Below are 104,195 nucleotides of genomic sequence, written 5' to 3'. Positions count from 1 at the left end.
TTCCCAAATTTTGCATAAATTTGTTCCTAGCCCCCTCCCCTGCCCCTCAACGCAACTCCCGCATGTTCGTATTTGAGCGCTCACAAGGCTCCACGCCTCCCGATCGATAGCCTCACCGCGTCTAGCCGCGCTTGTACGTAAGCGCGGCAAAGCACGCACGCTGGCGCAGCGTTGCGTGGGGAGTCCACATCTCACCGCGAATTGCGCCTGTTATCAAAGACAGGCGGCCAAGCTTGGCGTCGTGAACGGCATTGCGCGGCGTTGCACGGTTATCCGAAGAGCCTACCAGTAAGCCCCGGTTTGCGCGCTCGCGAGCAACCTCGCAATCAGATCTACGCCTTCAGGAGTGTGAAGGTAGTCTGCAGGACATCCTCCACCGAGAGCCGGAACCGGCGAATGAAGCCAGTTGAGAAGCCATGACCGTGCGTCAAAGCCATCCGGATTCCCAGATTCTTCGATCATCCTCCGAACCTGCGTGACAAGCATTTCAACGACGGCTGGCGAGATACTTTGTGGGCCTGAATCCGATGGCAGCGAATCCTCGCGGTTGCCTTTTCTAGTGGTGGGCATTTATGTGTCGCGCTCGATTCGGCGTTGGTCGCGCGCCGATATCTCATACGGGGCTTAGCAAGCAGTGACCCCGCCAAGACCCGTTCTCCAGACGCTTACCGTAGAACCCGTCTATAATTGACAGTGCAGCTCTTAACTGCACAAAGTGTAAATATAGAGTTCTGCCCATATCATCGTGAACAGATCTCTGTAGGCTGACTGACGGAAACGTTGATCCACGAATGGCTCAATGCATCAATATATACGCTTTCTGCCTCAGAACCGAAAACAGGGAGCGGAGCTTGGTGGCTGAGGATAATCCCGCACCATTCTCTGTCCCACCTATCTACCAGCTTCACCAATGACCAGACGGGGTGATGATCACTAGTCGGCTCAATCACGATCCGACTATCCAGCCCATCCGCTCCCGATTGAAGCCAGGTACGCCAACACGGCCTTTTCTCGGCCGTCGGCCACCAGACGTTGGGCAGTTTTGCCATCGAATTCTGGCAGCGAACTGTGCCGATACCACTCAAGCGCAATCCATAGATTTCCGGAAACGGCCATGGCTGCCCTGATAACGCGCAGATGCTGTGCCGACCGGGAAAGTAGCCAAGAAGCGGTTGCACGGTCGCGCTTACTAGACATTGATGTTTTTACCAGTTACTGATCCTGCGCACGAACGATGTCCGTACCTTGAGAGGTCAAGCGAAACGCATATGCCTTTCGACCTCCACTTGCTGGTGGCTCAGATGTCAACAGTCCAATCGACGTCAGAAAGTCGGTATCGCGCTTCAGGCATTTGAGCTGATCGCGGTTGCATCCGGGCGACCGGTACACGAGCGCAAGCAGTTCCAGATATTCGTCGCTTAGAGATCGCGACACCTCCCACGCCACAAGGCGATGGCGATGACAGTACCAAATCTCCGAAGCAACGCGATGCTCCATCTGTTGCATCTCACGCGGGTCGTAAAAGGTCAACATCCGACGCTGCTTGCAATCTGCATGGCTGCATTGCAGAAAAAGATGGCCAGCCCCTTGCTCCTGCTCGCTGTCCATCCAACGTCGAAAGACAGGCTCAGCAACATGGAAGCGTTCTGCGCCAATTTCAACGGGATTTCTGAACCACGCAGTCAGTTGACGAAGGGGCACCGTCAAGTATCGACCTCGGTACCAGACGTCGACCGATCCGTTCAATAACGTGGTCGCAACCATCTCGGCATGCCCGTGGGACACATTCTTCTTTCCAGCATCGAACAACGATAGCATTTCCGAGACTTCGGTGAGCCCACCAACTACATCGCTCACTACCGACTGCACATCCGACAGCGCTCCATCGCCATACATCACCGCTAACTACTCCATCATTCATTGACGACAAGATCGGGACAACACCCGCTCGGTCCTCACTTCGTCGCTTTCTACTTGTCTGGCATTAATGGGTCGTAAATGCCGTGGCCAATCGATGATGATACCTCGACCATACGCGCATGGAAAGGGTATCGGGCCGAAGCGACACAGAAGCGCACCTCAAGCAGATAGGTAGGTCGATCCGTGCACGCCGACTCGCACTCAACATTTCGCAGGAATCACTCGCCCACCTCGCGAACATCGACAGAAGCCACATGGGCAAAATCGAGAGGGGCGAACGAAATGTCACGTTGCTGAATCTTCTGAGAATCTCTCGAGCGCTTGCTTGGCAACCTTCAGAACTTCTCGCTTCGGCAGGTTTGTAACGAGGTAACTCGCACGCGATCGCAGCGGCTTTTGATCCGACTGGCGAGGAGTAAGCCAGTCCTCAAACTCCTTATGCAAAAGGAGACCCCGCCCCCAACGGCCACCCAGCGTCGCCGAATAGCTCGTCGAAACCATCACGACAGAGCCGAAGCATATCTTCCGGATCGATGTCGCGTTCAGGCTGCGCAATTTCGACCGCGGCGCGGATAATGTCGTTGACTTCCGTGAATAGCTCGTCGACACCGGATCTCACCGACTTCCGTTGTGCCTCCGTCATCGTGTCATACAGGCGCTTCCAGATTGGGATCAGATCATCCTCGATCGTGTTCACGAAGTGAAGCATCGCATCGTGGATGTAGAGCACGTCTTGAGCACGCTTTTCCGGAATCCGGTCGTCGCGAATCAACAACTTCTGGACCATGAAGCTCACTGGATTCGGGATCTGGAGATCCGGCACGTCTTCGCCGAGACCCGACTCGTTGGCCGGGATCGTGACCGCCCACGGCTCGTGTAGAAGCACTTCGAGGTGACGCAGCTTCTGGGCCACGACGCCGGCATTCGCCTCGGTCGCATCCTTTTCCAGCTGCTTCGTCACCTTGTTGCGCCGACAAGGACTGCCCGTCAACGGCGTGAGGAATTCCGCGTAGAAGCCTTTCGCCCCCGCGCCCATGACCTTCTTTGCAATCTCTGACCGCCTCTACGCAGTCGTTTTTATTTCGAACTCCTGGAGCAAAACGCCCGGTCAAACTGCCGCGCCCTTTGCGCCTCGTCACTATGCAAGTAGGTCGACGTTGTCGAAATTGACGCATGCCGCAGATTGTCGCGCACCATGATCAGTTCCGCGCCACGCGCCAACGCATGCGTGGCATGTGTATGGCGTATCCAATGCGGGCTCGCGCGGCGCAATTTCTCGGCGGTCGCCGGCTGTTCCCCCTCGATCGCACCGGCCACCAGCAGGAAAAAGCGGCGGATCACCCTCCAAAGACGGGTACTCTGAATGCCGGCAGCGTCTTCCTCAAGACTTGAAACGAGCGGAGTAGAAGGAATCCAACGAGATGGCGTCACCGGCAACCCGCGCTGCATGAGCCAAAAATCCAACGCGGTTCGCGCCAGTGTCGGTAACGCAACCTTACCGGGCCTCCCGCCCTTCCCGATCACATGCAGCCAGTGATCGCCATGTTCGTCGCGGCGGATATCGCCCAGCTTGGCGCCAACCAGTTCGCCGGCGCGCAGCCCCGTCGCGTAGCCGAAGTCCAGTAGAAAGCGTAAGCGCTGAGCAGCTGGCTCGCTCCAGCCGTATGACCATTCAAGCCCGTCGGCCAGTGTGCGGATCAACAACCACTCGCCCTCCGTAAAGCCCCGCGAGACGTCCAGTCCCGTATGCAACACGCCACCTCGCACCTTGACGCCAGCAAATGGGTTCGCCTGAACATAGCGCTGCTCAACCAGCCAACGAAACATTGCGGATAGCACCGTCAACGCATGCGCTGTCGACCGAGCTGATAGGGAACCGTTAAACGGCCGCCACTCGACGCTCTGTCGTGGCCGAGGCGGCCCCACCCAACGCTCCCGCGGTGTCGGCCGACGCAAGAAGCCGCGATACGCAATCGCGTCATCCGTCGTGAGCGACGACAATGCTCGACCGCGCTCGACGATCGCCCACAGGATCAGCCGCTCGGCTTCTTTCCTGTAGGCACGTTGCGTATCCGCTGATTCATGCAGCGACAACCAGGAGAGGACGGCCTCGTAGTCATTCGATGCGCTCAGCAAGCAGGCCTCCTGCGGTGCCCGAAACTTTCCACGCGTGCCGTTAACCTCATGCGGCACGTGCATTCGCTCCCACGGAACGATGTTTCCGGACGGTACCGCGGCGATCAACGTGCGGGCTCGTTCGGTCAAGGCCGGGTACGCAGCAAAAAACGCTTCAACGTGCCGCGCGCCGGCGGCCCCAAGACCGTCGATCGTCGACCACCAGCGGCTCCGACGCGGAATTCGGACGGTCAGGTCTGCAAGCGTTCTGATCCCGTGCGCCTGCAGGGACACCACGACACGTGGCGGCAGCCATTCGCCAATTTCATCCGAGATGTGCGGCTGGGGAACAGGTAGATGACGCAGTACATCGATGGCCTGGACGACAGCGTCTACCACGGCTTGAGAAGGACGATCGACGAACGCGATCGCGAGATCCTCGCGATGACGCGCTCGAGCAAACGCCACGAGTCGCCGGCGAATGCGCCCGAGGATGCTACGCGACGATGCGCCAGTTGCCCGCCGTTCGCTCAGGTAACGAGAGACAGCGGCTCGCGCCTCCAGACCGGCGTACCAGCTCCGTAGCGCGGCAAGCTCCGCCTCGTCCGGAAAGTCGAGCGTGGCTTCGTCGGCAGTGGCATGGAACTGACGCGTTTTCATGATCTCCAGTTTAGGCGATTTTTGATGATAGGCAGATAATAATCCTTATCTGCCTATCATCATCAAATTGCTGACAAAGTTATTTCAATTCGTAATGGTTAGGTACGTAATACGGCCGCAATCGGCAAGCGCTTGCGGTTCGTGATGCCCTGTCACCGCCGCTCCCAGGCATCCAGATAGTGATGCGACGGGATCGTCGCAAGCTGCTCGTCGTGGATGACGGTGGAGCAGCCCCCTGAAACACCGAACACAGTCCCCCACTTACAATAACGGGTGTCTGGAGATACAGGGGCAAGTCCAGACGGGAATGCGCTCAACGGTTGCCAGTTCGTGATCGAACAGCAGGCAACGCGGCGCTTCCGGCATCGTCCATCTGTCATCAACACCACACGTCAACGTCGACGGTACGCCTGCGCGTGATTGCGCCCACCTTGATGAGACATGTGCCGGCACTATAATTTTTGATGCAGGATTCGCGCTCGAACGGTCTCCCGAACTCATCGAGAAAAGGGACATATTGCTGCCGCCATCCCGTCCGGTCGTCGGATCGGTAAAGTGTGAGGATTGGCCTCTCCCGCCGATTCCCACTGCGCCCCTAATGGCTGGATTCTTCATCGTCGCCCGAGCGCGAGCGCAGGAGCCACGCATGCAGGACAACCCGCCCATCACCGAAAATCACCTGCTTGCCGCGCTGCCGGAAAACGAACGCGCTCACCTCGCCGCTCACCTGACGCTTGTCGACATGCCGTTGGGAAAAGTGCTGTACGAATCGGGCGGCCAGCTTCATCACGTCTATTTTCCGACCACGTCGATCGTGTCGCTGCTGTACGTGATGGAGGACGGCTCGTCTGCGGAAATCGCGATCGTCGGGCATGAGGGCATGATCGGTGTGTCGCTGTTCATGGGCGGCGAAACGACGCCGAGTCGCGCCGTCGTGCAAAGCGCTGGGCAGGCCTACCGGCTCGACGCGAGCGTCCTGAAAGAAGAATTCAGGCGTGGCAATGCGATGCAACGCCTGTTGTTGCGCTATACCCAGGCGCTCATCACGCAGATGGCGCAGACTGCGGTGTGCAACCGCCATCATTCCATCGATCAGCAGCTGTGCCGCTGGCTGCTGCTCAGCCTCGACCGCCTGCCTTCGAACCAGTTGCGCATGACGCAGGAACTGATCGCCAACATGCTGGGCGTGCGGCGGTCGGGCGTGACGGAGGCTGCTTTGAAGCTGCAGGACGCGGGCCTCATCCGCTACAACTACGGCCATATCCAAGTGCTGGACCGACCCGGGCTCGAAAAGCGCGTGTGCGAATGCTATGCGGTGGTCAAACGCGAATTCGATCGCCTGCTTCCCGATCTGAAGCGACTCTAGCCGCCACTGAGCCGCATCGTGCCGGCCTTTCCCGCAACTGCCCTCGATGTCCGAGAAGGCCCGGAAGCGGCCGATCGACACCTTGCCGCCAACCTCGCCTCATCCGGCGACCCAGTACGGCGCCCGGTTGTAGTACTGGTGAAGCGACAATCCCCACTGCGATTGCGTCATCACCGGCCAATGCTCGTCGTCGAAGCCAGGGGTACTTTTGACATGCGCGGCGGTCACGTCCAGGTGGAAACATTTGTCACCGACATCGTATTTCATCGCACTCCACGGAATGGCACAAAGCATCTCGCCCATGCCGCCGCTGGACGCTACCGCGTAGGCAATTTTGCCGTGGTGCAAATCGAGCACGATGTCGAACACGTTGCCGATATCCTCACCGTCCGACGCGATGATCTTGCTGCCCCTCAGGACATCGGCGGTCGTCACCATATGACCGGGTTCATCGCCAGCATCGCGTTCGACGAGCTTGCCCCCGTTGCCGTCATCCCCGGATCGGTCGGGGGTGTGGAGCATCCTCATGATGTCCTCCTTGGACAAGTTCCGGGAATATCCGTCTCGTACACGGCCTCGACATCGAAAGCGGCACTCGACGCACGAGGAAACGCTGCGCGCACCGGCATTGGAAGTCGGTACGGTTCCGTACCCGAGCACCTCGGGAATATTGGCTCGCCGACGCTCCGACCGATTCCGCCACGCTTATCGATATCGCCGAATACCGGCGACGACTCGATCCTTCGTAGTCTCGCAGGGCGCTGCCCCTGCGCTAGCGGTGCTTGATGTGCAACGACTTCCGGTGATGCTTTCGATGGGCCGGGCGGGAGATCATCCTCGTGACACCACCGATCGACGGCGGATCGCTGGCGGGGAACGTCCCCTCCACCGCCTCGTCGACATTGCGCTCGCTCTTGCCACCGTTCGTATGCTGCTCTCGATACCTGCTGCGCATAACCGCCTCCGTGGAGTTGATGGTCGGATCGGGCCGGATTCATCTGGCCCACCAGCGTGAAACGCCTCCGGTCACGATGCCAGCATAGGCCCGATTGGAATATTCCGCCCGGTGCGAGCGTGATCCGCCGGACATCGCGAAACGGCCACGTACACCGGAAAACCGTCCGGCATAGGACAGACTGAGCCCGCGCATCCCGCGTATAGCTGGGCTACCGGGCCGAAATTCGCCGCCGACCGGATGCGTCGCGGTACGTCGACTTCTTCCCAATTTTTCACCAGGATCCGCCACGACACTCGTTCTTCTCGCTCTCCCCCGACAGATTGCCGGCGAGTTCTCCGTGGCGGCGACAGTCGCCCTCGGCGCGGCCGTCTTCCCCTCACTCTCGAATGCCCGCGGCTCCGCACCGGATCAAGCACCGCCCCACATCATGCCCGTGGCGGCGCAAAGGTCGATCGACGGGCGCATCAACAGCCTGCACCAGCGGCTTGGCATCACGCCTGGCCAGGAATCGCTGTGGCAGCCGGTGGCGCAGGTGATGCGCGACAACGCGAACGCGATGGAATCGCTCAGGAAGGCACGTAGCGATCACGCGAACGACATGAGCGCGATGGGCGATCTTCATTCCTATGGCGAAGTCACCAACGTGCACGCAGATGGCGTCAAAAAGCTGACCACGGCGTTTCAGCCGCTTTACGACAAGATGTCCGATACGTAAAAGCAGAACGCGAATGCGATTTTCCGTGGCAACGGTCGCCACCTGATCAAGGAGCAATAGTTCCGGACCTTCTGCCGATACCGACTGTCGATGACAGCCGCTGACCGGCAGATTGCGGATCGTACACGGGAGAACATGATGGACGTTTCTGCCGGACACGCACGTCGAAACACGGTGGCGCCGAGATCAGGCACGCGGCTCGTCGGCATGATCGTTGCGTTCGGCTGCCTTGTCGTTGCACCGCAGTTGCATGCGGAGAGAATGAATCACGGCTGGGACAAGGGCAATCACGCGCGCATGACGCATCAGGGCGGTCGCTACTACGACCATCACCGGCATGGAGGCGACGGCTATTACGATGGCGAGGATGACGCTTATGCCGCGCCTCCGATGGTTTACGAGCCGGCACCGGCGCCCGGCGTCTCGCTGTTCATCCCGCTGCGGCTGCGTTGACGTACGAATCCAGTCCGGCGGACGGGTACACCTGGCGGCACGTGGATGTGGCGATCCTCACTGCTTCGTGATCCTGATGACGAAGCTGGCGAGGAGGTGTCGCGACATGCCGGGAGGGGCGGTTCGCGCCCGTGCGCGCATTGTACGGTTTCGTACCGCATCGGGCATTCGTCGCGTGTAGCGTCTCAATCATGCCGGCCGCCCGAGGGGACGCGCTTAGCAGGCATCGCTCCGCATCGGCGGGCGAACGGCTGGATACCACTGCACGGCAGGCAGGTCAGCCGGATCACCGAAGTGCCGGGCATCGCTCTGACGAGGACATCATGTTGCGAAGCATCCGAAGGTTGCACGGAGACACGGTTCGAGCGAAGGACGGCGATATCGGGCACATTAACCAGGCCTACTTCGACGACGACAACTGGTGTATTCGCTACCTCGTCGTCGAGACGGGCGACTGGCTGCACGACAGACGGGTTCTAATCTCGCCATATTCCGTAACACATCCCGAATTCCGCACGCTATATGTCAGTCTGTCGCAAGAGCAGGTGAGAGACAGCCCGAATCTGGACACGCACAAGCCGGTATCGCGCCAGCACGAGATCGAGTACCTGCGTTACTACAACTACCCGACTTACTGGGGCGGCCCGAACCTTTGGGGGATGGGTGCTTACCCGGCTTTCGATCCGGCCGGACCGTCGCAGGATCTCGATGCCGGCGACCCGCTGTTCTCGCACGGCGCGCCGGCCAGTGCGCCGGCGGATACGCATTTGCGCAGCACCGGCGAGGTCGACGGATATCGGCTCGAAGCCACGGACGGACATATCGGTCACGTGTCCGACTTCATTTACGACGATGAAGCCTGGGTGATCCGCTATCTCGCGATCGACACGTCGAGCTGGTGGTCGACCGGCAAGGAAGTCCTGATCGCGACGCACTGGCTTGACCAGGTGGAATGGCATACGGAAACGGTGTCGGCCACGCTCACGCGCGACGCGATCCGCCGCAGCCCTCCCTACGACGACTCGCAGCTCGTGCATCGAAGCTACGAAATCGAGTTGCACGAATTCTACGGCAAGCACGGCTACTGGCCCCGAGACCGCTAACGCGGACGACGGGCCGTCAACGCAACCACCATCCCGTTTGGGATGTTGCGTGACCGAACGCCAAGGAGCAGTTGCATGACCTCAACCGATTTCCCGTCAATCCAAGGGGCGGCACTCGATGCGCTGTGCATCAATACGCTGCGCTTCCTGTCGATCGATGCCGTGCAGAAAGCGGCGAGCGGCCATCCAGGCCTGCCGCTCGGCGCCGCGCCGATGGCCTATGCGCTATGGATGCGTCATCTCAAGCATCACCCGGCCAATCCGGCATGGTTCGATCGCGATCGCTTCATCCTGTCGGCCGGACATGGATCGATGCTGTTGTACAGCCTGCTCCACCTCACCGGCTACGACCTGCCGCTCGATCAGATCGGCCGCTTCCGGCAATCGGGCAGCCTCACGCCCGGCCATCCGGAGCGCGGCCTCACTCCGGGTGTCGAGACGACGACCGGCCCGCTCGGCCAGGGTTTCGCCAACGCCGTCGGCATGGCGATGGCGGAAACGCAGCTCGCCGCGTGCTACAACCGTCCCGGCTTCGAGATCGTGGATCACCGCACCTACGCACTCGTCAGCGACGGCGACCTGATGGAAGGCGTCGCGGCGGAAGCGGCATCGCTTGCCGGCCATCTCCAGCTCGGTAAGCTGATCTGCCTGTACGACGATAATCGCGTCACGCTGTCCGCCGGCACCGCGATCACCTTCACCGAAGATCGCGCACAACGGTTCGACGCCTACGGCTGGCATACCGAAACGGTCGAAGACGGCAACGACCTGGCCGCCATCGATGCGGCGCTGGTCAACGCACGCGCCGAGCAGCGACGTCCGTCGTTGATCCTCGTGCGCACGCATCTCGGCTATGGCTCGCCCAACCGGCAAGACACGTACCAGGCTCACGGATCGCCACTCGGCGATGCCGAGGTGCGCCTGACCAAGCACAACCTCGGCTGGCCGCCCGATCCCGCGTTTCATATTCCCCCACCGGCGCTCGCGCATTTTCGCCGGGCGCTGGCGGAGGGGCGAGTACGGGAAGAGCAGTGGAACGCGCGGTTCGAGGCCTATACGCGCGCGTTCCCCGAGCTGGCTCGGATGCTGCTGAACACTGTGCACGGCAAGCTGCCCGACGGTTGGGACCGCGATATCCCGGTCTTTCCGGCCGATCCGAAAGGCATGGCGACGCGGGTCGCATCCGGCAAGGTGTTGAACGCCCTCGCCTCCCGCGTCCCGTCGCTGGTCGGCGGCTCCGCCGACCTAAACCCCTCCACCTTCACCGCGCTAATCGGGCTCGGCGATTTCGAGGCCGCCGGCGTGAACGCGCTCGACCGACAAGGGTCCGACGGCGGCGGCTGGAGCCGTAGCGGCCGCAATCTGCATTTCGGCGTGCGCGAGCATGCGATGGGCGCGATCCTGAACGGCTTGGCGGCCCACGGCGGCATCCGGCCATTCGGCGCGACCTTTCTGATCTTTTCCGACTACATGCGTCCGCCGATCCGGCTCGCCGCATTGATGCGTCTGCAGGTGATCTACGTGTTCACGCACGACAGTCTCGCCGTCGGCGAGGACGGTGCGACACATCAGCCGATGGAGCAGCTTGCCGGACTGCGTGCGGTCCCGGGCCTGCTGGTGATTCGACCGGCCGATGCCAATGAAACCGCCGTCGCGTGGCGTGTGGCGCTCGAAGCGCGGGAGCGACCGACTGCGCTGGTACTGACCCGCCAGGACGTGCCGACCATCGATCGCCTCCGGTTCGCGCCGGCCGAGGGCTTGCGGCGTGGCGGCTACGTCTTGGCCGATGCCCCCGATGGCCACCCCACGCTGATCCTGATCGCGACGGGCTCGGAAGTCACGCTCGCGCTGGCGGCACAAGTCGAATTGCTCGCGCGCGGCGTAGCGGTTCGGGTGGTGTCGCTGCCCTGTTGGAGATTATTCGACGCTCAGCCCCAGCCATATCAGGACGCCGTGCTGCCGAAGTCGGTCGGCGCGCGGCTGGCGATCGAAGCGGGTGTGTCACAAGGCTGGCACCGCTATGTCGGCGATCGTGGCGACGTACTCGGCATCGCGGGTTTCGGCGCGTCGGCGCCGGGCGCCGAGCTGATGCGAGATTTCGGCTTCACGGTCGAGAACGTCTGCGACCACGCACTGAAACTGCTCGCCTGATCCGTGGACGGCCCGTACGCGTATCAACCGTTCGGGCCGCAGCTGGCATGGCACATACCGGCTTCGAGTACCGCGTCGACCATCGACTGGGCATCGGGCACGATGCGCCACGTGATCCGCTCCGCTCTCCTGTATGAGGCACTGGCGCATTCTCGTTCGCGCACGGGCCGTGACTGCCGGCATGCGCGTGGCGGACGGCGGGCGCCGGGACCTTCCACAACCAACCGAACGCGCGAAGCGCCGCCCATTCCGCCACCCGCCATGCTCAAGCGGTGGCGGGCTTGCCGGCTCGGCGCTCGAGCATGAGAATAAGGGCGATGATGCTGACGAAATGCATGCGTTCAGATGGCGTCGGACTGCCGTGTTCGAGAATCGATTCCAGCCTAATTCGCCAGAGTGCCCATGGCGCAGGCTCACCGGGGGCGACGCGTGCAATGAGTCGTTCGAGTGAACGGAGGTCTTCCTCGATTGCTGTGTGGGCCATGGCAATGCTCCGGTTGTCGTGAGGAACGGCGGACAGTCTATGCCGAAGCACTGCGCCGCTCTGCCCGCTACCGTACATCGCATGCGCGCGGGGCACTTCCCGGCAGCGACGGCCGCAATGCAGGCGCCCGGCGCGATACTGTGCGACGGGCGCGGGGGGCATCGGCGCCCCGTCCGGCGCGAGCCGTCCCGTGCGTGCCGCGCACCACCCTCCACGACGCCGCATGGCGACCTGCGGCCGACACGCGGCGAGCACAACGTGATCCATGCGAGGTATGCAAAGTGACCGAAACGATCGGATGCCTCATCTTCGGAGCCCTGCTGATTTTCATGGGACTCATCGGATCGTCGCTTAAGCGCCTGCCGCTGAGTGCGGCCATGGTGTATCTCGGGATCGGCTTTCTGGTCGGACCGGCCGGCACCGGCTTCCTGTCGCTGAAATTGCCGGACGACGTCACGAACTTGCGCATTGCTGCCGAAATCGGCTTGCTGATCTCGCTGTTCGCGATCGGCCTGAGGCTGCGTGTCCCGCCCGCCGATCCCCGCTGGATGCTGCCGCTGCGGCTCGGCGTCGTCGCAATGATCTTCACCGTGGCGTCGATCGCCGCGCTCGGCGTGCTGGTGCTGAATTTGAATCTCGGTGTCGCGGTACTTCTCGGCGCGATGATCGCGCCGACCGACCCCGTGCTCGCTCATGACGTCGGCGTGCGCGACGCGGGTGACGTCGAGCTGGTACGTTTTTCGTTGTCCGCCGAAGGTGGGATCAACGACGGCACGGCCTACCCGTGCGCGGTACTCGGCATGCTTTTGTGCGGTTCCGGCACGACGTCGGCGCTTCACTGGAGCATGGTCGGCGGCATTGCATGGGGTATCGCGTCCGGTGCGGGCGCAGGCTGGCTGCTCGGCTTCGTCACGGCCCGGCTCGTCGCATTCCTGCGCAGCCGTCACAGCCAGGCGCTCGGCCTCGAAGGGTTCTTCGCGCTCGGCCTGATCATGCTGTCGTACGGTGTGGCGCTCGCCATTCATGGCTACGGGTTCCTGGCCGTGTTCGCGGCGGGCGTCGCGATGCGGCGCGTCGAACATCGAACGAGCGGCCAGAAGACGTCGAAGGAGACGGTCGGCGTCGTGAACAGCGAGGATGTCGAAGCCACCGCCACCGATCCCGACAAAGCCCATGCCTTCGTCGCGGAATCGGTCATGGGATTCACAATCGAGCTTGAACACATCGTCGAAGCCGTCCTGATCCTGCTGATCGGCGCGCTCGTCTCACGGTATTGGGCTGACATGCTCACCTGGGCGGGCGCGGCCGTGGTCGCGACACTGCTGTTCGTCATCCGGCCGGCCGCCACCCAGCTTGCGCTGATCGGCTCCCGGGCGTCGCACCACCAGCGCCGGCTGATCAGCTGGTTCGGCATTCGCGGCGTGGGTTCCCTGTATTACCTGATGCTGGCCATCGAGCAAGAGCCGCGCGCGCAACTGTTGCCGATGGTTCCGTGGGTACTGGCCATCATCGCCGTGTCGATCGTGCTGCACGGTATTTCAGCTGCGCCGCTGATGCGTCGTTATGCGTGAGACCCAGGACGGGCGTAGTGACGCGATGCGTGGGCTGGTCGAACGGTTTGGCGCGATGCCACACCCGACACTCAAGGTGCCGGGCGACAGTCCTTCCATGAACTTGCAGCGTCGATGATGTCCCGCGTCACAGCCTGCCCAGCCGCATCAGTATGAGTAACACGACCAATACCAAGCCCAGCAATCCGCTTGGACCATAACCCCAGCCGTTGCTGTAGCGCCAGGTCGGGATCATCCCGACCATCAGCAGCACGGCAACGATCAGTAGAAGTAGTCCCAGTGACATGCCGTCTCTCTTCAATCAATCCGGCTAGTCATGCCGCGATGCGTCCGCATCGTTGGCCTCGCCGAATGCAATCGAACCGATGTTTCCGTCGAAACGCTCCCGAGCGATTCCACGTCGACGCGCGCACGCGCCGTTCGTCGCCGGTCGCGTCGAAATTCGCGGGGTCGCCTCTCGAATGCCGGAGTTACCCGGACGGAAGTCGTCCTGCTTCTTCATGCAGGGCTCGTGCGCGATGCACCCGGTTCGGGACGTGCATCGACTCTTTCGATATCAAGGTAGGCGGACGCGGGCGTGGAGTATGTCCGGCGACGTACCGGACGCACGGCACCGCGCGACGGATCGACCTGTCGACACCGACGAGCCGACGATCGTGGGTACCAGCTGCGAAGTTCGTCACCTGCTTTTTCGGGTGACGGGACCCGGTTCAGTGGAGATGCCCTCCGAACAAACCGAGCAACCCGATGACGATCAGGTAGATCGCAACGATGTAATTCAACAGCCGCGGCACGACGAGAATCAGAATGCCGGCGATCAGCGAAACCAGTGGGCCTGCGCTCGTGAGGATGTGCATATGCCCTCCGCAAGATTGAAAACGACAGATGGATACGAATCCGCGCTGCCTCCGATGCTCGTTACAGCGACTTGACCCAGGCGACACGCGGGCTCTTGGCGGTCGCGCAAGAGCGCGCAAGGAGCGAGCCGACGCCGGCGGCGGTGATGTGGCATTCGTCGATCTGGCGGCCGCTCGCGTCGGATGTGCCGGTCGTCGTGCATCCCTGCACCACGACGCAGATAGCAAGACGCGATCCCTGCGTACCTCATGTAAGTGTTTTTCGCTGCATGATTCGCCTCAGGCAGTTCGTGGATATCCCCGACGCTACACACTGGCGAACGTGAATGCGGTACGAAAGCGTACCAAGCATGTAAAAACAGACAACCACCCTTCGCAGCGATCGACCCGGGAGCCGCCCGCATACACCTGCTCGCGTGGCGGTGCCGGTTCACGTACGGCATCGTACCGACTTCCGTCACGAACGCGCTCAACCTGTATTCCGGCATCCTGATTGTCGCGCGCCGAAGCACCAGTACGACGCTTCGATGGTTCAGGATTTCGTACCGGTGAAACATGCGATCCATGTCAAGGAGCAAGATGATGAACAGGGATCAGATGAGAGGCCGCATCGCGGAAGCGAAGGGCAAACTGAAGGAAATGGTCGGCAGAATCATGGGAAATCGATCGACCAGGATGCAGGGCAAGGTCGAACAGGTCATCGGAAAGACGCAAGCGTCATTCGGTGACGCGAAGGAGCAACTCAGGAAGCGGCCGTAGGATGCTCACGCGAACGGTTCGGTTCTATCGCACCGCGCGATCGGGCAACGTGACGCGAATTCACCGGATGTTGACGGCGCGTGCAGGCAACATCCGGCGCTACCCGCTTCCCGACCGACCTTCAAGATATCGCAATGCGTCGAGGGTGGTCGCTGTGCACGTCGGCAAGCGGCTTGTGCTGCGCGTCTCCCACGCCGGGAAAGAACGTGTCCCACGCGTCCCGGACACCTTTCGCCGCGGTCGCATCTGCGGTCGCATCCACTGCAAGCGTCTCCTGGTCGCTCGACTTGGCCGGATCGGAACACAAGCCTCGCCAGCGCGTAAAGGTGAGCATCGGCTTTTCCGTCCATTCGCCGTCGCCGAACTTCGCAAACGCCGTGTCTCCGCTCACCAGTCGAACCTCATACCATCCGTCGCGCACAGGCGCATATTGGTCCAGCGTAAACCATCGTGTAGATTGGATTTTCATCGTTGCCTCATGGGTCCATGGATCGTTGTACAGGAAAAACCCGGTCGACGCGTGCGCGCTAATCGGCGCACCGATTCAGCCACAGCCGGCCTGCGGCGGTCATGTTGATCGAACCGCCGGTGCGCGACTCGTATGCAAGCCCGTGAGTCAACAGTTCATCGGCTATGACGCGTGGAATATCGGCTTGTGAATCGGGAATCCGATCAAGCGATTTGAGGGTCTCGACAACCTCGGGTGAAAGTGGGATGCACATGGCGGCCTCCTCGGTATTGACTTTATGTTGAACCGAGCGACACGCGCGGGTCTGTACGGTATCGACTATTTGGACGCAGGTTTTGCGGCACCTCGCTGACGCCAGATGATCAACCTGAATCGACAATATGATTCGGTATCCGATATTTTTATTGCGCAACCGGTTCTGAACGCGCACACTACAGAGACCTGCCGGTTCGTTGTCAAGGCATCGGCGCCCTCGAATCCTTCGGCGCCAACGGTCGCTCTGTCAGGAGCACATCATGACCATTCCCACTCTCGAATATCGCGGCCGTGAACTCCGCGTCTATTCACAAATGCTTTTCCCGCCGTTCGGCGATCCCCACGCCCCCGGTCCGAAACGTTTCGGTTCAATCGTACGCATCGACACGATTCCGTCGACCTCGGCAACGGCGCCGCGTTACTCGACCATTTTCGAGCATGGCGCTCCGCAAACGGCGGCGCTCGCCCTCGATCTGGCGATGCAATTCGGCAAGGACATCGTCGACGGCAGAATCGCCCCTACGGCGATCTGATCCATCCGCCGCATCGGACTCGATGCGGCGTCTCGCGACGCGAGCACATCTCACTCAGGAGCGATCCATGAAATATTACTCAAGCACCTCGATCGACCGGCGCGATGACGCGACCCGGAAAAAACAGCGGGACGATCTCGCGCGTGCCGATGTCGAACGCGCCGAAAAGCGCATCCGTCAGGATGCCGGCATCAACTCCAATGCGAGCAAGTGGCGTTATTTGCGCCCCGACAATCGGGCGAGATGAGCGACGGATGCGCCACGCGCCGTGGCACACCGGTCCCGCACCGCAGGTCGCGGGCGGGCCGGGATCACGCATACCGGCGCAGGTGTATCGAGAATTCGGCGATCGCGTCGATGCCGGTCTGCTCCGCGCAGCGGCACCAATCCTGTAACTGAGCCAGCAATTGCTCGTGCGACGCGTGTGGCCACGTCCATAGCTCGAGCAACGCGTCGTAAATATCCACATACACGCGTATTCGCCGGTTGGCATTGGGGCTCGTCAGCACGCGCAGGTCGGGCTTGTTCCGATGGCCCCAGGCCTGGCGCAGCCAGTGTTTCATGCCGAGCGCGAACGCGCGCTTGTCGTCTCGACTCATGTCCTCGACGCGGCGCAGTTCCCGCCGGCAGGCGGACTCGAGCGTGCGCGCAAAGGCGGCCATCACCGCATGCCGGTTGCGGATGACCGCTTGCAGCGTCGCGTCGTCGGCGACTGCCTTGACCGGGAGCAGGCGCGGCTGCGTTGCGACTCGCCGAACGGTCGCCAGCCGCAATGCCGCCAGCAGGCGGATGTACGCCCAGCCGATATCGAACTCGAACCAGCGATTCGACAGCCTGGCGGACGTCACGTACGCGTGATGATTGTTGTGCAGCTCTTCGCCGCCGATCAGGATGCCCAGCGGGAAAAGGTTGGTACTCGCATCGGGTGTCGCGAAATTCCGATAGCCGCTGAAATGGCCTAAGCCATTGATCACGCCACCGGCCCAGAACGGAATCCATATCATCTGGATCGCCCACGCCGCCACGCCGGGCAACCCGAACAGCCCGACGTCGATCACGACCAGCAGCCCGACGCCGAGATTCGGATAGCGGGCATAGACGTGGCGTTCGAGCCAGTCGTCCGGCGTCCCCGATCCGTATCTGCGCGCCGTTTCCTCGTTCCGCACTTCCGCACGGTACAGTTCCGCGCCGCGCAGCAGCACGGTCGCGAGGCCGCGGGTTCGCGGGCTATGCGGATCGTCCGGGGTCTCGCTCCGCGCGTGATGCTTGCGATGCACCGCGACCCATTGCGAGGTCAGCATGCCGGTCGTCAACCACAGCCAGAACCGGAAGAAGTGACTGATGCACGGATGCAGATCCAGCGCCCGGTGCGCCTGGCAGCGGTGCAGGTACACGGTCACGCTGATGATGGTGACATGCGTGAGCACGAACACGACCCACGCAAGCTGCAACCAGGACAGCCTCAGTTCGCCGTTCAGAAGAAATGCCGACATTCCGTTCGCACTCCGCGCCACACTGGTATCCGCGCACGCTTCGCCGTGACGACGCGTGCGCGTGCCGATTCCCTGCCCTTCGACGAGCCTCCTATTTCCCGACCTGATTGCCGACAACCCCTCCGACGACGGCACCGCCAACGGTGCCCAACGCACTGCCGCCCGTCAGGACCGCACCGGCGACGCCGCCGACACCCGCCCCGATCACGGTATCCGTTCCGCGGTGGGACATGTCGCCGCAACCCGCCAGTACGATCATCGTTATGGTGACTATCGCCGTCCCGACCGGCACGGAATGTAGCTTTCTCATGATCATCTCCTCGGGTCGCCGCTACGCTGTCCGATCCCGCACGGCGCGCGGCCCCCCCTGGGCTGACGTCCCGATGAAATTCGAGACGTCGAATCACGATGGGGGGTAAATCGCGCGAAGTCCGTCCGCTAACGTACCGGACTGGATGCCGGCCGACCGTCTCACGGAAGCGCCGCTTGCACCGCGCCCGGCGCCAAAGCCGGCGTTGACCTGACTTCCTTGTAGTCGACATCGCGCGGCGAACAGCTCCCTGAGCCTTGCCGATCACGGCCGTCCCTGGCTCGTCAGGAAATCGGGCTTATTTTCAGCTACCGTACCGTCAAGCTGCGAACGACGAGATACGATAGTGAATCCCGCTCACTCCCCGCTGCGCTCGAAGCGACCAGACAACGCCATCGCGCCAGATGCGAGCCTAGGAACCACGCATGCCAGACATCCCCCCCATCACTGAAAATCACCTGCTTGCCGCACTGCCGGAGAACGAGCTTGCACGCATCATCCCGAACCTGACGATCGTCGACATGCCGCTCGGGAAAGTGCTGTACGAATCGGGCGGCCAGCTTCATCACGTCTATTTTCCGACCACGACGATCGTGTCGCTGCTGTACGTGATGGAGGATGGCTCGTCTGCGGAAATCGCGATCGTCGGGCATGAGGGCATGATCGGCGTGTCGCTGTTCATGGGTGGTGAAACAACGCCGAGTCGCGCCGTCGTGCAAAGCGCTGGGCAGGCCTACCGGCTCGACGCGAGCGTCCTGAAAGAAGAATTCCGGCGCGGCAACTCGATGCAGCGTCTGTTGTTGCGCTATACGCAGGCGCTCATCACGCAGATGGCGCAGACCGCGGTATGCAACCGTCATCACTCGATCGATCAGCAGCTGTGTCGCTGGCTGCTGCTCAGCCTCGACCGTCTGCCATCGAACCAGTTGCGCATGACGCAGGAGCTGATCGCCAACATGCTGGGCGTGCGCAGGTCGGGCGTGACGGAAGCGGCATTGAAACTGCAGGACGCTGGCCTCATCCGCTACAACTACGGCCATATCGAGGTGCTGGACCGACCCGGGCTCGAAAAGCGTGTGTGCGAATGCTACAGCGTGGTCAAACGCGAATTCGATCGCCTGCTTCCTGACCTGAAGCGGCTCTAGGAATCCGTCAGCAACGGCGCTGGCCGACACTGCGCGGCATCGTACCGACTTCTTCGTCCGGCCCGGTCATCCTGTATTCGACACGCGTGCGTCGTCGATGCCGATACGCCCGCGCAAGGCGAATTCACGGGAGCAGGCAGATGAACGACCGCAAGCAGAAAGACGACGCTGTCGGGCAGCAACGCCGTAAATACGAGCAGGACAATGCAACGGACGACGGTATGCCCGCCGCGCCCGAAGTGCCGACGCATACGTGCCCGACCGAGCAAGAACGATTGCGGACCGCGAAGCAACGGATCGCCGATTCGAGAAAGCGCTGGGGTATGGCCTATCCGCCGAATTGAGCACGCACTGTGATCATGATACGGCGTTGCTCCCGACACAGGCGGAGCATGACATTCGCGCTCCGCGTTGTCGTGCGCGCGTCCCGCAGGCTACGTCGCCGACGTTCCGGCATCGGGCCTACTGGCACAGGCGGATCAAGAATTCGGCAATGGCCTTGATCCGCGCTGTTCCGTTCGGGTCACGATTCCATGCCAGTAGCCCTGCAAACGTCCGGCGAACTTTTGCAGGGCGGCCATCCCGCTTTCCCGAGCCTGTTCGAATCATTGCCTCCCAAGCCTTTTTCGCCCAGGCCGGCTTGCGGTAGAACTTTGCCGCGACGCGATACAGATCAATGATGATTTCTGCTTGCGGGCACTGTGCCTTGATCCCCAGCTCATAGGCCGTAGTCATGTCGATGGTGACCGTTTCGATGCGCGCGGCGATGCCTTCAGGCAACTGTTCGATGCAGGTTCGAAACGTGTCGCGCGAGCCATCCATCCCCCCCAACCCACAGCACTCACCGGCCAATCGGATCGGCCATTCCCCACGCTTTAACCAATAACTCGCCCAGCAACCCGGCGCCTGAAGTGCCTAGGGTCGAGTAATTATCTTTCCCGCTCCCTTTAAGGTCAGGCGTCAGATTACGCAATCGCCCTCAAGCCCTCCACGATTTTCCGCGAAGCATCTTGATGAAGGGCGGTAAAGTGATCGAGAAAGATTGCCTTTTCAAGTTCGATTGAAGGCGGCATCGTACGGATGCCCTGCCCGCTAGACGCGCCGGTCACACTAACTTGCGGAAGATGGCGTCGAATTTGTTTCTGGAAAAGCAACGGCCGGAAAGTTCATCCGCGAACCGGTTCTCCTGGAACCACTGGATCAAGCAGTGCCACTGGCGCATCGATTCGACGGCGATCATGCGATAGGGAACCCCGGAGTCATTCCGGACGGCGATCTGCATGCGGGGAAGCGACGCCCACAGGCGGACGGTCTCGATCGAAAGCCCCGCCACGATTTCCGCGTCGAACGTCGCGAGGCTCGCGCCGGCGAGGATGCGGCTTTTCGTGGCGACGAGCGGCAGCACGGCCTGGTCGGGGATCACGCCGGCGACATCCGATGGCGATGCGAGCAGACCCTCATCACAAGCCAGTGCCGTTCGTTTACAACGAAAGGCGTGCCCTCGGTCCAGCACACGATGACGTAACCGTTCGAATGCGCGAGGTATCGCAGGCGTCTGCCGCTACCGCCATCCACGCGATCCCTGCAATCGAATGCTGGCTTCCTGACGGTAGTGGGCAAATCGTCGGGATTGAGTCTGTCGTGCACAACGGCAAATGTGCCCTTTTCCAGAATGAGGGCCGCACGCTCGCCATTCGCCCGACAGCGCTTCAATTCGGCGAGCGCCAGTCCGGCCAGACTCTGCGGACCGAACGTCTGCGCCAGTCGGGCAGCCAGTGCTTCGATATTCATGTCGCCGCTCCCCCAGCAATCGCTTAGCCACCCTTCGATGGATGGCTTAATCATCATCAATCGGTATGCCGATCGATCCGTCTGAGTGCTTGAGCAGTCTAGTATCGTGCGAACAATTCTTCTGTCCGCTACCGTGCCCGGGATTTGCCGCCGAGCGCAGCACGCGGCCGCGCGGCGTGGAATAGCCGGTCAACAGATTGCGGGCGGTGCAGCCGGTTCAGGTGGGCTGCCGTCGGGCTCATCAACGAGCATCCGGAGAATTTGCTGCAGTTGCCGCGCGCATCGGCGAGCATCCTCGGGGGCATTTGCATCGATCGCCTCGAGCAGGCTAACGAATGCAATGAGGAAGGAATCGGAGACGGGCGTCTCACGCGCATGCTCGCGCAGATAAGCGCTATAACTGAAAACGCGCTGGATGAATTCGATCTGGTGAGCGGCAAATTCGTCATCGCCCACGGAAGGTGGCACAACGGCGAGAACACTGTCGGACAACGAAGGAGGAAGACGGATGTAAGACGGGCGATCACTCATGCGGATCTCGTGAAACGCACGAGCGCGGCGTGAATGCCCGAAGCACGGACGCTGTTTCACGACGGAAGGCGCCTATGCTATAAGTGTCTCTAGGATTTGACATACCAACGCTCATCGTATTTTTTCATCGACCAGGCGTGGTGTCAAATCAATTTGACACCAAACTTAACTATCGATCGATGCGATTTGATTGGAGCAAGCTGTTCGACGAACTGAAGCGCGAGGGGCAGTTCGGCAGCGATGCGCAACTGGCCGACAGCCTGGGGCTTACGCGCGCGCAAATCTCGGCATGGCGCACCGGCAAAAGCGATCTCGGCATCCTGACCAAGATCAAGATCCTCGATGCACTGGGTCACGACACGTTGCGTACGTCGCTGTCGAGCTTGCTGCCCGAGAAAAACCGGGAAACACAGGCAGCACAGCATGCAAAGCTTCTTGCGCGCATCGACCGAATCCGATCGGGAGTAGGCGTCGTGCCCGCAGAGCGGGACGACGCGGCCGACTCGCCCGTAGTAGCGAACAATCTTCTCGGCGAATTGCCCATGGACGAGCGCAAGCGCATCGAGCCCCATCTGTCGTGGGTCGCGCTGCCGCTCGGGCATGTGGTGTATGAACCGGGCGATCACCTGAGCCACGTCTACCTGCCGACGACGGCGATCATTTCGATGCTGTACGTGATGGAAAACGGTTCGTCCGCGGAAATTGCCGTGGTCGGACGCGACGGGCTGCTTGGCGTCGCGCTGTTCATGGGCGGTGAAACGATGCCGAACCGGGCCATCGTCCAGAGCGCGGGCGAAGCGTTCCGCCTGAGCGGACAGATCGTGAAAGAGGAATTCGCGCGCGGCGGTGCATTGCAGCGCGTGTTTCTGCGCTACACGCAGGCGCTCATCACCCAGATGGCGCAGACGGCCGTGTGCAATCGCCATCACTCGATCGCGCAGCAATTCTGCCGTTGGCTGCTGCTGAGCCTTGACCGGCTGGATTCGCGCAACGTGCGGATGACGCAGGAACTGATTGCCGACATGCTCGGCGTGCGCAGAGCCAGCGTGACGGAAACCGCAAAACGGCTTCAGGAAGAAGGCATCATCCGTTATTCGCGCGGATTGATTGAAGTCGTCGATCGCAGCGCCCTCGAGCGGCGCGTGTGCGAATGCTACATGGTAGTCAAGAGGGAAAGCGACCGGCTGCTGTCGCAAAAGTAGGTACTGCCTGGGCTGCGTCCCGCCATCGACATAACACGGATGCCTGCCGAACACGTTTCTCAGCCAGTCGATGTCCATGCTGTCCCAATTGCCCATGTACCGGGTCTTCCGAAAACGCCCGATCTATTTCCCGACCTGATTGCCGACCACCCCGCCGACGGCCGCGCCGCCCACCGTGCCCAATGCACTGCCGCCCGTCAGTACCGCGCCGGCGACGCCGCCGACACCCGCCCCGATCACGGTGTCCGTTCCACGGTGAGACATCCCACCGCAACCTGCCAGCACGACAATCGTCATGGTGACTATCGCCATCTCGAGTGCCACGGAATCTAGCTTTCTCATGATCATCTCCTTTGGGGTGCCGCGGCGCCGTCTGATCCGGCACGGCGTACGGAGGCCCATGCGCTGACATCTCGATGAAATTCGGGACATCGGTTCATGATGGCCGGTCGATCGCGCGCAGTCGGTCCGCTAACGTACCGGCGCGGATGCCGATCTGCCGCGTCACTGAAACACCGCTTGCGCCGCCCCCAGCGTCACGACCACGCTGTGGCGGCGACCGTCGTCCACGAGCCGCACCGCCGCTTCGCCGGCGGCGAGCCGCACGCCATCGACCACGAGGCGGGACACGCCGCCGCTGGCGCCGCCCGGATTCTCGACGACGATGTCGTAGTGCGACGCGCCGTGACGCAGCGTGGCCCTAAAGCCCGGCCAGGACAGCGGGATGCACGGTTGAATGGACAGAATGTCGCCATGCCTGCGCAGACCGAGCACGCCTTCGACGCCCGCGCGATAGAGCCAGCCGGCCGAGCCGGTGTACCACGTCCAGCCGCCGCGGCCGACATGCGGCGCGACGGAATATACGTCGGCCGCGACCACGTACGGCTCGACCCGATAGCGATTCGCCCCGCTGCGCGTGCGGCTGCGATTGACCGGATTGAGCAGCGCGAACAGCTTCGCGGCGCGATCGCCGTCCCCCATTTGCGCGAACGCAAGCACCGACCACGTGGCCGCATGCGTGTACTGGCCGCCGTTTTCCCGGATGCCGGGCGGATAACCCTTGATATAGCCGGGATCGACCGACGAACGATCGAACGGCGGCGCGAACAGCAGCGCCAGGCCATCGTCGCGGCGGATCAGCCGCGCGTCCAGCGCGTCCATCGCCTGCGCGGCGCGCGCCGGGTCCGCCGCGCCCGACAGCACGCTCCACGACTGCGCGATCGCGTCGATCGAACATTCGGCGTTGTCGGCCGAGCCGAGCGGCGTACCGTCGTCGAAGTAGCCGCGCCGATACCACTCGCCATCCCATCCCGCATCGGCGAGCGCGTCGCGCAACGCGTCGGCGCGCGTCAGCCAGCGCGCCGCCAGATCGCCCGCGCCGCGCGCCGCGGCGAGCGGCGCAAACGCCGCGAGCGTCGCGTGCAGGAACCACCCGAGCCACACGCTTTCGCCCCGCCCGGCTTCGCCGACGCGGTTCATGCCGTCGTTCCAGTCGCCCGTGCCGATCAGCGGCAGGCCGTGCTCGCCGACATGCGTGAGGCTGGACTCCAACCCGCGCACGCAATGCTCGAACAGCGACGCGCTCGTTTCCGAGATGCGCGGGACGAAGAACGCATCCTGCTCGTCGGCGGCCAGCGGCCGCCCGTCGATGAACGGGATCGACGCATCGAGAATCGCCCGGTCGCCGCTGACGTCGACGTAGTGCGCGACCGCATGGGCGAGCCAGACGCGGTCGTCGGAGATCCGCGTACGTACGCCGCTGCCGCTTTCGGGCAGCCACCAGTGCTGCATGTCGCCCTCCGGGAACTGGCGCGCCGCCGCCCGCAGCAGATGCTCGCGCGTCAGGGCCGGGCGGGCGGCCGCAAGCGCCATGCCGTCCTGCAGCTGGTCGCGAAAACCGTACGCGCCGCTGGCCTGGTAAAAGCCCGCACGCGCCCAGATCCGGCACGACAGCGTCTGGTACAGCAGCCAGCGGTTCAGCATCAGATCCATCGCGCGGTCCGGCGTCTCGACCTGGAGCGCGCCGAGCGTCTCGTCCCAGAACGCCGTCACGGCGGCGAATATCGCATCGAGATCCGCCTGACGGTAATGCTCGACCAACTGTCGCGCCGCCGCCGCATCGGCGCCTTCGCCGAGCAGCAAGACGATTTCGACGACACCGCCGGGTTCGAGATCGACCGTGGTCTGCAACGCGGCACACGGATCGAGCCCGGCGCCGACCCGGCCCGACAGCGGCGGCGCACCGACGCTGCCCGGAAAACCGGCGGGATCGCCCAGCACGCCATTGCGGCCGATGAACTCGCGCCGGTCCGCGCTCCAGGCGGTTTGCAGGCCGCATAAATCGGCGAACGCCACCCTGCCGCGATACACCTGACTCCAGTCGTTGCGGGCAAACAGCGCTCCGGTCGGCTGATCGATCTCGCTCGCGGTGTGCGGCGCCGCGACGCTGCGCGACGCACCCAGCGCCCACTCCGCATAGGTTGCGACGGACAGCCGGCGGGGCCGGTCCGACAGGTTGCGCAAGCTCAGGCGCGAAATCTTGACGGGATCGGCCAGCGGCACGAACTGCAGCAATTCGACGGCGACCTCTGCGGCGGTATGCGCAAACCGGCTGTAGCCCTGGCCATGACTCGCGACGAACGCGGTCGCGCCCGGCGCATCGTCGCCGATCGGGTTCGCCTGCGGCCCCCAGCGCATGCCGGTCTCGTCGTCGCGGACATAGAACGCCTCGCCGGGCGGATCGGTGACCGGGTCGTTCGACCACGGCGTCAGCGGATGCTCGCGGCTGTTCGTCACCCAGGTATGGCCGCCCCCTTCCGCCGAGGTCAGGAAGCCGCATGACGGATTCGCGACGACGTTGACCCACGGCATCGGCGTGCATTGACCGGGCTGCAGGGTCACCACGTATTCGCGGCCGCCGCGCGCGAAACCGCCGATGCCGTTGAAGTATTCGAGACCGGCGCCGGCCTGCGCGCCCTTCGGCCGCGCAATCGTCGGCGGCGGCAGCGGCGCACGTGCGGCATCCGCGCGGGCGGGCGGCGGTGAACCCGCGAGGCGGCGCAACTGGTCCACCAGCCGGCCGTTGCGCGCGGCGAGCACGGCGCGCGCGACCGACGGAAACAGCGCGCGCGCCGCCGCCGCCATCAGGTCGTCGCGCAGCACGAAAATACTGCCGCGCCCGGCTTCGTCCGGCGGCTGCCGGGTCCGCACCAGCCCCTCGAGCGCCGCCTGCAAATCCTGCACGTACGACGCCGCGCGCTCGTTGATGATGACCAGATCGACCTCGAGCCGCTTCATCCGCCAGTACTCGTGCGCGCGGATCAGCTGCCGCACCATCGCGATGTGCTCGATGTCGTCGATCCGCACCAGCAGGATCGGCAGATCGCCCGATACGCCATGCGTCCATAGCGGCGACGCGCCCACGCCGCCCGCCGCCGACACCGCCGCTGCATGGCGCAGCAGCGCGGCGGACCCCGGCCGCATCGACGCATCGCTGTAGAGCATGTATCCGGCCAGTTGCTGGAACAACGCGGCCTCGTCGAGGCTCACCGCGCTATGCCGCAGTTGCACCTGCGCCTGGGTCCACGCGAGCATTGCCGCCCGCGCGAACGATTCGCCGTCGCGATGCTTGTCGACCAGGTCGAGCAGCTGCGCGCGCGAATCCGCGACGATGGTCCAATAGACGATGCTCGCCTTCGCGCCCGGCTCGATGCGCAGCCGCTGCCGCAGCGTGAACGCCGCGTCCAGTACCGAGCCTTCGCAAGCGCCCAGCGCACGCTGTTCGGTCAGCGCAAGCGGCAGGCGAACGCTGCGCCCGCGTCCGATGACGCGCAATCGATCGGTGTCGAATTCTTCCGCGCCGACGGTTTCGCCGGAGGTCACGGCCAGATGCGCGGCCCAAACTTCCGCCTCGTTCGGCGCGCGCTTGCGCCGCGTCGCCAGAATCGCGCCGGACGCCGGCACGTACTCGGTTTCGATGAACAGTTTCGAGAATGCGGGATGGGCATGATCGGCGGCGGGCGGAGCGAGCACGATTTCCGCGTAGGACGTGAATTCGATCACGCGTGGCCGGGAGCCGGTATTGGCCACCGACACCCGCCGCACTTCCGCATCGTCCTCGGCGGATACCACCACCTCAAGCGACGTCGTCAAGGTGCCGTCGCGACGCACGAACTCGGCGCGATCTTCGGTGAACGTCACTTCGTAGCTGTCCGGCACCACGCCGGTGGGCTGCCACGTGGCCGACCAGACCTCGCCGCTCTCGGCGTCGCGCAGATACAGATAGCTACCCCAATCGTCGCGCGTCGCGTCTTCCCGCCAGCGCGTGACGGCCAGATCGTCGCGGCGGCTGTAGCCGGAGCCCGCGGCCGTGAGCATCACGGCGTAGCGGCCGTTGGACAGCAGATGCGTGACGGGCGCGGGATCGTCCGCCGACAGCAGGCGCCGTGCAACGCCGGCGTCGACGCCATGCATCCTGCCGGCGGGTCTGGCGTCGACCCGCGGCCGCCCTGCCGCGACCCGGCCCGGCACCCGTTCCTGCAACAGCAACTCGGTGGCGCGCACGGCCGGCTCGCCATGGAAGAAGGCGCGAATGCGCCCGCCCAGCAGTGCATTGGCGATCGACACGATCGACATGCCCTGGTGATGCGCCATGAATGCCCGCACGATCGCAACTGGCATGCCTTCCGGCACGCGCGCGGGCGTGTAGTCGAGCGCTTCGTAGAAGCCGAAGCGCCCGCACGCGCCGGCTGCACGCAACCGCTCAAAGTTGCGCGCGGCGGCGTTCGGCGCGACCATCGCCGCGAGCGCGGTCGCATAGGGCGCGACCACCAGGTTCTGGTCGAGATCGCGCTTGAGCCCCAACTCCGGCACGCCGAAGCTCGAATACTGATAGGTTAGCTCGATGTCGCGTGTGTTGTACGCCGATTCGGACATGCCCCACGGCAGGCGCAGCCCGTCGCCGTAGGCGATCTGGCGACGCACCACCAGCTGATTGGTGCGCGCGAGCAGGCTGCTGTCCGGCGCGCGCATCACGAGCGACGGCATCAGGTATTCGAACATCGATCCCGACCACGAGATCAGCGCCGCGCCGTGCCCGATCGGCGTCGCCAGGCGGCCGAGCCGGAACCAGTGTCGCGCCGGGACATCACCCTTCGCGATCGCGACGAAACTCGCGAGGCGCGCCTCCGATGCCAGCAGATCGTAGTTGCCCGGATCGAGCCGCCCGTCGCCCACCGCGTAACCAATCGACAGCAGATTGCGCACCGGGTCGAGCAGAAAGCCGAACTCCATCGCATAGGCTATCTGCAACGCGGTATCGGCCAGCGTATGCAGGCGCTTGTTCAGCACGTCCGCTTCGTCCGGCGTGCGCGTCGCGTCGCGGCAATGCCCTTGCACCGCGTGCTCCAGCGCCTGCGCCCAAAACAGCACGTCGTCGACGTCGCCGCCCCGCACCCCGCCGACCTCGTCCGTCAGCGCGCGCGCGACATCGGCGACCGTCGCGGTGAGGATCGTGATCTCGGACCATTCCGGCGCTGCGGGGCCGTCCGGGGCGCCGACTTCCCGGGCCGGCGCGGCGAGCGTCTCATCCAGCTCGGTCGCGGCCTGCTCGAATTCGCCGTGCAAGGTCGTCCGGGCATCGCCATCGCGGCACACGGCCTTGCGCAACAGCGCGAGCGTGTCACCGATCCCTTCGTACGCGGCCTGCCACCCCACACCGGCGGGCTGATTCGCCCAGGCCCGGCAACCGTTGCCGAGGGCGATCAGGTGGCCGGCAAGATTGCCGCTGTCGACCGACGACACGTACTTCGGCTCGAGGGGCCGCAGGTCGCGCGTGTCGTACCAGTTATAAAAGTGGCCGCGATAGCGTGACATCAGTCGCATCGTCGCGACGGTCGCCTCCAGCCGCGACACCGCGTCCAGCGTACCGAGCCAGCCAAACTCGCGGGCGCTGACGGCAGACAGCAGGTATAGCCCGATGTTGGTGGGCGAAGTCCGGTGCGCGACGACGGGCTTCGGGTCCTCCTGGAAATTGTCCAGCGGCAGCATCTGATCGTCCGCCGTCACGAACGTCTCGAAATAACGCCAGGTCCGGCGCGCGTCGCGCCGCAGTTGACGCGCATCGTGCGGGGCCACCGGCAGCTCGCCCGCCGACCGTGGTGCGCGGCTCAGCCAATACGCGATCGCCGGCGCGGCAAGCCAGACGAGTACGAACGGCACGGCCAGCCAGCCCGTATGACGATCGAAGCGCCAGCCCGCCATCAGACTGGCAGCCGCGACAAGCAGCGCGAGCGTCACGCCGCCGCGCATTTGCAGATAGGTGGGCGCGAGGGTCCGCCGGTCGCGCGCACCCGCTGCGGCCGCCGTGGTCCATTCGAGCAGATGGCGACGGCTGATCGCCACACGAAACAGCGTACGCGCGATCGCGTCGCCCATCGACCACGCCTGCTGCGGCAACATGACGATCGACAGGCCGAACCGCGTCAACGCGAACCGCAACTCCATCGACCATGCATGGAGCACGCTGCGCGTGGTCATCTTCACGTGCGTGCGCCGCCAGCGCGGCACCAGCCCGCTCAATACAGGCAACAGGAACGGCAGCGCGATCGTCACCAGCACGAAGGCGCTCCAGGCGAGCGATACGGGGAGCGGCAGCATCCATCCGGCCAGTAGCGCGACCAGCATGGCGGGCGCCGTGAGTGTGCGGCGCAGGTTGTCCAGCATCTTCCAGCGGCCGACCGCCGTCAACGGTTCGTGGCCGAACAGCAACCAGGGCAGGAGCTGCCAGTCGCCGCGCGCCCATCGGTGCAGGCGGCTCGCGGCGACGTCGTAGCGGGACGGCGACGCTTCGACAACCTCGATATCCGACGCCAGTCCGGCCCGCGCGAAAATACCTTCGAACAGATCGTGACTGAGCACCGCGTTCTCCGGCACGCGACCGGCGAGCACCGCCTCGAACGCGTCGACGTCGTAGATGCCCTTGCCCGCATAGGATCCTTCGTCGAACAGATCCTGATAGACATCCGATACGGCTGACACGTAAGGATCGATGCCGTGCGCGCTCGACGACACGCGCTGGAACAGCGAACCCTCGTCGCCGCTCGCGAGCGAGGACGTGACGCGCGGCTGAAGGACGCCGTAGCCGCCGACGATGCGCCGGCTCGCCGAATCGAATACCGGCCGGTTGAGCGGATGCGCCATCTTGCCGACCAGGCGGCGCACGGTATCGCGCAGCAACCGCGTATCGGCATCGAGCGTGATCACGTAGCGCACGTCCGGCGGCACGTGCGGCGTCCGGCCGGCCGCCGCGATGAACGTCGTGTCCGATGCGCCGCGCAGCAATCGATTCAGCTCGTGCAGCTTGCCGCGCTTGCGCTCCCAGCCCATCCAGCACCGTTCGCCGTCGTTCCATACGCGCTTGCGGTGCAGCAGCAGGAAGCGCTCGCCTTCGCCCGGCGCAGCCGGATAAAGGCGATTCAACCGGTCGATGCCCTCCGTCGCGGATGCCAGCAACCTGTCGTCGCTGTCGGCGTGCGGCGTGGACGCGTCCATCCAGTCGGAGAGCAAAGCGAAGTAAAGCGCGCCGTTGGGGCTCGCCAGATGATGAATTTCCAGTTGCTCGATCTGCTCGCCGAGCACAGCTTCCGTTGTCAGCAGCACCGGCACGGCGACCATCGTGCGCAGGTCCGGCGGAATGCCGTCGAGCAATGCGAGGCCGGGCAGGATCTTCGCGCCGACATCGCGCATCACGCCGCGATTGACGAGCGCGACCGCGGCATCCAGCGCGGGTAGCAGGCCGGCGACGCCGAGCCAGATCAGCCAGTGACCGGGCGGTTCGACACGCGTGAGCCACGCCAGCATGCCCGCCAGCAGCAGCGCGACGATCAGCCCGATCCGGCCGAGATAACCGCCGAGACCGGCGTGGCGTGTCAGGCGCCGCAGCCACAACGCGACGGGCGGCCGATAGCCGATCTCCGCTTCGAGCGCGGCGCGGCCGTTCGCCAGCAGGTAGTAACCGGGATCCGTCTCGGCGGCCGGCCCGCAGCCTGCACCCTGCGCCGCCGCATCGGCGACGACGCGGCGGGCAATCTCGAGCTCGCTGACGGGTGCGCCGCGGGCCAGCGCTTCAACCGCGTCGCGATACAGGTTGCGCGTGGGGAAATCCATCTCCGCGAAGCCTGGGTGGCTGCGCAGTACCTGATCGACCAGGCTGACGCGCTCGAACAGATCGGTCCAGTCCACCTCCGAAATCAGCCGCATGCTGGTGATCACGTTGCGCACGGTCAGGCTGGCGGCGCCCTGCTGATGGTTGACGGACGCGACAATTTGGTCCGGCGTCGCGCCGCGCGCCGCCAGGTGCCGATGCAGCCACGCCAGTGCCGGCGCGACGGCCGGATTGGGATCGTGCAGCCGCTGAATCAGCTGCACCGCGAACGCATCGTGCAATACGGCCTGCTCGTAATTGGCGACGAGCGGCTCCGCCGCGACCCGCGCCTGGCCGCCCTCGCCGAGCAGGCGATCCGCGAGCGCGTCGGCGTCGAGTCTCGCGCGCCGGTCGTCGATGATCTGATCCGCGAGCCGTCGCAGGTTCTCGATCAGCACGATCCGCAGCGTGATCGCCACCGCCCACAGTTCGCCGATCGTCAACGGTTCCACGGCCTGATAGGCAAGCATGAAACGACATAGCGCATCGGGATCGAAACGGCTGTCGGTATGGGCGACGAAGGCCCAGTTGATCTCGAACACGCGCGGATAACCGGCGAACGGGCCGTTGCCGAGTTTGGGCAGTTGCCGGTAATAACGCGGGGAGAGATCATCCCGGATCTGCCGCACCTGTTCCGCGACAAGATAGTAGTTGTCGAGCAACCACTCTGCCGCAGGCGTGATTTCTTCGCCGCGTGCGTCTGCGGCCGCCGTGTTCTGGTAGGCCTTCAGCAGATGATCCGCGTTGTCCTTCAGCCGCGTGGCGAGCGACGGGCCCGCTGCCACACCGGGCAGCACCTTCTGCGCGCGAGCCAGGCTGCCCGCATGCTGCGCCAGTCGCTCCTCGCCGAAGAACTCCTCGCGAATCGGCCGGGCATTGCTCCATGGCGATGTCCGGCGTCGCGACACACGCGCAACGTGAATCTTCAAGGCGCTTCCTCCCCCATCGCCGCACCATCCGCAGCGGCTTCATGCCCGGCACACCCGGGCCGTCAGGCCGCTTCCGACAGCGATTTCGCGATGGGTTCGCACCGCAACGCTCCGTGCTGCGCGGATCGGACGGCTGCGTTCTCGCACGCCAGCGACACGAAGGCATCGCGAGTCGTATGCAGCGCGTTCGCCGTCCGATCGATGTCGTGCACGATGCGCTTTGGCAAGCACAGCTCGATGCGCACCGAATTCGACGTCATCCGGCTCAGGTCCAGATCGATGAACCGCCAGATCCCGTCCCCGGCATCAACTTCCGACGCCTGCAATACCGACATGTCCGTGGTCGGTGGCGGAACGAGACGCGCGGAGCGGTCGTAGCGGGCCATGACCCGTTGCTCGGCGGCCGCTTGCAGCTCGCCATACGAGTCGCCCTCCACGCCGACCTCGGGGAAATCCGGAAGCGCGCCGCGATAGCGGGGCTGCCCATGCTGCGTGATGTAGATCGGATATTTCATTAACCGCTCCCGGCTGAAGAACGTGACGAACGTCATCGTGCATCGCGCAGGCTCGTCGAGTCGGTACGCTGAAGAACAGTCTCCGGGAAGCGTTTCGTGGTGCGCTGCACGTCGTTCACACACCGGATCGCCCGATATTTCGCTATCCGGTCACGCAAGCGCAGCGCGCGCGATCGAGGTACGGCACCGTACCGATCGGCATGGCGATAGGGCGCACGCTCGCATCAGGGCTTCTGCCCCTGTTGCCAGAACGCCCAAGACGACCCGAGATGCAGTGCGCCTCATCGCTCATGCGCCAGGTTGTCGTCACCGAAACGGAGCGTCACCATGAATCCCATCACACTCGTGTTATCTGCCGCGTTCGTCCTCGCGGCATTCGCCATCGGCGCGTGGGGCCACCTGTATCTTGCGGCCCCCCTTTTCATCGTCGCGGTCCTGATCGCACTGTCCGTGCGGGTCGCCAACGTCTGGGAGAAGTTCGTGATCCTGCGGATTGGCAAGCTGCAAAGCGTCAAGGGTGCCGGTTTTTTCATGATCATTCCAATCCTGGACAATGTTGTCGCGATCATCGACGAACGCATTCAAACCACCGCCTTCAACGCCGAACAAGCGCTGACCAAGGACACCGTGCCCGTCAACGTCGACGCCGTGATTTTCTGGCACGTCCATGACGCGCAGAAAGCCGCGCTCGCCATCACCGACTACCGGCAGGCAATCGACCGCGTTGCGCAAACCTCGCTGCGGGAAATGATCGGGGCATCGATGCTGGCTGCCTTGTTGTCGGATCGCAAGGCGGCCGACATGCACCTGCGCGACGAGATCGGCAGAAAGACCGTGGATTGGGGCGTGACCGTCCGCTCGGTCGAGACCCGCGATGTTGCGATCCCAGTCGCGCTGCAGGATTCGATGTCGCGCCAGGCGCAAGCCGAGCGCGAAAAGCAGGCACGGGTGATCCTCGGCTCGGCGGAGGCCGAGATCGCGACCAAGTTCGTCGAAGCGGCGCAGGTCTACGAAAATCATCCAGGTGCGCTTCAGTTGCGAGCGATGAACATCATCTACGAAACGACGAAGGAACGCGGCGCGACGATCCTGATCCCCAGTGCGATGGTTGACAGCCTGAATCCCGTGCTCGCGCTTGCGATTGCCGGGTATGACGCGGCGGGCGCCGCGCCGGTGCCTGCGCTCAAGACAGCAGCGTGATCGCTAGCTCGTATTCGCTCCCCCGCGACGCCTTGCGCAGATCGCCCGGACATTGCTAGAACGGGGTGTACCCCACACGATTTGATGACGAGACTGTTGCGAATACTCCACCGTGGGCAGGAGGCGGAAATTGCTTCATCACATTACAACGCGGGGTTGGTCGCGGCAGGGGTGGGTCCCCCTCTCATTCGAGGTCGGCCGTGGATCTTCACCTAGCATCGATTGATGATCGCCATGAACGTATCGTTGCAAGGAGATAGTGGCCGCGTTCACCTCACAAAGGCTGATCGTCGAATTGCAACTGGTTCGTCACCGAGACGATGCCGTCGACGCGCCAGGCGACTGTTGCTACGAAATTCGCCTCGTTCGCGTCGGCAACCGAGCCGACAAGCGTCGCGATGACGGTGTATCACCTTGCGGGCGACCCACGCGCCCTTTTCCGCGCCTTCATTTCTTGTTACTCGTTGGTTTGATGGTATGTCTGAAACCCGCTGGCTTGACATCCAGACAGCAACCATTTGATTTTAAACAGATGTTTAGAGGTGGCGGGGCGCAACCCCGCATGCAGTCCAGATCGCTCTAACCGGAAAATTGCATGGAGATCAAGGTTAGCAGTCAAAGCAAGTCCCGGCTAATGCACATGAGTTGCCAGATCCTCTGGCATAGCTGGCGCAAACCACCTACGCCGCGCGGAGTACTCCCACGGTTCAATCTCATCGGTGCGTGCGATTACGTTGCGGTGCTGCTTCGCGAGCCCAGCCTTATCTCGCGCCATCTCTCGTATGCTATTGAGGCGAATGGCCGCCATGTGATCACGTGCTGGCGCCACCATCGTCATGCCCCGTTTGACCCAGCAGCTTGCAGCCTTGCGTCAGCAACGCGACGAAGTCGCTGCCGAGGTTGAACGACTGGTGATTGCTCACCCTCTTTGGCTGGTCCTGACCAGCATGCCGGGAGTCGGCGTCAGGACCGCCGCCAGACTCCTGACCGAAGTTGCCCACAAAGCCTTCGCCTCGGCCGCTCATCTGGCGGCCTACGCTGGTCTTGCCCCGGCCACCCGACGCTCTGGCTCATCCATCCGCGGTGAGCATCCATCCAGACACGGCAACAAGGTATTCAAGCGCGCCTTGTTCCTGTCCGCCTTCGCGGCATTGCGGGACCCAGTCTCATAATAGTCCTACCCCAATTGGTACGCTCTTGGCAGACGCACGCGAGGCGGAATTGCAAACACGCTAGGCGGCAGGAGTCCTATGTGTCCATCGCATCAGGACCAAATTGCTCCCGTCGCGCTGTATGCGCACACATTGAGATGGAAGTGTCCACGGGTCGGGACGATGCGAGTCGTCAATGTGCTCCAGCCAAGCTGTCACCGCCTCCACCTCCATGCTCAGTTGCCACTCGGTGGCCGTGTTGAGCAGATCGAGTGTCGAATCGTCAAGATTCCAAGCGTACTTCGCGAATGTGTCCTGCAAGCGATTGAAGTTTGGTTCGGCCCAAGGGTCGTGCTCCTTGACCAGTCGAACAAAATCACATTCAAGCAGGTCCTGCACAATACAGATCAGCCTCCCCAGCTCTTGCCCTGCCTGGCGCCCCTTCAGTACCGTTGTCCACTGTCCCCAACGAACATCCAGTTCGTCGAGCGCGACTTCATACGGGCAACGTACGTCATGATATTTGGTTGCGTCAGGATCACATTCCTGCCAAAAAATTCCGTCACCTCCAATGGGCATCCCGAACCAACGACAACGGCAAGTAGCATGGCGCTCTCGGAGCGGTGCGACGAGACGTTTATAGAGAGCCACAAATGGCGGCGGATTAGGTACCAGATCTCCTGTCTGCACGAAGAAATCAAACATCGTCCGAAACAAATAATTCAACCGCTTATCATCGACGACATGCTTAATACGGTCATCAAACACTTGACGCTCAGACTCCCACTCCACATTGACTGATTGCAAATATGGCTTTACGGAATCAGCAGGCGGACAAATAGAATAAAGTTGCCCAAGCTTCTGAGCATAGGGAGCACACTCAAATATTTGGCTTGTATGATATATAAATATATCTTTCTTCGAATATTGAGCCGCCGCTTCCGTTACATCGCCGATCCACCCTAAGATGCGACTCGGCACCTCGCCCAATCCCTCGTCCGTGGGCCCATTTCCGACGAGAGGCCATTTGGCGCAATGCGTGCGCATCACGTTCCGCAGTGCAGCGATGCGCCCCTCTAAAATCGTACCGTAGTGACGCGGGGGATGAACAACCTGCAACTGAGATGCATGAAAAGGGCACGATGCCAGCCATACCACTTCGTGAAACACACTGTGGTAGCCAAGTTCGGCGCATTCAGGACAGAAACGTATAGTGAATTCGTTTCCGTCCCCAACATCGAGTCCATAGGTACCGCATTGATTCAGGCCGAGGCCAAGTCGAATTACAGTAGATACTGTTGACTCAGGCTCGCCGAGCGTGGCAGCCAGCCGTTCGATTTCCTCGTCCGGCGACTCAGACGGACGATCTGGACGCCATGCCAAAACATCGATGCCCTTTCGGAAATTGACATGATTGAGTTCGCAAAATCGCAAAAAAATGCTGATCTTGGACTCGTACGGCCTCAGGCATCCTTTCCACCAATTGAATTCTGGATAATCCATATTAAGATGGCGGACAAATAATACGCATATGGTCTGAGAAATTCGTTCTGGCCAACCGCTTCAGCCAGTTTTCATACGACGTGACTTCCTCCCACTCGCCACCACGTGCCAATTCGTAGAGCGTCGCCTCGATGGTTCGAGCAATATGTTGCATGGGAAATTCACCAAATCGCCTCGCGTTGTCGGGGGATAGTTCCTGAAGAGCCGTCCAGATATCAGCGCCACATTCGGCCAACCGCCGGCCACGGCCGAAGCACTCGGGTGCGAAGTACTCGAGGAAAGATATCTCACTGTCTTCAGGCCAACGAGAATCAATGTCGTAGCCATTCAACACATAGTCCAGTTCGTCCTTCGTACGGAGGCCGTGGAATTGAGCATGAGACGCCATGAATCGCGCAGAAACGTGAGCATTTCCGGTTCCGGCGAAGTAGTCATACTTGTAGTTCAGTTGATGAGACCCTATCGAAATGACACTCAGCAGATACCCTTTGTTATCCAGATCGTTCTGTAGTCCCATCAACCACTGCCACTCGCGCAATGTCATGCCCTGCGCTTCGTCGATTAGCAGGATCACATAGTTTCGACGCGCCCACTCGGCAATTGCGATGAACCGTTGCAGACATAGATAGCGCCCCTCCGCACGCGGCGGCGGCTTCGCCGCATTGACCAGTACGAATCGAGACGCCAGCAGCAACATGTGCCAAAAACCTGCCTCACTCAGATGGCTATCAGGCGGGCGAATCCATACAACCAGCGGCAGCTCGATCTCGAAGCGCTCGCGTAGCACCTGAGACAGGAAGTACTTGACGCACTTTGACTTCCCCAGCCGTGACGCACCTCGCAAATATGCGCCCGGGCACTGCTGATCGATCCAATCACCAATCTGGGAAATCATTTCGTTCATGGGTGGCGTATAGACCGCATACTGCTGCGTGACGATACAGTGCCGTGGGTCAATATGTGCTGGGAGCGAGAATGTCATCACGACCTCGTTGAGGCGATCCGACGGGGCGGCAAAGGTAAGGGAGTGTCCCGTCGCTTAGCGCTGGATGAGCGATCTTTTGAGGTACGCGTTTCAATCTTCTCGCCATCTGACGCCTCCTCTGCGCGTTTCAGTGCGCCATCAAGCATCGTGTCTCCAACCGATCCTGCCGCGGCAGCCGTCAGGATGCGACGGGCCTCCAGGTAGGCAGGATGAACCGGTAGTTTTCCTTTAGGCTGCGCTTCTGAGAAATGCACGAACGCCTCGACCGGATCCATCCCCGGAGAAGCGCGAAACTTCCCGCTCCTGTTTGCCTGGCAAATCGCCGTACGTACAGCCAAGCTGTGTGGCAATCCATTCCACGGAGGCGCTGCTCGCAGTATCCCCAACGAAGTACCGTTGATCTCGGCACCCATTGCGATGCGAGCATCGTTCTCTCTATGTGCGATCACCCATATCTTCGACCCAGCTAGATCATGCCGAATGCCCAGGATCTCGTTCGAATACGTGGCGTTGAAGAATTCGACGTACGGTCGTCGCCCAGTGCTGGCTCCACCCCGCACCGTACAAAGCTTCCGAACACTGAACATCGAGTTGACCATCTCAGGTTCCACATGTCGCAACACCGAAGATGAATGGCGATAGAGGAACGCTGCATACTCCAGAGGGGTGCGGTATCCGATACTCCGATGAGGCGTGCTGTTGTAGTTTGCGATCAGGATGTCGAGAATTTCTTCTGCATACTCGTATTGGAAGCGGCTCGTCAACGCCACGGCGTCCGGATTGCGACCTTTCTTATCTTGCGGCTTGGCGCCAGTCGTGTTGGATAGTCGCTGAAATCCACGTCCTGCCAAATGGCGATTGAACGTCTCGATGAAAGGTCGATCATCTTTGCTACGTCGCTTCGAAAACGAGCTTGATGGGTCAAGTAGTTTGGATCGAACGACATCTTCCAGAGATCGGCGAACATGCTGACATGTCTCTGCAAGTGCGCCATCTACGCTTGTCTCGTCCCAGCATAAACCAACATAGTCCGGGCCGAGCACCGACAATAGCCCTGCGCCAGGTATATAAGCATCCTCACTAAATGTCACTTGCCGCGGCGTCCAGGGGTTCAGCGATGCCTTGATCGCTCGAAGGACGTCGTCGGTCGACACTTCCCGTCTTAGACTGAAGTAGTACCCAATGACCGCTCGAGAAACAACTTCGAGCAAGACAACCACCCAGAGCCGATGGACCATTTTCTCAACAAAGCCGCCCCCGATCTGCGGCAGGAGCACACAGAACCGCCCGTCGATTTTATGCGCGTCCATCTCTACTCGCTGCATAAACCGGGAAACTGGGCGGTTAGTCCCATCGCCCGTTGCTAGTTTTTTGACCATATCCGGCCCCCCTGCCTCATGCGCCATTACTTTGGGGTTCGCCAGCAGGACTTTCTCGACGTAGCGCCTGATCGAGTAATAACCGAGACTGACAGTGTTAAAGGGCCATTCGTCGCGTATCTCGTAACCAAGCGCTCGAAGCTGATCAAGAAACCAGTTGTGATGACGAGTCTTCGCGCGCTTTATCTCGGCAAGCTTGTTCGTGCGCGGGATAGTCAAAATCCTGGCGTCGAAACTTTTCCTCAGTTCCGGATGAGCGTCGAGAATACCCTGCATTGCACCGGCCGCACCGCCACCATAGACATCTACGTGGATCCGTTTGATTCGATGGTACGGGCGCATTCGCACGTACGGCATCAAACCCCGCCATCCAAACTCTCGGCCATCCTCATGAGTCTCGAGGCAACGCTCGTTGATCAGCCGATAGGCCTGCTTCGCGCTAAGCGATGTTGCTTTCTTGATCGACTCGGGTGATTCCCCGGCCAGGTACAGCTCAACCGCCTTCTTCCTCGCGAAATAAAGCGCTTGTCGAGAGTCAGTCATCGTACCTACGTCGGGCGTCACCCACTTTGAAGTGTCATGGGCCCGTCCTCGCACTATCCGCTGCGAAAACACTGGCAGTTCTTCGGAGTCTTCAACTGACATCCCGCCCTCCTCGCCATCGGAGCGACACGCTCAACTCATCTGAGCGCCGTCCTGACAACACCTGTCCGAAAGAAGGCTAGTACATCAAAAACGCATGCACGGGATTAGTTACAAAATCACCAAAATGCTGGGATGAGATACAATTTTATGCAAATTTTCTCCTCGTGAATTTGTTCCCGGGATCCCGGAGACGCCCTATTGGCGGGGGTGTCGTAGATACAAATTTATGCAAACCAACGGTCGGGCGACGATTGCCCGCGACCGGCGAGCCACGTACAGTATTTGCCTGCCTCCATTCCGGAACCCCCATGCCGATCGCATTTCTGAAGATGAACGCGAATGGCGATGACTTCGTCATCGTCGACCTGCGCGGTCACGAACACGATCGCGCGCATCCCGTCGACGGCGACCTCGTGCGGCGCATGGGCGATCGGCATCGCGGCATCGGCTTCAACCAGCTCGCGGTGATCTCGGACGGCAACGACGCGGCCGCGCGCGTCGCGTTCTGGAATCCCGACGGCTCGACGCTCGATACCTGCGGCAGCGCGACGCGCGGCGTCGCGTGGAAGCTGATGCGGGAAACCGGTGCGACATCGGTCGTGCTGCGCACGAATCGCGGGCGCCTGCACTGTTCGCAGGATGCGGACGGGCTGATCAAGGTCGACATGGGCGCGCCGCGGCTCGGCTGGCAGGACGTGCCGCTCTCGGAAGCCATCGACACGCTCGCGCTGCCGCTGCCCGGTGCGCCGGCCGCATGCAGCATGGGCAATCCGCATTGCACGTTCTTCGTCGACGATGTCGGCACGATCGACATCGAAGCGCTCGGCCCAACCATCGAAACGCATCCGCTGTTTCCGCTGAAGACCAACGTGCATTTCGTTCAGGTCATCGATCGATCGCATATCCGTCTACGTATCTGGGAACGCGGCGGCGGCGTGCCGCTCGGCTCCGGCTCGTGTTCGTGCGGCGCGGCGGTCAACGGCATCCGGTGCGGGCTGCTCGACGATACCGTGCGGGTGACCTGCGACGGCGGCGACGTCATCGTTCAATGGGACGGCGCCGGCAGCGTGTTCCTGAGCGGCCCCGTGACGTTCGGGTTCAGCGGAGTGTGGCCGTGACGACCGACGACGCACGAACCTTCCACGCGCTGCGCCCGCGCCTGCAGAAGATCGCATACCGGATGCTCGGCTCCGTCGCGGATGCCGAGGACATCGTGCAGGACGTGTGGCTGCGCTGGCACGACGCGGCGCGCGACGACATCGAGAACGCCGAGGCGTGGCTCGTCGCGGTCACGACGCGCACGTCGATCGATCGCCTGCGCGCGGCGAAGCTCCGGCGCGAGCACTACACGGGTATCTGGCTGCCCGAGCCGGAACTCGGCGAATCGCCGGCGACGCCCGAGGAAATGACGGAGCGCGCGAACGACGTGTCGGTCGCGTACCTGCTGTTGCTCGAACGGCTGACGCCGGAAGCGCGCGCGGCGTTCCTGCTGCATGAAATCTTCGAGTTCGACTACGACCGGATCGCCGACGCGATCGGCAAGAGCGAAGCCGCGTGCCGCCAGCTCGTCAGCCGGGCCCGCGCGCGGCTGCGCGACGATACGCAGCCGCGGCACGCGGTGCCGCACGAAACGCATCGCCGGCTGCTGCAGACGTTCACGCATGCACTCGCACACGGCGACTTCCCGTCGATCCAGGCGCTGCTCGCCGAAGACGCGATGCTGATCGGCGACGGCGGCGGCCATGTCCAGAGCTTCCCGAAACCGATGGTCGGCGGCCGGCGCATCGCTCAACTGTTCTATGCGACGTGGTTGCGCTGCGGCAGCGGTGTCGAGATGCGGCCGGTCGTGCTGAACGGCCAGTGGGCGATGCTGCGCTTCATCGACGGGCAACTCGAAGCGGCGATGTCGTTCGAGACCGACGGCACGCGCATCGGCCGGATTCTCGTGCAGCGCAACCCCGACAAGCTCGCGCGGATCGCGGCCGCCTGCACCGCCGGCTGACGCATGCGGCGCGCGCGCCGGAGCCGGCCGCGCCCGTCGCCGAGCGCCGATTGGTGCAGCGCGCGCAACACGATGCGTCCCCGTGCGTGGCTACCGCGCACCAGCACACCCTCCTAAGATGATTTCGCGCGGCGCCCTGCCGCCCACGACACCCGCGCAGCGCGGGCCAGCCTCTTCGTCGCCAGGAGAAATCATGACGCAGCGTATCAACTACATTCAACAGTCACCCGAGTTGTTCAGGAAATTCCTCGAGCTCAGCAACCTGCTGCGCAGCAGCGCGATCGAGGAATCGATCCGGGATCTCGTGTCCCTCCGGGCATCCCAGATCAACGGCTGCGCGTTCTGCGTCGACATGCACGTGAAGGAGGCACGCATCCACGGCGAGCGCGAGCTGCGCCTGCATCATCTGGCGACGTGGCGCGAATCGACGCTCTTCTCGCCGCGCGAGCGGGCCGCGTTGGCCTGGACGGAAGCGCTGACGACGCTGCCCGCGCACGGCGTGCCGGACGACCTCTACGACCGCGTGCGCGGCCAGCTCTCCGAGAAGGAATTGTCGGACCTGACGTTCGAAGTGATGGCGATCAACGGCTGGAACCGCGCGAATGTCGCGTTCCGGACCGTGCCGGGCTCGTCCGACAAGGCGTTCGGCCTCGACAAGGCCAATCTCGCCTGACGGCCGGCCACCGCCCTCTCTCGCTGCCGGCCGTTGGCCGGCAGCTCACCGGAAGCCACCACCATGATTCGCATGAAACACGTGATCGCGTCCGCGCTCGTCGTCGCGGGCGCCGCGACCGGCGCCGTTCGCGCGGCGCCGTCGGCCATCGTCACGCCGCTGATGACGAAGCCGCTCGACGCATACCCGGGCAAGGAAGCGCAGATGATCTCCGTCGAGTATCCGCCCGGCGCGGTCGACCCGGTGCACCGCCACCACGCCGACGCGTTCGTCTATGTCGTCGAAGGGTCGATCGTGATGCAGGTGAAGGGCGGCGAGCCCGTCACGCTGACACCGGGCCAGACCTTCTACGAGGGCCCGAACGACCTGCACACGGTCGGACGCAACGCGAGCCGCACCCGGCCCGCGAAGTTCATCGTGCTGCTGTTGAAGGACCAGGGCGCGCCCGTGCTCGTGCCGGAAAAATAGCCGGCTCGCACCCCGCCGCACCCTTTTTGCAAAAATGCGGCGGGCGGTGTCACAGGCGGCAGCGCTGAAACGTCTAGTCGCATACGGACACCACGATTCCAGCGCCTCCATGCCCGACACTTCCATCCGCCGCCCCGATGCCGACGACCCGTTCGCGCGCAGCTTCTCGACCTGCTATGCCGGCGTGGTCACGTTCCTCGCCGTCGTCACCGAAGGCAGCTTCGCGCGCGCCGCCGATCGCCTCGGCGTCGGCCGCTCGTCGGTCAGCCGCCACGTGCAACGGCTCGAGGACCGGCTCGACGCACGCCTGTTCCAGCGCACCACGCGCAGCATGTCGCTGACGCGCGAAGGCGAGCTCTTCTACGAAAACTGCCGGCCCGGCATCGAGCATCTGGCGCAGGCGCTCGAGGACATGCGCGAGCTGCGCAGCGGGCCGCCGAGCGGACACCTGCGCGTCGGCTCGACCCCGGGCTTCGGCCGCAAGGTCATCGCGCCGCTGCTGCGCGATTTCCATGCGCAGTATCCGGACATCACGCTCGACCTGCTGCTGAACGACCGCCCGGCCGATTTCTCGGCCGACCGCATCGACGTCGCGTTTCGCGACGGCCGCATGGAGGACAGCGCGATCGTCGCGCGCCGGCTGATTCCGATGCAGATGATCGTCTGCGCGTCGCCGTCGTACGCGCACCGGCACGGCTTGCCGCGCCACGTCGACGAACTCGCGCGGCATCGCTGCATCAACCTGTGCACCGCGTCGGGCCGCGTGACGGAATGGGAATTCAGGATCGACGGGGTGACGCAGCAGCGCCAGCTCGCCGCGCATCACACGTTCAACGACATCGATCTCGTCGTGCGCGCGGCGCTCGACGGGCTCGGCATCGCGCAATTGCCCGCGTACCAGGTGTGCGACCTGCTCGCCGACGGCCGGCTGGTGAGCTGTCTCGGCCAGCACGCGCCGGACGACGGCGGCCACTATCTCTGCTACCTGAGCCGCAAGCACCTGCCCACGCGCATCCGCGTGTTCATCGACTACATGATCGAGCAGACGCGTGCGCGCGACCTGCAGTGCCTGACGACGATGACGACGATCGCGCCGCTGGAGACGATCGATTGATGCATGCACGGCAACATGATGAGGGCTTGCCGGCCTCTACCGGATCGCGCGGCGCATGCCTACGATGCGGGCTGTTCGACAGGCACGCGCATACGGCACTGCGCGGTTCGGCAAAGGGCCGGCGCAATCGCGCGAATGCGAGGGGTCCTGGTTTCGGCAGGTTCAAGCGGCGCGCATGTCGCGCGCCCGTTCAAGGAGAGCAATCGTGAAAATCGTCGTGATTGGTGGTACCGGCCTCATCGGCAGCAAAGTCGTCAGGAACCTGATCGCCCGCGGCCACGACGCGATGGCGGCCGCGCCGTCGACCGGCGTCGATACGATCACGGGTGCGGGGCTCGACGACGCGCTCGCCGGCGCGGAGGTCGTGGTCGATCTCGCGAATTCGCCGTCGTTCGAGGAAGCGGCCGTGAAGGCGTTCTTCGAGGCGTCGGGGCGCAACCTGTTCGCTGCGGAGCGCACGGCCGGCGTGCGGCATCACGTCGCGTTGTCGGTGGTCGGCACCGACCGGCTGCAGCAGAGCGCGTATTTCCGCGGCAAGATCATCCAGGAGAATCTGATCCGTGAAGCGGGCGTGCCGTACACGATCGTGCGCTCGACGCAGTTCTTCGAATTCGTCGGGGCGATCGCGCAGGCGGGCGCACAAGGCGACACGGTCCGATTGACCACCGCGCACTTCCAGCCGATCGCATCGGACGACGTCGCAGCCGCGGTGACCGATTTCGCGCTCGACGCGCCGCGCAACGGCATCGCCGAAATCGGCGGCCCCGAGCGCGTGCGGATCGCCGATCTGGTCGAGCGTTTCCTGTCGGCGACGCACGACGCGCGCACGGTGACGCGCGACGCCAGCGCCGACTACTTCGGCGCGGTGCTGCAGGACGACACGCTCGTGCCGGCGCCCGGTGCACGTCTCGGCGCGACGACCTTCGACGCGTGGTGCCGGCAGAACGCGCTCGCGCGCTGAACGCTGCAGCCGGATCGCACACCATGACGCCGCTGCGCCCGCCGCCGCTATCGCTGCTCGACCGGTATCGCGGACGAGAACCGCAAACGCTGTACTCGACGACGGTGACCGTCACGGGCGGTGCGGCCGAGCACGGCCGCGCATCGGGCGTCGCGCGTTCCGACGACGGGCGGCTCGATGTCGAGCTGCGCCTGCCGCCGGCACTCGGCGGCTCCGGCGACGGCCTCAACCCGGAGCAACTGTTCGCGGCCAGCTATGCGGCATGCTTTCACGGTGCGCTGAGCCTGCTGGCTGCACGGGCGGGCGTGTCGATCGCCGGCGCATCGGTGTCCGCATCGATCGACTTCTGCCGCGATCCGGTGGACGGGCTGTTCATGCTGAACGCGAACATTCGGGTGCGCCTGCCGGGCGTCGAGCGCGCGGTGGCGGAAGAACTCGTCCGCAATACGGAGCGTTTCAGCCCGTATACGAAGATGGCGCACGAGGGGATCAGCCACGTCGTGGCGCTGGCGCCGGCAGACGAAACGTCGAAGCGCTGAGCGAAAATGAAAATGCGGCGCCCGCCGCATCGCGCAACGGGCGCCGCATCGATACGACGAATCAGTGCTTTTCGTCGACCTTCTTCGGCTTCGGCGGCGACGGCACCTTCGCGTACTGGAACGCCGGCGTGGCCTTCAGCGCTTCCTTGGTCGCACCCGGCAGATAGATGTTGCCGTTGCGCACGTCGAGCGACGCGATCGGCACCGCGACGTCGTGCGCGGCCACGCCGAGGAAACCGCCGGCCGACACGATCGCGGCGGACACCGAGCCGTCCGGCGCGACGATCAGGTCGCGCACCTTGCCGACTTTCTGGTTCTCGTCGTTGTACACGGTCTTGCCGAGCACGCTCTTCTTCACGCTCCAGCCTTCGAGCAGCGCCTGCGATTGCTCGACGGTCACGCTGATCGGCTGAGCGCCCGCGATCTGCGCGTGCGCGCTGACGCTCGAGGCGAGGACGGTTGCTGCGATGAGGGTCTTGTAGAACTTCATATGTGTTGCACTCCGGTTCGGTTGTTGTTGATTCCGGGACGAAGCGGCGGGACGCGACGGCCGATCGGTGAACGCCCCGCGATGGCCGCCCCGCGCTTCATCCGTCGCGTGGCGGCGGCCGCGCCGCCATGACATGTGTGCGTGGCGGACCGGCATGGCCGGGCCGCAGCGTGCAACACGTCTTTCATGGTAGCGGCATTCGCCGGATCGTGCGTTCAAGGTGCAATGGGGCTGGCGGCGCGAGCAGGATCAGGATCAATGATCGTGCAGACGGATGGGGCGCGCGGCGCGGAACAATGGTGCCGCGGCCTGTCGATCAGGGCAACCCCATAGATGGGCACCCGAACTTCGTGGCGCATCGAACGACGCGGCGGTCGCCGCGCCGCCACGCGGCATCACGCATTGCGCGAATACACCCTGCGATGCCGCACCGCCTCCGCCAGCACGTCGAGCACCGGCTCCGTCTGCGTCCAGCTCAGGCACGCGTCGGTAATCGACACGCCGTACTTCAGCGGCACGCCCGGCTTCAGATCCTGCCGGCCCGCTTCGAGATGGCTTTCCACCATCACGCCGACGATCCGGTGCTCGCCCTGCCCCAACTGCCGCGCGAGATCCTGCGCCACCTCGATCTGCCGCTCGTGCGACTTGTTCGAGTTCGCATGCGAGCAGTCGACCATCACCTGCTCGCGCAACCCGGCCTTGCGCAGCACCGCGCAACTCGCCTCGACGTGCTCGGCATCGTAGTTCGGGCCGTTCTTGCCGCCGCGCAGGATCACGTGCGCATCGTCGTTGCCGCGCGTCTCGAAGATCGCGGCCATCCCCATCTTCGTCATCCCCATGAACGCATGGCTCGCCGCCGCGGCGACGATTGCGTCCGACGCGACCTGCACGCCACCGTCGGTACCGTTCTTGAAGCCGATCGGGCAGCTCAACCCCGACGCAAGCTGGCGGTGGCTCTGGCTCTCGGTCGTGCGCGCGCCGATCGCGCCCCACGCGATCAGGTCGGCGATGTACTGCGGGCTCAGCAGGTCGAGGAATTCGGTCGATGCCGGCAGGCCGAGCGCGTTGATGTCGAGCAGCAATTGCCGCGCGGCGCGCAGCCCTTCGTTGATGCGGAAGCTACCGTCGAGGCGCGGATCGTTGATGTACCCCTTCCAGCCGACCGTCGTACGCGGCTTCTCGAAGTACACGCGCATCGTGATCAGCAGGTCGTCCTTCAGCGCGTCGGCTGCGACCTTCAGGCGCCGTGCGTAATCGAGCGCCTGGTCGTGATCGTGGATCGAGCACGGGCCGACGACGAGCAGCAGCCGGTCGTCGCGGCCGTGCAGGATGTCGCCGATCGCGCGACGCGTATCCTCGACGAGCGTCTGCGTCGCGGCCGGCACCGGCAGCTCGTCGAGCAGCAGCGCGGGCGAAATCAGCGGACGCACGGCGCCGATGCGGACGTCGTCGATGCGTGTGGTGTCCTGCGTCGCGTCGGCGCTGCCTACCTCGCGATCATGGGAAGGATTGTCGAGGTTCTGCATGGTGATTCTCCGGGGGACGTCTGTCTGGAATGATGGGCAGGCTCGATTATGGCACCCGGAGAAGGTCGCGGCGGGTTACGGCGGGGGAATGCGGACGACGGCCGCCGCAGTCACGCGATCGACGTCGAAACGACGCAAAAAAAGGCGACCCGCAAAGGGGTCGCCCGACCGTTTGCCGCATTGCGCGGCATGACTAGTGCCGCGTCTCGGGCGCGAGCGAGTTGCTCGGCAGCAGCGACGTCAGCCAGCAATTGTTCGGCGCGGCCTTGCCGTTGAAGCGATCGTAGAGCCACGGCAGCATGCCGGCCACCCACGGCACGATCGCGCCCGCGTGTTCGAGCGGATATTCGGTGTACGTGACCGCCGTGCCGCTGGCGCAAAACTTCTGCGCCAGCGCGCGCACGTCGTACGCCAGCATCACGCCGTCGCCCACCTGGCTGCCGAAGGTGCCGTCCAGCGCGCCCGCAGTACCCTGGCCGATGAACATCGGGATCGTCGGCGACGCGGCCAGCCCCGCATTCACCTTGTTCGCATAGGTGACGTACACCGGAATGCTGTTGATGTCGTTCGCGTATTGCGGCTTGAACAGCGTGCCCCAGCGCAGGCCCGTGTACTTCGGCAGGATGTAGGCGAGCGACTGGTTCTGGATATCCTTGAACACGGCCACGCCCGTCTCGCTGAGGTACGGCGTCAGGTCGAAGCCATAGCCGCGCGACAGGCCGGCCAGCGCGGCCGCGGCCACGCCGCCCCACACGATGCTGCCGTCGACATAACGCAGGTTGTGCGCCGGGTCGACCAGCACGCCGCCCTCCGCCGCGCCGACGAGCTGCCGGTTGACGTCGGGCGCGTAGCTCGGCGCGAGTTGCGCGGCCCAGTTCGTCGCGATCGCGCCGCCGGAATAGCCGATCATCGCGACCTTGCTCGACGGATTCAGCCCGGTCGACGGCGTATTGAGCGCGGCGCGAATCGAATCGAGCGTCGTCATCCCGTATTCGGGGCCGGCCGCGAAATCGGCCGTCTGGCCCTCGGTATCGGGCACGATGATGTTGTAGCCGAGCAGCAGCAGCGTCGACAGCGGAATCGATTCCGCGCTGTACAGCAACGTGCCGACGTTGATGACCTTGGTCACGTCGCGATCGCCGGCGATCACCTGCGACGGCTCGTCGTACGGGTTCAGCGAATCGTAGGCCGACTGGTACGAGATCGCGTGGCCGTTGCTGACCGGGCTGCGGATCACGGAGGTCACGTTGACGACCGGCTGGTTCAGCGCGTTGCTGGTGCGATACAGCAATTGCTGCGCGGTCACCGCGGTCGGAATGCCGGCCACGTGATAGGTGACGTTACGCGTCTTGATCACGGTGCCCGGTGGAACCGATGCCAACGGCGTGGAGCCGGTGTACGTGTAGAACGGATCGGAGACGGCTGGCGCCGCGGCGCTGGCCGGCGGTGTCGTGACGGCAAGTATGGCTGACACCGCGGCCGCAGCCGCGACAATCATGAAACGTCTGGAGGACATGGGTGGAGGCCCCTGGGATAACCTGCTTGCATCGAAGGAAATTCGGCGGTGTTGCAGACCATCGCGATTGCCGCTTCAACAGCGTTTCGGTGCCATCGACTGTCTCCTGTAAATGAATGATCCGGTTTTTTCCGATTCTGTAATTTAGTAGGACTGCAAATCTGATTTATTGAAGCACAACGAGAATGCGTTCGAGATGCGTTTTCGCTTGTTTGAAGGTAAACGTCTAAACCGGTTGCCACGCGAGGTCGGCGGCCCGGCCGTTCGGCCGAGTGTTCGCGTTGGAGGGGAGTACCGTAGGATCACCGTTGTCCGGTACCGAAGCGGCCCGTCGTGCGACGCTGGTCGCTCCGCACACCGCTTGCCTGTGACCGATCGTTTCCTGCCCAACCGACACGCCACGATGACCGTCTCCGAACTGCTCCGCGCCATCCGCCAACCCTATGTCGACCTGCTCGCGAAAGCCACCACGCAATCGGCCGTCGTCGTCGAGCCGGCCTACCGGCAGGCCGACGGCACGCTGGCCACCGAAGGCCCGCTCGCGTTGCCGTGCCGCGCCGACACGATCGCGACCGAAGGCGAGGCGGCCGGCCAGCCCGCGATGGTCGATTCGGCCACGCAGCTGGATTTCGAGCCGTTCGCATTCGAACTCGAAACGGCAGCCGTGTCGATCCAGCCGTTCGTGTGGGACTGGGCGGCGGTCGAGGCCGACGGTCTCGACGAAAGCACCGCGAACGACGCGTTCAAGACGTGGTTCCTCGCGTGGTTCGACGCGGACGACGAGAACACGCCGGCCGAAGACGGACTGCACGGCATCGTTCACTACCTGTCGGAACCGGTTCGCACGGAACAGGGCTGGCGCATCCACGCGGATCTCGGTTCCGCGCCGGAGACGGCCGTCGAGGATCTGCTGTTCCGGCTCGTCGATGCGGGCGCAACGCGGATCAGTGTCGGTTGATATGCGTCTTCATCGCTCACGCACCGTCATGAAAACCATTCGGTTGCCGCCGTGATGCGCCGGTTGATCCGAAGCGCGTGCGTGGTACCTCGTCCCCGGCGTCGAGCTGAAGTGACGCGGCGGTCCGCGCGCACCGCTGCCATTGCATCAGGAAGCGATCAGGACGCGTCGCCCGGTGCGTCGACGTCGATGCCGAGTTCGCTCGCCATCCGTTGAACCAGCGCATTGAGTCGCGCCACTTCGTCCGCGAGGCGCTTCTGTTCGGCCTTTAGCGCCTCGAATTCGGAAGGCGGCACCGAATCCGCGCCGCCGCCGGCATCCGCGCTCGCGAAGTCGGCCATGTTCACGTCGCCGCACATCAGGTGCATCCAGCGGTTCTCGCGCGCACCCGGCGCACGCGGCAGCCGGACGACGAGCGGCTGCGCGCGCGCCGCGAGTTCGTCCAGGAACGCCTCGACCGACGAGATGTCCGCGAAGCCGTGCAGGCGTGCGCTGTTCAGGCGCAGCTCGGCGGCCGTCTGCGGGCCGCGCAGCAGCAGGATCGTCAGCAGCGCGATCGCCTGGCTCGGGATGCCGAGCACGCGGTTCATGTTGTGCTCGAAACGCGGCACGCGGCTGCTGCTGCCCTCCATCACGAGGCTCAGGCGCTTCAGCTCGTCGAGCGCGGTCGTGACTTCGTCCTCGCTGACGTTCATCACCGGCGCGCGCGCGGTTTTCTGGTTGCAGCCCGCGGTCAGCGCGTTCAGCGACAGCGGGTAGGTATCCGGCACCGTGTGTTGTTTCTCGACGAGCACGCCGAGAATGCGGGCCTCGAGAGGCGTGAGTTCGCGAAGGGCGCGGGGCGTGGGCGTATCCGGCGTGGTGTTCATGAGTGGCGTCGCAGCGTGCAGCAGGTGAAGGGAAACGATCGCGGCCCGTACGGCATCGCGCACGGGCGAGCCATATGATAGCTCGCGACGCACGGCCCGGCGCCGCTTGGCGCAGCAGCATGCGGACTTGCCGCAGCGGGTTTTCGTCCGACGTAGCGGCGCGCGCGATAGCGTGCGGCGCATCGCTGCGATGCGCGTGCGCGGCACCGCAGCTTCATCCTTCGCGCGCGCCGGGCGTTTGCGCGATGCGCATGCCGGCGCTACGATAGACGTTCATCCCGATATCAGCGGCGCCGCACACGACCGCTTTCGCACGCCGATACCACGCATCACCCGCGTTGAATGCGCTGCCGCCGTGCGTGCGCACCGCTCGTCAAACCCGCTCACCCCCTCACCCGTTCACCACCATGACTGCATCCTCTTCCGCACCCGTGCGCGCCATCGTCACCGGACACACCCGCGGCGTCGGCGCGGCGCTCGCCGAACAACTCCTGCAGGAAGGCATCGCCGTGCTCGGCGTGTCGCGCAGCCGTCATCCGTCGCTCGCGTCACAGGCCGGCGAGCGCTTTACCGAGGTCGAACTCGACCTGTCGGACTCGAAGACCATTGCGAGCTGGCTGGCCGGCGACACGCTGCGCCGCTTCGTCGACGGCGCGTCACTCGTGCTGCTGTTCAACAACGCGGGCATCGTCGACCCGATCGGCCCGCTCGCCGCGCAGGACCCGGCGATCGTCGCCCGCGCGGTCGGCCTGAACGTCGCCGCACCGCTGATGCTGTCGGCCGCGCTCGCGCAAGCCGCCTCGGCCGCGACCGAATGCCGGATCGTGCACCTGTCGAGCGGTGCGGCCCGCAATGCGTATGCCGGCTGGAGCATCTACTGCGCGACCAAGGCCGCGCTCGATCATCATGCGCGCGCGGTCGCGCTCGACGCGAACGGCGCGCTGCGGATCTGCAGCGTCGCACCGGGCGTCGTCGATACGGGCATGCAGGCCACGATCCGCGCGACCGGCGAAGACAACTTCCCGATGCGCGAGAAATTCGACCAGTTGAAGTCGAGCGGCGCGCTCGCCACGCCCGAGGCGACCGCCCGGCAACTGATCGGCTATGCGCTGAGCGATGTGTTCGGTACCGAGCCGACGGCCGACGTGCGCAACCTGCCGACGAAGTAAGCGCCGGACGCGGCCCGTCATCCTTCGAGCCGCTTCGTCCAGTCTTCGACCTGCCGCCCGGTCCGGCGTTTTTCGAGCATCTTGCGCCAGCCGGGCGGCAGCAGCGGCACGTCGCACAGCGCATCGAGCGCGGCCATGTCGAGCGTGCGTCGATACAGCACGTCGAGCACCGTCGACAGCGGCCATTCCGGGTAGCGGCGCTCGTGCAGCGCCAGCACATCGCCCGCCGCCACCCAGCCTTCCTGCAGCACGCGGTAGTACCAGCCGGTCCGGCCGCTGTGCTGCACGAGCGCCGCCATCCGCGGATGATCGAAACGCGCGTTGAGCTTCCAGCACGGCTGCCGCGACTGCGACACCCGGAGCACCGCGCCGCCCAGCGTGAACACGTCGCCGAGACACACGTCGTGCTCGGTGATGCCGCGCGTCGACAGGTTCTCGCCGAACGCACCCGGCCGGGCGAGCACGTCGCGCGCGCCGATCTGCCCGGTCCACCACGGATAGTGATCATGCGCATAATGATGAACGGCCTTGTCGGGGCCGCCGTGATGCCGCGCATCGGCCTGCTGGTCGCCGGCAAAGCCGAGCGCGCCCAGCCACAGGCGTGCGTCCACCGGCTGCTTGTCGATCGCGCTCGCGTGCGGTGTGCCGGCGAGCGGCCGGCTCACGCCGATCCGCACCGCGCCGATGGCGACCGCGATCGCCAGCCGTGCGTCGGCGCTCATGCCGCCACACCGTCCGGCAGCGCCGCGAGCAGGCGCTCGAGTTCTCGTGTGCGTGCGTCGCCGAGCGGCAGCAGCGGTCGCCGCGGTTCGCCGGCGTCGAAGCCGCGCAGCCTCAGCCCGGCCTTCACGGTCACCGGCAACCCGCCGTTGACGATGAACTGCAGCAACGGCAACTGCGCGTGAAAGACCGATCGGGCGCGCGCGAGGTCGCCCGCGCACATCGCGTCGAACAACGCGAGCGGCAACGCGGCATTCAGGTTCGGCGCGGCCGTGCACCATCCGGCCGCGCCGGCGGCCAGCGCGGCGAGCGCCATCGGATTGCTGCCGTTGTAGAACGGGATCGTGCCGTCGCTCAATTGCGCGAGCCGGTGTATCCGGCCGATGTCGCCGGTGCTTTCCTTCACCATCGTCACGTTGTCGACGGTCTGGCAGATCGTCGCGATCAGCTCGGGCGACATGTCGACGCCGCTCGTCGCCGGGTTGTTGTACAGCATGATCGGGATGCCGATCGCGTCGCCGATCGCACGGTAGTGCGCGACGATCTCGTCGTTGCCGAGCTTCCAGTACGACACCGGCAGCACCATCACCGCATCGGCGCCGGCCTGCTCGGCAAAGCGGGCGCGGCGCACCGCGCCCGCCGTGGTGAGATCGGAAATTCCGACGACGGTCGGCACGCGCCGGCGCACCGCGCGAATCGACGCGGTAGCGACGGCCTCCCATTCGGCGTCGGACAGGTAGGCGCTTTCGCCGGTACTGCCCAGCGGCGCGATCGCGTGAACGCCGTCGGCGATCAGGCGTTCGATCAGCGCATCGAGCGCTGTCAGGTCGACGTCGCCGTCGGCGGAGAACGGCGTGACCGGGTAGGCAATGATGCCTTTCAACAGGATGGACACGATTGGTATTCCTCAATGATTGACTAAAAAGATCGGAACGGTGCACTCGCTTACGCGACGCAATCCTGATGCGTATGCAATGCGCGGCGCGCGTAGTAGTCGAACGTCACCGCATCGCGCTTGGGCTTCGAGATCCAGTCGTGCGCCTCACGCGCCAACGCCGGAGGCACCGGTTTGATCTCGCCGGCCGACATCGCGAGCAGTTGAAGCTTCGCGGCGCGTTCGATCAACAGCGCGAGAATGCACGCCTCCTCGATCGTCTTGCCGACCACGAGCTGACCGTGATGCGACAGCAGAATCGCGCGCTTGCTGCCGAGCGCCTTCGAGATGATCTCGCCCTCCTCGTTGCCGACCGGCACGCCCGGCCAGTCCTTCAGGAACGCACAATCGTCGTACAGCGGGCAGGTATCCATATGCGACACGACGAGCGGCTGTTCGAGCATCGACAGCGCCGCGACATGCGCGGGATGCGTATGGATGATGCAGTTCACGTCCGGGCGTTCGCGATAAATCCACGTATGGAACCGGTTGGCCGGGTTCGGAATGCCATCGCCGTCGACGACGTCGAGATCCTCGTTGACGCGCAGCAGGTTCGCGGCCAAGATCTCGTCGAAGCCGAGCCCGAGCCGCTGCGTGTAGTACGTGCCGGCCGCGTCCGCGCGGCAGGTGATCTGCCCGGCCAGGCCCGAGTCGTGGCCGGCGTCGAACAAAATCCGGCAGGTCAGCGCAAGCTTTTGTCGCGCGGACCAGCCGCTGTCCCCCACCTCGTTTTCCAGACGCCGCTCTGCCAGCGCGACCAGCGCTTCCTTCGTCAAATTCAGCGTTTCCGCCATGTTCGCCTCCTGAATGAACCGGGTCTGCCGCGCCGTCCGCGGCCGTTTCCCCGATCACGAATGACACACGATACACCGAATGACACTTTGTGTCATGCGTTACAATCGGTTTTTCGAAGGACACCTGGCGCCCCATGACGATTCGCCTGAAGCTGCTCAGAAAACAGAAGGGCTGGACGCTCGACGTGCTGGCCGACGAGACCGGCCTCACCAAGAGCTACCTGTCGAAGGTCGAGCGCGGCCTGAGCGTGCCGTCGATCGCGGTCGCGCTGAAGCTGTCGAAGGCGCTGAACGTCGACGTCGAGCAACTGTTCTCGGAAAGCCGCAACCGCGAACTGATCACGGTCACGCGCGCCGGCGAGCGCACGGCAATGGGGGCGGCGGCCGACAGCCACGCGCATCGCTTCGAAAGCATCGCAGCGGGCGTCGCGCCGAAGAAAATGCTGCCGTTCGTCGTGCATCCGCCGCACGAATTCGTCGCATCGACGTTCCGCGAGCACGAGGGCGAGGAATTCCTGTTCGTACACAAGGGACGCATCGAAATCGAATTTCCGAACGAGACGGTGCAACTCAAGGCCGGCGATTCAGTCTATTTCAACGCACTGATCCCGCACCGCACGCGCAGCCTCGGCACCGCGCAGGCGGAGATCCTGGTCATCGTCAGCCACGACGACTAGCCTCGTCACTTCTCGTCACTTTTTCGCGCAAGGATCTTCCGATGGTCACCAAGGCCACCGCACCGTTCCAGCAGATCAAGACGCTCGTCCGTCAGAACGTCGAGTCCGGCGACTGGCGCCCCGGCGACCGCATTCCGTCCGAGCTCGATCTCGCCGCGCAGTTCGGCGTCGCACGCATGACGGTCAACCGCGCGCTGCGTGAGCTGACCGAGGAAGGCGTGCTCAAGCGCACCGCAGGCGTCGGCACCTTCGTCGCCGAGGTGAAGCCGCAGTCGAACCTGCTGATGATCGCGCACATCCGCGACGAAATCCGCGCGCGCGGGCACGAATATCGCTGCCGCGTGCTGAGCCAGTCGAGCGAACCCGCGTCGTTCGACGTCGCGGCCGCGTTCGGCCTGCCGGTCAACACGCCGGTCTTTCACGTGGTGTGCGTGCACGAGGAAAACGGCCGCCCGATTCAGCTCGAGGATCGCTACGTGAACCCGGCCGCCGCGCCCGGCTTCATCGACCAGGATTTCCAGACCGAGCCGCCGTCCGAGTACCTGTACAACAACGTGTCGCACTACGAACTTGAAATCGAGCACGTCGTCGACGCGTCGCTGCCCACCAGCGAGCAGGCGCGGCTGCTCGACATGCGCGCCGACGAGCCGTGCCTGACGCTCACGCGCCGCACATGGACGGACGGGCTGCCCGTCACGTTCGTGCACTTCCTGCATCCGGGCAACCGCTACCGGCTCGGTTCGCGCTTCAAGCCAGGCGCGGGGCGCCACCCGACCTGATCGTTCGTCGCAAGCCCCTCAACGCACGGCGGCCGTTTCGTCATGAAACGGCCGCCGTATTCGTTACCTGCGCTGCTCAGATCGCGCCGACCTGCCCCGCGTCGCGCGACCACACCACCGGAAACAGTGGATGATCGAGCGGTGCGCCGTCGGCCAGTTGCGCCGCGAGCCCGGGGAAATCGGGCGACGTTTTCCAGCGGCGCGGCGCGTGACGGATATCATCGCCGACGAAGCGGATCGAGAACGCACGGCGGCGGTTCTGCGTGCCGCCCGACGCATGCAGCGTGAGCATCCGGAAGCACACCATGTCGCCGGGTTCGAGCGCCCAGCGGCGAATCGGGAAGGCCGCGCGGTCGGCTTCGATGTCGGGCAGGTCGGCGAGGCTGCCTTCCGGAAACCACTTCGCCTCCTTGTCCATGAACGTGCGCGGCATCAGCCACGGCCCGCGATGCGAGCCCGCGACGAATTCCAGCGTCGATTCGAGCGGCACCGGATCGACCGGAATCCACATGCTGACGTTGTCGTCGCCTTCGATGTCGTAGTACGGCTGGTCCTGATGCCACGGCGTGCGCTGCCGCGTGCCGGGCTTCTTCACGAGCAGGTGATCATGATGCAGCCGCACGTGGTCGGTGCCCATCAGCGCGGCGGCGACTGACGGCGCCGGCGAGCGCACGATGAAATCGCGATACGCGTCGTTGTGCTGCCAGTTGCAGAAATCCTCGAAGAACCAGCCCGGATCGTCGGGCCGGCTCGCGACTTTCGCGCGTTCGCTCGGTTGCGCGAGGTTCGCGTCGATGCCGGCCCGCAGCGCGGCCACTTCGTCAGGCGAAAAAATGCCCTTGATGCAGACCGCGCCTTCCTCGCGGAACGCGGCGATCAGTTCGGGCGTCACGGCTTGCGCGACGCGCTCCTGGATACTCGTCATGGTGTGCCTGTCGATCGAATGAGTCACGGGGTCACGGCGCCGAAGTCAGTTGCTGCTTCGCGCCGTAGATGTCGAAGTCGAAGTATTTCGCGGCAATCTTCTGGTACGTGCCGTTCGCGCGAATCGCGACGATCGCGTCGTTCAGCCGCTTCTTCATGTCGGCGTCGCCCTTGCGTATGCCCATCGCGACGCCGTAGCCGGTGATCCGCGCGTCGGTCACGTCCGGGCCCGCGAACGCGTAGCCCTTGCCGCGTGGCGTCTTCAGGAACGAGTAGCCGGCCTGCGTCTTGTCCTGGAAGGTCGCGTCGAGGCGGCCGTTGACGAGATCCTGGTACACCTGGTCCTGATTCTGGTAGGAGACGATCGTCACGCCCTTGGTCGCCCATTCGGCCTTCGCGTACGCCTCCTGCGTCGTGCCCTGGTCGATCCCGATGCGCTTGCCGGCGAGCGACGCGGCGCTCGGCAGCAGCTTCGAGCCGACCGGCGCGACGAGCGCGCCCGGCGACGCATACAGCTTGTTCGAGAAGTCGATCTGCTTGAGCCGCTCGTCGGTGGCCGTCATCGCCGACATGATCACGTCGAACTTGCGCGCGCGCAGCGCCGGGATCATCCCGTCGAAGCCCTGCTCGACCCACACGCACTTCGCATGCAGCTGCTCGCAGATCGCATTGCGCAGGTCGATGTCGAAGCCGGCGAGCGAGCCGTCGGGCTGCTTCGCCTCGAACGGCGGATAGGTGGGGTCGATACCCCAGCGGATCGTCGCCGTATCCTGCGCGAACGACACGAGCGGCGCGAACGCCAGCGCGGTGGCGAAGAGCTTTGCGGTGCGGTTCATGGCGGGTCCTTGAAAGTCTCGACGCGGCGGGCGATGCCGGCGTCCGGTGGGGCGTCGCGACGGGGGGGCGGCGCGGGGCGTGAAAGACGACGGACTTCGATGAAACTGCGATGCAGTCTAGACTGCTTGATTTTTGAGCGCAAGCGGGGAAATACGGGAGGGGCGGCGGATTGAGAGAAGATCGAAACCGAGAGGCGAGGCGATGCTCAATTGTGAGATTTTCCAGGAATTTTCGGGTGTTTACCCCGCGCGATCCATACCTGACACAGAATGCGCTTTCCGAATGTTAACGAGAGGAAGTGATCTACACCGGTCACCACGGCGATGAGTTTCCCGCAGTTCCATCGAACCTACCGGCAATGCGACCTATACTGCGATGGAATTTTTCAACACCAATATCGCGCTTCAAGATGTAAGATATAGCTTACATTGAAGAGCACCCAACCTTCGTCGGGAGGTCGCCATGCAACTCTATGAAATCGGACAGGCCGTCGCAAAACGGCGGGCCGAACTCGACCTCACGCAGGCGCAACTTGCCAAGCTCGCCGGGTTGTCTCGCCTTACCGTCAACCAGCTCGAATCCGGCAAGGTCAAGGATCTCGGTATCAACAAGCTCATCCCGTTGCTCAGTGTGCTCGGCATTGAACTTCTGGCACTGCCGCGACAGGCTCAAAACGGTCTTTACAAAGCCGTCGTGAGCGCGAACGTCAGCTACAAGGGTGAACTGACCGAACGACTGCTGGCCGATGCGTTGACCACGGGACGAATTCCGGAGGGGTACGAATCACAGTTCTCCGTCATCCTCGACGAAGTGCCGCTGCCTGTCGTGGTGAAGGCGGCCGAGGAAGCCGCCGAGCGCTCGGGCACCCCGCTTCGGACTATCTGGAAAAATCTTGCCGCTTGGTCGAAGGACCTTCATCTGTATCGGGAAGTATGGGCATGACCGTACCATCCACTTTGCCCGACGGCCCGTGGCAGGGTCTTTTTCGCCACGCACTGACACTGATCGAAGAGATACGGAAGCACGGCACGTCGAGTCCGTTCTGGACATTTGGCGGAGGCACCGTCCTCATGCTGCGCCACGGCCATCGCGTCAGCAAGGACGTCGACATCTTCGTACCCGATCCGCAGTATCTCGGGTACGTGAACCCTCGCATCAGCGATGCCGCGTCCGACATCACGCCGAATTATGAGGAACACGCCGGGTTCGTGAAGCTGATGCTGCCCGACGGCGAAATCGACTTCGTGGTCTCCCGGAATCTGACGTCTCCCGGCTACGACGAATGGATGCTGATGGATCGCGTCGTCAAGGTCGAGACTTCCGCGGAAATCGTCGCCAAGAAAATGTGGCACCGCGGCGATCGTCCGACCGCCCGGGACCTGTTCGATCTGTGCCTGGTCATCGAGCGGGAGCCGGAAAGCCTGATGGACGCCGGTGCGTTCCTCGTTCGGCATCGCGACACGTTTCTGCGTCTGCTCAACGAGCATCGTGCCTTCGTTCAACCGCGCTTCGACGACATCCGGACACTCGGCTACACGCCGTCGTTCGACTATTGTGTTGAACTCGCCGACGCATTCCTGCGAAAACTCCCCGGCGGCACGCCGGAACCCAAATCGCGCCGCCGCTAAACCTACTGCGCCCCGCCACCAGCCCGCTCGTTCGCCCCATACCCGCCGTCGCGCGGGCGGCAGCGGCGTCACGCCGTTCGATCCGCACGTCCCGTTCGCCGCGTCGTCGAGCACGACCGCGTTCGGCCGCCGGAATCCACGCGGTGCAGCGATAGCGGATCGGGCTGCGCAGATCGGCGCTGTGCGCGAGCGTCATCCATTGGATGTCGTCTGGCGCCTCAAAATCCCGCCAAACACCACTCCCAAGTCCGGCGAAACCGCGATTGCCCGCGATGTCCGGCCATGTTAAAAGTCATCGCACGCATTTGAAAATGAAATGCCCGAATCCACAGAAGTGCAGAAATGAATAGACCCCTGTTCGACATCGACCTGCTGCGCGCGCTCGTGATGGTCGCCGATTGCGGCAGTTTCACGACCGCTTCCGCGCGCCTGCATTCGACACAGTCGACGGTCAGCCAGAAGGTGCGCCGGCTCGAGGAAATCGCCGGCCACCGCCTGCTCGATCGCGGCGCGCGCGACGTGCGGCCGACCGACGCGGGCGTGACGGTGCTCAGCTATGCGCGACGCATGCTCGCGCTGAACGACGAGATGCTGGAGGCGCTGTCGGGTGCGACGGTCGCGCTGACGATCCGGCTCGGCGTACCCGACGATTTCGCCGCGGGCCGCACGACGCATGCGCTCGCGGCGTTCAAGCGCGAGCATCCGCAGGTGAAGCTCGAAGTGACGTGCGGGCTGAGCCGCGACATCAGCGCCGCGTACGATCGCGGCGAACTCGACCTCGTGCTGATCAAGCAGCGGCGCGACAGCCGCGAGGCGGTCGTGCGCTGGCCGGAGAAGCTGCGCTGGATCGACAGCGCGAAGCATCCGTCGATCAATCTCGACCCGGTGCCGATCGTCGTGTTCCCGCCGCGCGGGCTCTATCGCGACGACATGATCAAGGCAATCGAGGAGCGCGGCCGCCGCTGGCGGATCAGCTTCACGACGTCGAGCCTGAGCGGCATCCAGGCGGCCGTCGCGGACGGGCTCGGCATCAGCGTGCTGCCCGCGCGCGTGGTGACCGACGAGCACGTGGTGCTGACCGCGAAGCAGGGCTTCGCGCCGATCGAGCACATGGACATCGCGATCCTGCACCGGCCGACGGCCGACCCGATGGTCAGCGCGTTGACGAAGGCGCTTGCGGCGATGCTGGAACTCGAAGAGCGGTAGGCGAAGCGGATTGCAAACGGAAGCGGCGCACAGGGGCGCCGCGCACTACACGCATCAGAACAATCAGAACAATCAGAACATCGTATTGCCGTTCGCCGCCTGCTCGGGCACCGGCTGGTTGACGTCCCAGTGTTCGACGATCTTGCCGTGTTCGAGCCGGAAGATGTCCATGATCGCGCTGCCGCGCGTGCCCGGTTCGCGCACCGCGTGCACGTGCAGGATCACGTAGTCGCCATCGACGAACGAGCGCTTGATCTCGCTGTGCGACTGCGGATATTTATCGCGCAGGAACGCGACGAACTTGCGGAAGCCGTCGCGACCATCGGCCGCGTTCGGGTTGTGCTGCACGTAGCGATCGCCGACATACGCGAGCGCGGCGTCCGCATCCTTCTCGTTCAGCCCTTTCTCGTAGAACGCGAGCACCGTGCGCCGGTTGGCTTCCTGCTGCGCGTCGGCCGGGCCGGCCGCCACCGCATGCGCGGCCGTCACGGCGAACAGGGCCGCCGCCATCCATCGTGCGGCCCGTGCCGCGGTCGTGCGTCGCATCGTCGTCTCCCGGAAATCCGGCTGAAAACCGGATCATACCGGGGCGACGCGGCGCTCAGACCAGCGCGCCGTTGCGCGCGACGATTTTTCCGGACGACACGACGAGCCGCCGCACCGGCCGAGCGACGACGGCCTCGGCGAACGTCAGCGCATCGACGAGCACGACGTCCGCGCGGCTACCCGGCTGCAGTCCGTAATCCGCGAAACCGCAGCCGCGCGCCGCGCCGTGCGTCACGCAATCGAGCGCGACTTCGAGCGCATCGTCGCGGCGGAAATCATTGCGCATGCCGATCAGCATCGCGCGTTCGAGCATGTCCGGCGAGCCATACGGCGTCCACGTGTCGCGCACGCCGTCGTTGCCGCCGATCACGGTCACGCCCGCCGCACGGCATGCGGCCACCGGCGGCACCGGCACCGCGGCCGGCGCGGTCGTGACGATCGCGACGCCAAGTTCGGCCATCCGCGCGAGCAGCGCGTCGCGCTCGCGTTCGGCGAGATCGCCAAGACAGAAACCATGGCTGATCGTGACCTTGCCGTGCATCCCGTGCGCCGCCGTGCGCTGCAGGATCAGGTCGAGCGAGTACGCGCCCATCGACCCGCGCTCGTGCAGATGGATATCGAGCCCGCGGCCGTGGCGTTCGGCGATCGCGAACAGCACGTCCACCGCCTCGACCGGATCGCCTTCGATCGCGCACGGATCGAGCCCGCCGAGCAGGTCGGCACCAGCGCGGAGCGCGTCGGACAGCAGCACATCGGTGCCCGGCCGCTTGAGCACGCCCGATTGCGGAAACGCGACGATCTGGATCTCGACCTGCCCGCGCAGCGTCTCGCGCGTCGCGAGCACGCCGTGCAAATGGCGCAGCCCGGCTTCGGTATCGACGTCGACGTGCGTACGGATGCGCGTCGTGCCGGCCGCGAGGAACGCGCGCGCCAGCGCGAGCGACGCGGCACCCGCGTCGTGGCCGCTCGTCGCGCGATAGTGGCGTTCGTTCTCGATGCGGTCGACGAGGCGCGGGCCGACCTGGTTGCGATACCACGGCATCCCCCAGTGGGTCTTGTCGAGGTGGGTGTGGCCCTCGACGAGGCCAGGCAACGCCAACGAGAGCGCACCGTCCTCGATCGCGCAGCCGGCGGGCGCATCGAGCGCCGGGCCGACCCGCGCGATGCGATCGCCTTCGATCAGGATATCGAGCGCCGCGTCGGCGCTCGTGCGGACATTGCGGATCAGCAGGTTCGTCATGTCGGTTCCAGTCGGGTCGGTCAGTGCAACGCAGGCACGGCGCGGGCCGTGCCGCCGGTCGAGTGGGTCAGCGCGTGAAGCGCAGCGACGGCGCGAACGGTGCGTCCGTATCGCTTTCGCCGCGGCGGAATACCCAGCGTTCGGCCGGCACGCCGGCGACGGCCGCCGCCGCGTTCGGCGCACGCACCGCGACGAAGCTCGCGTCGCAGCCGACCGCGATTCCATAGTTCTCCTTGCCGATCGCGCGCGCGCCGGCGTGCGTCGCCATGTCGAGTGCGATGCCGAGCTCTTCGTCCGTGTAGAAGCCCGACCGGTAGCCGACCATCATCGCACGCTGCAGCATGTCGCCGTTGCCGTACGGCCACCACGCGTCGCGAATGTTGTCGTTGCCCGCGAACACATGCACGCCCGCGTCGCGCAGCCGTTGCACCGGCGGAAACGCGCAGTCGCCCGGCGCATTCGTCAGGATCGACACGCCGGCTTCGGCCAGTGCCGCAGCGGTGCGCTGCACGTCGTCGTCGCTCACCTGGCCGAGCGCGTATGCATGGCTCACGTTCACGCGCCCGGCGAGCCCGGCCGAGCGCGTGCGCGCCGCGATCCGCAGCAGTTGCGCGATGCCCGTGTCGCCCGGTTCGTGCAGGTGAATGTCGATTTTCGCGCCGCGCTTCTCGGCGATGCCGAACACGATGTCGAGCTGACCATCCGCGTCGCCGTCGAGCGTCGTCGGGTCGATCCCGCCGACCACGTCGGCGCCTTCGCGCACGGCCGCGTCGAGGATCTCGGCGGTGCCCGGGCAGGTGATCACGCCGGCCTGCGGAAACGCGACCAGTTCGATGTCGACGATCCCGCGCCATTGTTCGCGCGCGGCCATCACGGCGTGCAGGTTCGACAGGCCCGTCGTCGCATCGACGTCGACGTGGCTGCGCATCGCGATCGTGCCGAACGCGGCGGCCTGCGCGATCAGCGCATTCGCCCGCTCGACGGTAGGCGGCGCGGCCGCGAGCTGGCGCTTCTCGACCGCGAGCCGCTCGCGCAGCGAGCCGACCGGTTCGTGCGGCACCCAGCGATCGCCGACGAAGCTCTTGTCGAGATGGATGTGGCCGTCGACGAAACCGGGCAGCACGACGCGGCCGTCGAGGTCGATCGTCTGCGCGCCGGGCGCGGCTGTGCAATCGGCGCCGATCGCGGCGAAGCGGCCGTCGCGGACGACGAGGTTGACGAGCTGGCCGCCGGCGTCGCGGGCGTTGATGAAGAGTCGTTCGGTCATGGCTTCGAATGTGGGGCGGTCGCGGCGCGACACCGGCGCGGATCGAGGAAGGACCGCGGCCGGCGCGGCGCGACCGTTGGCAGGGAATCCGGCCACGATATCGAACGCTGCCGCCCGAGGCCAATTAAATGTCGCGATGCCGCGCATTCGATTTCGCGATGCGCGGCGCGGAAGCCTGCCGGGCCGGGCGCGACGGGGGCGCGATCGTCGAGGAAATGGCCGAAATGTCTTCGGCAATGCACGGGTCGCGTCGTCGGCACGCGTGCGCCGGGAAGCCGCGCCATGTCCTTGCCGCGCACGGCTTCGACGCCCCGCCCCACCGGGGATTTACGCGGCAACAGACTTTACACGTTGTTACCCGGCCGCACCGGACGCGCATCCGGCCATTCCTTATACTCACGCCGAGTTCGCCACCCATCACGGGAATCCATCGGCGGACACGTTGCCGATGCAGGAATCATCATGATGCGCATGCCTTCCACGAAGACCGTTCTGTTCGCCTCGCTCGTCGCCGTGGCGGCGCTTCCGCTCACTGCCTGCGTCGCGCCGGGCTACTACGGCGCACAGCCGGGCTATTCGCAACAGCAGCAATACGCGACGCCCGGCTATGGGCAGCCCGCGTACTCGCAACCGGGCTACGTGCAGCAGCAACCGGCGTATCCGAACCAGGCGCCGCAGCCGTACGATCAATACGGCAACCCGTCGCAATACGGCTCGCAGCCGTATGATCAGTACGGCAATCAGCAGCAATACGCGACCCCGTACGGCACGCAGTACGGCACCGTGTCGAACATCCAGCCGGTCAACGGCTCGGTCGCCCCGTCAGGCATCGCCGGCACCGTCGTCGGCGCGCTGGTTGGCGGCCTGGTGGGCAACCAGTTCGGCCGCGGTCACGGCCGCGATGCGGCGACCGTGATCGGCGCGCTCGGCGGGGCGGTGGCGGGCAACCAGATCGGCCAGCAGATGGGCGCCGCGCAAGGCCCGAGCAGCTACCGGATCGACGTGCAGGTGAGCGACGGCTCGATGCGCTCGTTCGACGTGCAGTCGCCGGGCAACCTGCGTCCGGGCGACCGGGTGCAGATCAACGGCAATCAACTGTCGCGCTATTGATGCCGCTGGCGTGCGCGTGAATTGATCGCGCGCACGTCGCCGGTTTGACGTCGGGCGCCGGTGCGGCGCGACGGCGCACGCGCTTTACACCCCTTACGCGCGCCCTCCTTGATCGCGGCACGACGCGCCGCCATCCCTGTCTTCTCCGTTCACGATCGTGCCCGCTACCCCTGCGACGCACCGACCATCGCTCCGCGACATCCGGATTCCTATTACGATAAGGGCGATGCATCCCGCGACCGCAGCAGCGGCGCGCCGGCATGCACGGCCCACAACCGGAATGCTGCCGATGACGATAAAGATCACGATCCGCCTGCTTGACGCCGCCGATGCGGCGCAGTTCCAGACCGTCCGCCTGCGCGCGGTCGACACCGCGCCCACGTCCTTCCTGCCGACGCTCGACGAGGAATCGCAGGTGCCGGTCGACGAATTCGCGAAGCGCCTCACGCCGACGCAGGCACAGGCCGTGTTCGGCGCGTTCGACGGCGACACGCTCGTCGGCATCACCGGTGTACGCCGCGACGCGCGCACGAAGATCGCACACAAGGCGACGATCTGGGGCGTGTACGTCGATGCCGCGTATCGCGGGCAACGCATCGCGCAGGCGCTGCTCGACAGCGCGACCGGGCATGCGGCGAACGCGTGGGGATGCAAGCAACTGATGCTGTGCGTGAACGACGTCAACCGTACCGCGGAGCGGCTCTATGCATCGCAGGGGTTCGTGCGGTTCGGCACGGAACCGCGCTCCCTGTTCGTCGATGGCCGCTTCTACGACGAGCACTACATGGTGAAGACGCTGGCGTAGCGTATTCGCGTTCGCGTGCAGGTACCGGCCGGCCGCACGCGAACGTCGTGGCGCATTACCTCATCTCATCGCTTATCGGCGATCGTCGTGTTGACAACCTGCCCGGCGATCGTCGCTTGCGTCGGCGTCATCGCGCTCACGCTGAACGCGTAGATCAGCCCTGGCGTCGTGACCGTCACGTTCTGCACGATCGGCGCTCGCGTGCGCACCGCATCGTTCGCCAGTTGGTAGTCGCAGTCGAATGTGACGATGAAGGCGTGGCGCGTTACCCGCTGCGAGGCGGGTGATCGGAGAGAGAAAGATGAACGACGACGATGGGCGCCATGGGCATGCCATGTGGGTAAGGGTATCGACGCGCCGGGCTATGGGATCACATTTATACGTCGTCGTACCATGCCGCACAGTCTGCGCACGCCTGGCACGGAACACGCGTCCGTTGCTTATCCAGCTTTCACGCACATAATCAGCTATATGTGAGCACACACTCACATATTATCGCCCCCGCTCTGAGAGATATGTTGTCGTATGTTTATGCGCAAAAACTTCAATTAAATCGCCTCGGCCGCCCCTATCCGCCACGGCGATTTCCCTGCTCGCCAGCCTCCGTCGGCTCGCCTCGGTCATTCCGCCTTTGGTCAGCCCCGCAGCCCAGGAATTGCCTCTGCCTTCCCGCCACGGAATCGACCTCATCCGCCCCTGCTCCGCTACACCGCCTTCAACGCGCGCCGCGCCACCTCCGCGAAATACCGCGCGCCCACCGGCAAAATCTCGTCGTTGAAATCGTACGTCGCGTTGTGCAGCGGCACGCCGCCCTGCCCGGCCGCTTCGCCGTTGCCGATGAACACGAAATTGCCCGGCACCGCCTGCAGGAACGCGCCGAAATCCTCAGAAACCATCATCGGCTGCACGTTGGCGTTCACCGCGTCGGCGCCCACGATATGCGCGGCGGCCTGCACGGCCGTGTCGACCCATTCCGGCGAATTCACCGTCGGCGCGAACTCGTGCGTGTAGTCGAACGTGCAGGTCGCGCCATGCGTACGGCAGATCCCTTCGCTGATCTCGCGCATCCGCGTTTCCAGCAGCGCCTGCACGTCGCGCGAATAGCTGCGCGTGTCGCCCTTGATCGTCACCGTCGACGGCAGCACGTTGCGCAGCCCGTCGGTGACGAATTCCGTGCAGGAGATCACCGCCTGCTGGCCCGGATCGAGATTGCGCGACACGATCGTCTGCAGCGCGAGCACGATCTGCGAACCAATCACGATCGGATCGATGCCCATGTGCGGACGCGCCGCATGCGTGCCGCGCCCGTCGATCCGGATCACGAAGTTGTCCTCGCTCGCCATGATGCCGCCCGCACGCGTCGCGAACGTGCCCGCGCGCATGCCCGGCATGTTGTGCGCGCCGAAGATCGCATCGACCGGAAAGCGCTCGAACAGCCCGTCGGCCATCATCGCCTTCGCGCCGCGGCCGTGCTCTTCCGCCGGCTGGAAAATGAAGCGCACCGTGCCGTCGAAATCCTTGCGCTCGGCCAGCAGTTGCGCGGCGCCGAGCACCATCGACATGTGGCCGTCGTGCCCGCACGCATGCATCTTGCCCGGCGTGCGCGACACGTGTTCGCGGCCCGGCGCGTGCTCGGCGATGTTCAGCGCGTCCATGTCCGCGCGAATGCCGATCGCGCGCTGACCGGTGCCCGCCGTCAGGTTCGCGACGAGCCCCGTGCCGCCGATGCCGCGATGCACGTCGAGCCCGAGCGTCGTGAGAATCCGCGCGACGTAGTCCGACGTATTCACTTCTTCGAAACCCGTCTCCGGATACTGGTGCAGATGGCGGCGCCAGGTTTTCAGCTGCCCCTGCAGCGTGCTTTCTGCCGTTGCGTCGATTGCGTCCATTGCGTTTGCCTCGTCGGTCGTCATGTCGGTCGTCACGTCGTTCAAGCCGCCACCGCCACGCGGCTCAGCCAGTCGCGCTGCCGCGCGAGCACCGCGGCGGCCGTCTCGCCGACGCAATCCCGGTACACGGACGGCGCGGTCGCCCCTTCCGTGTTGATCGCCAGCACGCGCGCATTCGCGTCGAGTCCGACCTGCCGCGCAAGCGCCGGGTCGCGCATCAGCACGTCGAGCCCCGCCACGCCGGCCGCGCCCGATTCGCCGGCGACGAGCGGCACGTCGCGTTCGCTGCCGGCCGCGAGGCCGCGCATCGTCTGCACCGCGTCTTCATCGTCGATCAGCATGAAGTGGTCGATGCACATCTCGAGGAAATCCCACGCGAGCGGCGACGCCTCGCCGCACGCGAGCCCGGCCATCACCGAATCGACGCTGCCGCTCGCCTTCGTCGCGCGCCCGGCCAACGCGCTCTGGTACAGGCAATCGGCTTGGCGCGGCTCGACGACGACGAAGCGTGGCCGCTGCACGCCGTCGCGCTCCCACAGGTAACTCGCGACGCCCGCGGCGAGGCCGCCCACGCCGCCCTGCAGGAACACGTGCGTGAACGGCCGCCCGTCGTCCTCCGCCGCCTGCGCGACCGCTTCGGCGGCGATCACGCCGTAGCCCTGCATCACGTCGCGCGGAATCGCTTCGTAGCCGTCGTACGACGTATCCGACACGACGTACCAGCCGTTCGCCTGCGCGAGCTGCGCCGCGCAGACGACCGATTCGTCGTAGTTCCCCGCGATGCGCACGATTCGCGCGCCGTACGCCGAGATCGCGCGTTCGCGCTCGGCGTCGACGTTCGCGTGCAGCACGATCACGCAGCCGCAGCCGATCGCGCGCGCGGCGGCGGCCAGCGCGCGGCCGTGATTGCCGTCGGTCGCGCTGATCACCGTCAGGTCGGCCAGCTCGGACGCGTAGCGGCCAGTGACGAGCCCCTGCGGATCGAGTGCCTGCGAGCGCCGCAACCGCTTCACGAGCCGCACCAGCGCGATCGGCGCGCCGAGCGCCTTGAAGCTGCCGAGCGGCGAGCGGCACGACTCGTCCTTCACGCTGACGCTCGCGACGCCGAGCCGCGCGGCCAGATCGGGCAGCGCCCGCAGCGGCGTGCGCGCGTTCCCGACGAGCGGCCAGTGCGCGAGCCACGCACCGCTCTCGTCGGCCGACGCGATGTTCATCACGCGGCGCAGCGCGTTCGGGTAGGCGGTGCGCGACGCGCGCGGGTTGGCGATCAGCATGGCGAAAGGCTCCGGATCGGGACCGCGCAGGCGGGCGGTCAGGTGAGACAGATGGGTCGGGGCAGGCAGGCGCGCATTGCGCTTGTCGCCCGTTGGAAAAATAATATTGCGCATGCCGGTGAATGAAATCGCCAAATCGACCGCTCCGACGCAAAAATTTCTCATTCTTTCGAGGTTTCACGCACCATCATGACGACCCCTCTCGATGCGTTCGATCGCAAGCTGTTGATGGAACTCCAGCGCGACGCGCAGACGCCGCAGGCCGAGCTCGGCGCGCGCGTCAACCTGTCGACCGCCGCGGTGAACCGGCGGCTGCGGCGCCTCGCGGAAGATGGCGTGATCGAGCGCTACACGGCCGTCGTCGCGCCGGACAAGGTCGATCATCCGCTGACGATCGTCGTGAACGTCGAGGTCGAAAGCGAGCAGATCGACCAGCTCGATGCGATGAAGCGCACGTTCGAGCGCTGCCCGCAAATCCAGCAGTGCTACTACGTGACGGGGGAATGGGATTTCGTGCTGATCCTCGCGGTGCGCAACATGGATCAGTACAACGCGCTCACGCGCGAGCTGTTCTTCGCGAACAACAACGTGAAGCGGTTCAAGACGCTGGTCAGCATGAGCCGCGTGAAGGTCGGGCTCGACGTGCCGGTCGATGCCGGCGAGTGAATGCGGCGATGAAACAGCCGGCGCACGACAACGTGCGCCGGCCGTTTCCCATCGACGGTTACCTCAACGACAACTGAAGCTCGCCGCCGAGTTCAGGTCGCCCGAACCGTTGTAGCGCGCGACCTGCGGATACGGGCACAACGGACGCGTGCGGCCCGCGCCCCAAGACGTCGGCACGTCCGCATTCGGCACCGCGTTCGTCGTATCGCGCGCGGTCGCCACGACCGCCGCGGGCGCCTGCCCCTGTTCGACCCACGCGACGAGCGGCGTCAGCATGTCGAACTGATCGGCGGTCGGGCCGCCCGAGCAGTGGTTCATCCCCGGCACCGGATAGAAGCGAGCAAAGCTCGACGCATCGCCGCCGTTCGCCTGCGCGACCTGCGCGTACCAGTCGCGCGTGTCGTTGAACGAGAACACCGGGTCGCCCGTGCCGTGATAGACGAGCAGCTTCGCGCCGCGCGACTTCAGCGCGGCGAGGTTCGTCTCGTCGGGCGGCGTCATGAACGACCACGACGATTGCGTGTAAGTGCCGTTCGTCGCGAAAATCGCCGGCGCATCGTTGTCCATGTCGAAACCGAGCGCGAAACCGGGCAGGTTCGCGAGCGCCGCGGCGGTTTTCGGCGGCGTCATGAACGTGAACGCCATCGCGGCCGGATCGAGCGTGATGGAATTCGACTGCTTCCACCCGGCCCAGCCTGGGCCCGAGATGCCCGGATCGTACGGAAAGCTCGCGTACAGCGCCGTGCCCGCGCTGTTGCGCGCACCGGTGAACACGTTCTCCAGCGCGGTTTTCTGCGCAGGCGTCAGGCACGATCCGGTGCGCGTGCCGTTCGCGCAGGTCGGGATGTCCGTGTCGACGCTGAAATGCGCCTGGCACGCGGCGACGTCCTGCACCATCCCGTCGGCCGCGCCATCGAGCGCATCGCATTTTTCGAGAATCTTCGCGCCGACGAACTGGCGTTCCGCATCGTTGAAACCGCTGCGGATGTCCGGCAACCCGTTCGTTCCGGTGGCCGACGCGATCTTCGCGAACTGCTGGGCGCCATACATCTCCCCGATCGCCGCCTTCGGCAGATGGAAGCCCGGATCGCCCGCGATGATGCCGTCGTAGTCGGCCGGGTTGCGCACCGCCGTGACCATCGCGTGACGGCCGCCGTTCGAGCAGCCGCCGAAATAGCTGCGATCGGGCGCCTTGCCGTACGCGAGCCGGATCACCTGCTTCGCCATCGGCGTCAGCGCGTCGACGGCGCCGTAGCCGTAATCGATCCGCGCCTGCGGATCGAGACCGAACAGCGGATTCTGCGCGGCGCTGTGCCCGGAATCCGAGCTGATCACCGCGAAGCCCTGATTCAGCGCGTTGGTCAGCGGCCCGCCGCCGCCGATCTCGCCGGTCGCGGTCACGACGTTGCCGTCGAGCCCGCCGTTGGCCTGGTAGAAGAAGCGGCCGTTCCACGCTTTCGGCAAACGCATCTCGAAGCCGATCGCATAGGTGTTGCCGTCCACCCCGCTCACGCGCTGGTTCATCTTGCCTGCGATCACGCAGTGCTCGGCGACCGGCTTGCCGGCCACCGTCAGCGTGCCGGCCGCGGCGGTCGTCACCGACGTGAACGACGTGTTCGCATACGCGAGCTTCGCGGCGAGCGCGTCGCAGGTCTGCGCCATCGTGGCCGGCGTCGCGGCGCTCAGGTGCGTGGGCGGAGCGCTGATCGAATCGTCGCCGCCGCAACCGGCGAGCAGGGCAGCGGCGGACAACGGCGCAATACAGAGGAATGCAGATTTCCTGTTCAAGATAACTCCCGTTGGGTTCGTCACGCCGGTGAATCAGAACATGTGCCGCATGCCGACCATCGCGCCGAGCTGCCCCATCCCCGCGCCGGGTGTCGTGCCGGGCCCGCCGCCGCTGACCGAATAGCGTGCATGCTCGCTGTTCCACAGATACGACGATTGCGCGTAGACGGCCGTGCGCTTGGTCAGCAGATAGGTCGCGCGCAGCGTGGCCATCGTCGCGCGCGTGTCGTGCGCGCTGTTGACGATCCGGTAGCCTTCGCCGTCGACGATGAAATCGGGCTTCACCGCATACGACGCGCCGACGAAGAACAGGTCGGAATGCGCGCCCGCCGCGGCCGGCGAGCCGGTCGACACGCGCCGCCCGATCCAGCCCGCGCCGATCTTCGCGCCGGCCGCCTGCGCATACGCGCTCACGTGCGTGCGCGCATCCTTGCCGCCGCTGCTGGTAAAGGGAACGGGCGCCACGCCGTCGAAGAAGTTGGCGGCCGCGCCGGTGCCGCCGCGCTGTTCCTCGTACGACGCCGCCGCACCGAAGTACGCGCTGTCGTACTTGAGCATCACCGACCAGTTGCGGCACTGCACCGCGTCGCCCGGCACCTGCCCCGCGCACGTGCCCTGCCCCGGCGAATTGCCGGTGCCCGCGCCGTCGCGGCCGAACGAATAGGCGGCGCCGAGCGTCACGCCGCGATACGTGCCGAGGTAGGTCACCGCGTTGTCGGCACGGCCGTTCGGCACGTACGCGTCAAACGAGCCGAGCCCGTAGATGTCGGGGCCGATGATGTCCGCGCCCTGCAGCGCGAGGTACGTCATCGTGTACTGGCGGCCGAACGCGAGCGTGCCGAAGCCGCTCTTCAGCCCGACGAACGCCTGCCGCCCGAACAGCCGGCCGCCCTGCCCGAGATCGCCGCCGCGCACGTTGAAGCCGCTTTCGAGCGTAAACACCGCCTGATAGCCGCCGCCGAGATCCTCGGTGCCGCGCAGCCCCCAGCGCGACGGCAGCTCGCCCGTCACGCCCGGCATCCGCACCACGTGATCGCCGGCCGCGTTCGCGTGCGACACGAATTCGACGCCCGTATCGATGATCCCGTACAGCGTCACGCTCGACTGCGCGTGCGCGCCCGGCGCGGCGAGTGCGCAGCACGCGCCGGCGGCCAGCAGGCCGTTCCTTGTCTTCGTCTTCATTTCGTTGCGTCTCCAGACCATGTTGAATCGCGCGCTCTGACGGCGCGCATTGAAAAATCGAACCCTCAGTCGCCCGCTTGCGGGCGGCGAATCAGCACGAACGCAGCGAAAGCCGCGACGAGCGTGACCGGGATGCTCGCGCCGATCACGACCGGCGCGCTGCGGCCCGCGGCCAGCAGCGTCGCGGCCGCGAGCGGCCCGACGACGGAGCCGAGCCGGCCGACCGCCACCGCCGCGCCGACGCCGGTGCCGCGCATCGCGGTCGGGTAGTAGATCGCCGCGAGCGCATACAGCACCGACTGCCCGCCGACGACGAACATCCCCGCCGCGAACGCGGCGGCCGCGAGCGACCCGAAACCCGGCGCGGCCGCGAGCGCGGCCAGCGACAGCACGATCCCGACGTACATCCCGCCGACCACGCGCGACGCGCGCATCCGGTCGAGCGCCGCGCCGATGCCGAGCGCGCCGAGCCCCGCGCCGACGTTGAACGCGATCTGCACGAGGCCGACGTGCGCGCGGTCGAGCCCGCGCGAGGCCATCAGCGACGGCAGCCAGTTCAGCAGGAAGTAGAGGACGATCAGCGTGCAGAAGTAGCTGACCCACAGCGCGACCGTCGACGTCGTGCGGCCGTCGCCGAATAGCGTGCGGGCGACGCTCGCGCGCGCGGCCTGCGTGCCGGCGACGTCGAGATACGCGCGCGATTCCGGCAGGAACCACACCAGCAGCGGCACGAGCAGCAGCGGCCCCACGCCGCCGACGTAGAAGATGTGCCGCCATTCGGTGTCGCCGGCGAGCAGCACGCCGATCACCGATGCGATCACGCCACCGAACGGGATTCCGCAGTACATCGTCGCGACCGCGCTGCTGCGCGAGCGCGGCTCGACCGCTTCGGACGACAGCGCGATCAGGTTCGGCATCGCGCCGCCGAGGCCGATGCCGGTCAGCACGCGCACGACGACGAGCATCGCGAACGTCGATACCTGCGCGGTCGCGATCGACAGCAGCCCGAACAGCACGACCGATGCGATCAGCACGCGCTTGCGGCCGATCCGGTCGGCGAGCCGCCCGCCGAGCATCGCGCCCGGCAGCAGCCCGAAGGTACCCGCGCTGAACGCGATGCCCATCTGCGACACGGTCAACCCGAATTCGCGCGCCATCCGCGGCGCGGCGACGCCGACCGACTGCAGGTCGAGCCCTTCGAGGAGTGCGATCGCGAAACACAGCGCGAGCGTGGTCGCGACCGTGGATTTTTCGGCAACGTAAGTGTTCATGTCTCCAGTCCCATGTCTTTGTAGTCGGTCGGCCGTGTAACGACCGCCGCGCGCCACCGCCGGCCAGTGGCGGTTCGGCGCGCGAGGTGTCGTATGAACGGCCGCCTTTATCAGGCAACCTGATTCACTGGCCGAAAGAGCGCCTGCCGGTGTCGTGGCCGGCCGGTCGTTGTGCCTGCTGGTTGCTTACTGCTGTAACTGCTCGCGCGTGCTGCCTACGCGTAAATCACGTCGGGATCGCGCCGCGCCGGGTCGTACAGCGCGTCGATCGTCGCCGCGCGATGCTTCTGCACGGCCGCCTGGTTCAGCGAACCCTTGTCGGTCACCTCGCCGAGATCGAGCGACGGCGGCGTGTCGATCAGCTTGATCCGCGCGACGAACGTCGACCCGCCGCTCGCATTCCGGTTCAACGCAGCCAGCCACGCCGCGAACGCCGCGCGCACGGCCGGCGCGCGCAGCACGTCGGTCACCGAGGCATCCGCGGCGAGCCCTGCCAGCGCCCGGCACGCGTCGACGCGCGGAAACACCAGCAAGCCGATGTCGTCGCGATTGATCCCGGTGACGACCACGTCCTGCACGTACGGCGCACCCGTCGACACCGCATGCGCGCGCAACGGCCCGACGCTCACGAACGTGCCGCTGCTCAGCTTGAAATCCTCGGTCAATCGCCCGTCGAACAGCAGCCCGAGTTCCGGCCGCTCCGGATCGGCAAAGACGCCCGCGTCGCCGCTGCGGTAATAGCCTTCTTCGTCGAACACGTCGCGCGGATCGACGTCCGCGTGCCAGTAGCCGCGCATTACGTTCGGCCCCTTGAAGCGCAGTTCGTGCTTGCCGCCGCACGGCACGAGCTTCGCGTCGCAGCCGGGCGCGGGCAGCCCGATATAGCCGGCGCGCATCAGCGGGCCGGTCGTGAACAGGCACGACGGCGACGCCTCCGTCATCCCGAGGCCGGCCATGATCCGGATACGCTCGCCGCAATGCGCTTCGGTCACGCGGTCGAGCCGGTCCCACGCGGCCTGCGACAGCCCCGCGCCGCCGAAGAAATACAGCTTCACGCGCGAGAAGAACGTGTCGCGCAATTCGGCATCGCGTTCGAGCGCGGCGGTCAGTTCCTCCCAGCCCTTCGGCACGTTGAAGTAGATCGTCGGGGCGATCTCGCGCAAATTGCGCACGGTTTCGTCGAAGCGGCCGGGCATCGGGCGGCCGTCGTCGATATACAGCGTGCCGCCGTTGTACAGCGCGATGCCGAGGTTGTGGCTGCCGCCGAACGTGTGATTCCATGGCAGCCAGTCCACCAGCACCGGCGGCTCGCGCGTGAGTTCCGGCATCGTCTGGCGCAGCATCTGCTGGTTGCTGCACAGCATCCGGTGCGTGGTCGGCACGGCCTTCGGTTGCTTCGTCGAACCGGACGTGAACAGGATCTTCGCGAGATGGTCGGGGCCGATCGCCTCGTGGATCGCGTCGATCGTGCGCGGTGCGGTGGCGAGCAGGCGCGACAGCGGCACCGCGCGATCCTCTGCATCAACATCGGCATCGCGCGCGACGATCAGCGCCGCATCGGCCGGCAACGTCGCGTCGAGCGCCCGCGCGAACGGCGCGCGTTCCGCGACGAACACCGCGCCCGGCCGCAGCACGCCGAGCGTATGACGCAGCTTTCCGTAGTCGGTCGACACCAGCGAATACGCGGGCGAGATCGGCGAGTACGGCACGCCGGCCAGCATCGCCGCGAACATCAACTGCAGGTGCTCGAGATCGTTGCCGGACAGCACCGCGAGCGGACGCTCGGCCGACAGCCCGAGATCGACGAGGCCCTGGCCGAGCGCGCGGGCACGTTCGAGCATCTGCGCATAAGTGATCTCGATCCAGTTCCCGTCGGCGCCGCGCCGCGCGGCCAGCACGCGGTCGGGGTGCGCTTGCGCGCCCCGCACGAGGCAGTCGGTGACGCGCGTCGGGTAATCGCCGAGCGGCTCGCGCGAACGCAGGTACCAGGTACCGTCGTCGGCGCGGCGAATCTCGGCCGCGCCAACGGCGACGGCGGCCGCGCGATAGCGCACGGCGTCGGCGTGTTGACCGACCTGAAGCGGCGCCTTCTCTGCATTCATCGTCGGCTCGCTCATATCGGATAGTGGCGCGGCGTGGTCTGCACGGTGATCCAGCGCAGCTCGGTGAATTCGGCGATCGACGCACGGCTGCCGAAGCGGCCGTAGCCGCTCGCCTTCGTGCCGCCGAACGGCATCTGCGCTTCGTCGTGCACGGTCGGCCCGTTGACGTGGCAGATTCCCGATTCGATCCGTCGCGCGACCGCCATCGCACGTGCGATATCGCGGCTGAACACGCTCGCCGACAGCCCGAATTCGCTGTCGTTCGCCAGCGCGACCGCCTCGTCGTCGCTGTCCGCGCGCAGGATCGCGACGACCGGTGCGAACGATTCCTCGCGATAGAGCCGCATGCCGGGCATGACGCCGTCGACGATCGCGGGCTGCATCGTCGCACCCTCCACACGGCAGCCGAGCGGCAATTGCGCGCCCTGCGCACGCGCATCCTCGACCAGCGACGCCGCGCGCGCGGCGGCCGACGCATCGACCATCGTGCCGAGCGAATGGCCGACCAGCGGATCGCCGGCGATCAACGTGCGCGCCTTCGCGGCGAGCCGTTCGACGAGCGCATCGGCGATCGGCCGCGCGACGATCACGCGCTCGGTCGACATGCAGATCTGCCCCTGGTTGAAAAATGCGCCGAACGCGATCGCGTCGACGGCCGCGTCGAGATCGGCATCGTCGAGCACCAGCACCGGCGCCTTGCCGCCGAGTTCGAGCAGCACGGGTTTCAGGTGCGCGGCGGCGTGGCGCGCGATGATGCGGCCGACGTGCGTCGACCCGGTGAAGTTGATCCGCTTCACGTGCGGATGCGCGATCATCCGCTCGACGAGTTCGGGCGCGTCGGCCGCCGCGTGCGTGATCACGTTGACCACGCCGGCGCCGAGCCCCGCTTCGTCCAGCACCTCGCCGATCAGCGCGTGCACGCCCGGGCACGCCTCGGACGCCTTCAGCACGACCGTGTTGCCGCATGCGAGCGGCATCGCCAGCGCACGCGTGCCGAGGATCACCGGCGCGTTCCACGGCGCGATGCCGAGCACCACGCCGCACGGCACGCGCATCGCGAGCGCGAGATTGCCCGGTACGTCGGACGGGATCACGTCGCCGTCGATCTGCGTCGTCATCGACGCGGCCTCGCGCAGCATGTTCGCCGCGAGCGTCACGTTGAAGCCGAGCCAGCCGGGCGTCGCGCCGGTTTCGGCCACGCCGGTCGCGATGAACGCGTCGATGCGCGCATCCATCAGGTCGGCCGCCTTCAGCAGCCGGCGGCGGCGCTCGGTCGGCGCAAGCGCCGCCCATGCGGGGAACGCGCGGTGCGCGGCGTCGATCGCCGCGTCGGCGTCGGCCACGCCGGCCGCCGGCGCGCGTGATGCGAGCGCGCCGGTCGCGGGGTTGAAGCGGTCGAAGGTGCGCCCGTCGCGGGCGTTGCACCACTCGCCGCCGATCAGCATCCGTCTGTCTGTCATGTCGTCTCCTGCCTTGCCTGTCTCTTGCGATTACGCCGGCGATGATGCCGGCGGCTGCGTCGGCGCTTGTCTCAGCGCTTGTATGCCTGCAGGCCCGGCTTGATCGTCTTGTCGTCGAGGAATTGCTTCAGCCCCTGCTCGCGGCCGCGCTCCGGATCGCGCAGTTGCGCCTGGTCGAGCTTCGCATACAGGTAATCCTCGCACTGTTCCCACGTGAGTTCGCGCGAACGCTTGAAGCCGTGCTTCGCCGCGCGCAGCACGACCGGGTTCTTGTCCATCAGCCGCGCGGCGAGCGCGATCGTCGCGTCGCGCAGTTCGGCGAGCGGCACGCTGCTGTTCACGAGGCCCATTTCCGCCGCCTCCGCGCCGGTGAACGTGTCGCCGGTCATGATGTAGTGCAGCGCGCGACGATGCCCGACCGTGTCCGCCATCGCCTTGCTGACGAGGTTGCCCGGCGGGATGCCCCAGTTGATCTCCGACAGCCCGAACACCGCGTCGTCCGCCGCGATCGCGAGGTCGCACGCGACGAGCGGCGAGAACCCGCCGCCGAAGCACCAGCCGTTCACCATCGCGATGGTCGGCTTGTTGTACATCCGCAGGCGGCGCCACTGCCATTCCGATGCGTCGCGGCGCACTTTTTCCTGCAGCGCGTCGGAGCCGCCGTCGATCTCGCGAAAATATTCCTTCAGATCCATGCCGGCCGTCCACGCGGCGCCCGCGCCGGTCAGCACCAGCACCTTTGCCTCGTCGTCGAACTCGACCGCGTCGAGGACTTCCAGCATCTCCCGGTTCAGCGTCGGGCTCATGGCGTTGCGCTTCTCGGGGCGATTCAGCGTGACCCACGCGATGCCGGCCTCCACTTTCACTTCAACGGTCTGCCAGCGGTTGTCGTACTTGCTCATGTCTGTTCCTGTCGTTCGTTTCCAGTGCGATTCGGTGCGCAGCCTGCATGCTGCGGACGACTTCATTTAATATCAGGCTACCTGATATTGCAAGCGGCACGAGCGCCGGTGTAAACCCGGAGCGGAACGCGGAGAAAGCGCGGGGGAAATCAGGGCGCGGTCGGGCGAACGCCCGATGGCGCGGACGCAGCGAGCGCGGGCCTGGCGGGCCTGCGTCGTGAAAACGGGGAAGCGGTCAGCCGCGCAGGTTGCGCGAGAACAGTTCGAGCGCGCGCTGCACGTGCGCGGCGTCGTCGGCCGAGATGTCGCCGAGCATGCGTGCCTCGACCGGCCGCAGCGCGGCTTCGCATTCGCGCAGCATCGCCGCGCCTGCATCGGTCAGCGTCAGCAGGATGATGCGGCCATGCGACGGGTCGGCTTCGCGCGTGACGAAACCGCGGGCGGCCATCACGCTCATCACCTCGTTCGCCGATTGCGGCGTGATCCACGAGCGCTCGGCCAGCTGCGCGTTCGACGATGCGCCGCGCGCCTCGAGCACCGACAGCGCCGTGTATTGCGCGAGCGTGATGCCGAGCGGCGCGAGTGCGTCGGTCATGTGGCGGCGCAGCAGCCGGTCGAGGCCGCCGATCACGTAGGTCAGGCGCTGCTGCACGCGCGCTTTCGGCTTGTCGCCCGGCATGTGGGCGGCGTCCTTCGCGGCGGGTTTCGAACGGGTGGGCTTGGTCGGGGTGGAACTCATGGCGCGTGCTGGATGGAATTGCGGGCCATCTTACCAGCAGGTCGGGGAGAAGAAAGGCGTGTTCGGGCAGACGGGCAGCCGCCGCGCGTTCGCGCATGCGCGGCGGAGCGCCGGCATGAGCGTGAAGCCCGCCGCGTCAGCGCGATCCCATGGACGGGAACCCGGATGCGGCGGCCAGGCGATCAACCACGCGGCGTGCCCGCGAACCGTGCGGTCGGCAGCCCCACGTGCCGCGTTTGCGCGACGAACACGCCGCCCGCGTGCGCGTCGCTCGCCAGCGCATCGTCGCTCAGGTCAACACGCGCACTCGTCACATACAACCGGCCGTCACCATCAAGCGCCACACAGCTCGGCTGCGCGGTCGGCACTTCAACGCGATCCGTCTCGATCCCGTCCGGCCCATAGCGCACCACGCGCCGCCCACCCCACTGCGCATTCCACAACCCGCCGTCGCGATCGACGATCGAGCCGTCCGGGTCGCCGTCTACATCCGTCAGCCGCGCGAACGGCCGCACATTGGCCACATCGCCACCCGCGCGGTAATCGCACACGAAAATCTCGCGCACCAGCGAATCGCAGAAATACATCTTCGAACCATCCGGCGAGAATCCGATGCTGTTCGCGATCGCGGCCGGCGGCAACGCGAGCCGTTCGAGCGTGAGGTCGGAATTGAGCCGATAGAACCCGCCGACCGCACGCGGCGGCTCGGCGCCTTCGTCCTTCATCCCGAACACGAACGCGCCGGCCCCGTCGCAGCGCCCGTCGTTCAGCCGCGTGGGCAGTTCAGGCTCGACGTCGACGATCCGCGTGAACGCGCCGCTGCGCAGATCGAAAAACGCGAGATGGGTCGCGAGCCCGACCAACAGCACGTCCGGATCGTCGGTCAGCGCGAAGCATGCGAGCCGCTCGGGCATCGCCCATTGCACGAGGTCCGAGCCATCCGCCGGGCAGCGCCACAGCCGCGCGCCTTCGATGTCCACCCAGTACAGGGTGTGCGTCCTGTCGCACCACGTCGCGCCTTCGCCGAGCGTGTTGCGGCTGTCGGCCAGCAGCGTCGCCGACGCGGCCGGATGAGTCTGTTGCATGCCGTCTCCCGATATCTGATCTGTCGCGTTCGCGGGCGGCCGCGCCATCACCGAAGTCAGATCTTCATCGCGCGCCGCTGGTTGCGACGATACTGGTCGAACAGCACCGCGAGCAACAGAATTCCGCCGCGTATCAGATATTGGTAAAAGGTCGGCACGTTCAGCAGACTCATTGCGTCCTGCACGGAGCCCATGATCAGCACGCCGACCAGCACGCCGGAGATCGTCGCGACGCCGCCCGTCAGCGACACGCCGCCGAGCACGCACGCGGAGATCACGCCGAGTTCGAGGCCGACCGACGTCTTCGGATCGCCGAGGCTCATCCGCGACGCGAGCATCACGCCGGCGAAGCCGGTCACGAGCCCCTGCAGCACGAACACCGCGATCTTGATGCGCATCACCGGCAGCCCCGCGAGCAGCGCGGCCTCGCCGTTGCCGCCGACGGCCAGCACGTTCTTGCCGAACACCGTCTTGCGCAGCAGGAAGCCGAACACGACGAAGCCGACGATGTTGCTCCAGATCGGAAACGAGATGCCCAGGAACGACCCGCCGCCGAGATCGAAGAAGCGTTCTTCCGAGATCATCACCGCGTCGCCGTTCGACGTGATGAACGCGAGCCCGCGCACGACTTCCATCATCGCGAGCGTGACGATCAGCGAGTTGATCCGATAGCGCGCGATCAGCACGCCGTTCACGAGCCCGACCGCGCCGCCCGCGAGCACGCCGGCCGCGATCCCGAGCACGACGCTGTGCGTCGCGGTGATCAGCGTCGACGCGACGACACCCGAGAACGCGACGATCGACGCGACCGACAGGTCGACCTCGCCGAGCGCGAGCACGAACATCATCGTCACCGCGATCGAGCCGATCAGCGTGACCGACAGCAGCAGGCCCTGGATGTTGCGCGGCGTGAGGAAGTCCGGCACGGTCAGCGACAGCGTCGCGAACAGCACCAGAAACACCATCACGATGCCGGAGCGGTTGATCAGCTGCCACACGCCGCTGCGTGGTCGCACGGGCGTGGCCGCGGCGGCGGCATCCGGGGACGGGGAAGTACGTTGGGGTTGCATTGCCTGGCTCATATCAGTTCACTTGCTTTCCGGTTGAACAGCACGCCGCTAGCGCGGCAGCGCGAGCTTGATCAGTGCATCGGGCGTCGCGTGCGCCTTCGCAACCTCGCCCGCAATCCGTCCTTCCTTCATCACGACGATGCGGTCCGACACGCCGATCACCTCGGCCAGATCGCTCGACACGAGGATCACGGTGCGGCCCGCTTCCGCGAGTTCGTAGAACAGGTTGTAGATTTCCGCGCGCGCGCCGACGTCGATGCCGCGCGTCGGCTCGTCCATCAGGAACACGTCGATGCGCTCGGCCAGCCAGCGCGCGAGCACGACCTTCTGCTGGTTGCCGCCCGACAGCGCGCCGATCGGCGTGTCGCCGTCGCGGGTCTTGATCGCGAGCCGCTCGATGTATTTCTGCGCAAGCTCGCGTTCGCGTCGCCCGTCGAGCAGCACGCGCGCCGGGCTGAAATGACGGCGCGCGCTGATGTTCAGGTTGTCGGCCACCGACGCGATCGCGACGATGCCTTCCTGCTTGCGGTCTTCCGGGCACAGCGCGATGCCGGCGCGCACCGCGTCGCGCGGGCTGCCGAACGCCACCCGCTTGCCGTTCAGCTCGACGTGCCCGGCGCTCGGTCGCACGGCGCCGTACAGCAGCTTCATCAGCTCGGAGCGGCCCGCGCCGACGAGCCCGAAGAAGCCGACGATCTCGCCGCGCCGCGCGGTGAACGACACGGGCTCGGCCAGCCCCGGCCCCGCCAACCCTTTCGCTTCGATCAGTACGTCGCCGGCCGGGCGCGACCGGTAGCCGTACACGTCCTCGATCGAACGGCCGACCATGCAGCCGATCAGCCGGTCGCGGTCGAGATCGGCGACGGAATCGAACGTGTCGATGCGGCGGCCGTCGCGAAACACCGTCACGCGGTCGCACAGTTCGTAGACTTCCTCCATCCGGTGCGTGACGTAGATGATCGCGCGGCCTTCCGCGCGCAGCGCGCGGATGATCCGGAACAGTTGCGTGGTCTCGCGTGCGGACAGCGAACTCGTCGGTTCGTCGAACGCGATCACGCGCGCATGGCGCATCAGCGCCTTGCCGATCTCGATCATCTGGCGCTGGCCGATCGACAGATATTTCACCGGGATGCCCGGATCGATGTGCTCGCCGAGCCGCTCCAGCGCATCGAGCGCGCGTGCCGCGAGCGTGCGCTCGTCGACCACGCCGAGCCGGCTCGGCAATTGCCCGAGCATCAGGTTTTCCGCGACCGTCAGCTCGGGCACCAGATGCAGTTCCTGGTAGATGATCGCGATGCCGGCCTCGAGCGCCGCGCGCGTCGACGCGAAACGCTGCGCGGTGCCGTTCAGCGTCAGCGTGCCGGCCTGCGGCTGGTTCACACCGGACAGCACCTTCAGCAGCGTCGATTTACCCGCGCCGTTCTCGCCCATCAGCCCGTGCACTTCGCCCGCGCGCACCGACAGCGACACCGCGTCGAGCGCACGCACGCCCGGAAACGTCACGGTGATGCCGTCGAGCGCGAGCAGCGGGCCGTCCGGCGGCGTACCCGCTTCGGCGTCGTGGCCGGACGCGGCCGTCATCGTCTGCATCGTCATTGCGTTCTCGCCTCGCCCCGCTCAGATACCGAGTTCGGCGCGCACGGCCTGCCAGTTCGCGCGCGTCATCAGCTTGCCGCTCGTCTGCGTGTCGGCCGGCGGCGTCTTGCCGTTGCGAATCCAGTCGACGAGGTTCTGCGTGCTGTCCTTGCCGTGGTTCGTCGAGCTGACCGCGATCGTCCCGTAGAAGCCGGTCGGCTCCTTCTTCTGGAATTCGGCGAACGCCTCGCCCGCGCCGTTGATGCCGACGCCGATCACATCGGCCGCCGGGATGTGCAGCTGTTCGGTCGCGCGCACCGCGCCGAGCACGGTTTCCTCGTTCAGCGCGTAGATCACCCATTTCTTCACGTTCGGATGGCGCGCGAGCACCGGTGCCGCCGCGCTGAAGCCGCCTTCGTCGTCGGTCGTCTTCTGCGGCGCGTCGAAGATGTTCTCCTTGCGGAAGCCGTTCGCGAGCAGCGCCTGCGTCGCGCCGTCGGTGCGCAGCTTCGCGGTCGGCAGCTCGTAGTTGGTGATGCGCAGCGCGCCGACTTCCTCCGGCTTCCAGCCGCGCCGCTTCATCTCGTCGGAGATCGCCTGGCCGACCTGGTTGCCGATCTTGGTCGCCGACATCCCGAGGTGCGGCACGTTCGGCAGCGGCTTGCCGCTCGAATCGACGAGCTGGTCGTCGACCGTCACGAACTTCATGTTGTAGCGCTTCGCGCGCGATGCGATCGCCGGCCCGAGACGCACGTCCGGCGCGCAGATCACGAAGCCCTGCGCGCCTTGCGAGCCGAGGTTGTCGATCGCGGCCAGCACCTTCTCGCCGTCCGGCGTGCCGATCTTCACGACCGAGAAGTTCTCCTTCTGGCCGAGCGCGGACGCGGCGTTCTGCTCGTTGATGAACCACGCCTGCTCGGGCATCTTCACGAGGAAGCCGATCTTCAGCGGCGCGTCGGCGTGCGCGGCGCCCGTCATCCCGAGCGGCGCGATGCAAAGCGCGGCCAGCAGCGCGCGCAGGGTGTGTCGACGGATCGTGTGAGTCGTGCGGTTCATGGGTGTCTCCTTTGTACCGGCTGATGCCGTGATGTGTGCCGTAATCAATCATTCGTCGTGCGCGCTTCGCCGTACCGAAGCGCGCACGCAGGTTCAGCGGCCGAACGCGTCGGTCTGCACGCGCCGGCCGAACAGGAAGGCATCGGCGACGAGCCGCAGCGGCCGCACGTCGACGTCGCTTTCGCCACGCGCGATCAGCGCGTGGAAGTGCGCATACAGCGCCGGGTACTCGCGCTCCGGCCCGATCTCGACCGGCTCGCCCGCGATCGACAATTGCGCGCCGCCGCGGCTGATCGCGAGCACGCCGTCGGCCGTGTCGACCGCGATCTCCCATTGCTCGACCGGGCCGTGGCGCCAGTCGAATTCCGCGTGCACCGGCACGCCGTCGGTATCCGCGCAATCGAGTTCGGCCGCGATCGGCGTCTGCACGTCGCTCGGCACGATGAGCGTCGCCTCGCGCAGCACGAGCTCGCGCGGCAGGATGCGCGTGACGATCGACAGCGCGTTGATGCCGGGATCGAACACGCCGAGGCCGCCCGGCTCCCAGATCCACTGTTGCCCCGGATGCCAGCGCCGCACGTCTTCCTTCCAGCGCACCTGCACCGCGCGGATCGTGCGTTGCGCAAGCCACACACGCGCCGGCTCGACCGCGCTCGCGCAGCGCGAATGCCAGGTCGCGAACAGCGTGAGGCCGCGCTCGCGGGCCAGCGCATCCAGCGCGGCCACTTCGCCGAGCGTCGCGCCCGGCGGCTTCTCGAGCATCACGTGCTTGCCGGCTTCGAGCGCCGCGCGCGCCTGTGCGTAGCGCACCTGCGGCGGCGCGCACAGCGACACCGCGTCGAGTTCGGGCTCGGCGGCCAGCAGCGCACGCAGATCGGGATAGTTGCGCACCCCCGCGACTTCCGCATGGCGGCTCGCGCAGGCGGTCAGCGCGAAGCCCGGCTCGGCGGCGATCGCCGGCAGATGCTGGTCGCGCGCGATCTTGCCGATCCCGACGACACCCAGCGAAATCGGATCACTCATCCTGCATGTCTCCTTCGTGAATCGCTCAGCGCGCCCAGCGCAGCACGAGCGGATCGAGCCGGCGCGCGATCGCGAGCAATTCCGCGCGCGTGTCCGGGTGCAGTTCCGGCATCGGATGCCGCGGCCGCTCGCACGCGATCACGCCGCCTTCGCGCATCAGCGCCTTCGCGGTGAGGATCCCGGACTGGCGGTTCTCGTGATTGATCAGCGGCAGCCATGCCTGGTAATGCGCGAACGCATCGTCGTGCCGCCCTTCGCGGAATGCTTCGAGGATCGGCCGGATGCCGTCCGGGAAGCCGCCGCCCGTCATCGCGCCGGTCGCGCCCGCATGGAGATCGGCGAGCAGCGTGATCGCCTCCTCGCCGTCCCACGGCCCCTCGATCGCGTCGCCGCCGAGCCGGATCAGTTCGCGCAGCTTGTTCGCGGCGCCCGGCGTCTCGATCTTGAAGTACGCGACCTGCTCGATCTCGCGAGCCATCCGCGCGAGGAACGGCGCGGACAACGCGGTGCCGCTCGCGGGCGCATCCTGAATCATGATCGGGATGTCGATCGCATCCGACACGCGCGCGAAGAAATCGAAGATCTGCGCTTCGGGCACGCGGAACGTCGCGCCGTGGTACGGCGGCATCGCCATCACCATCGCCGCGCCGAGCTGCTGCGCGCGCAGGCTGCGCGCCGCGCACACCTGCGTGCTGTAGTGCGACGTCGTGACGATCACCGGCACCCGGCCGGCCACGTGCTCGAGGATCGTGCGCGTGAGCACGTCGCGTTCGTCGTCGGTGATCGCGAACTGCTCGGAGAAGTTCGCGAGGATGCACAGCCCGTCCGAGCCGGCGTCGATCATGAAATCGACCGCGCGCTTCTGGCTCGCGAGGTCGAGCTCGCCGGTGTCGGTAAACGTCGTCGGAACGACGGGAAAAATGCCGCGATGGCGCGGCGTGCTGCTCGATGTCATGGTTCGCGTCCTGCTTCGGCCCGGTTGTCACCGGCCGTCATGCGTTCACGGTTTCATGAAGCGCGGACCGGGAAGGCCCGCAACCGGCGGCGGCGCATGTCGCGCCGCCCGCCTGCTCAATGCGAATGGCTCGGCACGTCCGCGCCGCGCGTGCCGACCAGGAAGTCGAGGTCGCACCCCTCGTCGGCCTGCAGCACGTGATCGATATACAGCCGCGCGTAGCCGCCCTTGCCGAGCTGGCCGGCCACGCCCGGCGCCGCGGTCGGATCGACGTCCGACAGGCGGCGTTGCAGTTCCTCATCCGTAATGTCGAGATGCAGCGTGCCGGCCTCGCAGTCGAGTTCGATCCAGTCGCCGTTGCGCACCGCGGCGAGCGGCCCGCCGGCGGCCGCTTCCGGTGCCACGTGCAGCACGACCGTGCCGTACGCGGTGCCGCTCATCCGTGCGTCGGAAATCCGCACCATGTCCTTCACGCCCTGGCGCAGCAGCTTCGGCGGCAGCCCCATGTTGCCGACCTCGGCCATGCCCGGATAGCCGCGCGGCCCGCAATTCTTCAGCACCATCACCGAGCTCGCATCGATGTCGAGCGCTTCGTCGTTGATCGTCGCCTTGTAGTGGTCGAGGTTCTCGAACACCACCGCGCGGCCGCGATGCTTGAGCAGTTCGGGGCTCGCCGCCGACGGTTTCAGCACCGCGCCGCGCGGCGCGAGATTGCCGCGCAGGATGCAGATGCCGCCGTCCGCGATCAGCGGCCGGTCGAGCGGGCGGATCACCTCGTCGCCGTAGTTCGGCGCTTCGCGCACGTTGTCCCACAGCGACTTGCCGTTCACCGTGAGCGCATCCGGATGCGGCAGCAGCCCGCCTTCGCCGAGCCGGCGCAGCACGGCCGGCAGCCCGCCCGCGTAATAGAACTCCTCCATCAGGAAGCGCCCCGACGGCATCAGGTCGACGATCGTCGGCGTGTCGCGGCCGATGCGCATCCAGTCTTCCAGTTCGAGCGGCACGCCGATGCGGCCGGCGATCGCCTTCAGGTGGATCACCGCGTTGGTCGAGCCGCCGATCGCCGCGTTCGTGCGGATCGCGTTCTCGAACGCCGCGCGCGTCAGGATCTTCGACAGCACGAGCCCTTCGAGCGCCATCTCGACGATGCGGATGCCCGACATGTGCGCGAGCACGTAGCGACGCGAATCGACCGCCGGAATCGCCGCGTTGTGCGGCAGCGCGACGCCGAGCGCCTCGGCCATGCACGCCATCGTCGACGCGGTGCCCATCGTGTTGCAGGTGCCGGCCGAGCGCGACATCCCGGCTTCGGCCGACAGGAAGTGATGCACGTCGATCTCGCCGGCCTTCAGCGCTTCGTGCAGCTGCCACACGGCCGTGCCCGAACCGATGTTCTTGCCCTCCAGCTTGCCGTTCAGCATCGGGCCGCCCGACACGACGATCGCCGGCACGTCGCAGCTTGCCGCGCCCATCAGCAGCGCCGGTGTCGTCTTGTCGCAGCCGGCGAGCAGCACGACCGCGTCGATCGGGTTGCCGCGAATCGCTTCCTCGACGTCCATCGACGCGAGGTTGCGCGTGAGCATCGCAGACGGCCGCAGGTTCGATTCACCATTCGAGAACACCGGGAACTCGACCGGGAAACCGCCCGCTTCCGAGATCCCGCGCTTCACGTGCTCGGCGAGCTTGCGGAAGTGCGCGTTGCACGGCGTCAGTTCGGACCACGTGTTGCAGATGCCGATGATTGGCCGGCCGTCGAATTCGTGATCGGGAATGCCCTGGTTCTTCATCCAGCTCCGGTACATGAAGCCGTTCTTGTCGTTCGTGCCGAACCATTGGGCGGAGCGCAGCCTGGGTTTTGTTGCCGACATCGTCAGTCCTGTGGTGACGGGATACCGGCGCAGTCTAGGCAGAATTTTGATAACTGGCTAATGACGATTTAGGCGATTACGATATCGATTCCGATATCGATATAAACCCGTACGATGACCGAAGCCAGCCCGTGGGGAAACCGCGCCCGTCTGAAGACGCGCCAGTTGCTGCTGCTCGTCGCGCTCGCCGACGAAGGCAGCATCCACCGCGCGGCGGCCGCGCTGAACATGACGCAGCCGGCCGCGTCGAAGCTGCTGCGCGAACTGGAGGAGTCGATCGGCGCGGTGCTGTTCGAGCGCCTGCCGCGCGGGATGCGGCCGACGTTGTACGGCGACGCGCTGATCCGCCACGCGCGCGCCGCGCTCGGCAGCCTCGACCAGGCGCGCGAGGAGCTGGCCGCGCTGAAGGCCGGCCATCTCGGCCACGTGGCGGTGGGGGCGATCACGTCGCCGGCCCTGCGGCTCGTGCCGCCGGCCGTCGCCGCGGTAAAGGGTACGCATGCGGGCCTGCACGTGTCGGTCGAGATCGACACCAGCAACGTGCTGCTCGAACACCTCGCGCAGGAAAAGATCGACATCGTGCTCGGCCGGCTGTCCGCCGAGCACGACAAACTGCGCCTGCGTTATGAGCCGCTGACCGGCGAATCGGTAGCCGCCGTCGTGCGAACCGGCCATCCGCTGCTCGCGCAAGCGCCGGTTGCGCTCGCCGACGTGCAGCGCGCCGCGTGGGTCGTGCCGCCGGCCGGCAGCGTGCTGCGGCACCGCTTCGAACTCGTGTTCCAGCGCGCGAGCCTCGCGCCGCCGGCGAATCTCGTCGAAACCTCGGCGCTGCTGTTCATCACGCAACTGCTCGAACAGAGCGACATGATCGCGGTGCTCGCCGAGGACGTCGCGCGCTACTACGCGCGGCACGGCATCGTCACGGTGCTGCCGCTGGAGATGGATTGCCGGATGGACGATTTCGGGATCATCACGCGCACCGACAGGCTGCATTCGCCGGCGGTGACGGTGATGGTGGAGGCGATTCGGGCGGCGGCGCGGGAGGTTTACGGCGTCGGGCTATGACGACGCAGCCGCGGTTTCCTACGCCGCGTCAACCTCGATCACCGGCTCACAGCGAATCGGAAAATTGACCGAATTCGCGATATAGCACTTCGCATGCGCATCGTGATGCAGATGCGCCGCGCGTTCGCGATCGTCGCCGACCCGGATCGTCACCTGCGGGCGCAACACGATTTCGGTGAAGCGCCCCGCTGCGCCGCTGTCGAGCAGCGTGCCTTCCGCGTGGTCGACATAGGCCAGCACGCGGATGCCGGCCTCCGAACACAGGTGCAGATACCACAGCTTGTGGCATGCCGATGCCGACGCGAGCAGCAGGTCTTCGGGGTTCCAGCGCGCCGCGTCGCCGCGGAACGCCGGGTCCGACGAGCCCGGGATATCCGGCTTGGAACCGGCCCGGATCACATGATCGCGGCCGTACTCGCGATACCCCGACGTGCCGGTGCCGCGATTACCCGTCCACTCCACTACGACGCGATACTGGTGTTCGCCCGATGCCATCTCGCTCTCCATTGATGTCGGTTGCCTGACCGGGGCCGGACGCCGTTGCGTGACGCCCGCCGGTGGCCATCATTGTGGCATCGCATAGCCATTTGGTATACCATTATTCCAAAATGACGAAACAGGCAGGCATGGAAGCCAAACTCGACTCCACGGCGGACGCGGTCGCCGCGTCGCTGCGCGACATGATCATCAACGGCGAGCTGGCGGCCGGCGAGCGGCTCGTCGAGCGCGATCTGGCCGAGCGGTTCGGCATCAGCCGGATTCCGATGCGCGAGGCGATCCAGCGGCTGGAACGCGAAGGCTTGCTCGACATCTTCAGGAATCGCGGCGCGGTCGTGCGCATGCTGAGCGTGTCGGATGTGCAGGAAATCTACGATCTGCGCGTGCTGCTCGAAGGCGATGCGATCTACCGCAGCGTGAAGCGGCTCGACGACGAAACGCTCGCGCGCGCCGAACTCGTGCATCGGCTGCTCGGCGATGCAACCGTGCCGCGCCGGCAGGGCGAGCTGAACCGCGAATTCCATGCGTTGCTGTATTCGTGCTGCGGCAACGCGCGGCAATTGAAGTCGATCGCCGAACTGCGCGGCCAGGTCGAACGTTACGAGCGCCTGCAGGCCACGCTGCTCGCGGATACGCCGTCGTTCCAGGTCGAGCACGACGACATCCTGCAGGCATGCCTCGAACGCAATGCGCGCGGCGCCCGCGCGATGACCGTCGCGCATCTCGATTCGGCCCGACGCATCGTGCTGCGGCTCGTCGAAGGCGGCTGAGGCCGGCGCGTGGCGCGTGTACGTCACGTGCGCCGGCCGGCGCGGCGATCGACGCTATTCGATCTGGGTCCCGATACGCAGCTGATTACGAACGGCCGTCACGCCGGTGACCTGCTGCGCCGCATTGACCGCCAGCGGAATCTGCACGTTGTCCGTCACGGTGCCCGACAACGTCACCGTGCCGTCGGCCGCACGAATCAGGATGCGGCTCGAATCGAGCCCGCGCGTGCGCGCGAGCACCGCGGCCACGCGCTTGACGAGCAGCCGGTTCGATTTCCGTCTGGCCCGCGCCGTATCGCGGTTCGGCGCGGCGGTCCCGGCGACACCGGCATCGCTTCCCGCGTCGACGGCCGGCACGGTGGCGCGCGATGCCGACGGCTGGGCCAGCGCCGGCGCGGCGGGCGCCAGCAGCAACGCGGCGAGCATCAGTACAACCCGAGGGTTCGAATAAGTCATGGATGAGTTCCGCAACAGGATGGAGAACGAACTACACGCTGGCCGTTAAAGCCGCGCGCATCAGAACTGCGTGATCATGCCGACCGACACGCCGGTCACCGTGCGTCCGTCCGGTCGCAGCGACAGCCCGCCGATGTTGGTCTGATCCTTCTTGTAGGCCCCCGAGAAGCCGTTTCGATCGAACTACGCATACAGGCTGGTCCGCTTCGACAGGAAGTACTGCAGCATCGCGTACGACGTCAGCTTGCGGCCGTCCGCACCGCCGGTGTTCTTCAGGTTCTGCGCGAAGTCGTAATAGGTCGCGCCGGACAATTGCAGGAACGGCGTGACCTGATAGACGATCCCGACCGCCGGAATCCGGTCGCGCCGCTCCGGCGCGCCGGCCTTCGCGGCGCTGACGGCGAGATCGCTGTAGCTCAGGTAGAGCCGGGCCGGGCCGACCTGCCAGGTCGCACCGCCCATGATCGTGCGCGCCCATTGCGATGCGTCGGCGTTCCAGGTCGTCTGATAGGCGGCGCCGAGCAACAGCGTCCGGAACCGGTAGCTCGTGCCGACGGCAACGTTCGAGCCGGCGCGCTGATTGCCGGCGACCCCGCCGGGCGAATAGCTGCCGCGCACGGTCGCGCCGCCGAACGTGCCGACGTACTTGATCGTGTTGTTGAAGCGCGAATCGTTCGTGAAGAAGTTGCCGCCCCACACCACGCCGGGGATCGTCGACAGCGACTGCCCTTGCGCGGAATTCGGGTCGAGCGCAATGCCGATGTCCTCGAGCGCGTTCAGTTGCCGTCCGAACGTGACGCGGCCGTATGGGCCGCTCAGGCCGACATAAGCCATCTGCGAGAACAGCAGGCCGGGCGATTTCGCCAGCGCACCGGTGCCCGTCAGGAACCCGCTCTGCAGCATGAAGATCGCCTGCATGCCGCCGCCGAGATCCTCGGCGCCCTTGATGCCGAAAATGTTGCCCGATATCGCGTTGTTGTCGAACCCGATCTGACTCCCCCCTTTCACGCCATCGGTCCAGCGCACGCCCGCGCCGATGTAACCGAACAACGTCACGCTCGATTGCGCGACCGCGTCTGCTGCAACGCATGCCAACGCCGAAACCACGATGATTCGCTTCATGTGTCTCCATCCATATATTTCGTTTTACTTAGTGTTGCGACATCGCCTCGGTATGTTCCTGGTCGATGTGACAGCGTCGACCGGCTCGCGGAATCGCGTCGCGGCGATCCGCGCGGGCCGGCCGTCACGCGTTCGGGAAGCGCTAGCGGCGCGCTTCCGTCTGCGGGAACGGGTAGTCGAGCGTCGCGGCCGTATAGCCGATCCGCATCGCGTTGACGTGCAGCACGTCGCCGGGGCGCAACGGAATCACACGCCCCGCGTCGTACACGGACCAGGCCGGCGACACGGGCCGCTGATCGCCGAGATGGGCGAAGCGCGCACCGAGCTTCGGCGGCAGCATTTCGCCGGCGAGCCGTTCGAAGTCCCAGCTGAGCACGGTGTGCGAGAGGCGCGGCGCCGGGTCGTCGCGACGTTCGACCCAGTAGCCGATCGACGCGCCCTGGGTCGCGCATGCGATCGTCACGCCGCCCGGCGCCGGCCGGATCTCGGGGGTCGCCGTGGCGGGGGGCGCCGAGCCGCCGAGCCACATCCGCGAGATCATTTCGGGTTCCGGTATGCCACCCATGTCGCCGTAACGATCGGTCCACGCGTGGAAGGCGGCACGCAGTTCGTCGAGCTTGGCGCGATAGCGCGGATCGTCCGCGAGGTTGTGCAGCTCGCACGGGTCCCGATCGGCGTCGTACAGCTCCTCGACCGGCTTCGTGCCGAACCACGCCGCGGTGGCCGGCGGCAGCTTGCCTTCATCCTTCAGCCGCAGGATGTCGCGCATCATCGGCATGCTTTCGCGGAACCGGATCGGCTGGTAGTACGGCTTCTCCGGCATGTAGTTGTACAGATAGCGGAAGCGTTGATCGCGCACCATCCGCACGCGGTCGTATTCGTTGTCCATCCGGTCACGCGCGGCAAACACGTAGCGGCGCGGCGCCGATGCGCGCGCCGGCCCGAGGAACGCCTGCCCCTGCATGTACGACGGAATCGGCACGCCGGCCAGCGACAGCACGGTCGGCGCGAGATCGACGCCGCTCACGAGCTGCGCATCGGTGGACCCGCCTCGCGGCGCGCCGGGGAAGCGAATGATCAGCGGTACGCGCGTGCCGCGCTCGAGCACCTCGCGCTTCATCCACGGCAGCGTGCCGCCGTTGTCCGCGAAGAAGAAGATGATCGTGTTGTCGTACACGCCGTCGCGCTTGAGCATCTCGATCAGCTCGCCGACCTGCCGGTCCATCGTCTCGATGTTGGTGTACATGCGCGCGATGTCGCCGCGCACCGCCGGCGTGTCCGGATAGATCGGCGGCACCGTGATCGACGCGGGATCGGCGCGCAGCGGGTCCTTGCGATAGGTGATCATCGACTCGTGCGTGACGAAGAAGTTGAACACCGCGAAAAACGGCTTGTCCTTCGGGCGATAGCGGTAGGACGCGGCGGGGCCGTTCTCGTCCCACACCGTCACCGGCGGCACGAACTGGTAGTCGGTCTTCTGGTTGTTCGACGTGTAGTAGCCGGCCTTGCGCAGCAGCTCGGGGAACGCCTTCACGTCGGGCGGCAGCACCACCGAATAGGTCGCCGGCACGCCGTTCGGCTTGTCCTTCGCCGTCACGCCGGGAACCGAGATCTCGCCCGGCCCGGTCCGGTGATGCTGCGCGCCCACCGAGGTCGGGTACACGCCGGTGATCAGCGCGGAACGCGACGGCGCGCACACGCCCGACACCTGGTACGCATGCGTGTACAGCACGCCTTCGCGTGCCAGCCGGTCGATGTTCGGCGTCTTGACCTGCGGGTCGCCGTATCCGCCGATGAAGGTCGTGATGTCCTCGACGGTGATCCACACGATGTTCGGTCGCGATGCACCGGCATGCGCGGCGCCGGCGCACAGCATCAGCAGCCAGGCCATCGCGCACGCGATGACGCGTGACGGCATATGCCGGCGGAATCGCCGGGTCAGGGGGGAATTCATGTTCGTCTCCTCGATTGCGTTGATCTCGGCCGGTCAATCCGTTGCGTTTGCGCCGGCGTGCTTGTGGCCGCGCCAGGCGAGCCACGCGCGCTCGTCCATTGCCAGCCGGAAGCCGAGATGCGACATCCCAGCTTCGGGATCGACGCCGCGCCGCGCGCTCGGTCGATAGCTCTGGCAGTACGATTCGTTGCAGAGAAACGAGCCGCCGCGAATCACGCGCTTCGGCGCATGCGGCGGCACGCCGGGCTCCGTCGGGTCCCAACTGTCGGCGGGCCCTTGCGGGTCGGCGACCGGACGGCCGCTCTCGACCGCCAGCAGGAACGCATCGGCCCGATACCAGTCGGCCACCCATTGCCACACGTTGCCGGCCATGTCGTAGAGCCCGTAGCCGTTGGGCGGATAGGTGCCGACCGGGCTCGGGGCTGCCGGCTTGCCGCTGCGCGCGTCGACGACCGGAAACGGCTGCGGCTGCTGCCCTTCCCAGATATTCGCCATCTGCCGACCCGCCGGCTTGAGCTGATTGCCCCACGCGTAATCGGCCTGCTCGAGACCGCCGCGCGCCGCGAATTCCCATTCGGCCTCGGTCGGCAGCCGCTTGCCGGCCCACTGCGCATACGCGCGCGCATCGTCGTACGAGACCTGCACGACCGGGTAGTCGTCCTTGCCCGCGATCGTGCTGCCGGGCCCGTCGGGGTGTCGCCAGTTGGCACCGGGCAGGAAGCGCCACCAGCGCGCGTAGTCGTCCAGCGGAACCGGGCCCGCCGTGCCGACGAACACGAGCGCGCCCGGCACCAGCGCACTGTCGGGCGGCCGCGGCGTGCCGGGCGGCAATTGCGCCCTCAGCGCGCTCCAGTCCGGCTTGCGCTCGGCGGTCGTGACGTAACCGGTCGCATCGACGAAGCGCCGGAATTCCGCGTTGGTCACGTCGTGACGATCGAGCCAGAAGCCGCGCACGGTGGCCCGATGCGCCGGCCGCTCGTTCGGCTGCGCCGCCTTCGCATCGCTGCCCATCAGGAAGGTGCCGCCGGGAATCCACGCCATGTCGAGCGGCCCGTCGTGTCCGTTGCCAATGACGGCGCGCGCGCCCTCGCCACGGGACGGCGTTACCGAGGACAGCCAGCCGATCGCCGCGCCGGCGGCCGCGCACGCGACGACCAGCGCGGTCACCAGCCGGACGCCCCGCCAGCTGCGCGGCAACAGCGTGCGACGGTCGGAGGTCGGCGAGTCGGGGGAATGAGGCGCGGCGCTGGCCGGTACGATCCGGCGCGGGCGGCGCCGGGCGAGCGAACGGGATTTCATGCGATGCCGAGGGTCGATGACGAATGAGGAAAGCAGCCGCGCATCACGCCACCGCGTTCTGCGCGATGCATCGCGAGTAGTACGCGAGGCTGCGTTTGGGTGTACGAACCTGCGTGTCGAGATCGACGTGCACGAGGCCGAATCGCTTCGAAAACCCCTGCCCCCATTCCCAGTTGTCGGTGGCGGCCCAGTAGAACAGCCCTTTCAGTCGCACACCTTGCCGATAGGCGTCGTGCGCCGCGCGCAGATAGCACGACAGGTAATCGCCGCGCGGGCCGTCGTCGACGACGCCGTCGTGCGGCGCCGGATCGTCGAGCGCGAAGCCGGTTTCGGTGATGTAGATGTCCGGCGCGCCGTAATCGCGATGCACGCGCAGCAGCATCTCGGTCATCCCGTCCGGCTCGACCTGGAAGTACGCAGTGCGCGGCAGATCGGCCGGCGGCTCGGCCTGCTCGACGCCGAACGGGGCGGACGGATTGGCGCGAACGTAGATGCGCGAGTAGTAGTTCATCCCGAGGAAATCCGGCTTCGCGGCGACGATGGCCATGTCGCCGGGCCGCACGAGGCCGGCGAGCGAATGCGCGAGCGGCTCGGGATACCCGTGACCGTACAGCGGATCGAGGAACGCACGATTCCACAGCACGTCGACGAGGCCGGCCGCCTTGCGGTCTTCGTCGCGCGCCGCCGCCGGGCGCACCGGCTGAAGGTTGATCGTCGTGCCGATCCGCGCGTCGCGCAGGTTCGCCCGCAGCACCTGGAATGCGAGGCCCTGTGCGAGGTTCTGGTGATGCATCGCCGCGAACACGCCTTCCGGCGAACGCAGCCCCGGCGCATGCACGCCCATCCCGTAGCCGCGCAGCGCGAGACTATTGGGCTCGTTCAGCACGATCCAGTGCTTCACGCGATCGCCGAGCCGGCGCGTCACCCGATCGGCGTAATCGGCCAGCCGATAGGCGATGTCGCGTGTCCGGAAATCGCCGGCCCAGACCGGCGTATCCCAGTGAAACAGCGTCGGAAACGGCTCGATGCCGCGCGCGAGCATCGTGTCGATCATCCGGTCATAGGTGGCGAGGCCGGCGTCGCTCGGCGCGCCGGGCCCTTGCGGCTGCACGCGCGGCCACGCGATCGAGAAGCGGAAGGCGCGAATCCCGGCGGCCGCCATCCACGCGATATCGGCCGGATAGCGCCGCTCGAATTCGGTGCAGCGCGCATTGGTCGAGCCGTCGGCGATCGTGCCGGCGCGCTCCGCGAACACGTCCCAGTTGCTCCGCCCGCGGCCTTCCCGGCTTTCCGTTTGCGGAGCCGACGCCGCGACGCCCCACACGAAATCGTCGGCAAAACGCATGCCGTCGTCGCGGGCGAACGTGGGTGCGCAGGCCAGGCCGGCGGCGGCCGCGCCGCCGGCGCGCAGGAAGGTGCGGCGCGCCGGCGAGCGCGGAATGGACGTATCGATGGGCATTGATGTCTCCAGGTAGCGACGGACGACCGTATGGAATGCGGTGTCGCCTTAATCAAGCAATACACACTGCTTTTAAATTGCGTGCGGATGGTGCGCGTTGCGCCGGGCGCCGATTACGGCGCCGGCGTGACCTCGACGATCACCTCCGCCGCATCCGGGCGGGCGGCCACCAGCAGCGCGCGCGCATTGGGCGCGGATTCGACCGTTCCCCCGGTCACCCGCGCGCGATAGCCGTGCGGATAGCGGTAGTCGGGCACGAAGATCTGCGTCAGCGCACCGGGCCGCAGCGCCGAGCCGGCCGGGCGCGTCGCATAGCGCAGCTCGAAACGCTGCGTTGCCGGGTCGAAGCGCCAGCGTGTCGGCGTGCCCGCGATCGCTTGCGGATAAGGGCGCACCAGCACGTCGCGCACCGATTGCCACGATGCAGCCGTGGAATCGGCCGGAACGGGGAAGCGCCAGTAGATCCACGGAATCATGTCGCGGTCCGCGGCGTCCGCCATCCGCTCGACCAGGCGCCCCGCCGGATCGGGCGCGTCGAGGCCGCCGAATTCGGTCATCAGCAACGCCTCGCCGGTCGCATCGACACGGGCGAGCGCATTGCCGAACACGCGCGCCTCCTTGTCCGCGTCGGTGCCGCCGAGCAGCGGCGCAAGCCGTCCGGACAACGGCGGCTGGCCGGCGGGCAGGGTCGTGTCGACGGCTTTCGCGAACTGATCGACCTTCGACGCGTAGTTGTGGAACGCGAAACCCGAGCGCGCATCGCCTGGGTCGAGCTGCGTCGGAAAACCAAGATTGAACAGCGGATTCGGTTCCTGAAAGACCAGCGTGCCGCGATCCGTATCGCGAATCGCGGTTCGCAGCGTGCGGTTGAAAACCGACATCACCTTCTGGTCGAACGCCGCGCAGCCTTGCGGCCCAGCACAGTCGAGCCAGCGTGTGCCCGGCCACGGCTCGTTCAGCAATTCGTAGCCGAGCAGATAAGGCCGGCCCGCAAAACCGGCGGCGACATGCCGCCACACAGCGGCGAAACGGTCCGCGAGGCCGACGCCTTCGGGCCCGCGCGCATTCCCGTAGAGATGGTCGAACGCGCGGTTGATCGCCTTAGACGTGACGTAGTAGTACGGATGGCCGGGGTTGACGTTCGGCAAGCCGTCGTCGAGCGCCATCCAGTCGGCGAAGCCGTTGTTGATTTCCGCGCCGCCGGGATTGCCCGCCGCGACTTCGTCGCGGCGACGTTCGGAGACGAACCGGCGCGAGTAGCCGTCCTGATGCATGTCGAGCAGCGTGTAGATGCGGCGATCCGCGAGTTGCCGCTGAGTGCGGGCGAGCGATGCGAGGTAGGCGCCGTCGTAGCGTCCGGGCGCGGGTTCGAGCTGTTGCTGCGCGACGCCCAGACGCACGGCGTTGAAGCCGTCCGCCGCAAGCCGGTCCATTTCTTTCGCGCCGAAGCCGGCGGCTTCCGGCGCATACGGCGGCTGCTTGACCACGACGTTGACGCCGTGAACGATCAGCACGCGCCCTTCGTCGTCGATCAACCAGCGGCCAGCATGCGAGACGGCGGAGGCGGAGGCGGCGCCGGCATCCGCACGATCGGCATCGGCCGCATGCGGCTTCATGCTCGCGCATGCGGACAGCATCAGGAGCGCGGCGGCGAAGCCGGCGGTTCGGTACAGGTGTGTTGCTCGGGTCATGTCGGCAAGAATCCGTGATCGGGTCGCACAGGCATGCGTATCGGTTCGACGCATTGCCATCAGCAACAGCGCAGCCACGAACATGCATGAGCCGCAACATACAAGTAGGCTATATTGCTTGTCAATTGAGCAAACCGAGCGGTGTCTCGAAATGCGGCGCGGCCGGCACGATGACGTGCGCGGCCGGAATCGTCAGCGGAATCTCAGCGCGAAGCGCGGCGCTTGTCGGTTTTCGTCGGCGCGGGCGCGGGGGATTGCGTCATGTCCGTGATTTGCCGCAGCGCGATGTCGCGCCACAGCGCGAACGCGGCCCGCGCCGCGGCCGGTTCGCCGCCCGTCACGACGTCGATGGTCAGCCCGCGGATCATCGATCCGCCCAGCAACTGCAATTGCGTGACCTTGAGCGCGGTCTCCCGGTCGAAACCCGCGACGACATCGCGCATCAATGCGCGAAACCCGTCGTCGAACGGCTGGAGGATGCGTGCCACGGCCTCGTCGAGTTCCTTGTCGGCGCGTCGCGCCAGCTGGATCTCCATGCTGGCGGCGAACAGCGGCGTACCGATGAGCGCGCCGGCGACATCGAGCATCCGGTCGATCCGCTCGAGCGGCGTCGTGGCGCTGCGCGACGCGCGTTCGAACTGCGCGAAGCGATCGCCGGTGAGCCGTTCCTGCACCGCGGCCATCAATTCCGCCTTGGTCGGAAACTGGTGCTGCAGCGCGCCCATGCTGACGTCGGCTTCGCGCCGGATCGCGAGCGTCGTCGCGCCCGAATAGCCTTCCTTGTGCAGCAGCGCTATCGCGGCGGCAATGACGCGCTCACGCGTCGCCTGGCTGCGCTCCGCCTGCGTCGGCCGGCGTGCGCGCGCCGTGCCGGAAGCCGTTGCCGTACCTGTCTTGACGGTTTTCTTCATTCACGTATGGGGTCGAGCGCCGAAGCGGGCGCGGGTCGGCCGTCGGGCGCAGCCGCCGGCGGTCTGGATCGCCGCCGGCGGCTGTCTACGGATGCGAATTCTACCAACGAACCTCGCGCCGTCACCTGGCCCGTTCGCGGCCTTACGTGCGGCGCGCGCGGCCGGCACGGCGCGGTGCGCGGTCGTGCACCGGCCCGGTCGTGCCGCGCACCGCCAGCGTCGGCAGCGACGCGACCCGCACGCGCGACGCGTCGTCGCCCTGCCCGGCCGCCTCGCGCAGCGTATTGAGCAATTCGACCGCGAGGCCGGCCGCTTCGGCGGTCGGGATCGCGACGGTCGTCAGCGTGGGCCGCGTGTCGCGGGCGAGATGGATGTCGGTGATGCCGACGATCGACAGATCGTCGGGCACGCGCCGGCCGCGATCGGCCGCCGCGTGCATCGCGCCGATCGCCGGCAGGTCGTTGGTCGCGACCAGCGCGGTCAATCGCGGGTGCGCATCGAGCAGCCGGCCTGCCGCACGGAGGCCGCCTTCGATCGAATCGCGCTCGGCCGCGACGATCGACGCGTCGAGCCCCGCGTCGCGCATCACGTCGACGAAGCCGTCGTAGCGCGCCGCCTGCACGCCGCACGCCGCGCCGCCGACGATCACGCCGATCTTCTCGTGACCGAGTTCGAGCAGATGCCGCGTCGCGATCCGTCCCGCCTCGCGGAAATCGATCGCCACGCACGGCAACCCGTCGGGCGGCGCCTCGGGTCGCTCCCACAGGCACAGCACGACCGGCACGCCACGCCGCGCGACGTCGAGCAGGTCCGGCAGATGCAGGTTCGCGTTGGTCACGAGAATCCCCTCGGAGATCGTGCCGGCGATCTGGTCGAGATACGCGCGCCCCTGCAACGGATCTTCGTTCGTATTGCAGACGATCAGGAACTGCCCGTTGCGGCGTACCGCGCGCTCGACCGCCAACGCGAACTCCGGATAGAACGGGTTCGCGATGCTCGATACCATCAGCGCAACCGTCGGCGCGCGCCCTTCCGCCAGCGCCCGCGCGGCGAGATGCGGCCGATACCCGAGCGCGTCGACCGCATCGAGCACCCGTGCCCGCGTCGCGTCGCCGACCCGGCCGCGGTCGCGCAGCACGTTCGACACCGTCGCGGCCGTCACACCGGCGCGGCGCGCCACTTCATCCAGTGTTGCCATCGTTTGCCCACTATATGAGACGTCGATCCAGTATTTGCTTCGCTCACCGAAGCGGCGCACTATCGCCGGACACCTTGCCGCCCGACCAACGGGCGCGACTCGGCCGCGATCGCATCGCCCCTTTTTTTGATCGCGATGATTAAGCGCTTAATCAAGCAGTACGGCGCATTAGAACATGGAGCGGAGACAATGGCGAGCATCTCGATGCGACGCGTGCAGAAAGCCTATGGCGAGCACGCGCCGGTCATTCGCGACGTCGATCTGGAGATCGGCGCGCACGAGTTCTGCGTGTTTCTCGGGCCGTCCGGCTGTGGGAAATCAACGCTGCTGCGCATGATCGCCGGGCTCGAGGATCTGAGCGCGGGCGAGCTGTCGATCGACGGCCGCCGCGTCGACGACGTGCCGGCCGCCGAGCGCGGCGTCGCGATGGTGTTCCAGAGCTACGCGCTGTTTCCGCACATGACGGTGTACGAGAACATGGCGTTCGGGCTGAAGCTCGCGCGCGTGCCGAAGGCCGAGATCGACCGCAAGGTACGCGACGCCGCGCGCATCCTGCAGCTCGACACGCTGCTCGAGCGCAAGCCGAAGGCGCTGTCCGGCGGCCAGCGGCAGCGCGTCGCGATCGGCCGCGCGATCGTGCGCGAGCCCGGCGTATTCCTGTTCGACGAACCGCTGTCGAATCTCGATGCGGCGCTGCGCGGCCAGACCCGCGTCGAAATCGCGAAGCTGCATCGGCAGTTCGAACGTGCGAGCGTCGTCTACGTGACGCACGACCAGACCGAGGCGATGACGCTCGCCGACAAGATCGTGCTGCTGCACGCCGGCGCGGATACCGCGCGGCACGGCAGCATCGCTCAGGTCGGCGCGCCGCTCGACCTCTATCACCATCCGGCCAGCCGCTTCGTCGCGGGCTTCATCGGCTCGCCGCGCATGAACTTCCTGCCGGCCGTCGTGACCGCGTGCGACGCGCGTCGCACGACCGTCACGCTCGTGCCGTCCGGCGAAACCTTCACGCTGCCGCGCGACGGCTCGGCGCTCTCCGCCGGCGCCGCCGTGACGCTCGGCATCCGTCCCGAACACCTGACGCTCGGCGCCGCCCCCGATGCGACGACGCTCGCGCGCGACGTCGCGCTCGTCGAACGCCTCGGCGAGCAGACCTACGTGCACCTCGACTCGCCCGGCCTACCCGACGCGACGCCGCTGATCGCGAAAGTACCCGGCGACGCGCCGGTGCGCACCGGCGAACGCGTGCACGTGCACGCGCCGGCCGCGGCCTGCCACCTGTTCACCGAAGACGGCCGCGCGGTGCCCGCGTGCGCCGACCTTCCCGTCCACCACTACGCATAAGGATCGGGCATGCGCCTCGGAGTCTGTTACTACCCGGAACACTGGCCGGAATCGATGTGGGCCGACGACGCCCGCCGGATGAAAGCGCTCGGCATCGAGCAGGTGCGGATCGCCGAATTCGCGTGGAGCCGCATCGAGCCGTCGCCGGGCGAATACGACTGGGGCTGGCTCGACCGTGCGGTCGACGTGCTCGGCGCGGCCGGCCTCGAAATCGTGATGTGCACGCCGACCGCGACGCCGCCGAAATGGCTGGTGGACCGCCATCCCGACATCCTCGCGATCGGCGCGGACGGCCGCCCGCGCGCGTTCGGTTCGCGCCGCCACTACGATTTCTCGTCGCCGGTCTATCTCGAAGCGTCGCGCCAGATCTGCACGGCGGTCGCCGAACGCTACGGTCGCCACCCGGCCGTGCGCTACTGGCAGACCGACAACGAACTCGGCTGCCACCAGACCGTCGTCAGCTACTCGCCGGCCGCGCTCGTGCGCTTTCGCGAATGGCTGAAAGCACGCTACGGCACGATCGACGCGCTGAACCGCGCATGGGGCACCGTGTTCTGGAGCATGGAATATCGCCATTTCGACGAAGTGGACGCGCCCGTGGGCACCGTGACCGAAGCCAATCCGTCGCATCGCCTCGACTACCGGCGCTTCGCGTCCGACGAACTCGCGCGCTATCACCGGATGCAGGTCGACGTGATCCGCGCGCATTCGCCGGGCCGCCCGGTCGCGCACAACTTCATGCAGCTCTTCACCGAGTTCGATCACTACGAAGTCGCGCGCGACCTCGATCTCGCGACGTGGGACAGCTATCCGCTCGGCGCGCTCGAGGAGCTGTGGTTCGCGCCCGACGTGAAGGCGCGCTGGCTGCGCACCGGCCATCCCGATTTCGCGTCGTTCAATCACGACCTGTACCGCGGCATGTCGAAGCTGCCGTTCTGGGTGATGGAGCAGCAGCCGGGCCCGGTGAACTGGGCGCACTGGAACCCCGCGCCGCTGCCGGGCATGGTGCGGCTGTGGAGCTGGGAAGCGTTCGCGCACGGCGCCGGCTGCGTGTCGTACTTCCGCTGGCGGCAGGCGCCGTTTGCGCAGGAGCAGATGCACGCGGGCCTGAATACCCCCGACAACCGGCTCGACGAAGGCGGCCGCGAAGCGCAGCGCGTCGCGCAGGAAATCGCCGCCGTGCTCGACGCCGGCGCCGATGCCGACGCGAACGGCGCGGTGCGCGCCCCCGTTGCGCTGGTGTTCGACTACGACGCGAAGTGGCTGTTCGAAGTGCAGCCGCAAGGCGCCGATTTCCACTACCCGCGTTTCGCATTCGAGTACTACTCGGCGCTGCGTTCGCTCGGGCTCGACGTCGACATCGTTTCCGCGCACGCGCCGCTCGACGGCTACCGGCTCGTCGTCGTGCCGCCGCTGCCGGTCGTGCCGGACGATTTCGCGTCGCGGCTCGCCGCGTCGGGCGCCCATGCGGTGTTCGGCCCGCGCACCGGCTCGAAAACCATCGACCTGCAGATTCCGCCGGCGTTGCCGCCCGGCCCCCTCGCGTCGATCCTGCCGGTACGCGTGTGGCGCGTCGAGTCGCTGCGGCCGAACGTCACCGAACGAGTCGACGGCACGCTGCGCGACGGTTCGCCGCTCGCGGGCGACGCGCGTCACTGGCGCGATCTCGTCGAGCTCAACGACGACGACACACGCAGCGTCGTGCACGCACGCTTCGCCGACGGTCACCCGGCCTGCCTGTCGCACGGCACGCTGCATTACTGGGCCGCGCTGTTCGACGAGGCGACCACCGTGCGCCTGTTCGCCGATATCGCGGCCGAAGCGGGCCTGGCCCCGACGCCGCTCGGCGACGCCGTGCGCGTGAGCCGGCGCGGCGGCCTGACTTACGTATTCAACTACGCGGGCACGCCGCACACGATCGATGGCGTACCGCCGTCCGCGTTCGTGTTCGGCGGCGCGCAGGTCGAGCCGCAAGGCGTCGCCGTGTATCGAAGCCGTTCCTAGCAACCGCCCCCGGCGCCGCCACGCGCCGGTCACGCACAACGACACACAGGACTGGAGACACTCATGACCCATCGCCCCCTTCGCGTCGCTGCCCGCCTGGCGACCGCCGCCGTCGCCTTCGGCCTTGCGTCGCTCGCCATGACGACGCCTGCCGATGCCGGCACGCTGACCATCAACATCGCGTTCAAGGGCGCGAGCCAGCGTGCGGTGTGGCAGTCGACGATCGAAGCGTTCCACAAGGCCCATCCCGACATCGACGTGAAGCCGACCTTCGTCGACGAGGAAGCGTACAAGGTGCAGCTCCCCGCGTGGCTCACCACCGTCGCACCGGACGTCGTGAACTGGCACGCGGGCGAGCGGATGGCGTACTACGCGAAGCGCGGGCTGTTCGAGGACCTGAGCGGCGACTGGTCGAAGAACGGCTGGGACGCGATGTATGCGTCGACGCGCAGCGCGTCGTCCTATAACGGCAAGCAGTACGCGGCGCCGACCGTCTACTACTCGTGGGGCCTCTTCTACCGCAAGGACCTGTTCCGCAAGGTCGGCATCGCCGACGAACCGAAGACGTGGGACCAGTTTCTCGATGCATGCAAGAAGCTGAAGGCCGCGGGCATCACGCCGATCGCGATCGGTGGCCGCGACGCGTGGACGCTCGCCGGCTGGTTCGACTATCTCGACCTGCGCCTGAACGGCAACGCGTTCCACCAGCAATTGATGGCCGGCGACGTGCCGTACACCGACCCGCGCGTGAAGAAGGTCTACACGACGTGGAAATCGCTGATCGACTCGGGCTACTTCATCGACAACGCGCTGTCCTACGATCTCGACGGCGCGCAGCCGTTCCTGTTCCAGGGCAAGGCCGCGATGATGCTGATGGGCACCTTCATCGCGGCGGGTTTCCCGCCGAACGTGAAGCCGGACATGGGCTATTACCGCTTCCCGATCATCGATCCGAAGGTGCCGACCGCCGAGGACGGCCCGGTCGAATCGCTGCACATCCCGACCAAGGCGAAGAACAAGGCCGACGCGCACACGTTCCTCGCGTTCGTCGAAACCCCCGAGATGGGCGCGAAGCTCGCCGAAGGGCTCGGCTCGCTGTCGGCGAACAGCAAGTCGCCCGAGCCGGCCGATCCGATCTCGCGCATCGGCTTCCGGATCCTCGCCGACACGAAGGGCGGCGTCGCGCAGTTCTACGACCGCGACATGACCAAGGAAATGGCCGACGAGGGGATGAAGGGGATGCAGCAGTTCCTCGCGAATCCCGCGCAGCTCGATACGGTGCTCGCGCAACTCGAACAGACCCGCAAGCGGATTTACAAGAAGTGACCGCGTGACCCAACCGGCGGCCACGCGCCGCCGTGTCCGTTCAGGAGGCTTGCCGTGTCCAGTCCGATCACGTCCCCNCCGCCGCCG

At 65.8% G+C, this 104,195-nt stretch carries 95 protein-coding genes and 5 pseudogenes; 37 read left to right on the top strand and 63 right to left on the bottom strand.

Annotated features, from left to right (window positions below):
- Positions 1-282 precede the first annotated feature (282 nt).
- Positions 283-462: an MbcA/ParS/Xre antitoxin family protein gene (locus JMF86_RS35170; protein ID WP_226292229.1), complete on the bottom strand. Its 180-nt coding sequence runs from the start codon at positions 460-462 to the stop codon at positions 283-285.
- A gap of 750 nt (positions 463-1,212) precedes the next feature.
- Positions 1,213-1,896, bottom strand: coding sequence for a hypothetical protein (locus tag JMF86_RS28160; protein WP_231691711.1), 684 nt, complete (start codon positions 1,894-1,896; stop codon positions 1,213-1,215).
- Positions 1,897-2,039: 143 nt separating this feature from the next.
- Here JMF86_RS28160 and JMF86_RS28155 point away from each other — a divergent pair, with 143 nt between their 5' ends.
- Positions 2,040-2,285, top strand: coding sequence for a helix-turn-helix domain-containing protein (locus JMF86_RS28155; RefSeq protein ID WP_011548870.1), 246 nt, complete (start codon positions 2,040-2,042; stop codon positions 2,283-2,285).
- A gap of 71 nt (positions 2,286-2,356) precedes the next feature.
- On the opposite strand, the pseudogene JMF86_RS28150 reads toward JMF86_RS28155, so the two are convergent.
- Positions 2,357-2,956: pseudogene (locus JMF86_RS28150) on the bottom strand (GSU2403 family nucleotidyltransferase fold protein); the annotation flags it as partial.
- A 41-nt stretch (positions 2,957-2,997) separates the two neighbouring features.
- Positions 2,998-4,695, bottom strand: a complete 1,698-nt coding sequence (locus JMF86_RS28145) for a site-specific integrase (protein WP_011694891.1) — start codon at positions 4,693-4,695, stop codon at positions 2,998-3,000.
- 646 nt (positions 4,696-5,341) lie between these two features.
- On the opposite strand from JMF86_RS28145, the gene JMF86_RS28140 reads away from it, so the two are divergent.
- On the top strand, positions 5,342-6,061 hold the full coding sequence (locus JMF86_RS28140; RefSeq protein ID WP_011548867.1) for a Crp/Fnr family transcriptional regulator: 720 nt from the start codon (positions 5,342-5,344) through the stop codon (positions 6,059-6,061).
- A gap of 99 nt (positions 6,062-6,160) precedes the next feature.
- Here the strand turns inward: JMF86_RS28140 and JMF86_RS28135 are convergent, their stop codons facing one another.
- The gene (locus tag JMF86_RS28135; RefSeq protein WP_011548866.1) at positions 6,161-6,589 is read right to left on the bottom strand and encodes a PRC-barrel domain-containing protein; all 429 of its coding nucleotides are present in this window, start codon (positions 6,587-6,589) and stop codon (positions 6,161-6,163) included.
- A gap of 244 nt (positions 6,590-6,833) precedes the next feature.
- On the bottom strand, positions 6,834-7,016 hold the full coding sequence (locus tag JMF86_RS35395) for a hypothetical protein (RefSeq protein WP_011548865.1): 183 nt from the start codon (positions 7,014-7,016) through the stop codon (positions 6,834-6,836).
- A gap of 340 nt (positions 7,017-7,356) precedes the next feature.
- On the opposite strand from JMF86_RS35395, the gene JMF86_RS28130 reads away from it, so the two are divergent.
- From JMF86_RS28130 to tkt, 4 genes are all read left to right on the top strand, one after another.
- Positions 7,357-7,734 carry a Spy/CpxP family protein refolding chaperone gene (locus JMF86_RS28130; protein WP_011548864.1) on the top strand — a complete coding sequence of 126 codons (378 nt, stop codon included), beginning with the start codon at positions 7,357-7,359 and terminating at the stop codon, positions 7,732-7,734.
- A 90-nt stretch (positions 7,735-7,824) separates the two neighbouring features.
- Positions 7,825-8,187: a hypothetical protein gene (locus tag JMF86_RS28125; RefSeq protein WP_226153368.1), complete on the top strand. Its 363-nt coding sequence runs from the start codon at positions 7,825-7,827 to the stop codon at positions 8,185-8,187.
- A 323-nt stretch (positions 8,188-8,510) separates the two neighbouring features.
- Positions 8,511-9,290 (top strand): PRC-barrel domain-containing protein, encoded by a 780-nt coding sequence (locus JMF86_RS28120; RefSeq protein ID WP_011694893.1) that lies wholly within the window; start codon positions 8,511-8,513, stop codon positions 9,288-9,290.
- 75 nt (positions 9,291-9,365) lie between these two features.
- Positions 9,366-11,441, top strand: a complete 2,076-nt coding sequence (gene tkt, locus JMF86_RS28115) for a transketolase (protein WP_011548861.1) — start codon at positions 9,366-9,368, stop codon at positions 11,439-11,441.
- Positions 11,442-11,706: 265 nt separating this feature from the next.
- On the opposite strand, the gene JMF86_RS28110 is transcribed toward tkt, so the two are convergent.
- Positions 11,707-11,925 carry a hypothetical protein gene (locus tag JMF86_RS28110; RefSeq protein WP_079999368.1) on the bottom strand — a complete coding sequence of 73 codons (219 nt, stop codon included), beginning with the start codon at positions 11,923-11,925 and terminating at the stop codon, positions 11,707-11,709.
- A gap of 281 nt (positions 11,926-12,206) precedes the next feature.
- On the opposite strand from JMF86_RS28110, the gene JMF86_RS28105 reads away from it, so the two are divergent.
- Entirely contained in the window at positions 12,207-13,496 is a 1,290-nt protein-coding gene (locus JMF86_RS28105; RefSeq protein WP_041489453.1) for a sodium:proton antiporter, read from the top strand.
- A 127-nt stretch (positions 13,497-13,623) separates the two neighbouring features.
- On the opposite strand, the gene JMF86_RS28100 is transcribed toward JMF86_RS28105, so the two are convergent.
- From JMF86_RS28100 to JMF86_RS28090, 3 genes are all read right to left on the bottom strand, one after another.
- Positions 13,624-13,782, bottom strand: coding sequence for a DUF3309 family protein (locus tag JMF86_RS28100; protein ID WP_006413600.1), 159 nt, complete (start codon positions 13,780-13,782; stop codon positions 13,624-13,626).
- Positions 13,783-13,806: 24 nt separating this feature from the next.
- A complete protein-coding gene (locus JMF86_RS28095; protein ID WP_201317182.1) occupies positions 13,807-13,998 on the bottom strand; it encodes a hypothetical protein in 192 nt (63 codons plus the stop codon).
- A gap of 208 nt (positions 13,999-14,206) precedes the next feature.
- Complete coding sequence (locus JMF86_RS28090; RefSeq protein ID WP_006413561.1) at positions 14,207-14,353, bottom strand: DUF3096 domain-containing protein; 147 nt, start codon at positions 14,351-14,353, stop codon at positions 14,207-14,209.
- Positions 14,354-14,935: 582 nt separating this feature from the next.
- On the opposite strand from JMF86_RS28090, the gene JMF86_RS28085 reads away from it, so the two are divergent.
- On the top strand, positions 14,936-15,112 hold the full coding sequence (locus JMF86_RS28085) for a CsbD family protein (RefSeq protein ID WP_027792671.1): 177 nt from the start codon (positions 14,936-14,938) through the stop codon (positions 15,110-15,112).
- A 121-nt stretch (positions 15,113-15,233) separates the two neighbouring features.
- On the opposite strand, the gene JMF86_RS28080 is transcribed toward JMF86_RS28085, so the two are convergent.
- A complete protein-coding gene (locus JMF86_RS28080) occupies positions 15,234-15,581 on the bottom strand; it encodes a hypothetical protein (RefSeq protein WP_011548858.1) in 348 nt (115 codons plus the stop codon).
- A 58-nt stretch (positions 15,582-15,639) separates the two neighbouring features.
- A complete protein-coding gene (locus tag JMF86_RS28075) occupies positions 15,640-15,834 on the bottom strand; it encodes a hypothetical protein (RefSeq protein WP_034196223.1) in 195 nt (64 codons plus the stop codon).
- Between the two features lie 262 nt (positions 15,835-16,096).
- Here JMF86_RS28075 and JMF86_RS28070 point away from each other — a divergent pair, with 262 nt between their 5' ends.
- Positions 16,097-16,369 carry a hypothetical protein gene (locus JMF86_RS28070; protein WP_006413577.1) on the top strand — a complete coding sequence of 91 codons (273 nt, stop codon included), beginning with the start codon at positions 16,097-16,099 and terminating at the stop codon, positions 16,367-16,369.
- A gap of 67 nt (positions 16,370-16,436) precedes the next feature.
- Positions 16,437-16,616, top strand: a complete 180-nt coding sequence (locus tag JMF86_RS28065; RefSeq protein ID WP_006413543.1) for a hypothetical protein — start codon at positions 16,437-16,439, stop codon at positions 16,614-16,616.
- 64 nt (positions 16,617-16,680) lie between these two features.
- Here the strand turns inward: JMF86_RS28065 and JMF86_RS28060 are convergent, their stop codons facing one another.
- Entirely contained in the window at positions 16,681-17,862 is a 1,182-nt protein-coding gene (locus JMF86_RS28060; RefSeq protein WP_011548855.1) for an acyl-CoA desaturase, read from the bottom strand.
- Between the two features lie 91 nt (positions 17,863-17,953).
- The gene (locus tag JMF86_RS28055; RefSeq protein ID WP_041489508.1) at positions 17,954-18,172 is read right to left on the bottom strand and encodes a glycine zipper 2TM domain-containing protein; all 219 of its coding nucleotides are present in this window, start codon (positions 18,170-18,172) and stop codon (positions 17,954-17,956) included.
- Positions 18,173-18,597: 425 nt separating this feature from the next.
- Here JMF86_RS28055 and JMF86_RS28050 point away from each other — a divergent pair, with 425 nt between their 5' ends.
- Positions 18,598-19,317, top strand: coding sequence for a Crp/Fnr family transcriptional regulator (locus JMF86_RS28050; RefSeq protein WP_011548853.1), 720 nt, complete (start codon positions 18,598-18,600; stop codon positions 19,315-19,317).
- 140 nt (positions 19,318-19,457) lie between these two features.
- Positions 19,458-19,661 carry a hypothetical protein gene (locus JMF86_RS28045; protein WP_006413539.1) on the top strand — a complete coding sequence of 68 codons (204 nt, stop codon included), beginning with the start codon at positions 19,458-19,460 and terminating at the stop codon, positions 19,659-19,661.
- 174 nt (positions 19,662-19,835) lie between these two features.
- Here JMF86_RS28045 and JMF86_RS28040 read toward each other — a convergent pair.
- From JMF86_RS28040 to JMF86_RS28025, 4 genes and pseudogenes are all read right to left on the bottom strand, one after another.
- Positions 19,836-20,142, bottom strand: a pseudogene (locus tag JMF86_RS28040) (transposase); the annotation flags it as partial.
- Between the two features lie 280 nt (positions 20,143-20,422).
- A complete protein-coding gene (locus JMF86_RS28035; protein ID WP_226292227.1) occupies positions 20,423-20,740 on the bottom strand; it encodes a hypothetical protein in 318 nt (105 codons plus the stop codon).
- A complete protein-coding gene (locus JMF86_RS28030; RefSeq protein ID WP_127479540.1) occupies positions 20,737-21,108 on the bottom strand; it encodes a hypothetical protein in 372 nt (123 codons plus the stop codon). The genes JMF86_RS28035 and JMF86_RS28030 overlap by 4 nt, the downstream gene beginning before the upstream one ends.
- A 189-nt stretch (positions 21,109-21,297) precedes the next feature.
- The gene (locus JMF86_RS28025; protein ID WP_153259979.1) at positions 21,298-21,639 is read right to left on the bottom strand and encodes a hypothetical protein; all 342 of its coding nucleotides are present in this window, start codon (positions 21,637-21,639) and stop codon (positions 21,298-21,300) included.
- Between the two features lie 179 nt (positions 21,640-21,818).
- On the opposite strand from JMF86_RS28025, the gene JMF86_RS28020 reads away from it, so the two are divergent.
- Complete coding sequence (locus JMF86_RS28020) at positions 21,819-22,841, top strand: helix-turn-helix domain-containing protein (RefSeq protein ID WP_011548848.1); 1,023 nt, start codon at positions 21,819-21,821, stop codon at positions 22,839-22,841.
- 123 nt (positions 22,842-22,964) lie between these two features.
- Here the strand turns inward: JMF86_RS28020 and JMF86_RS28015 are convergent, their stop codons facing one another.
- The 3 genes from JMF86_RS28015 to JMF86_RS28005 all read right to left on the bottom strand — a co-directional run bounded on the left by JMF86_RS28015 (position 22,965) and on the right by JMF86_RS28005 (position 32,488).
- Positions 22,965-23,183, bottom strand: a complete 219-nt coding sequence (locus JMF86_RS28015) for a glycine zipper 2TM domain-containing protein (RefSeq protein ID WP_041489507.1) — start codon at positions 23,181-23,183, stop codon at positions 22,965-22,967.
- Positions 23,184-23,345: 162 nt separating this feature from the next.
- Positions 23,346-31,973, bottom strand: a complete 8,628-nt coding sequence (locus JMF86_RS28010) for a GH36-type glycosyl hydrolase domain-containing protein (protein WP_050809581.1) — start codon at positions 31,971-31,973, stop codon at positions 23,346-23,348.
- A gap of 62 nt (positions 31,974-32,035) precedes the next feature.
- Positions 32,036-32,488 carry a type II toxin-antitoxin system HicB family antitoxin gene (locus JMF86_RS28005; RefSeq protein ID WP_011548845.1) on the bottom strand — a complete coding sequence of 151 codons (453 nt, stop codon included), beginning with the start codon at positions 32,486-32,488 and terminating at the stop codon, positions 32,036-32,038.
- Positions 32,489-32,815: 327 nt separating this feature from the next.
- Here JMF86_RS28005 and JMF86_RS28000 point away from each other — a divergent pair, with 327 nt between their 5' ends.
- Both JMF86_RS28000 and JMF86_RS27995 read left to right on the top strand, forming a co-directional pair.
- A complete protein-coding gene (locus JMF86_RS28000) occupies positions 32,816-33,688 on the top strand; it encodes a slipin family protein (RefSeq protein WP_011548844.1) in 873 nt (290 codons plus the stop codon).
- Between the two features lie 824 nt (positions 33,689-34,512).
- Positions 34,513-34,857: pseudogene (locus JMF86_RS27995) on the top strand (transposase); the annotation flags it as partial.
- 63 nt (positions 34,858-34,920) lie between these two features.
- Here JMF86_RS27995 and JMF86_RS27990 read toward each other — a convergent pair.
- The 3 genes from JMF86_RS27990 to JMF86_RS27980 are packed head-to-tail and all read right to left on the bottom strand — an operon-like array spanning position 34,921 to position 39,351.
- Positions 34,921-36,342 carry a hypothetical protein gene (locus JMF86_RS27990; RefSeq protein WP_011548842.1) on the bottom strand — a complete coding sequence of 474 codons (1,422 nt, stop codon included), beginning with the start codon at positions 36,340-36,342 and terminating at the stop codon, positions 34,921-34,923.
- A 1-nt stretch (position 36,343) separates the two neighbouring features.
- The gene (locus tag JMF86_RS27985) at positions 36,344-37,324 is read right to left on the bottom strand and encodes an ATP-binding protein (protein WP_011548841.1); all 981 of its coding nucleotides are present in this window, start codon (positions 37,322-37,324) and stop codon (positions 36,344-36,346) included.
- Complete coding sequence (locus JMF86_RS27980; protein ID WP_011548840.1) at positions 37,324-39,351, bottom strand: hypothetical protein; 2,028 nt, start codon at positions 39,349-39,351, stop codon at positions 37,324-37,326. Before JMF86_RS27980 ends, JMF86_RS27985 begins: the two co-directional genes overlap by 1 nt.
- Before the next feature lie 308 nt (positions 39,352-39,659).
- On the opposite strand from JMF86_RS27980, the gene dapF reads away from it, so the two are divergent.
- The 7 genes from dapF to JMF86_RS27945 all read left to right on the top strand — a co-directional run bounded on the left by dapF (position 39,660) and on the right by JMF86_RS27945 (position 45,108).
- Complete coding sequence (gene dapF / locus JMF86_RS27975; RefSeq protein WP_011548839.1) at positions 39,660-40,469, top strand: diaminopimelate epimerase; 810 nt, start codon at positions 39,660-39,662, stop codon at positions 40,467-40,469.
- Complete coding sequence (locus tag JMF86_RS27970) at positions 40,466-41,353, top strand: RNA polymerase sigma-70 factor (protein ID WP_011548838.1); 888 nt, start codon at positions 40,466-40,468, stop codon at positions 41,351-41,353. The genes dapF and JMF86_RS27970 overlap by 4 nt, the downstream gene beginning before the upstream one ends.
- Before the next feature lie 193 nt (positions 41,354-41,546).
- Complete coding sequence (locus tag JMF86_RS27965) at positions 41,547-42,026, top strand: carboxymuconolactone decarboxylase family protein (protein ID WP_011548837.1); 480 nt, start codon at positions 41,547-41,549, stop codon at positions 42,024-42,026.
- A 63-nt stretch (positions 42,027-42,089) separates the two neighbouring features.
- On the top strand, positions 42,090-42,494 hold the full coding sequence (locus JMF86_RS27960) for a cupin domain-containing protein (protein ID WP_041489451.1): 405 nt from the start codon (positions 42,090-42,092) through the stop codon (positions 42,492-42,494).
- 109 nt (positions 42,495-42,603) lie between these two features.
- Entirely contained in the window at positions 42,604-43,608 is a 1,005-nt protein-coding gene (locus JMF86_RS27955) for a LysR family transcriptional regulator (protein ID WP_041489450.1), read from the top strand.
- Positions 43,609-43,813: 205 nt separating this feature from the next.
- Positions 43,814-44,569: an SDR family oxidoreductase gene (locus JMF86_RS27950; protein WP_011548834.1), complete on the top strand. Its 756-nt coding sequence runs from the start codon at positions 43,814-43,816 to the stop codon at positions 44,567-44,569.
- Positions 44,570-44,592: 23 nt separating this feature from the next.
- Positions 44,593-45,108, top strand: a complete 516-nt coding sequence (locus JMF86_RS27945; protein WP_011548833.1) for an Ohr family peroxiredoxin — start codon at positions 44,593-44,595, stop codon at positions 45,106-45,108.
- A gap of 61 nt (positions 45,109-45,169) precedes the next feature.
- Here JMF86_RS27945 and JMF86_RS27940 read toward each other — a convergent pair whose 3' ends face one another.
- The 3 genes from JMF86_RS27940 to JMF86_RS27930 all read right to left on the bottom strand — a co-directional run bounded on the left by JMF86_RS27940 (position 45,170) and on the right by JMF86_RS27930 (position 48,640).
- Positions 45,170-45,598, bottom strand: a complete 429-nt coding sequence (locus JMF86_RS27940) for a PRC-barrel domain-containing protein (protein WP_006480270.1) — start codon at positions 45,596-45,598, stop codon at positions 45,170-45,172.
- A 395-nt stretch (positions 45,599-45,993) separates the two neighbouring features.
- Positions 45,994-47,124 carry a 3-deoxy-7-phosphoheptulonate synthase gene (locus JMF86_RS27935; protein WP_011694899.1) on the bottom strand — a complete coding sequence of 377 codons (1,131 nt, stop codon included), beginning with the start codon at positions 47,122-47,124 and terminating at the stop codon, positions 45,994-45,996.
- A gap of 193 nt (positions 47,125-47,317) precedes the next feature.
- Positions 47,318-48,640: a lipase family protein gene (locus tag JMF86_RS27930; RefSeq protein ID WP_011548831.1), complete on the bottom strand. Its 1,323-nt coding sequence runs from the start codon at positions 48,638-48,640 to the stop codon at positions 47,318-47,320.
- Between the two features lie 403 nt (positions 48,641-49,043).
- On the opposite strand from JMF86_RS27930, the gene JMF86_RS27925 reads away from it, so the two are divergent.
- Positions 49,044-49,598, top strand: coding sequence for a hypothetical protein (locus JMF86_RS27925; RefSeq protein ID WP_041489449.1), 555 nt, complete (start codon positions 49,044-49,046; stop codon positions 49,596-49,598).
- A 158-nt stretch (positions 49,599-49,756) separates the two neighbouring features.
- Here JMF86_RS27925 and JMF86_RS27920 read toward each other — a convergent pair whose 3' ends face one another.
- The gene (locus JMF86_RS27920) at positions 49,757-50,467 is read right to left on the bottom strand and encodes a YceH family protein (RefSeq protein WP_041489653.1); all 711 of its coding nucleotides are present in this window, start codon (positions 50,465-50,467) and stop codon (positions 49,757-49,759) included.
- 407 nt (positions 50,468-50,874) lie between these two features.
- Between JMF86_RS27920 and JMF86_RS27915 the strand changes: the two genes are divergently transcribed.
- Positions 50,875-51,636 carry an SDR family oxidoreductase gene (locus tag JMF86_RS27915; protein WP_011548828.1) on the top strand — a complete coding sequence of 254 codons (762 nt, stop codon included), beginning with the start codon at positions 50,875-50,877 and terminating at the stop codon, positions 51,634-51,636.
- 17 nt (positions 51,637-51,653) lie between these two features.
- Here the strand turns inward: JMF86_RS27915 and JMF86_RS27910 are convergent, their stop codons facing one another.
- Genes JMF86_RS27910 through JMF86_RS27900 form a run of 3 tightly spaced genes read right to left on the bottom strand, consistent with a single transcriptional unit; the run spans position 51,654 to position 54,084 of the window.
- Positions 51,654-52,358, bottom strand: coding sequence for an MOSC domain-containing protein (locus tag JMF86_RS27910; protein WP_011548827.1), 705 nt, complete (start codon positions 52,356-52,358; stop codon positions 51,654-51,656).
- Complete coding sequence (locus tag JMF86_RS27905) at positions 52,355-53,251, bottom strand: dihydrodipicolinate synthase family protein (RefSeq protein ID WP_011548826.1); 897 nt, start codon at positions 53,249-53,251, stop codon at positions 52,355-52,357. Before JMF86_RS27905 ends, JMF86_RS27910 begins: the two co-directional genes overlap by 4 nt.
- 50 nt (positions 53,252-53,301) lie before the next feature.
- Positions 53,302-54,084 (bottom strand): aldolase, encoded by a 783-nt coding sequence (locus tag JMF86_RS27900; RefSeq protein WP_011548825.1) that lies wholly within the window; start codon positions 54,082-54,084, stop codon positions 53,302-53,304.
- A gap of 134 nt (positions 54,085-54,218) precedes the next feature.
- Here JMF86_RS27900 and JMF86_RS27895 point away from each other — a divergent pair, with 134 nt between their 5' ends.
- Complete coding sequence (locus tag JMF86_RS27895; RefSeq protein WP_011548824.1) at positions 54,219-54,761, top strand: helix-turn-helix domain-containing protein; 543 nt, start codon at positions 54,219-54,221, stop codon at positions 54,759-54,761.
- A 41-nt stretch (positions 54,762-54,802) separates the two neighbouring features.
- Positions 54,803-55,540: a histidine utilization repressor gene (gene hutC, locus JMF86_RS27890; protein WP_006480260.1), complete on the top strand. Its 738-nt coding sequence runs from the start codon at positions 54,803-54,805 to the stop codon at positions 55,538-55,540.
- Positions 55,541-55,616: 76 nt separating this feature from the next.
- Here the strand turns inward: hutC and JMF86_RS27885 are convergent, their stop codons facing one another.
- The gene (locus tag JMF86_RS27885; protein ID WP_011548823.1) at positions 55,617-56,465 is read right to left on the bottom strand and encodes a phytanoyl-CoA dioxygenase family protein; all 849 of its coding nucleotides are present in this window, start codon (positions 56,463-56,465) and stop codon (positions 55,617-55,619) included.
- Positions 56,466-56,496: 31 nt separating this feature from the next.
- Entirely contained in the window at positions 56,497-57,300 is an 804-nt protein-coding gene (locus JMF86_RS27880) for an ABC transporter substrate-binding protein (RefSeq protein WP_011548822.1), read from the bottom strand.
- Positions 57,301-57,763: 463 nt separating this feature from the next.
- On the opposite strand from JMF86_RS27880, the gene JMF86_RS27875 reads away from it, so the two are divergent.
- Together JMF86_RS27875 and JMF86_RS27870 are read left to right on the top strand one after the other, a co-directional pair.
- Positions 57,764-58,243: a helix-turn-helix domain-containing protein gene (locus tag JMF86_RS27875; RefSeq protein WP_011548821.1), complete on the top strand. Its 480-nt coding sequence runs from the start codon at positions 57,764-57,766 to the stop codon at positions 58,241-58,243.
- On the top strand, positions 58,240-58,929 hold the full coding sequence (locus tag JMF86_RS27870; protein ID WP_011548820.1) for a nucleotidyl transferase AbiEii/AbiGii toxin family protein: 690 nt from the start codon (positions 58,240-58,242) through the stop codon (positions 58,927-58,929). Before JMF86_RS27875 ends, JMF86_RS27870 begins: the two co-directional genes overlap by 4 nt.
- Before the next feature lie 115 nt (positions 58,930-59,044).
- On the opposite strand, the pseudogene JMF86_RS35165 reads toward JMF86_RS27870, so the two are convergent.
- Positions 59,045-59,128 (bottom strand): annotated as a pseudogene (locus JMF86_RS35165) (ankyrin repeat domain-containing protein); the annotation flags it as partial.
- A gap of 143 nt (positions 59,129-59,271) precedes the next feature.
- Between JMF86_RS35165 and JMF86_RS27865 the strand changes: the two are divergent.
- A complete protein-coding gene (locus JMF86_RS27865) occupies positions 59,272-60,135 on the top strand; it encodes a LysR family transcriptional regulator (RefSeq protein ID WP_011548819.1) in 864 nt (287 codons plus the stop codon).
- A 72-nt stretch (positions 60,136-60,207) separates the two neighbouring features.
- On the opposite strand, the gene JMF86_RS27860 is transcribed toward JMF86_RS27865, so the two are convergent.
- The 3 genes from JMF86_RS27860 to JMF86_RS27850 all read right to left on the bottom strand — a co-directional run bounded on the left by JMF86_RS27860 (position 60,208) and on the right by JMF86_RS27850 (position 63,188).
- Positions 60,208-60,681, bottom strand: a complete 474-nt coding sequence (locus JMF86_RS27860; protein WP_006480256.1) for a nuclear transport factor 2 family protein — start codon at positions 60,679-60,681, stop codon at positions 60,208-60,210.
- Between the two features lie 55 nt (positions 60,682-60,736).
- Complete coding sequence (locus JMF86_RS27855) at positions 60,737-61,921, bottom strand: amidohydrolase family protein (RefSeq protein ID WP_011548818.1); 1,185 nt, start codon at positions 61,919-61,921, stop codon at positions 60,737-60,739.
- A gap of 67 nt (positions 61,922-61,988) precedes the next feature.
- Positions 61,989-63,188 (bottom strand): amidohydrolase family protein, encoded by a 1,200-nt coding sequence (locus JMF86_RS27850; protein ID WP_011548817.1) that lies wholly within the window; start codon positions 63,186-63,188, stop codon positions 61,989-61,991.
- A 462-nt stretch (positions 63,189-63,650) separates the two neighbouring features.
- On the opposite strand from JMF86_RS27850, the gene JMF86_RS27845 reads away from it, so the two are divergent.
- Positions 63,651-64,298 (top strand): glycine zipper 2TM domain-containing protein, encoded by a 648-nt coding sequence (locus tag JMF86_RS27845; protein ID WP_011548816.1) that lies wholly within the window; start codon positions 63,651-63,653, stop codon positions 64,296-64,298.
- Positions 64,299-64,578: 280 nt separating this feature from the next.
- Positions 64,579-65,103: a GNAT family N-acetyltransferase gene (locus JMF86_RS27840; protein ID WP_050768812.1), complete on the top strand. Its 525-nt coding sequence runs from the start codon at positions 64,579-64,581 to the stop codon at positions 65,101-65,103.
- Between the two features lie 65 nt (positions 65,104-65,168).
- On the opposite strand, the pseudogene JMF86_RS27835 reads toward JMF86_RS27840, so the two are convergent.
- The 3 genes and pseudogenes from JMF86_RS27835 to JMF86_RS27825 all read right to left on the bottom strand — a co-directional run.
- Positions 65,169-65,354: pseudogene (locus JMF86_RS27835) on the bottom strand (hypothetical protein); the annotation flags it as partial.
- Positions 65,355-65,807: 453 nt separating this feature from the next.
- Complete coding sequence (locus JMF86_RS27830) at positions 65,808-66,992, bottom strand: M20 aminoacylase family protein (protein ID WP_011548813.1); 1,185 nt, start codon at positions 66,990-66,992, stop codon at positions 65,808-65,810.
- Positions 66,993-67,033: 41 nt separating this feature from the next.
- Complete coding sequence (locus tag JMF86_RS27825; protein ID WP_011548812.1) at positions 67,034-68,266, bottom strand: diaminopropionate ammonia-lyase; 1,233 nt, start codon at positions 68,264-68,266, stop codon at positions 67,034-67,036.
- 189 nt (positions 68,267-68,455) lie between these two features.
- On the opposite strand from JMF86_RS27825, the gene JMF86_RS27820 reads away from it, so the two are divergent.
- Positions 68,456-68,932, top strand: a complete 477-nt coding sequence (locus JMF86_RS27820) for an Lrp/AsnC family transcriptional regulator (protein WP_011548811.1) — start codon at positions 68,456-68,458, stop codon at positions 68,930-68,932.
- A 63-nt stretch (positions 68,933-68,995) separates the two neighbouring features.
- On the opposite strand, the gene JMF86_RS27815 is transcribed toward JMF86_RS27820, so the two are convergent.
- The 14 genes from JMF86_RS27815 to JMF86_RS27750 form a co-directional block, all read right to left on the bottom strand.
- Positions 68,996-70,720, bottom strand: a complete 1,725-nt coding sequence (locus JMF86_RS27815) for a tannase/feruloyl esterase family alpha/beta hydrolase (RefSeq protein WP_011548810.1) — start codon at positions 70,718-70,720, stop codon at positions 68,996-68,998.
- A 33-nt stretch (positions 70,721-70,753) separates the two neighbouring features.
- Positions 70,754-71,902 (bottom strand): porin, encoded by a 1,149-nt coding sequence (locus JMF86_RS27810; protein ID WP_011548809.1) that lies wholly within the window; start codon positions 71,900-71,902, stop codon positions 70,754-70,756.
- Between the two features lie 65 nt (positions 71,903-71,967).
- Positions 71,968-73,173 carry a 3-(3-hydroxy-phenyl)propionate transporter MhpT gene (gene mhpT, locus JMF86_RS27805; RefSeq protein ID WP_011548808.1) on the bottom strand — a complete coding sequence of 402 codons (1,206 nt, stop codon included), beginning with the start codon at positions 73,171-73,173 and terminating at the stop codon, positions 71,968-71,970.
- Positions 73,174-73,388: 215 nt separating this feature from the next.
- Positions 73,389-75,290, bottom strand: coding sequence for a feruloyl-CoA synthase (locus tag JMF86_RS27800; protein ID WP_011548807.1), 1,902 nt, complete (start codon positions 75,288-75,290; stop codon positions 73,389-73,391).
- Complete coding sequence (locus JMF86_RS27795) at positions 75,287-76,735, bottom strand: aldehyde dehydrogenase (RefSeq protein ID WP_011548806.1); 1,449 nt, start codon at positions 76,733-76,735, stop codon at positions 75,287-75,289. The genes JMF86_RS27800 and JMF86_RS27795 overlap by 4 nt, the downstream gene beginning before the upstream one ends.
- A 71-nt stretch (positions 76,736-76,806) precedes the next feature.
- Entirely contained in the window at positions 76,807-77,637 is an 831-nt protein-coding gene (locus JMF86_RS27790) for a p-hydroxycinnamoyl CoA hydratase/lyase (protein WP_011548805.1), read from the bottom strand.
- Between the two features lie 235 nt (positions 77,638-77,872).
- Complete coding sequence (locus JMF86_RS27785) at positions 77,873-78,376, bottom strand: MarR family winged helix-turn-helix transcriptional regulator (protein WP_011548804.1); 504 nt, start codon at positions 78,374-78,376, stop codon at positions 77,873-77,875.
- Positions 78,377-78,558: 182 nt separating this feature from the next.
- On the bottom strand, positions 78,559-79,461 hold the full coding sequence (locus JMF86_RS27780; protein WP_011548803.1) for an SMP-30/gluconolactonase/LRE family protein: 903 nt from the start codon (positions 79,459-79,461) through the stop codon (positions 78,559-78,561).
- Positions 79,462-79,517: 56 nt separating this feature from the next.
- Positions 79,518-80,543 carry an L-arabinose ABC transporter permease AraH gene (gene araH, locus JMF86_RS27775; RefSeq protein ID WP_011548802.1) on the bottom strand — a complete coding sequence of 342 codons (1,026 nt, stop codon included), beginning with the start codon at positions 80,541-80,543 and terminating at the stop codon, positions 79,518-79,520.
- A 36-nt stretch (positions 80,544-80,579) separates the two neighbouring features.
- Positions 80,580-82,127: an L-arabinose ABC transporter ATP-binding protein AraG gene (araG, locus tag JMF86_RS27770; RefSeq protein WP_011548801.1), complete on the bottom strand. Its 1,548-nt coding sequence runs from the start codon at positions 82,125-82,127 to the stop codon at positions 80,580-80,582.
- A gap of 21 nt (positions 82,128-82,148) precedes the next feature.
- Complete coding sequence (locus JMF86_RS27765; protein WP_006480238.1) at positions 82,149-83,162, bottom strand: arabinose ABC transporter substrate-binding protein; 1,014 nt, start codon at positions 83,160-83,162, stop codon at positions 82,149-82,151.
- 93 nt (positions 83,163-83,255) lie between these two features.
- Positions 83,256-84,185 carry a Gfo/Idh/MocA family protein gene (locus JMF86_RS27760; RefSeq protein WP_011548800.1) on the bottom strand — a complete coding sequence of 310 codons (930 nt, stop codon included), beginning with the start codon at positions 84,183-84,185 and terminating at the stop codon, positions 83,256-83,258.
- A 25-nt stretch (positions 84,186-84,210) separates the two neighbouring features.
- On the bottom strand, positions 84,211-85,140 hold the full coding sequence (locus tag JMF86_RS27755) for a dihydrodipicolinate synthase family protein (protein ID WP_006480236.1): 930 nt from the start codon (positions 85,138-85,140) through the stop codon (positions 84,211-84,213).
- 116 nt (positions 85,141-85,256) lie between these two features.
- Complete coding sequence (locus JMF86_RS27750) at positions 85,257-87,008, bottom strand: IlvD/Edd family dehydratase (RefSeq protein WP_011548799.1); 1,752 nt, start codon at positions 87,006-87,008, stop codon at positions 85,257-85,259.
- A gap of 114 nt (positions 87,009-87,122) precedes the next feature.
- On the opposite strand from JMF86_RS27750, the gene JMF86_RS27745 reads away from it, so the two are divergent.
- Complete coding sequence (locus JMF86_RS27745; RefSeq protein ID WP_011548798.1) at positions 87,123-88,073, top strand: LysR substrate-binding domain-containing protein; 951 nt, start codon at positions 87,123-87,125, stop codon at positions 88,071-88,073.
- An 18-nt stretch (positions 88,074-88,091) separates the two neighbouring features.
- Here the strand turns inward: JMF86_RS27745 and JMF86_RS27740 are convergent, their stop codons facing one another.
- On the bottom strand, positions 88,092-88,568 hold the full coding sequence (locus JMF86_RS27740; protein ID WP_011548797.1) for an OsmC family protein: 477 nt from the start codon (positions 88,566-88,568) through the stop codon (positions 88,092-88,094).
- Between the two features lie 131 nt (positions 88,569-88,699).
- On the opposite strand from JMF86_RS27740, the gene JMF86_RS27735 reads away from it, so the two are divergent.
- The gene (locus tag JMF86_RS27735; protein ID WP_172593257.1) at positions 88,700-89,341 is read left to right on the top strand and encodes a GntR family transcriptional regulator; all 642 of its coding nucleotides are present in this window, start codon (positions 88,700-88,702) and stop codon (positions 89,339-89,341) included.
- Between the two features lie 54 nt (positions 89,342-89,395).
- Here JMF86_RS27735 and JMF86_RS27730 read toward each other — a convergent pair whose 3' ends face one another.
- The 8 genes from JMF86_RS27730 to JMF86_RS27695 all read right to left on the bottom strand — a co-directional run bounded on the left by JMF86_RS27730 (position 89,396) and on the right by JMF86_RS27695 (position 99,431).
- Complete coding sequence (locus tag JMF86_RS27730) at positions 89,396-89,797, bottom strand: BON domain-containing protein (protein ID WP_226292224.1); 402 nt, start codon at positions 89,795-89,797, stop codon at positions 89,396-89,398.
- 183 nt (positions 89,798-89,980) lie between these two features.
- Positions 89,981-90,919, bottom strand: coding sequence for a porin (locus JMF86_RS27725; protein WP_011548794.1), 939 nt, complete (start codon positions 90,917-90,919; stop codon positions 89,981-89,983).
- Between the two features lie 142 nt (positions 90,920-91,061).
- Positions 91,062-92,873, bottom strand: coding sequence for a sulfatase (locus JMF86_RS27720; protein WP_011548793.1), 1,812 nt, complete (start codon positions 92,871-92,873; stop codon positions 91,062-91,064).
- A 33-nt stretch (positions 92,874-92,906) separates the two neighbouring features.
- On the bottom strand, positions 92,907-94,172 hold the full coding sequence (locus JMF86_RS27715) for a formylglycine-generating enzyme family protein (RefSeq protein ID WP_011694902.1): 1,266 nt from the start codon (positions 94,170-94,172) through the stop codon (positions 92,907-92,909).
- 43 nt (positions 94,173-94,215) lie between these two features.
- Positions 94,216-95,631: a glycoside hydrolase family 1 protein gene (locus JMF86_RS27710; protein ID WP_011548791.1), complete on the bottom strand. Its 1,416-nt coding sequence runs from the start codon at positions 95,629-95,631 to the stop codon at positions 94,216-94,218.
- A 113-nt stretch (positions 95,632-95,744) separates the two neighbouring features.
- A complete protein-coding gene (locus JMF86_RS27705) occupies positions 95,745-97,322 on the bottom strand; it encodes a cellulase family glycosylhydrolase (protein ID WP_226292223.1) in 1,578 nt (525 codons plus the stop codon).
- Between the two features lie 203 nt (positions 97,323-97,525).
- Entirely contained in the window at positions 97,526-98,233 is a 708-nt protein-coding gene (locus JMF86_RS27700) for a TetR/AcrR family transcriptional regulator (protein WP_011548789.1), read from the bottom strand.
- Between the two features lie 142 nt (positions 98,234-98,375).
- Positions 98,376-99,431 carry a LacI family DNA-binding transcriptional regulator gene (locus JMF86_RS27695; protein ID WP_011548788.1) on the bottom strand — a complete coding sequence of 352 codons (1,056 nt, stop codon included), beginning with the start codon at positions 99,429-99,431 and terminating at the stop codon, positions 98,376-98,378.
- A gap of 189 nt (positions 99,432-99,620) precedes the next feature.
- On the opposite strand from JMF86_RS27695, the gene JMF86_RS27690 reads away from it, so the two are divergent.
- The 3 genes from JMF86_RS27690 to JMF86_RS27680 all read left to right on the top strand — a co-directional run bounded on the left by JMF86_RS27690 (position 99,621) and on the right by JMF86_RS27680 (position 104,108).
- The gene (locus tag JMF86_RS27690; protein ID WP_011548787.1) at positions 99,621-100,778 is read left to right on the top strand and encodes an ABC transporter ATP-binding protein; all 1,158 of its coding nucleotides are present in this window, start codon (positions 99,621-99,623) and stop codon (positions 100,776-100,778) included.
- A 9-nt stretch (positions 100,779-100,787) separates the two neighbouring features.
- On the top strand, positions 100,788-102,782 hold the full coding sequence (locus JMF86_RS27685) for a beta-galactosidase (RefSeq protein ID WP_011548786.1): 1,995 nt from the start codon (positions 100,788-100,790) through the stop codon (positions 102,780-102,782).
- Positions 102,783-102,845: 63 nt separating this feature from the next.
- Complete coding sequence (locus tag JMF86_RS27680) at positions 102,846-104,108, top strand: ABC transporter substrate-binding protein (protein WP_011548785.1); 1,263 nt, start codon at positions 102,846-102,848, stop codon at positions 104,106-104,108.
- The last annotated feature ends 87 nt before the right edge of the window (positions 104,109-104,195 follow it).

The organism is Burkholderia sp. E168m15 (assembly GCF_016586105.1).
GTDB lineage: Bacteria > Pseudomonadota > Gammaproteobacteria > Burkholderiales > Burkholderiaceae > Burkholderia > Burkholderia orbicola.
The sequence above is the reverse complement of the archived record's forward strand: the minus strand, read 5'-3'. Positions and strand labels throughout refer to the sequence as shown.

Excerpts from the sequence above, each read along its gene's own strand:
- JMF86_RS28060 (WP_011548855.1), bottom strand. The coding sequence starts at position 17,862 with ATGTCGGCATTTCTTCTGAACGGCGAACTGAGGCTGTCCTGGTTGCAG.
- JMF86_RS27725 (WP_011548794.1), bottom strand. The coding sequence starts at position 90,919 with ATGAAGCGAATCATCGTGGTTTCGGCGTTGGCATGCGTTGCAGCAGAC.
- JMF86_RS35395 (WP_011548865.1), bottom strand. The coding sequence starts at position 7,016 with ATGCGCAGCAGGTATCGAGAGCAGCATACGAACGGTGGCAAGAGCGAG.
- JMF86_RS27865 (WP_011548819.1), top strand. The coding sequence starts at position 59,272 with ATGAATAGACCCCTGTTCGACATCGACCTGCTGCGCGCGCTCGTGATG.
- JMF86_RS28135 (WP_011548866.1), bottom strand. The coding sequence starts at position 6,589 with ATGAGGATGCTCCACACCCCCGACCGATCCGGGGATGACGGCAACGGG.
- JMF86_RS27985 (WP_011548841.1), bottom strand. The coding sequence starts at position 37,324 with ATGACATTCTCGCTCCCAGCACATATTGACCCACGGCACTGTATCGTC.
- JMF86_RS27705 (WP_226292223.1), bottom strand. The coding sequence starts at position 97,322 with ATGACCCGAGCAACACACCTGTACCGAACCGCCGGCTTCGCCGCCGCG.
- JMF86_RS27710 (WP_011548791.1), bottom strand. The coding sequence starts at position 95,631 with ATGCCCATCGATACGTCCATTCCGCGCTCGCCGGCGCGCCGCACCTTC.
- JMF86_RS27860 (WP_006480256.1), bottom strand. The coding sequence starts at position 60,681 with ATGCGACGCACGACCGCGGCACGGGCCGCACGATGGATGGCGGCGGCC.
- JMF86_RS27885 (WP_011548823.1), bottom strand. The coding sequence starts at position 56,465 with ATGACGAGTATCCAGGAGCGCGTCGCGCAAGCCGTGACGCCCGAACTG.
- JMF86_RS28070 (WP_006413577.1), top strand. The coding sequence starts at position 16,097 with ATGACCATTCCCACTCTCGAATATCGCGGCCGTGAACTCCGCGTCTAT.
- JMF86_RS27915 (WP_011548828.1), top strand. The coding sequence starts at position 50,875 with ATGACTGCATCCTCTTCCGCACCCGTGCGCGCCATCGTCACCGGACAC.
- JMF86_RS27940 (WP_006480270.1), bottom strand. The coding sequence starts at position 45,598 with ATGAAGTTCTACAAGACCCTCATCGCAGCAACCGTCCTCGCCTCGAGC.
- JMF86_RS27840 (WP_050768812.1), top strand. The coding sequence starts at position 64,579 with ATGCTGCCGATGACGATAAAGATCACGATCCGCCTGCTTGACGCCGCC.
- JMF86_RS28085 (WP_027792671.1), top strand. The coding sequence starts at position 14,936 with ATGAACAGGGATCAGATGAGAGGCCGCATCGCGGAAGCGAAGGGCAAA.
- JMF86_RS28095 (WP_201317182.1), bottom strand. The coding sequence starts at position 13,998 with ATGAAGAAGCAGGACGACTTCCGTCCGGGTAACTCCGGCATTCGAGAG.
- JMF86_RS27765 (WP_006480238.1), bottom strand. The coding sequence starts at position 83,162 with ATGAACCGCACGACTCACACGATCCGTCGACACACCCTGCGCGCGCTG.
- JMF86_RS27965 (WP_011548837.1), top strand. The coding sequence starts at position 41,547 with ATGACGCAGCGTATCAACTACATTCAACAGTCACCCGAGTTGTTCAGG.
- JMF86_RS27810 (WP_011548809.1), bottom strand. The coding sequence starts at position 71,902 with ATGAAGACGAAGACAAGGAACGGCCTGCTGGCCGCCGGCGCGTGCTGC.
- JMF86_RS27825 (WP_011548812.1), bottom strand. The coding sequence starts at position 68,266 with ATGCTGATCGCCAACCCGCGCGCGTCGCGCACCGCCTACCCGAACGCG.
- JMF86_RS28075 (WP_034196223.1), bottom strand. The coding sequence starts at position 15,834 with ATGTGCATCCCACTTTCACCCGAGGTTGTCGAGACCCTCAAATCGCTT.
- JMF86_RS27830 (WP_011548813.1), bottom strand. The coding sequence starts at position 66,992 with ATGGACGCAATCGACGCAACGGCAGAAAGCACGCTGCAGGGGCAGCTG.
- JMF86_RS27780 (WP_011548803.1), bottom strand. The coding sequence starts at position 79,461 with ATGCAACAGACTCATCCGGCCGCGTCGGCGACGCTGCTGGCCGACAGC.
- JMF86_RS27955 (WP_041489450.1), top strand. The coding sequence starts at position 42,604 with ATGCCCGACACTTCCATCCGCCGCCCCGATGCCGACGACCCGTTCGCG.
- JMF86_RS28065 (WP_006413543.1), top strand. The coding sequence starts at position 16,437 with ATGAAATATTACTCAAGCACCTCGATCGACCGGCGCGATGACGCGACC.
- JMF86_RS27920 (WP_041489653.1), bottom strand. The coding sequence starts at position 50,467 with ATGAACACCACGCCGGATACGCCCACGCCCCGCGCCCTTCGCGAACTC.
- JMF86_RS28000 (WP_011548844.1), top strand. The coding sequence starts at position 32,816 with ATGAATCCCATCACACTCGTGTTATCTGCCGCGTTCGTCCTCGCGGCA.
- JMF86_RS27695 (WP_011548788.1), bottom strand. The coding sequence starts at position 99,431 with ATGGCAACACTGGATGAAGTGGCGCGCCGCGCCGGTGTGACGGCCGCG.
- JMF86_RS28160 (WP_231691711.1), bottom strand. The coding sequence starts at position 1,896 with ATGTATGGCGATGGAGCGCTGTCGGATGTGCAGTCGGTAGTGAGCGAT.
- JMF86_RS27685 (WP_011548786.1), top strand. The coding sequence starts at position 100,788 with ATGCGCCTCGGAGTCTGTTACTACCCGGAACACTGGCCGGAATCGATG.
- JMF86_RS27800 (WP_011548807.1), bottom strand. The coding sequence starts at position 75,290 with ATGAGCGAGCCGACGATGAATGCAGAGAAGGCGCCGCTTCAGGTCGGT.
- JMF86_RS28090 (WP_006413561.1), bottom strand. The coding sequence starts at position 14,353 with ATGCACATCCTCACGAGCGCAGGCCCACTGGTTTCGCTGATCGCCGGC.
- JMF86_RS27785 (WP_011548804.1), bottom strand. The coding sequence starts at position 78,376 with ATGAGTTCCACCCCGACCAAGCCCACCCGTTCGAAACCCGCCGCGAAG.
- JMF86_RS27690 (WP_011548787.1), top strand. The coding sequence starts at position 99,621 with ATGGCGAGCATCTCGATGCGACGCGTGCAGAAAGCCTATGGCGAGCAC.
- araH (WP_011548802.1), bottom strand. The coding sequence starts at position 80,543 with ATGAGCCAGGCAATGCAACCCCAACGTACTTCCCCGTCCCCGGATGCC.
- dapF (WP_011548839.1), top strand. The coding sequence starts at position 39,660 with ATGCCGATCGCATTTCTGAAGATGAACGCGAATGGCGATGACTTCGTC.
- JMF86_RS27750 (WP_011548799.1), bottom strand. The coding sequence starts at position 87,008 with ATGTCGGCAACAAAACCCAGGCTGCGCTCCGCCCAATGGTTCGGCACG.
- JMF86_RS27845 (WP_011548816.1), top strand. The coding sequence starts at position 63,651 with ATGATGCGCATGCCTTCCACGAAGACCGTTCTGTTCGCCTCGCTCGTC.
- JMF86_RS28045 (WP_006413539.1), top strand. The coding sequence starts at position 19,458 with ATGAACGACCGCAAGCAGAAAGACGACGCTGTCGGGCAGCAACGCCGT.
- JMF86_RS27755 (WP_006480236.1), bottom strand. The coding sequence starts at position 85,140 with ATGACATCGAGCAGCACGCCGCGCCATCGCGGCATTTTTCCCGTCGTT.
- JMF86_RS27740 (WP_011548797.1), bottom strand. The coding sequence starts at position 88,568 with ATGGCATCGGGCGAACACCAGTATCGCGTCGTAGTGGAGTGGACGGGT.
- hutC (WP_006480260.1), top strand. The coding sequence starts at position 54,803 with ATGGTCACCAAGGCCACCGCACCGTTCCAGCAGATCAAGACGCTCGTC.
- JMF86_RS28025 (WP_153259979.1), bottom strand. The coding sequence starts at position 21,639 with ATGAGTGATCGCCCGTCTTACATCCGTCTTCCTCCTTCGTTGTCCGAC.
- JMF86_RS27930 (WP_011548831.1), bottom strand. The coding sequence starts at position 48,640 with ATGTCCTCCAGACGTTTCATGATTGTCGCGGCTGCGGCCGCGGTGTCA.
- JMF86_RS27735 (WP_172593257.1), top strand. The coding sequence starts at position 88,700 with ATGGAAGCCAAACTCGACTCCACGGCGGACGCGGTCGCCGCGTCGCTG.
- tkt (WP_011548861.1), top strand. The coding sequence starts at position 9,366 with ATGACCTCAACCGATTTCCCGTCAATCCAAGGGGCGGCACTCGATGCG.
- JMF86_RS28140 (WP_011548867.1), top strand. The coding sequence starts at position 5,342 with ATGCAGGACAACCCGCCCATCACCGAAAATCACCTGCTTGCCGCGCTG.
- JMF86_RS27700 (WP_011548789.1), bottom strand. The coding sequence starts at position 98,233 with ATGAAGAAAACCGTCAAGACAGGTACGGCAACGGCTTCCGGCACGGCG.
- JMF86_RS27870 (WP_011548820.1), top strand. The coding sequence starts at position 58,240 with ATGACCGTACCATCCACTTTGCCCGACGGCCCGTGGCAGGGTCTTTTT.
- JMF86_RS27855 (WP_011548818.1), bottom strand. The coding sequence starts at position 61,921 with ATGACGAACCTGCTGATCCGCAATGTCCGCACGAGCGCCGACGCGGCG.
- mhpT (WP_011548808.1), bottom strand. The coding sequence starts at position 73,173 with ATGAACACTTACGTTGCCGAAAAATCCACGGTCGCGACCACGCTCGCG.
- JMF86_RS28020 (WP_011548848.1), top strand. The coding sequence starts at position 21,819 with ATGCGATTTGATTGGAGCAAGCTGTTCGACGAACTGAAGCGCGAGGGG.
- JMF86_RS28015 (WP_041489507.1), bottom strand. The coding sequence starts at position 23,183 with ATGAGAAAGCTAGATTCCGTGGCACTCGAGATGGCGATAGTCACCATG.
- JMF86_RS27945 (WP_011548833.1), top strand. The coding sequence starts at position 44,593 with ATGACGCCGCTGCGCCCGCCGCCGCTATCGCTGCTCGACCGGTATCGC.
- JMF86_RS35170 (WP_226292229.1), bottom strand. The coding sequence starts at position 462 with ATGATCGAAGAATCTGGGAATCCGGATGGCTTTGACGCACGGTCATGG.
- JMF86_RS28125 (WP_226153368.1), top strand. The coding sequence starts at position 7,825 with ATGACAGCCGCTGACCGGCAGATTGCGGATCGTACACGGGAGAACATG.
- JMF86_RS27880 (WP_011548822.1), bottom strand. The coding sequence starts at position 57,300 with ATGAACCGCACCGCAAAGCTCTTCGCCACCGCGCTGGCGTTCGCGCCG.
- JMF86_RS27730 (WP_226292224.1), bottom strand. The coding sequence starts at position 89,797 with ATGACTTATTCGAACCCTCGGGTTGTACTGATGCTCGCCGCGTTGCTG.
- JMF86_RS27745 (WP_011548798.1), top strand. The coding sequence starts at position 87,123 with ATGACCGAAGCCAGCCCGTGGGGAAACCGCGCCCGTCTGAAGACGCGC.
- JMF86_RS27900 (WP_011548825.1), bottom strand. The coding sequence starts at position 54,084 with ATGGCGGAAACGCTGAATTTGACGAAGGAAGCGCTGGTCGCGCTGGCA.
- JMF86_RS28110 (WP_079999368.1), bottom strand. The coding sequence starts at position 11,925 with ATGGCCCACACAGCAATCGAGGAAGACCTCCGTTCACTCGAACGACTC.
- JMF86_RS28145 (WP_011694891.1), bottom strand. The coding sequence starts at position 4,695 with ATGAAAACGCGTCAGTTCCATGCCACTGCCGACGAAGCCACGCTCGAC.
- JMF86_RS28005 (WP_011548845.1), bottom strand. The coding sequence starts at position 32,488 with ATGAAATATCCGATCTACATCACGCAGCATGGGCAGCCCCGCTATCGC.
- JMF86_RS27875 (WP_011548821.1), top strand. The coding sequence starts at position 57,764 with ATGCAACTCTATGAAATCGGACAGGCCGTCGCAAAACGGCGGGCCGAA.
- JMF86_RS27760 (WP_011548800.1), bottom strand. The coding sequence starts at position 84,185 with ATGAGTGATCCGATTTCGCTGGGTGTCGTCGGGATCGGCAAGATCGCG.
- JMF86_RS27990 (WP_011548842.1), bottom strand. The coding sequence starts at position 36,342 with ATGGATTATCCAGAATTCAATTGGTGGAAAGGATGCCTGAGGCCGTAC.
- JMF86_RS27980 (WP_011548840.1), bottom strand. The coding sequence starts at position 39,351 with ATGTCAGTTGAAGACTCCGAAGAACTGCCAGTGTTTTCGCAGCGGATA.
- JMF86_RS27925 (WP_041489449.1), top strand. The coding sequence starts at position 49,044 with ATGACCGTCTCCGAACTGCTCCGCGCCATCCGCCAACCCTATGTCGAC.
- araG (WP_011548801.1), bottom strand. The coding sequence starts at position 82,127 with ATGACGATGCAGACGATGACGGCCGCGTCCGGCCACGACGCCGAAGCG.
- JMF86_RS28055 (WP_041489508.1), bottom strand. The coding sequence starts at position 18,172 with ATGAGAAAGCTACATTCCGTGCCGGTCGGGACGGCGATAGTCACCATA.
- JMF86_RS27680 (WP_011548785.1), top strand. The coding sequence starts at position 102,846 with ATGACCCATCGCCCCCTTCGCGTCGCTGCCCGCCTGGCGACCGCCGCC.
- JMF86_RS28030 (WP_127479540.1), bottom strand. The coding sequence starts at position 21,108 with ATGAATATCGAAGCACTGGCTGCCCGACTGGCGCAGACGTTCGGTCCG.
- JMF86_RS27960 (WP_041489451.1), top strand. The coding sequence starts at position 42,090 with ATGATTCGCATGAAACACGTGATCGCGTCCGCGCTCGTCGTCGCGGGC.
- JMF86_RS28100 (WP_006413600.1), bottom strand. The coding sequence starts at position 13,782 with ATGTCACTGGGACTACTTCTACTGATCGTTGCCGTGCTGCTGATGGTC.
- JMF86_RS27935 (WP_011694899.1), bottom strand. The coding sequence starts at position 47,124 with ATGCAGAACCTCGACAATCCTTCCCATGATCGCGAGGTAGGCAGCGCC.
- JMF86_RS28120 (WP_011694893.1), top strand. The coding sequence starts at position 8,511 with ATGTTGCGAAGCATCCGAAGGTTGCACGGAGACACGGTTCGAGCGAAG.
- JMF86_RS27910 (WP_011548827.1), bottom strand. The coding sequence starts at position 52,358 with ATGAGCGCCGACGCACGGCTGGCGATCGCGGTCGCCATCGGCGCGGTG.
- JMF86_RS27850 (WP_011548817.1), bottom strand. The coding sequence starts at position 63,188 with ATGACCGAACGACTCTTCATCAACGCCCGCGACGCCGGCGGCCAGCTC.
- JMF86_RS27715 (WP_011694902.1), bottom strand. The coding sequence starts at position 94,172 with ATGAAATCCCGTTCGCTCGCCCGGCGCCGCCCGCGCCGGATCGTACCG.
- JMF86_RS27795 (WP_011548806.1), bottom strand. The coding sequence starts at position 76,735 with ATGACAGACAGACGGATGCTGATCGGCGGCGAGTGGTGCAACGCCCGC.
- JMF86_RS27790 (WP_011548805.1), bottom strand. The coding sequence starts at position 77,637 with ATGAGCAAGTACGACAACCGCTGGCAGACCGTTGAAGTGAAAGTGGAG.
- JMF86_RS28080 (WP_011548858.1), bottom strand. The coding sequence starts at position 15,581 with ATGAAAATCCAATCTACACGATGGTTTACGCTGGACCAATATGCGCCT.
- JMF86_RS28155 (WP_011548870.1), top strand. The coding sequence starts at position 2,040 with ATGGAAAGGGTATCGGGCCGAAGCGACACAGAAGCGCACCTCAAGCAG.
- JMF86_RS28050 (WP_011548853.1), top strand. The coding sequence starts at position 18,598 with ATGCCAGACATCCCCCCCATCACTGAAAATCACCTGCTTGCCGCACTG.
- JMF86_RS27895 (WP_011548824.1), top strand. The coding sequence starts at position 54,219 with ATGACGATTCGCCTGAAGCTGCTCAGAAAACAGAAGGGCTGGACGCTC.
- JMF86_RS27720 (WP_011548793.1), bottom strand. The coding sequence starts at position 92,873 with ATGAATTCCCCCCTGACCCGGCGATTCCGCCGGCATATGCCGTCACGC.
- JMF86_RS27820 (WP_011548811.1), top strand. The coding sequence starts at position 68,456 with ATGACGACCCCTCTCGATGCGTTCGATCGCAAGCTGTTGATGGAACTC.